The 115,343-nt window shown below is 75.7% G+C and carries 100 protein-coding genes, 1 pseudogene and 1 riboswitch (1 of these 102 running past the window's edge); of the genes and pseudogenes, 28 read left to right on the forward strand and 73 right to left on the reverse strand.

Annotation, left to right across the window (positions count from 1 at the left end):
• Window positions 1-321: 321 nt before the first annotated feature.
• The 11 genes from tyrS to argC all read right to left on the reverse strand — a co-directional run bounded on the left by tyrS (window position 322) and on the right by argC (window position 11,805).
• Complete coding sequence (gene tyrS, locus FB586_RS15625; protein WP_136520287.1) at window positions 322-1,584, reverse strand: tyrosine--tRNA ligase; 1,263 nt, start codon at window positions 1,582-1,584, stop codon at window positions 322-324.
• 86 nt (window positions 1,585-1,670) lie between these two features.
• Window positions 1,671-2,405 (reverse strand): DNA-3-methyladenine glycosylase, encoded by a 735-nt coding sequence (locus FB586_RS15630; protein ID WP_370741092.1) that lies wholly within the window; start codon window positions 2,403-2,405, stop codon window positions 1,671-1,673.
• Window positions 2,402-2,995 carry a nucleoside/nucleotide kinase family protein gene (locus tag FB586_RS15635; protein WP_136520288.1) on the reverse strand — a complete coding sequence of 198 codons (594 nt, stop codon included), beginning with the start codon at window positions 2,993-2,995 and terminating at the stop codon, window positions 2,402-2,404. Before FB586_RS15635 ends, FB586_RS15630 begins: the two co-directional genes overlap by 4 nt.
• The gene (gene argH, locus FB586_RS15640) at window positions 2,995-4,437 is read right to left on the reverse strand and encodes an argininosuccinate lyase (protein ID WP_136520289.1); all 1,443 of its coding nucleotides are present in this window, start codon (window positions 4,435-4,437) and stop codon (window positions 2,995-2,997) included. Before argH ends, FB586_RS15635 begins: the two co-directional genes overlap by 1 nt.
• Window positions 4,430-5,671, reverse strand: a complete 1,242-nt coding sequence (locus tag FB586_RS15645; RefSeq protein ID WP_136520290.1) for an argininosuccinate synthase — start codon at window positions 5,669-5,671, stop codon at window positions 4,430-4,432. The genes argH and FB586_RS15645 overlap by 8 nt, the downstream gene beginning before the upstream one ends.
• Window positions 5,672-5,747: 76 nt before the next feature.
• Window positions 5,748-6,254, reverse strand: coding sequence for an arginine repressor (locus FB586_RS15650; protein WP_136520291.1), 507 nt, complete (start codon window positions 6,252-6,254; stop codon window positions 5,748-5,750).
• On the reverse strand, window positions 6,251-7,183 hold the full coding sequence (gene argF / locus FB586_RS15655) for an ornithine carbamoyltransferase (protein ID WP_136520292.1): 933 nt from the start codon (window positions 7,181-7,183) through the stop codon (window positions 6,251-6,253). Before argF ends, FB586_RS15650 begins: the two co-directional genes overlap by 4 nt.
• Window positions 7,180-8,421, reverse strand: a complete 1,242-nt coding sequence (locus FB586_RS15660; protein WP_136520765.1) for an acetylornithine transaminase — start codon at window positions 8,419-8,421, stop codon at window positions 7,180-7,182. The genes argF and FB586_RS15660 overlap by 4 nt, the downstream gene beginning before the upstream one ends.
• A gap of 83 nt (window positions 8,422-8,504) precedes the next feature.
• Window positions 8,505-9,521 (reverse strand): acetylglutamate kinase, encoded by a 1,017-nt coding sequence (gene argB / locus FB586_RS15665; RefSeq protein WP_136520293.1) that lies wholly within the window; start codon window positions 9,519-9,521, stop codon window positions 8,505-8,507.
• The gene (gene argJ, locus FB586_RS15670; RefSeq protein WP_136520294.1) at window positions 9,518-10,744 is read right to left on the reverse strand and encodes a bifunctional glutamate N-acetyltransferase/amino-acid acetyltransferase ArgJ; all 1,227 of its coding nucleotides are present in this window, start codon (window positions 10,742-10,744) and stop codon (window positions 9,518-9,520) included. The genes argB and argJ overlap by 4 nt, the downstream gene beginning before the upstream one ends.
• The gene (gene argC, locus FB586_RS15675; protein WP_222928383.1) at window positions 10,741-11,805 is read right to left on the reverse strand and encodes an N-acetyl-gamma-glutamyl-phosphate reductase; all 1,065 of its coding nucleotides are present in this window, start codon (window positions 11,803-11,805) and stop codon (window positions 10,741-10,743) included. The genes argJ and argC overlap by 4 nt, the downstream gene beginning before the upstream one ends.
• Before the next feature lie 93 nt (window positions 11,806-11,898).
• Between argC and FB586_RS15680 the strand changes: the two genes are divergently transcribed.
• Window positions 11,899-12,882 carry a quinone oxidoreductase family protein gene (locus tag FB586_RS15680; protein ID WP_136520296.1) on the forward strand — a complete coding sequence of 328 codons (984 nt, stop codon included), beginning with the start codon at window positions 11,899-11,901 and terminating at the stop codon, window positions 12,880-12,882.
• Window positions 12,879-13,637 (forward strand): DsbA family oxidoreductase, encoded by a 759-nt coding sequence (locus FB586_RS15685; protein ID WP_136520297.1) that lies wholly within the window; start codon window positions 12,879-12,881, stop codon window positions 13,635-13,637. Before FB586_RS15680 ends, FB586_RS15685 begins: the two co-directional genes overlap by 4 nt.
• Window positions 13,638-13,695: 58 nt before the next feature.
• Here FB586_RS15685 and thiD read toward each other — a convergent pair whose 3' ends face one another.
• The 12 genes from thiD to infC form a co-directional block, all read right to left on the reverse strand.
• A complete protein-coding gene (gene thiD, locus FB586_RS15690; RefSeq protein ID WP_136520298.1) occupies window positions 13,696-15,195 on the reverse strand; it encodes a bifunctional hydroxymethylpyrimidine kinase/phosphomethylpyrimidine kinase in 1,500 nt (499 codons plus the stop codon).
• Window positions 15,192-15,860 (reverse strand): thiamine phosphate synthase, encoded by a 669-nt coding sequence (gene thiE / locus FB586_RS15695; protein ID WP_136520299.1) that lies wholly within the window; start codon window positions 15,858-15,860, stop codon window positions 15,192-15,194. The genes thiD and thiE overlap by 4 nt, the downstream gene beginning before the upstream one ends.
• Window positions 15,857-16,723 carry a hydroxyethylthiazole kinase gene (thiM, locus tag FB586_RS15700; RefSeq protein WP_136520300.1) on the reverse strand — a complete coding sequence of 289 codons (867 nt, stop codon included), beginning with the start codon at window positions 16,721-16,723 and terminating at the stop codon, window positions 15,857-15,859. Before thiM ends, thiE begins: the two co-directional genes overlap by 4 nt.
• A riboswitch (TPP riboswitch) is annotated at window positions 16,714-16,812 on the reverse strand. (Overlaps the previous gene by 10 nt.)
• A 117-nt stretch (window positions 16,813-16,929) precedes the next feature.
• Complete coding sequence (locus tag FB586_RS15705; RefSeq protein ID WP_136520301.1) at window positions 16,930-18,564, reverse strand: 5'-nucleotidase C-terminal domain-containing protein; 1,635 nt, start codon at window positions 18,562-18,564, stop codon at window positions 16,930-16,932.
• Between the two features lie 271 nt (window positions 18,565-18,835).
• On the reverse strand, window positions 18,836-23,506 hold the full coding sequence (locus FB586_RS15710) for an ExeM/NucH family extracellular endonuclease (protein WP_136520766.1): 4,671 nt from the start codon (window positions 23,504-23,506) through the stop codon (window positions 18,836-18,838).
• A 344-nt stretch (window positions 23,507-23,850) separates the two neighbouring features.
• Window positions 23,851-26,430, reverse strand: coding sequence for a phenylalanine--tRNA ligase subunit beta (gene pheT, locus FB586_RS15715; protein ID WP_136520302.1), 2,580 nt, complete (start codon window positions 26,428-26,430; stop codon window positions 23,851-23,853).
• A gap of 1 nt (window position 26,431) precedes the next feature.
• Entirely contained in the window at window positions 26,432-27,502 is a 1,071-nt protein-coding gene (pheS, locus tag FB586_RS15720; protein ID WP_136520303.1) for a phenylalanine--tRNA ligase subunit alpha, read from the reverse strand.
• A 329-nt stretch (window positions 27,503-27,831) separates the two neighbouring features.
• Window positions 27,832-28,470 carry an RNA 2',3'-cyclic phosphodiesterase gene (gene thpR, locus FB586_RS15725; RefSeq protein ID WP_136520304.1) on the reverse strand — a complete coding sequence of 213 codons (639 nt, stop codon included), beginning with the start codon at window positions 28,468-28,470 and terminating at the stop codon, window positions 27,832-27,834.
• A gap of 45 nt (window positions 28,471-28,515) precedes the next feature.
• Window positions 28,516-29,334: a TrmH family RNA methyltransferase gene (locus tag FB586_RS15730; RefSeq protein WP_136520767.1), complete on the reverse strand. Its 819-nt coding sequence runs from the start codon at window positions 29,332-29,334 to the stop codon at window positions 28,516-28,518.
• A 127-nt stretch (window positions 29,335-29,461) separates the two neighbouring features.
• Window positions 29,462-29,845, reverse strand: coding sequence for a 50S ribosomal protein L20 (rplT, locus tag FB586_RS15735; RefSeq protein WP_136520305.1), 384 nt, complete (start codon window positions 29,843-29,845; stop codon window positions 29,462-29,464).
• Between the two features lie 66 nt (window positions 29,846-29,911).
• Window positions 29,912-30,106 carry a 50S ribosomal protein L35 gene (rpmI, locus tag FB586_RS15740; protein ID WP_046528208.1) on the reverse strand — a complete coding sequence of 65 codons (195 nt, stop codon included), beginning with the start codon at window positions 30,104-30,106 and terminating at the stop codon, window positions 29,912-29,914.
• An 82-nt stretch (window positions 30,107-30,188) separates the two neighbouring features.
• Window positions 30,189-31,295 (reverse strand): translation initiation factor IF-3, encoded by a 1,107-nt coding sequence (infC, locus tag FB586_RS15745; RefSeq protein ID WP_136520306.1) that lies wholly within the window; start codon window positions 31,293-31,295, stop codon window positions 30,189-30,191.
• Window positions 31,296-31,646: 351 nt separating this feature from the next.
• Here infC and FB586_RS15750 point away from each other — a divergent pair, with 351 nt between their 5' ends.
• From FB586_RS15750 to FB586_RS19835, 3 genes are all read left to right on the forward strand, one after another.
• Window positions 31,647-32,060, forward strand: coding sequence for a Fur family transcriptional regulator (locus tag FB586_RS15750; protein ID WP_136520307.1), 414 nt, complete (start codon window positions 31,647-31,649; stop codon window positions 32,058-32,060).
• Between the two features lie 85 nt (window positions 32,061-32,145).
• Window positions 32,146-33,651, forward strand: coding sequence for a catalase (locus FB586_RS15755; protein WP_136520308.1), 1,506 nt, complete (start codon window positions 32,146-32,148; stop codon window positions 33,649-33,651).
• A 190-nt stretch (window positions 33,652-33,841) separates the two neighbouring features.
• On the forward strand, window positions 33,842-34,210 hold the full coding sequence (locus FB586_RS19835) for a DUF1844 domain-containing protein (RefSeq protein ID WP_136520309.1): 369 nt from the start codon (window positions 33,842-33,844) through the stop codon (window positions 34,208-34,210).
• A gap of 102 nt (window positions 34,211-34,312) precedes the next feature.
• Here the strand turns inward: FB586_RS19835 and FB586_RS15765 are convergent.
• Window positions 34,313-35,356 (reverse strand): annotated as a pseudogene (locus tag FB586_RS15765) (MFS transporter); the annotation flags it as partial.
• Between the two features lie 210 nt (window positions 35,357-35,566).
• On the opposite strand from FB586_RS15765, the gene FB586_RS15770 reads away from it, so the two are divergent.
• The 3 genes from FB586_RS15770 to FB586_RS15780 are packed head-to-tail and all read left to right on the forward strand — an operon-like array spanning window position 35,567 to window position 37,396.
• A complete protein-coding gene (locus tag FB586_RS15770) occupies window positions 35,567-36,226 on the forward strand; it encodes a hypothetical protein (protein WP_136520310.1) in 660 nt (219 codons plus the stop codon).
• Window positions 36,223-36,975 carry a S1C family serine protease gene (locus FB586_RS15775; RefSeq protein ID WP_246036831.1) on the forward strand — a complete coding sequence of 251 codons (753 nt, stop codon included), beginning with the start codon at window positions 36,223-36,225 and terminating at the stop codon, window positions 36,973-36,975. The genes FB586_RS15770 and FB586_RS15775 overlap by 4 nt, the downstream gene beginning before the upstream one ends.
• 49 nt (window positions 36,976-37,024) lie before the next feature.
• Complete coding sequence (locus FB586_RS15780) at window positions 37,025-37,396, forward strand: spore germination protein GerW family protein (RefSeq protein ID WP_136520311.1); 372 nt, start codon at window positions 37,025-37,027, stop codon at window positions 37,394-37,396.
• Between the two features lie 31 nt (window positions 37,397-37,427).
• On the opposite strand, the gene FB586_RS15785 is transcribed toward FB586_RS15780, so the two are convergent.
• From FB586_RS15785 to FB586_RS15810, 6 genes are all read right to left on the reverse strand, one after another.
• Window positions 37,428-38,159, reverse strand: a complete 732-nt coding sequence (locus FB586_RS15785) for an SseB family protein (RefSeq protein ID WP_136520312.1) — start codon at window positions 38,157-38,159, stop codon at window positions 37,428-37,430.
• Window positions 38,156-38,902, reverse strand: coding sequence for a bifunctional 1-(5-phosphoribosyl)-5-((5-phosphoribosylamino)methylideneamino)imidazole-4-carboxamide isomerase/phosphoribosylanthranilate isomerase PriA (gene priA, locus FB586_RS15790; protein ID WP_136520313.1), 747 nt, complete (start codon window positions 38,900-38,902; stop codon window positions 38,156-38,158). The genes FB586_RS15785 and priA overlap by 4 nt, the downstream gene beginning before the upstream one ends.
• Window positions 38,903-38,969: 67 nt before the next feature.
• Window positions 38,970-39,623, reverse strand: a complete 654-nt coding sequence (gene hisH / locus FB586_RS15795; protein ID WP_136520314.1) for an imidazole glycerol phosphate synthase subunit HisH — start codon at window positions 39,621-39,623, stop codon at window positions 38,970-38,972.
• A gap of 56 nt (window positions 39,624-39,679) precedes the next feature.
• Window positions 39,680-40,177, reverse strand: a complete 498-nt coding sequence (locus FB586_RS15800; RefSeq protein ID WP_136520315.1) for a hypothetical protein — start codon at window positions 40,175-40,177, stop codon at window positions 39,680-39,682.
• Entirely contained in the window at window positions 40,174-40,800 is a 627-nt protein-coding gene (gene hisB / locus FB586_RS15805; protein ID WP_136520316.1) for an imidazoleglycerol-phosphate dehydratase HisB, read from the reverse strand. The genes FB586_RS15800 and hisB overlap by 4 nt, the downstream gene beginning before the upstream one ends.
• Window positions 40,797-41,918: a histidinol-phosphate transaminase gene (locus tag FB586_RS15810; RefSeq protein ID WP_136520317.1), complete on the reverse strand. Its 1,122-nt coding sequence runs from the start codon at window positions 41,916-41,918 to the stop codon at window positions 40,797-40,799. The genes hisB and FB586_RS15810 overlap by 4 nt, the downstream gene beginning before the upstream one ends.
• Window positions 41,919-42,018: 100 nt before the next feature.
• Between FB586_RS15810 and FB586_RS15815 the strand changes: the two genes are divergently transcribed.
• Entirely contained in the window at window positions 42,019-44,187 is a 2,169-nt protein-coding gene (locus tag FB586_RS15815) for a RecQ family ATP-dependent DNA helicase (protein ID WP_136520318.1), read from the forward strand.
• Between the two features lie 6 nt (window positions 44,188-44,193).
• Here the strand turns inward: FB586_RS15815 and hisD are convergent, their stop codons facing one another.
• A complete protein-coding gene (hisD, locus tag FB586_RS15820; protein ID WP_136520319.1) occupies window positions 44,194-45,516 on the reverse strand; it encodes a histidinol dehydrogenase in 1,323 nt (440 codons plus the stop codon).
• A gap of 100 nt (window positions 45,517-45,616) precedes the next feature.
• Between hisD and FB586_RS15825 the strand changes: the two genes are divergently transcribed.
• Complete coding sequence (locus FB586_RS15825) at window positions 45,617-45,835, forward strand: RNA-binding S4 domain-containing protein (RefSeq protein WP_136520320.1); 219 nt, start codon at window positions 45,617-45,619, stop codon at window positions 45,833-45,835.
• Between the two features lie 28 nt (window positions 45,836-45,863).
• Here the strand turns inward: FB586_RS15825 and dnaE are convergent, their stop codons facing one another.
• The 20 genes from dnaE to mraZ all read right to left on the reverse strand — a co-directional run bounded on the left by dnaE (window position 45,864) and on the right by mraZ (window position 70,611).
• Window positions 45,864-49,400 (reverse strand): DNA polymerase III subunit alpha, encoded by a 3,537-nt coding sequence (dnaE, locus tag FB586_RS15830; RefSeq protein WP_136520321.1) that lies wholly within the window; start codon window positions 49,398-49,400, stop codon window positions 45,864-45,866.
• A gap of 87 nt (window positions 49,401-49,487) precedes the next feature.
• Window positions 49,488-50,423, reverse strand: coding sequence for an RluA family pseudouridine synthase (locus FB586_RS15835; RefSeq protein WP_136520322.1), 936 nt, complete (start codon window positions 50,421-50,423; stop codon window positions 49,488-49,490).
• Complete coding sequence (locus FB586_RS15840) at window positions 50,420-51,073, reverse strand: signal peptidase II (RefSeq protein ID WP_136520323.1); 654 nt, start codon at window positions 51,071-51,073, stop codon at window positions 50,420-50,422. The genes FB586_RS15835 and FB586_RS15840 overlap by 4 nt, the downstream gene beginning before the upstream one ends.
• A 21-nt stretch (window positions 51,074-51,094) precedes the next feature.
• Window positions 51,095-51,547, reverse strand: coding sequence for a TraR/DksA family transcriptional regulator (locus tag FB586_RS15845; RefSeq protein ID WP_136520324.1), 453 nt, complete (start codon window positions 51,545-51,547; stop codon window positions 51,095-51,097).
• 162 nt (window positions 51,548-51,709) lie between these two features.
• Window positions 51,710-52,384 carry a DivIVA domain-containing protein gene (locus FB586_RS15850; protein ID WP_136520325.1) on the reverse strand — a complete coding sequence of 225 codons (675 nt, stop codon included), beginning with the start codon at window positions 52,382-52,384 and terminating at the stop codon, window positions 51,710-51,712.
• Between the two features lie 148 nt (window positions 52,385-52,532).
• The gene (locus tag FB586_RS15855) at window positions 52,533-52,817 is read right to left on the reverse strand and encodes a YggT family protein (RefSeq protein ID WP_136520326.1); all 285 of its coding nucleotides are present in this window, start codon (window positions 52,815-52,817) and stop codon (window positions 52,533-52,535) included.
• A 3-nt stretch (window positions 52,818-52,820) separates the two neighbouring features.
• The gene (locus tag FB586_RS15860; RefSeq protein ID WP_136520769.1) at window positions 52,821-53,300 is read right to left on the reverse strand and encodes a cell division protein SepF; all 480 of its coding nucleotides are present in this window, start codon (window positions 53,298-53,300) and stop codon (window positions 52,821-52,823) included.
• Between the two features lie 169 nt (window positions 53,301-53,469).
• Window positions 53,470-54,243, reverse strand: coding sequence for a peptidoglycan editing factor PgeF (pgeF, locus tag FB586_RS15865; protein WP_136520327.1), 774 nt, complete (start codon window positions 54,241-54,243; stop codon window positions 53,470-53,472).
• Window positions 54,244-54,252: 9 nt separating this feature from the next.
• Window positions 54,253-55,521 carry a cell division protein FtsZ gene (gene ftsZ / locus FB586_RS15870; protein ID WP_136520328.1) on the reverse strand — a complete coding sequence of 423 codons (1,269 nt, stop codon included), beginning with the start codon at window positions 55,519-55,521 and terminating at the stop codon, window positions 54,253-54,255.
• Window positions 55,522-55,752: 231 nt separating this feature from the next.
• Window positions 55,753-56,628, reverse strand: a complete 876-nt coding sequence (locus tag FB586_RS15875) for a cell division protein FtsQ/DivIB (RefSeq protein ID WP_246036833.1) — start codon at window positions 56,626-56,628, stop codon at window positions 55,753-55,755.
• Window positions 56,629-56,852: 224 nt separating this feature from the next.
• Window positions 56,853-59,549, reverse strand: coding sequence for a UDP-N-acetylmuramate--L-alanine ligase (gene murC, locus FB586_RS20280; RefSeq protein ID WP_136520329.1), 2,697 nt, complete (start codon window positions 59,547-59,549; stop codon window positions 56,853-56,855).
• Window positions 59,542-60,744 carry a putative lipid II flippase FtsW gene (gene ftsW / locus FB586_RS15885; protein ID WP_136520771.1) on the reverse strand — a complete coding sequence of 401 codons (1,203 nt, stop codon included), beginning with the start codon at window positions 60,742-60,744 and terminating at the stop codon, window positions 59,542-59,544. The genes murC and ftsW overlap by 8 nt, the downstream gene beginning before the upstream one ends.
• A 59-nt stretch (window positions 60,745-60,803) precedes the next feature.
• Window positions 60,804-62,279: a UDP-N-acetylmuramoyl-L-alanine--D-glutamate ligase gene (gene murD / locus FB586_RS15890; protein ID WP_136520330.1), complete on the reverse strand. Its 1,476-nt coding sequence runs from the start codon at window positions 62,277-62,279 to the stop codon at window positions 60,804-60,806.
• On the reverse strand, window positions 62,280-63,362 hold the full coding sequence (mraY, locus tag FB586_RS15895) for a phospho-N-acetylmuramoyl-pentapeptide-transferase (protein WP_136520331.1): 1,083 nt from the start codon (window positions 63,360-63,362) through the stop codon (window positions 62,280-62,282).
• Window positions 63,359-64,792: a UDP-N-acetylmuramoyl-tripeptide--D-alanyl-D-alanine ligase gene (locus tag FB586_RS15900; protein ID WP_136520332.1), complete on the reverse strand. Its 1,434-nt coding sequence runs from the start codon at window positions 64,790-64,792 to the stop codon at window positions 63,359-63,361. The genes mraY and FB586_RS15900 overlap by 4 nt, the downstream gene beginning before the upstream one ends.
• Window positions 64,789-66,372 (reverse strand): UDP-N-acetylmuramoyl-L-alanyl-D-glutamate--2,6-diaminopimelate ligase, encoded by a 1,584-nt coding sequence (locus tag FB586_RS15905; RefSeq protein ID WP_136520333.1) that lies wholly within the window; start codon window positions 66,370-66,372, stop codon window positions 64,789-64,791. The genes FB586_RS15900 and FB586_RS15905 overlap by 4 nt, the downstream gene beginning before the upstream one ends.
• 26 nt (window positions 66,373-66,398) lie before the next feature.
• Window positions 66,399-68,339, reverse strand: a complete 1,941-nt coding sequence (locus FB586_RS15910) for a peptidoglycan D,D-transpeptidase FtsI family protein (protein ID WP_246036835.1) — start codon at window positions 68,337-68,339, stop codon at window positions 66,399-66,401.
• 101 nt (window positions 68,340-68,440) lie between these two features.
• Window positions 68,441-68,851 (reverse strand): cell division protein FtsL, encoded by a 411-nt coding sequence (gene ftsL / locus FB586_RS15915; RefSeq protein WP_136520335.1) that lies wholly within the window; start codon window positions 68,849-68,851, stop codon window positions 68,441-68,443.
• Window positions 68,848-69,852 carry a 16S rRNA (cytosine(1402)-N(4))-methyltransferase RsmH gene (gene rsmH, locus FB586_RS15920; protein WP_136520336.1) on the reverse strand — a complete coding sequence of 335 codons (1,005 nt, stop codon included), beginning with the start codon at window positions 69,850-69,852 and terminating at the stop codon, window positions 68,848-68,850. The genes ftsL and rsmH overlap by 4 nt, the downstream gene beginning before the upstream one ends.
• A 285-nt stretch (window positions 69,853-70,137) precedes the next feature.
• Window positions 70,138-70,611, reverse strand: coding sequence for a division/cell wall cluster transcriptional repressor MraZ (gene mraZ / locus FB586_RS15925; RefSeq protein ID WP_136520337.1), 474 nt, complete (start codon window positions 70,609-70,611; stop codon window positions 70,138-70,140).
• A gap of 448 nt (window positions 70,612-71,059) precedes the next feature.
• Here mraZ and FB586_RS15930 point away from each other — a divergent pair, with 448 nt between their 5' ends.
• The 3 genes from FB586_RS15930 to FB586_RS19490 are packed head-to-tail and all read left to right on the forward strand — an operon-like array spanning window position 71,060 to window position 75,659.
• The gene (locus FB586_RS15930; RefSeq protein ID WP_136520338.1) at window positions 71,060-72,058 is read left to right on the forward strand and encodes an AAA family ATPase; all 999 of its coding nucleotides are present in this window, start codon (window positions 71,060-71,062) and stop codon (window positions 72,056-72,058) included.
• Window positions 72,058-73,320, forward strand: a complete 1,263-nt coding sequence (locus FB586_RS15935) for a DUF58 domain-containing protein (RefSeq protein ID WP_136520339.1) — start codon at window positions 72,058-72,060, stop codon at window positions 73,318-73,320. The genes FB586_RS15930 and FB586_RS15935 overlap by 1 nt, the downstream gene beginning before the upstream one ends.
• Window positions 73,317-75,659: a transglutaminase TgpA family protein gene (locus FB586_RS19490; protein ID WP_168800584.1), complete on the forward strand. Its 2,343-nt coding sequence runs from the start codon at window positions 73,317-73,319 to the stop codon at window positions 75,657-75,659. The genes FB586_RS15935 and FB586_RS19490 overlap by 4 nt, the downstream gene beginning before the upstream one ends.
• Before the next feature lie 346 nt (window positions 75,660-76,005).
• Here the strand turns inward: FB586_RS19490 and FB586_RS15945 are convergent, their stop codons facing one another.
• The 3 genes from FB586_RS15945 to FB586_RS15955 are packed head-to-tail and all read right to left on the reverse strand — an operon-like array spanning window position 76,006 to window position 78,131.
• Entirely contained in the window at window positions 76,006-76,410 is a 405-nt protein-coding gene (locus tag FB586_RS15945) for an SCO2097 family morphological protein (protein ID WP_136520340.1), read from the reverse strand.
• 39 nt (window positions 76,411-76,449) lie between these two features.
• Complete coding sequence (locus FB586_RS15950) at window positions 76,450-77,682, reverse strand: DNA polymerase Y family protein (RefSeq protein ID WP_168800585.1); 1,233 nt, start codon at window positions 77,680-77,682, stop codon at window positions 76,450-76,452.
• Entirely contained in the window at window positions 77,679-78,131 is a 453-nt protein-coding gene (locus FB586_RS15955; protein ID WP_136520342.1) for an SAV_6107 family HEPN domain-containing protein, read from the reverse strand. The genes FB586_RS15950 and FB586_RS15955 overlap by 4 nt, the downstream gene beginning before the upstream one ends.
• Window positions 78,132-78,311: 180 nt before the next feature.
• Here FB586_RS15955 and FB586_RS15960 point away from each other — a divergent pair, with 180 nt between their 5' ends.
• Entirely contained in the window at window positions 78,312-79,151 is an 840-nt protein-coding gene (locus FB586_RS15960) for a spermidine synthase (RefSeq protein ID WP_136520343.1), read from the forward strand.
• A gap of 116 nt (window positions 79,152-79,267) precedes the next feature.
• On the opposite strand, the gene FB586_RS15965 is transcribed toward FB586_RS15960, so the two are convergent.
• The 5 genes from FB586_RS15965 to FB586_RS15985 form a co-directional block, all read right to left on the reverse strand.
• A complete protein-coding gene (locus FB586_RS15965; protein WP_136520344.1) occupies window positions 79,268-79,471 on the reverse strand; it encodes a cold-shock protein in 204 nt (67 codons plus the stop codon).
• 301 nt (window positions 79,472-79,772) lie between these two features.
• On the reverse strand, window positions 79,773-80,708 hold the full coding sequence (locus FB586_RS15970) for a proteasome assembly chaperone family protein (RefSeq protein WP_136520772.1): 936 nt from the start codon (window positions 80,706-80,708) through the stop codon (window positions 79,773-79,775).
• A gap of 85 nt (window positions 80,709-80,793) precedes the next feature.
• Complete coding sequence (locus FB586_RS15975; RefSeq protein ID WP_136520345.1) at window positions 80,794-81,231, reverse strand: response regulator; 438 nt, start codon at window positions 81,229-81,231, stop codon at window positions 80,794-80,796.
• 31 nt (window positions 81,232-81,262) lie between these two features.
• Window positions 81,263-82,816, reverse strand: a complete 1,554-nt coding sequence (locus tag FB586_RS15980; protein ID WP_246036837.1) for a sensor histidine kinase — start codon at window positions 82,814-82,816, stop codon at window positions 81,263-81,265.
• On the reverse strand, window positions 82,813-84,045 hold the full coding sequence (locus FB586_RS15985; RefSeq protein WP_136520347.1) for a PP2C family protein-serine/threonine phosphatase: 1,233 nt from the start codon (window positions 84,043-84,045) through the stop codon (window positions 82,813-82,815). Before FB586_RS15985 ends, FB586_RS15980 begins: the two co-directional genes overlap by 4 nt.
• 184 nt (window positions 84,046-84,229) lie before the next feature.
• On the opposite strand from FB586_RS15985, the gene FB586_RS15990 reads away from it, so the two are divergent.
• From FB586_RS15990 to serA, 5 genes are all read left to right on the forward strand, one after another.
• Window positions 84,230-86,491 carry a HelD family protein gene (locus tag FB586_RS15990; protein WP_370741093.1) on the forward strand — a complete coding sequence of 754 codons (2,262 nt, stop codon included), beginning with the start codon at window positions 84,230-84,232 and terminating at the stop codon, window positions 86,489-86,491.
• Window positions 86,492-86,704: 213 nt separating this feature from the next.
• Window positions 86,705-87,352, forward strand: a complete 648-nt coding sequence (locus FB586_RS15995) for a DUF4956 domain-containing protein (RefSeq protein ID WP_136520348.1) — start codon at window positions 86,705-86,707, stop codon at window positions 87,350-87,352.
• A complete protein-coding gene (locus FB586_RS16000; protein ID WP_246036839.1) occupies window positions 87,349-88,182 on the forward strand; it encodes a polyphosphate polymerase domain-containing protein in 834 nt (277 codons plus the stop codon). Before FB586_RS15995 ends, FB586_RS16000 begins: the two co-directional genes overlap by 4 nt.
• Before the next feature lie 92 nt (window positions 88,183-88,274).
• Window positions 88,275-90,362, forward strand: coding sequence for a CotH kinase family protein (locus FB586_RS16005; protein ID WP_136520349.1), 2,088 nt, complete (start codon window positions 88,275-88,277; stop codon window positions 90,360-90,362).
• Between the two features lie 102 nt (window positions 90,363-90,464).
• Window positions 90,465-91,664 carry a phosphoglycerate dehydrogenase gene (serA, locus tag FB586_RS16010; protein WP_136520350.1) on the forward strand — a complete coding sequence of 400 codons (1,200 nt, stop codon included), beginning with the start codon at window positions 90,465-90,467 and terminating at the stop codon, window positions 91,662-91,664.
• 82 nt (window positions 91,665-91,746) lie between these two features.
• On the opposite strand, the gene FB586_RS16015 is transcribed toward serA, so the two are convergent.
• The 3 genes from FB586_RS16015 to FB586_RS16025 all read right to left on the reverse strand — a co-directional run bounded on the left by FB586_RS16015 (window position 91,747) and on the right by FB586_RS16025 (window position 93,118).
• Entirely contained in the window at window positions 91,747-91,932 is a 186-nt protein-coding gene (locus tag FB586_RS16015; protein ID WP_136520351.1) for a DUF5302 domain-containing protein, read from the reverse strand.
• A gap of 114 nt (window positions 91,933-92,046) precedes the next feature.
• Window positions 92,047-92,544, reverse strand: coding sequence for a transcriptional regulator NrdR (gene nrdR, locus FB586_RS16020; protein WP_136520352.1), 498 nt, complete (start codon window positions 92,542-92,544; stop codon window positions 92,047-92,049).
• Between the two features lie 175 nt (window positions 92,545-92,719).
• Window positions 92,720-93,118, reverse strand: coding sequence for a LysM peptidoglycan-binding domain-containing protein (locus tag FB586_RS16025; RefSeq protein WP_246036841.1), 399 nt, complete (start codon window positions 93,116-93,118; stop codon window positions 92,720-92,722).
• A gap of 274 nt (window positions 93,119-93,392) precedes the next feature.
• Between FB586_RS16025 and lexA the strand changes: the two genes are divergently transcribed.
• Entirely contained in the window at window positions 93,393-94,097 is a 705-nt protein-coding gene (lexA, locus tag FB586_RS16030) for a transcriptional repressor LexA (protein WP_246036940.1), read from the forward strand.
• Between the two features lie 105 nt (window positions 94,098-94,202).
• Here lexA and FB586_RS16035 read toward each other — a convergent pair whose 3' ends face one another.
• The 4 genes from FB586_RS16035 to hflX form a co-directional block, all read right to left on the reverse strand.
• On the reverse strand, window positions 94,203-95,204 hold the full coding sequence (locus FB586_RS16035; protein ID WP_136520354.1) for an L-lactate dehydrogenase: 1,002 nt from the start codon (window positions 95,202-95,204) through the stop codon (window positions 94,203-94,205).
• Between the two features lie 74 nt (window positions 95,205-95,278).
• Window positions 95,279-97,507, reverse strand: coding sequence for an ATP-dependent DNA helicase (locus FB586_RS16040; RefSeq protein WP_136520355.1), 2,229 nt, complete (start codon window positions 97,505-97,507; stop codon window positions 95,279-95,281).
• A 39-nt stretch (window positions 97,508-97,546) separates the two neighbouring features.
• On the reverse strand, window positions 97,547-99,622 hold the full coding sequence (locus FB586_RS16045) for a S9 family peptidase (protein WP_136520356.1): 2,076 nt from the start codon (window positions 99,620-99,622) through the stop codon (window positions 97,547-97,549).
• A gap of 86 nt (window positions 99,623-99,708) precedes the next feature.
• Complete coding sequence (hflX, locus tag FB586_RS16050; RefSeq protein WP_136520357.1) at window positions 99,709-101,229, reverse strand: GTPase HflX; 1,521 nt, start codon at window positions 101,227-101,229, stop codon at window positions 99,709-99,711.
• A 107-nt stretch (window positions 101,230-101,336) separates the two neighbouring features.
• Between hflX and FB586_RS16055 the strand changes: the two genes are divergently transcribed.
• Together FB586_RS16055 and FB586_RS16060 are read left to right on the forward strand one after the other, a co-directional pair.
• Window positions 101,337-101,981: a class I SAM-dependent methyltransferase gene (locus tag FB586_RS16055; protein WP_246036843.1), complete on the forward strand. Its 645-nt coding sequence runs from the start codon at window positions 101,337-101,339 to the stop codon at window positions 101,979-101,981.
• Entirely contained in the window at window positions 101,978-103,495 is a 1,518-nt protein-coding gene (locus FB586_RS16060; RefSeq protein ID WP_136520358.1) for an MFS transporter, read from the forward strand. The genes FB586_RS16055 and FB586_RS16060 overlap by 4 nt, the downstream gene beginning before the upstream one ends.
• Here the strand turns inward: FB586_RS16060 and FB586_RS16065 are convergent.
• The 4 genes from FB586_RS16065 to FB586_RS16080 are packed head-to-tail and all read right to left on the reverse strand — an operon-like array spanning window position 103,450 to window position 106,524.
• The gene (locus tag FB586_RS16065; protein ID WP_246036845.1) at window positions 103,450-103,806 is read right to left on the reverse strand and encodes a TlpA family protein disulfide reductase; all 357 of its coding nucleotides are present in this window, start codon (window positions 103,804-103,806) and stop codon (window positions 103,450-103,452) included. The genes FB586_RS16060 and FB586_RS16065 overlap by 46 nt on opposite strands.
• A complete protein-coding gene (gene dapF / locus FB586_RS16070) occupies window positions 103,803-104,804 on the reverse strand; it encodes a diaminopimelate epimerase (RefSeq protein WP_136520359.1) in 1,002 nt (333 codons plus the stop codon). The genes FB586_RS16065 and dapF overlap by 4 nt, the downstream gene beginning before the upstream one ends.
• Window positions 104,801-105,757: a tRNA (adenosine(37)-N6)-dimethylallyltransferase MiaA gene (miaA, locus tag FB586_RS16075; protein WP_136520360.1), complete on the reverse strand. Its 957-nt coding sequence runs from the start codon at window positions 105,755-105,757 to the stop codon at window positions 104,801-104,803. The genes dapF and miaA overlap by 4 nt, the downstream gene beginning before the upstream one ends.
• Window positions 105,754-106,524: a class III extradiol ring-cleavage dioxygenase family protein gene (locus tag FB586_RS16080; RefSeq protein ID WP_136520361.1), complete on the reverse strand. Its 771-nt coding sequence runs from the start codon at window positions 106,522-106,524 to the stop codon at window positions 105,754-105,756. Before FB586_RS16080 ends, miaA begins: the two co-directional genes overlap by 4 nt.
• A 135-nt stretch (window positions 106,525-106,659) precedes the next feature.
• Between FB586_RS16080 and FB586_RS16085 the strand changes: the two genes are divergently transcribed.
• Together FB586_RS16085 and FB586_RS16090 are read left to right on the forward strand one after the other, a co-directional pair.
• Entirely contained in the window at window positions 106,660-107,250 is a 591-nt protein-coding gene (locus FB586_RS16085) for a type III secretion system chaperone family protein (protein ID WP_136520362.1), read from the forward strand.
• Complete coding sequence (locus FB586_RS16090; RefSeq protein ID WP_136520363.1) at window positions 107,247-107,768, forward strand: type III secretion system chaperone family protein; 522 nt, start codon at window positions 107,247-107,249, stop codon at window positions 107,766-107,768. Before FB586_RS16085 ends, FB586_RS16090 begins: the two co-directional genes overlap by 4 nt.
• A 73-nt stretch (window positions 107,769-107,841) precedes the next feature.
• On the opposite strand, the gene miaB is transcribed toward FB586_RS16090, so the two are convergent.
• Window positions 107,842-109,449: a tRNA (N6-isopentenyl adenosine(37)-C2)-methylthiotransferase MiaB gene (miaB, locus tag FB586_RS16095; protein ID WP_136520364.1), complete on the reverse strand. Its 1,608-nt coding sequence runs from the start codon at window positions 109,447-109,449 to the stop codon at window positions 107,842-107,844.
• 147 nt (window positions 109,450-109,596) lie between these two features.
• On the opposite strand from miaB, the gene FB586_RS16100 reads away from it, so the two are divergent.
• The 4 genes from FB586_RS16100 to FB586_RS16115 all read left to right on the forward strand — a co-directional run bounded on the left by FB586_RS16100 (window position 109,597) and on the right by FB586_RS16115 (window position 113,073).
• Window positions 109,597-110,388: an amino acid ABC transporter ATP-binding protein gene (locus FB586_RS16100; RefSeq protein ID WP_136520365.1), complete on the forward strand. Its 792-nt coding sequence runs from the start codon at window positions 109,597-109,599 to the stop codon at window positions 110,386-110,388.
• A 108-nt stretch (window positions 110,389-110,496) separates the two neighbouring features.
• Window positions 110,497-111,387 (forward strand): glutamate ABC transporter substrate-binding protein, encoded by an 891-nt coding sequence (locus FB586_RS16105; RefSeq protein WP_136520366.1) that lies wholly within the window; start codon window positions 110,497-110,499, stop codon window positions 111,385-111,387.
• Window positions 111,388-111,571: 184 nt separating this feature from the next.
• On the forward strand, window positions 111,572-112,201 hold the full coding sequence (locus FB586_RS16110) for an amino acid ABC transporter permease (protein WP_136520778.1): 630 nt from the start codon (window positions 111,572-111,574) through the stop codon (window positions 112,199-112,201).
• Entirely contained in the window at window positions 112,198-113,073 is an 876-nt protein-coding gene (locus tag FB586_RS16115; RefSeq protein WP_136520367.1) for an amino acid ABC transporter permease, read from the forward strand. The genes FB586_RS16110 and FB586_RS16115 overlap by 4 nt, the downstream gene beginning before the upstream one ends.
• 103 nt (window positions 113,074-113,176) lie before the next feature.
• Here FB586_RS16115 and rny read toward each other — a convergent pair whose 3' ends face one another.
• Complete coding sequence (rny, locus tag FB586_RS16120) at window positions 113,177-114,709, reverse strand: ribonuclease Y (protein WP_136520368.1); 1,533 nt, start codon at window positions 114,707-114,709, stop codon at window positions 113,177-113,179.
• A 156-nt stretch (window positions 114,710-114,865) separates the two neighbouring features.
• A protein-coding gene (locus tag FB586_RS16125; RefSeq protein ID WP_136520369.1) for a regulatory protein RecX crosses the window boundary here: on the reverse strand, window positions 114,866-115,343 show its 3' portion. 164 nt of this gene lie beyond the right edge of the window; only the last 478 of its 642 coding nucleotides appear in the window; its start codon lies off the right edge, out of view — the gene reads right to left on this strand; it ends in the stop codon at window positions 114,866-114,868.

Genomic DNA, 115,343 nt, shown 5'->3' on the forward strand with positions numbered 1-115,343 from the left:
CGGGCCTAGAGAACATTACGCGGCCGGAGCCCTGCGCGCAAACCCTCCGGGCGGTGACCGTGGTCACCACGGCCCGCGGGTTGCACAGGCCTCCGCGCGCTCCCTGTGCAACGGCGGGGCCGGCGCCGCCATTCCCGCCGAGGCACCGTGGTCGCGGTCACCGGCCGGGCGACCGCGTGGGCTCCCCTCGCGAGGACGAGGCCGTCCGCTGTCGTCCCGCGCGACCGAGCGGCGACGGCTCCCCGTCGCCGCCGCGGCCCGGGCGGGCGCGGACCCGCCCCGGTGCCCGTCCCCGCCCGGGGACGGGCACCGGGCCCGTCGTCAGGCGCCGGCGTCGACCACGGCGAGCGTGCGCTTGCCCCGCCGCAGCAGGGCCCACCGCCCGTGCAGGAGGTCGTCGGCGGTGAGGACCGCGTCCTCGTCGGTCACGCGCACGTTGTTCACCGACGCGCCGCCCTCCGCGATGGCGCGGCGCGCCGCGGCCTTGCTCGCCACGACACCGGTCGCCGCGAGCAGGTCGACGACGGGGTCGCCGGCCGCACCCCGGGCCGTCGGCAGCTCCGCGACGGCGGCCTCGAGCGTCGCCGCGTCCAGGTCCTCGAGGGACCCGCGCCCGAACAGCGCCTGGCTCGCGGCGACGACGGCGTCGGTCGCCCGGGCGCCGTGGACGAGCGCCGTCACGTCGTACGCGAGCGTCCGCTGCGCCTCGCGGGCGGCGGGCCGCGCCTCGACGGCCGCCTCCAGCTCGGCGATCTCCTCGCGGGTGCGGAAGGTGAACACCTTGAGGTAGCGCACCACGTCGGCGTCGTCCGTGTTGAGCCAGAACTGGTAGAAGGCGTACGGCGTCATCATGTCGGGCGCGAGCCACACGGCGCCGCCCTCGGACTTGCCGAACTTCGTCCCGTCCGCCTTGGTGATCAACGGCGTCGTCAGCGCGTGCACGGCCGTCCGCTCCGTCTTGCGGATGAGGTCGACGCCGGACAGCAGGTTGCCCCACTGGTCGTTGCCCCCCGTCTGCAGCGTGCAGCCGTGGCGGCGGAACAGCTCGCGGTAGTCCAGGCCCTGCAGGATCTGGTAGCTGAACTCCGTGAAAGAGATGCCCTCCTCGCTCGCGAGCCGGCGCGCGACCGTGTCCTTCGCGAGCATCGTGCCGAGCCGGTAGTGCTTGCCGACGTCCCGCAGGAAGTCGATGGCCGAGAGGCCGCCGGTCCAGTCGAGGTTGTTGACCATCACCGCGGCGTCCGGGCCCTCGAAGTCGAGGAAGCGCTCGATCTGCGCGCGCAGGCGTCCGACCCACTCCGCGACCGTCTCGGGGGTGTTGAGCACGCGCTCCCCGGACATGCGCGGGTCGCCGATGAGCCCGGTCGCGCCTCCGACGAGGGCGAGCGGACGGTGGCCCGCCAGCTGCAGGTGGCGCATGAGCACGAGCTGCACGAGGTGGCCGTGGTGCAGGCTCGGCGCGGTCGGGTCGAAGCCGGTGTAGAAGGTGACGGGCCCGTCGGCCAGCGCCTGGGCCAGCGCGTCGCGGTCGGTCGTCTGGGCGACGAGCCCTCGCCACTCGAGCTCGTCGAGGATGCTGCTCACGTCTGTCTCCTCCTCGCGGGCGCCGCGCGGCGCCCGGGGTCGTGGTCGTGCGGTCGGGTGGTCCGGGGGCGGTGCGCGGGCACCGCTCAGGCCGACGCCGTCGCCCCGCGGGGGGCGTCTGCCGACGTCGGCGACCGATACGCGGGCCGGTACGCCGACACGGTCGGCTCGTTCGTCAGCCACATCCGCCACGGGTGGACGCCACCGTCGCCGCCCGGCCCCGAGACGCCCACGCGCGGTCCGGTCGCGACGGCGGACAGGACCGTGCCCGCGTCGCGGCGGCGGACGACGACCGCACCACCGGGCTCCGTGACGTCGCAGCCGTTCGCGCCCAGGTCCAGGCCGAGGCACACCGCGAGCCGGGCGGGACCGCGCGCGAGCTGGCGCGCGCTGTCGACCACCCCGGAGCGCTCGCGGCGCGACCAGGCCAGCTCGGCGCCCTCGACCACCTCGCCGGCACGCAGCAGCACGGCCGACGCGCGCCCGGCGGGCTGGGTGACGACGTTGACGCAGTGGTGCAGGCCCATGTGCCGGTAGACGTACAGCCGGCCGGGCTCGGCGAACATCGCCGCGTTGCGCGGTGTCCGCCCGCGGTACGCGTGGGAGCCGGGGTCGTCTTCGCCGCCGTAGGCCTCCACCTCGGTCAGGCGCACCGTGACCGTGCCCTCCGGCGCGTGCGTGGTCACGTAGCCGCCGAGCAGGTCGCGGGCCACCTGCAGCACGTCGCGCGCGTACCAGGTGCGCGCGGGCACGGGGCCGAGCCCGACGACGCCGCCCACCGGCGGCACGTCCGCGGGTGCGGCCTCGGGCTCGTTCGTCACGCCGTCATCATGCCAAAGGCGTCGAGACGGACGTCGGCGCGTCCGCGGGTGCCCTCGCGCGCGAAGTGCGCCTCCTCGTCCGCCATCCAAGTGAGCCAGTGCGGGCGGGCCGCCTCGCCGTCGCGCTCGAGCCCGCGCCGCAGGCGCAGGTCGCGGGGACCCTCCACCCAGACCCGCAGCGTGGCGACGGCGTCGGCGGCGCGGCGCGCCGACCCGCACCCCTCGAGCACGAGGACGTCCGGGACGGGCAGGTCGACCCAGTCGTCGAACCGGTCCGCGGGCCAGTCGAACCGCTGGTACCGGCCGGGGCGGCCGCGGCGCAGCGGCTCCAGCACCTGCGCGGACAGGCGCGGCCAGAGCGAGCCCTCGAGCCCGCGCCACCCGGCGTACAGGTCGTCGAGGTGGAGCACGGCGGCCGTCGGCCCCCGCTCACCCACCCGGGCGGCGAGACGCCCGGCGGTCGTGGTCTTGCCCGACCCGGCGGGCCCGTCGATGCAGACCAGCCGGACCGGCCCGAGGCGGCGCGGCCCGGCGAGCGCGCGGTCGGCGAGCAGGTCGACGACCGCGGCGGCGTCGGCCGGATGCGTCATCAGGACGTGCGGGTCGCCCGCAGCCGCCCGGCCAGGGCCCGCGCGCGCTCGAGCTGCTCGGCGACGCGCACCGGCGCGGTGCCGCCGTGGGCGGACCGCGACGCGAGCGAGCCCTCGACCGACAGCACGGACCGGACGCCCGGCGTCAGGTGCGGCGAGATCGCCTGCAGCTGCTCGTCCGTGAGGTCCCAGAGCTCGAGCGGCGGCTCGTGCTCCTCGCACGCCCGCACGCACGCACCCGCGACCTCGTGCGCCACGCGGAACGGCACGCCCTCGCGCACGAGCCACTCGGCGACGTCCGTGGCGAGCGAGAAGCCCTGCGGCGCGAGCGCCGCCATGCGCTCGGTGTCGAACGTGAGCGTCGCGACCATCCCGGCGAACGCCGGCAGCAGCACCGTGAGCTGGTCGACCTGGTCGAAGACCGGCTCCTTGTCCTCTTGCAGGTCGCGGTTGTAGGCGAGCGGCAGGCCCTTGAGCGTCGTCAGCAGACCGGTGAGGTCCCCGACGAGGCGGCCGGCCTTGCCGCGGGCGAGCTCGGCCACGTCCGGGTTCTTCTTCTGCGGCATGATGCTCGACCCGGTCGAGTACGCGTCGTGCAGGCGGACGAAGCCGAACTCCTTGGTCGCCCACAGGACGACCTCCTCGGCGAGCCTCGAGAGGTCGACCGCGACCATGGCGGCGACGAACGCGAACTCCGCGACGACGTCCCGGGACGCCGTGCCGTCGATCGAGTTCTCGACGGGCCCGTCGAAGCCCAGCTCGGCGGCCACCGCGGCGGGGTCGAGGCCGAGCGACGAGCCGGCCAGCGCCCCGGACCCGTACGGCGACACCGCGGCGCGGCGGTCCCAGTCGGCCCAGCGCTCGACGTCGCGCAGCAGCGGCCACGCGTGCGCCAGCAGGTGGTGCGCGAGCAGCACCGGCTGCGCGTGCTGCAGGTGCGTGCGACCCGGCACCGGTGCGTCGCCGGCGGCCTCGGCCTGCGCGACGAGCGCGTCGACGACGTCGAGCACCATGCCGGACAGCACGCGCGCCTGCCGGCGCAGGTACATGCGCACCAGCGTGGCGATCTGGTCGTTGCGCGACCGGCCCGCGCGCAGCTTGCCGCCCAGCTCGGTGCCCGCGCGCTCGATGAGCCCGCGCTCGAGGGCCGTGTGCACGTCCTCGTCGTCGGGCGTCGGCGCGAAGGCCCCGGACGCGACGTCGGCACGCAGGCGCTCGAGGGCGTCCTCCATGCCGGCCACCTCGTCGTCGGTCAGCAGGCCGGCGGCGTGCAGGACGTGCGCGTGCGCGACCGAGCCGGTGATGTCGTCGTCGGCCAGCCGCCAGTCGAAGTGGGTCGAGCGCGACAGCTCGGTGAGGGCCGCCGCCGGCCCGGACGCGAAGCGTCCGCCCCACAGCGCGAGCGGGCCCTCACCGCCCGCCGGTGCGTTCTGCTCAGGCACGCGCGATGCCGCCCTGGTTGCCGAGGTCGGGCGCGTTGCCGAACTTGACGTCGCGCGCCGCGGCCAGCTTCGAGCTCAGGCCGTAGATCTCGATGAAGCCCTTCGCCGCCGACTGGTCGAACGTGTCGCCGGTGTCGTAGGTGGCGAGGTTGAAGTCGTAGAGGCTCGCGTCCGAGCGGCGGCCGGAGACGGTGGCGCGGCCGCCGTGCAGCACGAGGCGCACGTCGCCGGAGACGTAGCGCTGCGTGTCCTCGACGAAGACGTCGAGCGAGCGCTTGAGCGGGCTGAACCACTGGCCGTCGTACACGAGCTCGGTCCAGCGCTGCTCCACGCCGCGCTTGAAGCGGGCCTGCTCGCGCTCGACCGTCACGTTCTCGAGCTCCTGGTGGGCGGCGATGAGCGCGATCGCGCCCGGCGCCTCGTAGACCTCGCGCGACTTGATGCCGACGAGGCGGTCCTCGACGATGTCGATCCGGCCGACGCCCTGGGCGCCCGCGCGGCGGTTCATCTCCTGGATCGCCTGCAGCGGCGTCACGGGGACGCCGTCGAGCGCGACCGGCACGCCCTGCTCGAACGTGATGACGACCTCGTCCGCGACCGGCGGGAACGTCGGGTCGTCCGTGTAGGTGTAGACGTCCTTGGTCGGGCCGTTCCAGATGTCCTCGAGGAACCCGGTCTCGACCGCGCGGCCCCAGACGTTCTGGTCGATCGAGAACGGGTTGTGCTTCGTCGTCTCGATCGGCAGCTGGTGCTTCTCGGCGAAGTCGATCGCCTTGTCCCGGGTGAGGGCGAGGTCGCGGACGGGCGCCAGGCACGTGAGGTCCGGCGCGAGCGAGGTGATGCCGACCTCGAAGCGGACCTGGTCGTTGCCCTTGCCGGTGCAGCCGTGGGCGACCGTCGTCGCGCCGAACTGGCGGGCGGCGCGCACGAGGTGCTTGACGATGACCGGTCGCGAGAGCGCCGAGACGAGCGGGTACCGGTCGAGGTACAGGCCGTTCGCCTTGAGCGCCGGCATGCAGTACTCGGTGGCGAACTCGTCGCGGGCGTCGGCGACGTACGCCTCGACGGCGCCGCAGTCGAGCGCACGGCGGCGGATGACCTCGAGGTCCTCCCCGCCCTGACCGACGTCGACCGCGACGGCGATCACCTCGGCGCCGGTGGCCTCGGCGATCCAGCCGATACCCACCGAGGTGTCCAGCCCCCCGGAGTACGCGAGGACGACGCGATCGGTCATGTCAGGTTCTCTCCGTTCTCAGCAACGTCTGCGTGCATGAACATACATGCTTACGCGGACGTATGCATAACCCGTCTCACCCCTCGCCGGCGAGCGCGAGGAAGCGGGCAGCGACGGCCTCGCCGCCGTCGGCGGCGCGCGCGATCACGAGGACGGTGTCGTCCCCGGCGATCGTGCCGAGCACGTGCGGCAGCACCGAGTGGTCGATCGCCGACGCGAGGAACTGGGCCGCGCCCGGCGGCGTGCGCAGGACGACGAGGTTCCCGGACGCCTCCGCGGTGACCAGCAGCTCCGCGCACAGCCGCGCCAACCGGGCGGCGAGCATCTCGGTGTCGGTGGTCGCGGGTGTGCGGTCGCCGCCCTCCTGCGGCACGGCGTACGCGAGCGCGCCGGACGGCGTCCGGATCTTCACCGCGCGCAGCTCGACGAGGTCGCGCGACAGCGTCGCCTGCGTGACGTGCACGCCCTCGTCCGCGAGCAGCTCGGCGAGCTCGCCCTGCGAGTGCACCGACCCCCGCGACAGCAGGTTCGTGATGAGCGCGTGCCGCGCCGCCTTCGTCGAGGGGATCGCGCCCGTGCTCACCGCTGCTCCAGCAGGAACGTCAGCAGCGCCTTCTGGGCGTGCAGCCGGTTCTCCGCCTCGTCCCACACCACCGACTGCGAGCCGTCGAGCACCTCGGAGGTGATCTCCTTGCCGCGGTACGCGGGCAGGCAGTGCAGGACGAGCGCGCCGGGGGCGGCGAGCGCGAGCGCGTCGCCGTCCAGCCGGAACGCGAGGAACCGGTCCGCGCGCTCCCCCGCCTCGTCCTCCTGGCCCATCGACACCCAGGTGTCCGTGGCGACCACGTCGGCGCCCGCCACCGCCGCGTCGCGGTCGTGCAGGACCGCGACCGACCCGCCCGTCCGTGCAGCCACGGCCTGCGCCGCCGCGACGACCGCCGGGTCGGGCAGGGCGTCGGCCGGCGTGCCGACCCGCACGTGCAGGCCCGCGGTCGCGCCGCCCAGCAGGTAGGAGTGCGCCATGTTGTTCGCGCCGTCGCCGACGTAGGCCAGCGTCGTCCCGGGCAGAGCAGCCACGCCGCCGCGGTGCTGCGCGACCGTCATGAGGTCCGCGAGCACCTGGCACGGGTGGAACTCGTCCGTCAGCGCGTTCACGACGGGGACGCCCGCGAGCGCGGCCATCTCCTCCAGCCGCGTCTGGGCGTGCGTGCGCCACACGACGGCCGCGACCTGGCGGCCGAGCACCCGCGCCGTGTCGGCGATGGACTCGCGCAGGCCGATGCGGGCGAGCGTGCCGTCCACGGTGAGCGGGAACCCGCCGAGCTCGGCGATGCCGGTCATGAAGCTGACCTGCGTGCGCAGGGTCGGCTTGTCGAAGATCACGGCCACGGACCGGGGGCCGGCCAGCGGCGTGCGGATGAACCGGTCGTCGCGGAACGCCAGGGCGAGCTCGAGGACGTCTGCCTGCTCCTGCGGGTCCAGGTCGTCGTCGCGCAGGAAGTGGCGGGTCACGGGCGGGCCTCCTCGGCCAGGTCGGCCGGCAGCGCGGCGACGAGGTCGACGAACGGCTGGGCCTGCTCGTCGGTCAGGACGTACGGCGGTGCGATGCGCAGCGTCGTCGGCGTGCACGGGTTGACGACGATCCCGGCCTCGAGGGCGTCGGCGGCGACGCGCGCGGCGACCGGCGCGGCGAGCTCGACGGCGATGAGCAGCCCCTCGCCGCGCACCTCGCGCACGAGCGGGTTGCCCGTGCCCGCGAGGCGCTCGCGCAGCCGCTCGCCGAGACCGGTGACGTGCGCGAGGAGACCGTCGCGCTCGATCACACCGATGGTGGCGAGCGCCGCGGCGGCCGCGACGGGGTTGCCGCCGAACGTCGTGCCGTGCTGGCCGCGTCCGAGCAGCGACGCCACGTCGGGGCCGAACGCGAGGAGCGCGCCCACGGGGAACCCGCCGCCGAGGCCCTTCGCCACCGTGACGGCGTCCGGGACGACGCCCCCGCCGAGGTGCGGGTGCTGGTGGGCGAACCACTGCCCGGTGCGCCCCATGCCGGTCTGCACCTCGTCGAGCACGAGCAGCGCGCCGTGGCGGGAGGTCAGCTCGCGGGCGAGCGCGAGGTAGCCCGGCGGCAGCGGGCGCACGCCCGCCTCGCCCTGCACGGGCTCGAGCACGAGCCCGGCCACCTCGTCGCCGCCGTCGGCGAACGCGGCCTCGAGCGCGGCCGTGTCGCCGAACGGCAGGAACTCCACCCCGCCGGGCAGCGGCTCGAACGGCTCGCGGTAGGCGGCCTTGTGCGTCAGCGCGAGCGCGCCCATCGAGCGCCCGTGGAACCCGCCCTCGAGCGCGAGCACGCGCGGACGGCGCCCGTCGGAGTGGCGGCGCAGCAGCTTGAACGCGGCCTCGTTCGCCTCCGTCCCGGAGTTGGTCAGGAAGACGCGCGACCCCTCCGGCGCACCGGCGAGCGCGAGCAGGCGCTCCGCGAGCGCGATCTGCGTCGGGCTGGCGAAGAAGTTCGAGACGTGGCCGAGCGTGCCGAGCTGGGCGCTGATCGCGGCCGTCAGCGTCGGGTGCGCGTGGCCGAGCGCGTTGACGGCGATGCCGCCGAGCAGGTCGAGGTACCGCTTGCCGTCGGCGTCCCACACGTACGGGCCCTCGCCGCGGACGAGCACGCGCTGCGGCGGCCCGAACGTGTCCATGAGCGCGTGCGTGTACCGGTCGGTCCACTCGGCCACCGATCCGGCCGCCGCCGGCATGGGGAGGGCGTCGTCCGGGGCGTCCGCCCGGTGGCGCGGCGCCGACGGGGCCGCGGTCGGCACGACGGGGACGGTGGGGTCGGTCACGGGCGGTCCTCCTGGGCGGCACGGACCCGGGGCACGGGGACCGTGGAGGGGTTGTCGGCCGGGTCGACGTCGGGCAGCACCATCGTCCCGACGCCGTCGGAGGTGAAGACCTCGACGAGGATCGAGTGGGCCTGCCGGCCGTCGATGACGTGGGCGCGCGGGACCCCGCCCTCCACGGCCCGCCAGCAGGCCTCCATCTTGGGCCGCATGCCGGCGTCGAGCCGGGGCAGCAGCGCGGCCAGGTCGGCGGCGCGGATGCGGCGCACCAGGCTCTCGCGGTCCGGCCAGTCGGTGTACAGGCCCTCGACGTCGGTGAGCACGATGAGCTTGCGGGCACCGAGCGCGACCGCCAGCGCCGCGGCAGCGGTGTCGGCGTTGACGTTGAGCACCTGCGTCGGGTCCTCGATGTCGGGCGCGACGGTCGACACGACGGGGATGCGGCCGGAGTCGAGCAGGTCGAGGACGGCGCCGGGGTTCACCTGGACGACGTCCCCCACCAGCCCGACGTCGACCTCCTGCCCGTCGACGACCGCGGTGCGCCGACGCGCCTGGAACAGCCCGCCGTCCTCACCGGACAGCCCGACGGCGTGCGGTCCGTGCGCGTTGAGCAGGCCGACGAGCTCGCGCGACACCTGGCCCGTCAGGACCATCCGGACGACCTCCATGGCCTCCGGCGTCGTCACCCGCAGGCCGCCCCGGAACTCGCTCTCGATGCCGAGCCGGTCGAGCATCGCGTTGATCTGCGGCCCGCCGCCGTGCACGACGACGGGACGCAGACCGACCCGGCGCAGGAAGACCATGTCCTCGGCGAACGCGCGCTTGAGGGTCTCGTCGACCATCGCGTTGCCGCCGTACTTCACGACGACGAGGGCGCCGGAGAACTGCTCCAGCCACGGCAGCGCCTGGATGAGGACCTCCGCCTTCTGGTCCGGGCGCAGGTCGGTGCGGGTGTCGAAGTAGAAGTCCTCCGGGACCGGGGGCAGCCCGGGGCTCGTGTCGCTCGTGTCGCTCATGTCGAGTAGGCGCTGTTCTCGTGGACGTAGTCGTGCGTGAGGTCGTTGGTCCACACGGTCGCCGACGCGTCGCCCGCGTGCAGGTCGACCTCGACGTGGATCTCGCGCGCCGCCGCGAGGTCCAGCTGTGCCGGGTCCTCGTGCGCGCCTCCCGCGCGGCAGATCTGCAGGCCGTTGATCGTCACGTCGAGCGTCGACGGGTCGAACGGCGCGATCTCCTCGGGCACGGTGCCGACCTGCGCGATGATCCGGCCCCAGTTCGGGTCGTTGCCGAACATCGCCGCCTTGAACAGGTTCGAGCGGGTGACCGCGCGGGCCACGGCCACGGCCGCCGCCTCGGTGGTCGCGCCGTGCACGTGCACGGCGATGTCGTGCGAGGCCCCCTCCGCGTCCGCCACGAGCTGGCGCGCCAGCGACGCGCACACGCGCCGCACGGCGTCCGCGAAGACGTCCGGGGCCGGGGTCACGCCGCTCGCACCCGACACCATGAGCGTCACGGTGTCCGAGGTCGACATGCAGCCGTCGGAGTCGACGCGGTCGAAGGTGGCGCCCGTCGCGGCCCGCAGCGCCGCGTCCGCGGTGGCGGCGTCGACGTCGGCGTCCGTGGTGAGCACCGAGAGCATCGTCGCCATCGCCGGCGCGAGCATGCCCGCGCCCTTCGCCATGCCGCCGACGGTGAACGCGCCGTGGGGCGTCTCGACGCGCACGTGCGCGGTCTTCGGCACGCTGTCCGTGGTCATGATCGCCGTGGCCGCCTCCGGGCCCGTCGCGTCCGTGAGCGCCGCGACGGCGGGGCCGATGCCGGCGAACAGCTTGTCGCTCGCGAGGGGCACGCCGATCAGGCCGGTCGAGCAGACGACCACGTCGCCCGCCGAGATGCCGAGCGCGTCCGCGACCTTCTCGGCGGTCGCGTGCGCGTCCTGGAAGCCGCGCGGACCGGTGCCGACGTTGGCACCGCCGGAGTTCAGCACGACGGCCGACACCACCCCGTCGGACACCGCCTGGCGCGACCACAGCACGGGCGCGCCGACCACGCGGTTCGTGGTGAAGACCGCCGCACCGACCTGCCGCGGCCCGTCGTTGACGACGAGCGCGAGGTCCGGCTTGCCGGAGGCCTTCAGCCCGGCGGTCACGCCCGAGGCGCGGAAGCCGGCGGCGGCCGTCACCCCGGGCGACGTGCCGGGCGAGGTGCCCTCGAGGGCAGGGCCGAGGTGGTCGGTCACGGGGCGACTCCGTTCCGCGGGAGGCCGAGCGTCTCGGGCAGGCCGAGCGCGAGGTTGAGGGACTGCACCGCGCCACCGGCGGTGCCCTTGACGAGGTTGTCGATCGCGGTGACGGTCACGACGCGTCCGGCGCGGGCGTCGAGCGCGACCTGCACGAGCGCGGTGTTGGCGCCGGTCGTCGCCGCGGTCGTGGGCCAGCGGCCGTCGGGCAGCACGTGGACGAACGGCTCGTCGGCGTACGCGGCGCGCCACACCGCGCGCAGCTCGTCGTCGGAGGCGTCGACGCCCGGGGCGAGGCGTGCCGTGGCGGTCGCGAGGATGCCCCGCGACGTCGGCACGAGCACGGGCGTGAACGACGTGCGCACGTCCGTGGCGCCCGCGCTGCGCAGGTTCTGGGCGATCTCCGGGATGTGCCGGTGCGTCCCGCCGACCGCGTACGGCACCGCCGCGCCGAGCGCCTCGGACGCGAGCAGGTGCGGCTTGAGCGACTTGCCCGCGCCCGAGTAGCCGACGGCGAGGACCGCGACGAGGTCGGTGGTGTCGAGCAGGCCGGCCGCGACGCCCGGCTGCAGACCCAGGGTGACGGCGGTGACGTTGCAGCCCGGGACGGCGATGCGGCGGGCGCCCGCGAGCCGGTCGCGCTGGCGGGTCAGCGTCTCGGCGACGACGAGCTCCGGCAGGCCGTAGGTCCACGTGCCGGCGTGCGGGCTGCCGTAGTACGCCTCCCAGTCGGCGGCGTCGACGAGCCTGTGGTCCGCCCCGAGGTCGAGCACCACCGGGTCCTCCCCCAGGGCCTCGAGCTCGGCGGCGACGGCGCCGCTCGCGCCGTGCGGCAGCGCGAGGACGACCACGTCGTGCCCGGCGAGCGCCTGCGCGGTCGTCGGCTCCAGGACCCGGTCGGCGAGGTCGAGCAGGTGGGGGTGGTGGTCGCCCAGCGGCGTGCCCGCGTTGCTGTGCGCCGTGAGCGTGCCGATGCGCGCCTCGGGGTGGTCGAGCAGCAGGCGGAGGATCTCACCACCCGCGTACCCGCTGGCGCCGGCGACCGCCACGGAGAACGTCATGTGCATGAACATACAGTGGGCTGCACAAAGATACCAACGCATTCCACGGCGACCTGCGGGAACAGTCTCGCAGGCGAGCCGGTTGGCACCGGCATGCGCGCCGTCGTCGCCGCCCGCGCGGGCGGACCCGAGGTCCTCGAGCCGACCGACGTCCCCGACCCCGAGCCTGGGGCCGACGAGGTGCTCGTCCGCGTGGCCGCGGCGGGTGTCAACTTCATCGACACCTACCGTCGCACAGGGACCTACCCCATGCCCTACCCGCACGTGGTCGGGTCCGAGGGGGCGGGCGAGGTCGTCGCCGTCGGCCCGGACGTGACGACGCTCGCGCCCGGCGACCACGTCGCGTGGGCGGACGTCCCCGGCTCCTACGCCGAGCTCGTCGCCGTGCCGGAGCGGTCCGCGCTCGTCGTCCCGCCCGGCCTCGACGACCGCACCGCCGCCGGGCTGCCGCTCCAGGGCATGACGGCGCACTACCTGTCCGCGTCGACGTTCCCGCTCGGGCGCGGGCACGACGTGCTGCTGCACGCCGCCGCCGGCGGCGTCGGGCTGCTGCTGACCCAGCTCGCCGCCGCCCGCGGCGCCCGTGTGATCGCGACGGTCGGGTCCGCCGAGAAGGAGGCCCTCGCGCGCGCCGCCGGGGCCGCCGACGTGATCCGGTACCGGGAGCTCTCCGACCTCACCGCCGAGCTGCCCGCGCTGGTGCGCGACCTCACCGGTGGGCGCGGCGTGCACGTCGTCTACGACTCGGTCGGCAAGGACACGTTCGACGCGTCCCTCGCCTCGCTGCGCACCCGGGGGACGCTGGTGCTGTTCGGCGGGTCCTCGGGGCAGGTGCCGCCCGTCGACCTGCAGCGGCTCAACGCGGCCGGGTCGCTGTTCGTGACCCGGCCCACGCTCGCCCACCACACCCTGACCGCCGACGAGCGGGCGTGGCGCTGGCGCGAGGTCGCCGAGCCCGCCGTCGCCGGTGCGCTCGACGTGCGCGTCGGCGCCACGTTTCCCCTCGCCGACGCGGCCGAGGCCCACCGCGCCCTCGAGGGGCGCGCGACCACCGGAAAGGTGCTGCTGCTCCCGTGACCTCCACGACCCCGTTCACCCCGCTGCCCGCCCCCACGCGCACCGTCCGCGTCGAGGTCTGGTCGGACGTGGCCTGCCCCTGGTGCTTCATCGGCAAGCGCCGGTTCGCGGCCGCGCTCGAGCGGTTCGCGCACCGCGAGCACGTCGAGGTCGTGTGGCGCTCCTACCAGCTCTCCCCGGAGACGCCCACGGGGCCGGGGCGGCCCGAGGTCGAGGCGCTCGCGCAGATGAAGGGCCTGGACCCCGCACAGGTCCGGCAGATGTTCGCGCACGTGACCGCCGTCGCCGCGACCGACGGCCTGCGCTACGACTTCGACCGCACGCTCGCGTTCAACACCTTCGACGCGCACCGGCTGCTGCACCTGGCCGCCCGCGTCGGCGGTGCCGCGCTCGCCGACGCCACCATGGAGGCACTGTTCTCCGCGCACTTCGAGCAGGGCGTGGACCTCGGCGCCGAGGGGGCGCTCGTGACGGTGGCGGAGCAGGTCGGGTTCGCCCAGCACGGCTGGGACGCCGGCCGCGTGGCCGCCGCGCTGGCGGGTGACGACGAGGCCGAGGCCGTCCGTGCCGACATCGCCGAGGCGCGCGCCCTGGGGGTGACCGGAGTGCCGTTCTTCGTCCTCGACCGCAGGTACGGCGTGTCCGGGGCCCAGCCGGTCGAGGTGTTCGCGCAGCTGCTGGAGACGGGATGGCGCGAGGCGAACCCGCTCGCCACCGTCCCCGCCGGCGAGGTCTGCGCCGACGGCACCTGCTGACCGTCGTCCCGCGCGCACCGGCGGCCCCGCCCCCTGAGGGGCCGCCGGTGCGGCGGGGTCAGCGGCCGCGCCCCGCGGCAGCGAGCGCGGCGGGGGCCGGGGCCGCCAGGTCGACCTGGTCGAAGAACGCGACCTCGTGCTCGCACGAGCGGACGAACGCCGCGAGCATGCGCGACCGCGTCGCCGCCCCCACCTCGCGGGCCGCCGCGTCGCACAGCAGGCGCGCCTCGTCGGCCGCGGCGGCGAACGCCGGGTCCCCGTACGTGCCGACCCAGTCGCCGTACGGGTGCGCGGACAGGTCACCGGCGCGCGCGAGGATGCGCGCGCCGATGTCCGCGTACAGCCAGTAGCAGGGCAGCACCGCGGCGGTGAGCTCCGCGTACGAGCCGCGCGCCCCGACCGCGAGCAGGTGGTCGGTGTACGCCGTCGTCACCGCCGACGCCGGCCCGTCCCACACCCGGCCCGTGCGCCGGAGGCGGTCCCGGTGCAGCTGCGCCTCGACGTCCAGGCACCGGCTCGCCCCGCGCGCCCAGAAGGCCTGCGCCGCACCGTCGGGCGCGAGCTCGCTCGCCCGCGCCAGGACCCGCGAGTACGCGGCCAGGTAGAGCGCGTCCTGGTGCAGGTAGGCCTCGAACGCCTCCGTCGGCAGGGTGCCGTCCGCGAGCGCGCGGACGAACGGCAGCTCGTCGCACGCGGCCCGCAGGTCCGCGACGGCGTCCCACGCCTCGTCGCCGAACGGGCGCGCGCCGAGGGTCGGGGCGTGGTGGAGGTGGTCGACCGGGCCTCGCCCGGACCCCACGGCGAGCGCCTCCCCCGCCGCGATCGCGCCCGTGAGCCACGCCTTCGCCTCCCGGACCGCGCTCACCCAGTCGGGGCGTCGTGGCCGCAGCGCGGCGACGGCGGCCGAGAGCGAGCAGCCGGTCCCGTGCGTCGACGACGTCGCCACCCGCACGGCGTCGAGCTCGACGACGGTCGTCGCGTCGACGACCGCGTCGGGGCTCGCGTCGCCGTCGAGGTGCCCGCCCTTGAGCAGCACCGTGACGCCGCTGCCCTGCGCCAGCCTGCGGGCCTGGTCCACGGCGTCGCGCCAGGTGCGGGCCGTCGGCTCCCCCAGCAGCACGCCGAGCTCCGGCAGGTTCGGGGTGACGAGGTGGGCGTGCGGGACGAGGCGGCGGACGGCGTCCTCGGCGTCGTGGTCCAGGAGCCGGTCCCCGCTGGTCGCGACCATGACCGGGTCGAGCACGACGACCGGCGGGCGCGCGCGCACGAGCCACGCGGCGACCTCGTCGGCCACGGCGCGCGTGCCGAGCATGCCGATCTTCACCGCGTCGACCGTGACGTCGTCGCTCACCGCGTCGAGCTGTGCGCGCAGGAAGTCCACGTCCGGGACGTGCACCGCGCGCACCCCGTGCGTGTTCTGCGCGACCAGCGCCGTCACGACCGCCATGCCGTACGCCCCGTGGGCGCCGAACGACTTGAGGTCCGCGTGGATGCCCGCGCCACCCGTCGGGTCCGTGCCGGCGACCGACAGCACGCGCACGCGCGTGGGGGCGCTCATCGCGGCACCGCCGCGAGCGACGTCCGGGCCCAGGCCTCGACGAGGGCGGCCGCCGCCCGGGACGGGTCGGGGGCGGCGCAGACCGCGCTCACCACGGCGACGGCGTGCGCCCCCGCGGCGCGCAGGGCCGGCACGTCCTGCGCGGTCAGGCCGCCGATGGCGACGACCGGCAGCGGCGTCGCCGACGCGACCGCGCGGACGCCGTCGGTGCCGAGCGCGGGGCCGGCCTCGGGCTTCGTGGACGTGAGCCGGACGGGGCCGCTGCCGACGTAGTCCGCACCGGCCGCGTCGGCGAGCCGGCCGGGGTGCGACACCGACACGCCCACCACGCCGTCCGGCCCCAGCAGGGCACGCACGTCCCGCACCTCGAGGTCCTGGCGGCCGACGTGCACGCCGTCGACGCGGGCGCCGCGGGCGCGGGCCGCGAGCGCGACGTCGACGCGGTCGTCGACCAGCAGCACGGCGGGCGGTGCGTCCCGCAGCGCGTCCGCCACGGCGACCGTCAGGGCGACCTGGGTGCGCACGTCCGCGCGCTTGGCCCGCACCTGCACGGTGCCGACGCCGGCGCGCACGGCCGCGGACGCGACCGCGGCCGGCGCGTGCCCGGCGGCGGCGCAGACGTCCGCGTCGAGGACGAGGTACGGCCCGGCGGGCAGGCGCGTCATGCCGGCACCCCCACCCGGCCGGCGGAGGCGACGCGCTCGGCGAGGTCCTCCGGCGTCAGCGCGTGCAGCGCGTCGAGGAGCGCCGGGGGGAACGAGCCGGGGCCGTGCGCGACGCGTGCGGCCCGCTCGGCGGCCAGCCCGAGCGCCGTCGTCGCGGCGGCGGCGGCGGTGAACGGGTCGGTGACGGCGGCGAAGGCGGCGGTCAGGCCGCCGAGCGCGCAGCCGGCTCCCGTGATCGTGGTGAGCAGCGGGTCGCCGACGGCGAGCCGCACGTGCGCGCCGCCGTCGGTCACCAGGTCGACCGGACCCGAGACCGCGACGGCTCCGCCCGTCGAACGCGCGACCGCGTCGGCGGCGGCGGCCGCGTCGTCGACGCCGTCGCGCGCGTCGACGCCCCGCGCCGCGGTCGCGAGGCCCGCGAGCGCGCGCACCTCGCTCGCGTTCCCGCGCACGACCGCGGGCCGCTCGGTCAGCAGCCGGCCCGCCAGGCGTGTGCGCACGGACAGCACCCCGACGGCGACGGGATCGAGCACCCAGGGGGTGCCGGCGCCGGACGCGACCGCGACGGTGGGCTCGACGGCCGCGCGCTGGTCGGGGCCCAGCGTGCCGAGGTTGACGAGCACGGCCGCCGCGACCCCGGCGAGCTCCTCGGCCTCCCCGGGCGCCGACGCCATCGCGGGTGACGCACCGACCGCCAGGAGGGTGTTGGCGACGAGGTTGGTCGTCACCTCGTTCGTCAGGCACTGGACGAGCGGCACCCGGGTGCGCAGCGCCTCGAGCGCCGCGGCGGACGCGGCGGCGAGGCCGTCCCCGGGGACGGGAGCGCCGGTGCGCTCGGTGGACGTGGGAACGGCAGACGTCATGTCGACATCCCTTCGCTCGTGCTAACGAGATCAGGTTCGACGGGTGTGATCTCAGCCCCGCCCAGTGCGGGGCACCCCGTGTCGTGGCCCACCGTAGCGCCGTCCGGGGCGCGTTCGTCCCGTTCGTCCGCGTCGCGGACCAGGGCGGGCGTCCGGAACCGCGCGCTTCGGCCCGGTCGGGGGCGCGTCCGGCACGGCGGGGCGCGCTACCGCCGGTACGTCACCGTCGCGCTCCGGCTCTCCAGCACGCTCGACCGGGCGTCGGGCACGAAGACGGCGGTCAGGCGGTGTGCCCCGGGGGACAGGTTCGGGACCGTGCCGAGCGCGAGGCCGCGCACGACCCGCGCGCGCGTGAGCAGGCGCGTGCCCTCCCGCAGCTCGACGTACCCCACGGGCTGCGCACCGGTGTGGAGGCGGACGTCGGACGCCCACACCGAGGGCAGCCAGGAGACGGTCGACCGCTTGACGCTGAGCGTCGTCGCGGTGGCGACGGGCCGGACCGTCACCCGTACCGGCTCGGACGCCGACGGCGTGAAGGCGGGACCGCCCGGGTAGCGCGCCACGACCTCGTACGTCCCCGCCGACGTCGACGGGTCGAGCTGCCACAGCGCACGTCCGTCCCGGAGCGGGAGGGACGCCACGACGGCGCCGTCCACGACGATCTCGACCGGTCCCGGGGCCGTCGGCGGCGCGACCGTCACCTCCACCCGGACGAGCGGGTCGAGGTCGCCGTGGACCTGCTCGCGCACGGGGACCCGCACCTCGGTCCCCGTCACCTGGCGGCCGGCATCCACGGTGACGGGCAGGTGGACGTCCGAGGCGCCACTCGTCCAGACGAGGATCGCCAGCGTCGTGGGGCCGCTCGGCAGCCCGGCGGGCACGTCGAGGCGCACCTCGACCACGTCGTCGGGGCGCACGTCGCCCACCGGGTACCAGGTGGTGAGCGTCGTGCCGCCGATCGCGACCTCGAGTGCGGTCGACCGCGGCGCGTCGAGGCTCGGCAGGGTCAGGCCCGTGAGGCGGAACGCGAGGACGCCCTCGGGCTGGACGGCCCCGGGCAGGTCCAGGACGCCGATCGCGCGTTCGGTGAAGTCGGGCGACGCCCGCCAGCCGAGGACCATGTCGAGGGCGGAGCGGTCGGTGAAGCGCTCCGAGACCGTGACGTCGGCGCCCTCCGCGAGGGCGGTGAACCCGTGCCCGCCCTGGATCAGCGAGGCAGGGCCGGCCACGCGGTAGGTCGTCGTGCGGTCGAGGGGCGCGCCGTTCACGCGGACCGACGTGATGCGGTCGCCGCGGACCCGCGACGGGTCGTAGCTGTACCGGATGTTGTCCGACAGGCCCAGGTGCACCGAGGGGCCGTCCATCGCCGTGGGGTCCGTGTCGTCGCCCTGCCACTGCTGCTCCAGCACCGTGGTCAGCTGGGCCCCGGTCAGCGACACCGTCCACACCGGCTCGGGCGACGGCAGGACCGCGTCCAGCTCGGCCTGCGTCACCCGAGCGAGCGGACGCCCGAAGTCGTCGAGGGGGTCGTCGGGCCGGCGGTCGAACAGGAGGTCCCCGCGGAGCGCGGTCGGGACCGCCATGCCCACCACCGGGGTGCTGTCGGAGCCGCCGCCGGCGAACCGGAGCGCCTGCGCGAGACCGTTGCCGAGCGTCGACTCGTCCGTGACGTCGCCCGGACCCGGGGGCGCCGGGACCGGGTCGTCCTCGGCGTACGCCCGCGTGAGCGGGCCGGTGATCCACCCCGCCGTGGCATCGCCCGCGGCGGGCGGGACGACGCCCGCGACGAGCGGCAGGCCCGCCGCGACGACCGCTCCGACGACGGCTCTCGACACGTGCATGCCGGCCCCCTGCCGCTCGTGGCACCGCCGTCGTCGGCGGCGCTCGGTGCCGTCGGCGCGGCGGGTGGCGCGGCACCGCCCGGTGACCGCTCCACGGTGCGGCACCCGCCCGGTTCCTCACAAGAGGGTCGGTTCGTCCCGGCGTCTTCTCACCCGGTCCGCGGCGGCGGGGGGACGCCGGCCTGCACGCGGCCGGCACGCCGGAGGGGCGGACGCCGTGCGTCCGCCCCTCCGGGTCGAGCCGTCCTGCTACCGCCTCAGCGGCGCACGCTCACCGCCGGACGGTGACCACGCGGCTCGTGCTGCCCTCGACCGCGTCGGGGTCGCTCGGCACGAACACCGCGGTCAGGCGGTGCGTGCCGCGCCCGAGGTTCGGCACCAGACCGCCCGCGACGCCGAGCACGACCCGCGAGCGCGCCACGACGCGGTCGCCCTCGCGCAGCTCGACCGTGCCGGACGGCAGGCGCCGGTTCTCGAGCGCCACGGTGGACGCCCAGACCGACGGCAGCCACGAGACCGGCGAGCCGATCACCGTGAGCGTCGTGCGGCTCGCGACGGCCGGCGCGGGCGCCGCCTCGACCGTGAGCGGCACCGTCACCGTCGTGCCGCTCGGCTGCGCCACGAGCGTGAGCGTCCGGGCTCCCGGCTCGGTGCCGGCGGGCACCGTGACGGTCACCGTGCCGGACGCGTCGGGGCCCGTGCCGCGCGTGAGCGTGGCCGTGCCGAGCGCCACGTCGTCGATGCGCACCTCGAGCGAGGTGTTGTCCGGCGCGCCGAGGCTCGTGAGGTTGAGCCCCGTCACGGGGAACGTCAGCTCGGCACCGGCCTGCACCGGGGCGAGCGCCGGCACGCCGACCGCCCGCTCGCGGAAGTCCGGCGAGAGGCCGGGGTTGGCCTGCAGGTAGGCGATCCACGCGTCGCGGTCCACGAGACCGGAGTCCGCGGTGTCCTGGCCCTCGGCGAAGACGCGGAAGTTGTCGCCGCCCTGCGCGAGGAACGAGAACGTGCCGATGCGGTACTCGGCCTCCGGGTCGAGCGGCGCGCCGTCGACCGTCACCGAGGTGATGCGCTCGCCGTGGGGACGCGACGCGTCGTAGGTGTACGACACGTTGTCCGACAGGCCGAGCTGCAGGTACGGCCGGCTCGGGACGTTGCCGTCCTCGTCCGTCTGCCACTGCTGCTCGAGCATCGTCCTCACCTGGGCGCCCGTGAGCGTGGTCGTCCAGAGGTTGTTGACGAACGGCAGCACCGCGTTGGCCTCGGCGTACGTGATCGTGCCGTCCGGGGCGTGGAAGAGCTCGTTGCGCAGGCCGCCCGGGTTCACGACGCCGATCTGGGCGCCGCCCCGCTCGGGGGCGTCGAGCGTGTCGAGCAGCGCGTCGGCCACGAGGTTGCCGAGCGTGGACTCGCGGCTGCGGTCGTCGCGGCCGGTGCTCGGCAGCGGGCCGGGGCCGACGTACCGGCCGTCCACGTACGAGCCCCCGGCGTAGGCGGTCGTGATGTCCGCCGTCACCGACCCGACCGGCTGGTTGCCGACCTCGGCCGCGTGCGCGAGCGCCGCGTCGACGACCCGCTGCACCTCGGCCACGCGGGGGTAGGCCGCGACGAGCTCCGCGTCGGCCGTCGTCGTGCGCGCGACGTTCTCCGCGCTGGAGGCCGTCACCTCGCCCGACTCGCGGTCGTACGTCAGGACGACCTTGCCGAGGAACTCGCCGTAGGAGCCCGTCTGCAGGACCGGGCGCGTGCCGTCCTCGCCCGGGACGGGCGCCTGCCACGCGTACTGCTTGTGCGTGTGGCCGGTGAAGATGGCGTCCACCGCGGCGGACGTCCCCGTGACGATCTCGGCGAAGGCGCCGCCGGCGGCGACCTCCTCCTCGAGCGTCGACCCGTCCGGGGTGCCGGCCCCGGCACCCTCGTGGTACTCGGCGACCAGCACGTCGGCCTCGCCGTTCGACTCGTCACCGTCGGTCAGCTGCGCCGCGACGCGGTTGACGGCCTCGACCGGGTCGCCGAACTCGAGGGACGCCACGCCGCCCGGGCTGACGAGCGTCGGCGTCTCCTGCGTGACGGCGCCGATGACGCCGACCGTGACGCCGGCCATGTCGAGCAGCGCGTACTCGTCGAGCGCCGGGGTGGTGGTGCCCGCCTCGTAGACGTTCGCGCCGAGGTAGGGGAACTCGGCGTTCTCGCCGCCCGCGATCACGCGGTCGACCAGGTCGTCGTACCCGCCGTCGAACTCGTGGTTGCCCACGGCCGACGCCGCGAGGTCGAGCGCGTTCAGGACGTCGATCGTCGGCTGGTCGCGCTGCACCGACGACGCGAACAGCGACGCGCCGATGTTGTCGCCCGCGGACAGGAACGCCGCCGCGCCACCCGCGGCCTCCGCCGCGGCACGCTGCTGCTCGACCGTCCCCGCGACCTTCACGGTGTTGGCGTCGATGCGCCCGTGGAAGTCGTTGAGGTTGAGGAACGTCAGGTCGACGGGCCCCGTGTTGTCGGTGCCGGCGGTCAGCCCGACGACCACCGGGTCGTGGTCCGACGACCGGTACGGCCCGGGGTCGTGGTACGTCGTGGCGTGGTAGCCGTAGCGGCTGTACTCGAGCGCGATGGACTCGCCCGCGTTGATCTCCCAGACGTCCGCGCCCGTCGCACGGGCCGCGGCGGCCTCGTTGAGCAGGACGTGGTCGAGCGAGCCGGACAGGCCCTGGAACGAGTAGCTCCACTGCCCCGGCGCCAGCGTGCTGACGGCGTCGACGTAGCCCGCGTCGTAGAGGACGTGCAGCGGGTCCTCCTGCGTGTACGCGTTGAAGTCGCCGACCAGCGCGACCGCCTCGGCGTCACCCTGCACGGTCGGCACCCAGTCGCGCAGCGCCGTGGCCTGGCGCACGCGCGACTCGTTGGACGCGCCCTGCCCGTCGCCCGCGTCGCGGTCGCCCGGCCACGGACCCGCGGAGCCCTTCGACTTGAAGTGGTTCACCACGACGAGCACCGGCTCACCGCCGCCCAGGGGCGTGAACGCCTGCGCGATCGGCTCGCGGGCGTTCTGGAACGCCTCGCCGGCGTCGCTCTGGTCGCCCAGCGCGCGGGCCTCCCCCGTCCGCTCGACCGCCGCGGGCTGGTAGATGAGCGCGTTCGTGATGACGTCCTGGCCGGACGGGTCCGGCAGCTCGTCGGACGACGGCACGAACGCCCAGCGCTCCTCGCCGGCGGCCGCGTTGAGCGCCTCGACCAGCGTGGCGAGCGCCTCGTCCGCCACGCCGTCGACGCGCGCCGAGTTCTCGATCTCGAGCAGGCCGACGACGTCCGCGTCCAGGCCGTTGATCGCCGCGACGATCTTCTCCTGCTGGCGCGCCAGGTCGTCCGGGTCCCACGCCCCGCGCGGGTCGCAGCCCTCGTCGACCGTGACGGGCTCGCCGCCGGGCGTGGTGTACGCCTGGCAGGACGGCGTCTGCGCGCCCAGCGTCGTGAAGTAGTTGAGCACGTTGAACGACGCGACGGACACGTCCCCGCCGACGGCGTCGGGCGCCGCCGGACGGTCGTCCTCGAACGTCGCCGGCGGCGTGCCGTCGCCCGTCAGCGGCGCCGTCGGGTTGAGCTTCCACGCGTTGTTCCGGTAGTCGACGACGACCGGCTCGACGAACTGCACGGCCGCACCGACGCGCACCGGGTTCTGCGTGGACACGTACGGCGGCGTCAGCTCGTCGCCGTTGCTGCCGAGGAAGTTCGTCGTGGCACCGTCGTCGAGCGTCACGCGCCGCGCGGCGTTGTCGGCCGCGACCGCGGCGGCCTCCGGCGAGCCGGGCGCCGCGACCTCGGTGGGCTGCAGGAGCGGGGTCGTCCCCGTCGCCAGGCCCACCTCGCCGTACTGGTTCGTGGTGTAGGTGTTGGAGACCGTGAGGTCGCCGGTGGGCAGGAAGAGCATCGACTCGAGCGCCTCGCGCGTCGCGTCGTCGCGCGGCCAGGCGCCCGTGACGGGCTCGGGTGCCGGCGCGGCGTCGAGCACGGTGACGTCCCCGGCGGCGCCGACGGTGAGCTGCGTCAGCCCGTTGAACTCGGCGACCTCCCCCGTGACGCGCAGGTGCTGACCGACCTCCACCGCCCCGACGGTCGCCTGGGAGTACACGAAGATCGCGTCCGACGCGGTCCGGTCGTCGGCCGCACCGCCGCCGGTGCCCGGCGTCTGCAGGACGTACCCGCGGAACCCGCCGGTCGGGTAGGCGGCCGTGACGACGCCCGTGGTCGTCACCCGGCTGCCGACGAGCGGCGAGGCAGGGCCGGTGCCCTGGATCTCCGCGATCGTGCGCTCGGCCGGGGCCGACGGCGTGGGCGTCGGCGTCGGCGTCGGCGTCGGCGTCGGGACCGCGCCGGACGCCGTCGGCGTCGGTGCGCCGACCGTGAAGTCGGCGGCGTTGTCGGCCGTGTTCGTGCCCGCGGCGTCGCGCGACGCCGACGTGGCGTTCGACGTGCCCGGCGCGGGCGCGGAGCCCGCGAACGACGACGCGTTCGCGCCGTACCCCACGAGGTCGACGACGGCGGGGACGTCCGCGCACCCGCCGGCGCACGTGAGCGCCTGCGCGGAGGACGTCAGCGCGACCTTCCCGGCCGTGCCGCCCATCGCGGTCGTCCCGACGACGTCGGGGGTGATGTCGACGCTGCCGCCGCTGCCGTGCGCCTGCCCGACCAGCAGGTGCCCACCCGCGGGCACGCTCGCACCGGTCAGCGGCGTGACCTGCCAGGTGGAGCCCGTGGCGGACGCGTACTGCACCGCCCACCCCGACACGTCGACGGGCGCGTCGCCCGGGTTGTAGAGCTCGACGAAGTCCTGCCTCAGGGTGGCGCCACTGTTGCCGCCGCCCCCGTAGACCTCCGAGATGACCACCGGGGCGTCCGGTGAGACGGCGGCCTGGGCCGCCCCTGCCGTGACGACGCCACCGGTGAGCATGAGCCCGAGCGCGGTCAGCGCCCCGGTGGTCGTCCGTCCTCGTGCGTGCACGCGAGTCTCCTTCGTCGGGGCACTGGGTGCTGCGGGTCGTGCATGGGTGGTGCGGGGCGGCGGCGACGCCGCTGCGGGGGTGCTGCGCGACGCTGCGCAGCGAAACGGCCGCTCGTGGCGGCCGGGTCCACCCTGCGTGGTTGGTCCGGTCCGCCGCAACTACCCGACAGTAACCATTCGGTGAACTCGTCCCATGGGTCCGGTTCCCGGGCCCGCACCGAACCCGGACGCACGACGGCGGCGGCCGGGGATGGTCCCCGGCCGCCGCCGTCGTCGCGCGCGGTCGCCCGCCGTCAGGCGCGCAGGTGCGCCCCCACGCGGGCGTGCGCCTCCGCGACGACCGCCTCGCGCACCGCCGCCGTCTCGTCCGCCGTGAGCGTCCGGTCCGCCGCCCGCAGGCGCAGCGCAAACGCGAGCGACTTGCGTCCCTCGCCCACCTGGTCGCCGGTGTAGACGTCGAACAGGTGCACGTCCTCGAGCACGTCGCCGGCCGGGCTCTGCGCCGCCCCGGCGCGCACCGCCGCGAGCACGTCCGCCGCCGGCACCGATGCGTCCACGACGAGCGCGACGTCCTCCTTGGCGACGGGGAACGTCGACACCGGCCGGGCCTCCACGGGCTCCGCCGGCGCCGCCGCGAGGACCGCGTCGAGGTCGAGCTCGAACGCGACCGTGCGCGCGGGCAGGTCGAGCGCCGCGACGACGTGCGGGTGCAGCTCACCCGCGTGCCCGACCACCGCGCCCGAGGGCGTGCTCAGCCGCGCGCACCGGCCCGGGTGGAACGGCGCCCGCGCCGTGTCGGCCGAGGCGACGAGCTCGACGCCCACGACCTCACCGACGCGCCGCGCGAGCGCGATCGCGTCCGTGTGGTCGGCCCGCCGGCCGCCGCCCCACCACCCGGCGGGCTCGACGTGCCCCGCGATCGCCGCGGCGACGTGCCGCGGCTGCGGCGGGACGGCCGCGTCGATGGCGGCGAGGTCCTCGTCCGAGGGACGCACCCCGCCGGGCAGACGCGGCGCGACGCCCGCACCGGCCTCCGGCAGGGTCACGAGACCCACCTCGAACACGCCGAGGTCGCCCGTGCCGCGGCTCACGTTCCGCCGGGCCGTGTCGAGCAGCGTGACGAGCAGGTCGGTGCGCATGAGCGGCTCGGAGTCCGCCAGCGGGTTGACGAGCCGCACGGCGCGTCGCCGCGGGTCGTCCTCGGGCAGGCCCAGCGCGTCGACCTGGGCCTGGCCGACGAACGGGTAGCTCAGCACCTCGACGAGCCCGGCCGCGGCGAGCGCGTCGGCGACGGCGCGGCGCGCGCGCTGGCGGGGCGTGAGCCCTCGCCCCGCGGGCGCCGGCGGGACGACGGACGGGATCGCGTCGTAGCCGCGCAGACGGGCGACCTCCTCGACCAGGTCGACCCCGGTCTGCAGGTCCGGCCGCCACGTCGGCACGTGCACGGTCCACGCCGCGCCGTCGGCGTCGACCTCGCAGCCGATCGCGGTCAGCGTCTCGCGCACCTCGTCGGCCGTGTAGGGCACGCCGACGAGCCGTGCGGGCTGCGTCGGGTCGAACGCGACGGGCGCCGGCGGCGTGGTCGTGTCGACGACCGTCAGCGCCTCGTCGACCGTGCCGCCGCCGTGCTCGACGAGCAGGGCCGCGGCCCGCGCGACCGCCACGCGCGCGAGCCGCGGGTCCACGCCGCGCTCGAACCGCTTGGACGCCTCGGACGACAGCCGGTGCCGCCGCGACGAGCGCGCCACCGAGACCGAGTCGAAGTGCGCGGCCTCGAGCAGCAGGTCGGTTGTCCCCGGGCCGACCTCGGTCTCGGCGCCGCCCATGACGCCGGCGATACCGAGCACCCGTGCCCCGCGGCCACCCGCGGAGTCGGTGACCAGGAGGTCCTCGGGGTCGAGCGCCCGGTCGACGCCGTCGAGGGTCGTCAGGCGCTCGCCCGGCTGCGCACGTCGCACGACGACGGGCGCCGCGAGGGTGGCGAGGTCGTAGGCGTGCATCGGCTGCCCGAGGTCGAGCATCACGTAGTTCGTGACGTCGACCGCGAGGCTGATCGGCCGCATGCCGGCCTTCGTCAGGCGCTGCTGCATCCACGCCGGCGACGGGCCGTCCGCGGCGACGCCCCGCACGACCTGCGCGACGAACCGGTCCGCGCCCGGCACGCCGTGCACGGGCCGCTCGTCGTCCACCTCGACCGCGAAGCCGGCGGGCCGGTCGGCGAGGTCCGCCTCGGTCGGCAGGCCCGGGTCGGTGAAGGTCGCACCCGTCGAGTGCCCGTACTCGCGGGCGACGCCCCGCATGGAGAAGCAGTAGCCGCGGTCCGGCGTCACGTTGATCTCGAGGACCTCCTCGCCCAGCCCGAGCAGGGCGAGCGCGTCGGTGCCCGGCGCCGTGACGTCCGGGCCGTAGCCCAGGCGCTCGAGCACGATGATGCCCTCGTGGTCCTCGCCCAGCCCCAGCTCGCGGGCGGAGCAGATCATGCCGTCGGACACGTGCCCGTAGGTCTTGCGCGCCGAGATCGGGAACGGCCCGGGCAGCACCGCACCCGGCAGCGCGACGACGACGCGGTCCCCCGCGGCGAAGTTGTGCGCACCGCACACGATGCCCCGCGGCACCGTCGGCTCCCCCGCGTCGTCGAGGTCGTTGTGCGCGCCGACGTCGACGTGGCACCAGTTGATCGTCTTGCCGTTCCTCTGCGGCTCGGGCGTCAGGTCGACGACCTGCCCCACGACGACGGGCCCCGTGACGCCCGACGTGTGGACCGCCTCCTCCTCGAGCCCGACGCGGACGAGGTCCGCGGCGAGCTGCTCGGCCGTGAGACCGGCGGGCAGCGCGACGTGCTCGGCGAGCCACCCCAGCGGGATGCGCGGCATCTCAGACCACCGCCCGGAACTGCGTGGAGAAGCGGACGTCGCCCTCGACCATGTCGCGCATGTCCGCGATGCCGTGGCGCAGCATCAGCGTGCGCTCGATGCCCATGCCGAACGCGAAGCCGGAGTACCGCTCCGGGTCGACGCCGCACGCGCGCAGCACGTTCGGGTTGACCATCCCGCACCCTCCCCACTCGATCCAGCCGGGCCCGCCCTTCTTCTGGGGGAACCACAGGTCCATCTCCGCGCTCGGCTCCGTGAACGGGAAGAACGACGGGCGCAGGCGCGTGCGGGCGTCCGGGCCGAACATCGCCCGCGCGAAGTGGTCGAGCGTGCCCTTGAGGTGGGCCATCGTCAGGCCCTCGTCGATCGCGAGGCCCTCGACCTGGTGGAACACCGGGGTGTGCGTCGCGTCGAGCGCGTCGGTGCGGAACACCTTGCCGGGGCACGCGATGTACACCGGCACCCCCCGCTCGAGCAGCGTGCGCGCCTGCACGGGCGAGGTGTGCGTGCGCAGCACCAGGCCCGAGGCGTCCGCGGGCACGTCCGGGTCCTGCGGCGCGACGAAGAACGTGTCCTGCATCTGCCGCGCGGGGTGGTCGACGCCGAAGTTCAGCGCGTCGAAGTTGAACCACTCCGCCTCGAGCTCGGGGCCCTCCGCGATCTCCCAGCCCATGGCGACGAAGACGTCCGCGATGCGCTCCGACAGCGTGGTGAGCGGGTGGCGGGCGCCGGACGGGTGCCGGTCGACGGGCAGCGTGACGTCGACGGCCTCCTCGACGAGGACGCGGGCGTCGCGCTCCGCCTCCAGCTCGACGGTGCGGGCAGCGATCGCCGCGTTGAGCCGGCCGCGGGCCTGGCCCACGAGCTTGCCGGCCGCGGCCTTGTCCTGGCCCGGCAGGCCGCCGATGGCCCGGTTCGCGCGCGCGAGTGCGCTGTGCTCCCCGGTGTGCGCGAGCCGCGCCGCCTTGAGGGCGTCGAGGTCGGCGGCGGCCGCGACGTCGGCGAGCGCGGCGTCGACCGCCGCGGCCACGCCGTCGGCGTCGAGCGGGGACAGGGGTGTGTCGTCGGTCATCAGGACCTTCCAGGACGGTTCCGGGCGGTCGCCGCCCGCGCGGGGCGGGGGCGGCCGGCGGTCGCCTGCGCCGCAGGGCACGGGTCGACCGGTCGGGCAGTCTAGTGGCGCCCGTCCCGGGGCCGGGGGCGGCGTCCGCGCCTGCGCGCGTCGTCCGGCACCCTCGTCGCGGCTCAGCCGCTCGGCAGCTCGGCGGCGCGCCCGGGGACGGGCCACGGAAATCGACGGCCGCCCAGGGCGGTCGGACGCTCGTCGGCGCGTGCGGGGGCTGCGGGCACGAGGTCCATGCTGCACGCCCGCCCACCGGCGCGCACGTCCTTTCCCCGCGGTCACCCGCGCAGCGCGTACTCCCCCACCGTCCGGTACAGCGGCCCTCCGCCGCGCCCCTCGCCCGGGCGCGACTCGACGAGCGTGAGCGACCCCACCCACCAGGGCGGACCGTCGTAGACGGCCAGCGCCTGCGCGAGGGCGTCCACGGGGTCCGGCTCGCCGCTACCTCCCGGACGGCCTCCCGGGCCCCGGCCCCCGTGCGGCGATCCCCGGCGTCGCGGCGGCCGGGACCCGGGGCGCGCCCGCCCGATGGTCAGGTGCGGGCGGTTGCGCGGCCGGTCGTCGGGCCGGGCACCGAGCGCGTCGCCCACCGCGCGTGCGCCCGCGCACAGCCGCACCATCGCGTCGACGTCACCGCCGACGCCCACCCACAGGGTGCGGTGGGAGAAGACCCCCGCCCCGCGCAGCGCGAGCTCGAACGGCGACGCCGCCGCCGCGAGGGCGTCCAGGTCGGCCGCCAGGTCGTCGGCCAGCGCGTCGGGCACCGAGCCGTAGAACGCCGCCGTGAGGTGCCAGGCGTCCCGGGCCGTCCACCGCACCGGCTCCTCCGGACCCCCGCGCGGGCGGACGGCGGCGAGGGCGAGGTCGAGGTGGTCGAGGACGTCGGCCGGGGGCCAGACCGCGGCGAACAGTCGCATGGCGCCAGCCTGCCAGGTGCTGCGGACCCGGTCGCCGCGACGCCGTCAGCGCCGCTGGGCCCGTGCCGACGCGAACAGGCACACCGCTGCGGCGGTCGCGAGGTTGAGCGACTCCGCGCGGCCGCGGATCGGCACGCGCACGACCGCGTCGGCGAGCGCCCGGTCCGCCTCGCTCATGCCCCACGCCTCGTTGCCGAACACCCAGGCGGTCGGTGCCGCCAGGTCCGGCACGCCCGCCGGGGCGCGGCCGGCGACGTCGAGCAGGTCGTCCAGGTCGTGCTCGCCCCGCCCGTCCGCGGCCAGCACGGCGAGCCCGGCGGCACGCAGGTCCGCGACGACGTCGACGAGCTCGCCGCCCGTCGCGACGGGCAGGTGGAACAGCGACCCGGCGGTGGACCGCACCACCTTCGGGTTGTGCAGGTCGACGCTCGCGCCGGTGAGCACCACGGCGTCGGCGCCGGCGGCGTCCGCCGCACGCACCACCGTCCCGGCGTTCCCCGGGTCGCGGACCTGCGACAGCACGGCGACCAGCCGCGGCCCCCGGGCGAGCACCTCGGCGCGGTCCGGCTGCGCGGCGTCGACGACCGCGAGGAGCTGCTGCGCGTCGGGGCTCATCGCGTCGAGGACCTCGGCGCTGCCGGCGCGGACGCGGATGCCCGCGGCCTCGGCGGCCGCCACCACGTCCGCGTACCGCTCGCCGGCGTCGGGACCGGCGTAGAGCTCGCGGACGCGGCCGGGCGTCTCCGCGACGACCTCGCGCACGGACTGCGGGCCCTCGACGAGGAACGTCCCCGTGCGCCGCCGCACCGACCGCTGGGCGAGGGACCGCACGTGCTTGACCCGGTCGGCCCGGGGGTTGGTCATGATCTCGTCGCGCACCCGGCCATTCTCCCGTCCGCACGGGCGTCCGGGCGCACACGGCCGGCCCCGTGAACGCAGACCGCCCCCGCCGTCACGAGGACGACGGGGGCGGTGCGAGCGGTGCGTCGGCTCAGGCGGCGGCCGGAGCGTTGACGTCCTCGGGGAGGGCGTCCTTGGCGACCTGCACGAGCGCGGCGAACGCCGCGGCGTCGTTGACGGCCAGGTCGGCGAGCACGCGACGGTCCACCTCGACACCCGCGGCCTTGAGGCCCTGGATGAGGCGGTTGTAGGTCAGGCCGTTCTCGCGCGACGCCGCGTTGATGCGCTGGATCCACAGCTTGCGGAAGTCGCCCTTGCGCGCCTTGCGGTCGCGGTAGGCGTAGACGAGGGAGTGGGTGACCTGCTCCTTCGCCTTGCGGTACAGGCGCGACCGCTGACCGCGGTAGCCGCTGGCCTTCTCGAGGGTCGAGCGGCGCTTCTTCTGGGCGTTGACCGCCCGCTTCACGCGTGCCACGTGATGCTCCTTGCTTCGGGTCCGGGGCCCGTCGCTCCCCGCGGCGCCTCGTGGGCGCCGCTGGGGTCAGCGACCGAGCAGCTTCTTGATCTTCGGGGTGTCGGCGGGCGAGACGACGACGTCACCGGCGATGCGGCGGGTGCGACGGCTCGACTTGTGCTCCAGCAGGTGGCGGCCGCCGGCCTGCTCGCGCATGACCTTGCCGGTGCCGGTGACCCGGAACCGCTTCTTGGCACCGGAGTGCGTCTTGTTCTTCGGCATGGCTGCCGTCTCTCCTTGTCGTTCGCATCGCACGGTCGTGCGACTCGGGGTCGTGCAGGCCGTCCTGGCGGACGTGCCCGGGTCAGCTGGCGTCGTCGCCCGACGCGCCGCCGCGCGGACCGGGCCGCGGGGCGGGCTTCGGCGCCGCGCCGGGACGCGGTGCCGGACGGGCGGCCGACGGGGTCGGCGCCTGCGCACGGGGCGCGGCCGGACGCGGTGCCGCGGGCCGGGGGGCCGGCGGTCGCGGGGTCTGCGGACGCGGGGCGGCGGCCGCGGGACGCGCCGGGGCGGCGGCAGGAGCCGCGGCCGGACGCGCGGGCGCGGCGGCCGGGCGGGCGGGAGCCGCAGCGGCACGCGACGGGGCGGGACGCTCGGCGGGCGCCGGCGCGGGCGGCTCCGCCGGGGCCTGGGCCGTCTCGGCCGGAGCCGTGCGCGCCGGGGCCGGGGCTGCCGGTGCTGCGGGCGCCGGGGCTGTCGGTGCTGCGGGCGCCGGTGCGGCGGCTGCCGGTGCGGGCGCGGCGGTCTCCGGGGCGTCGGCAGCCTCGTCGGTCATCTGCTCCGGCTGCTCGTCGCGCTGCTGCGCGGCGGCGCGCCGCTGCTCCTTCTGCTGGTCCGCCTTCTTCTTGGTCGGCCCCAGCACCATGATCATGTTGCGGCCGTCCTGCTTCGGCATGCTCTCGATGAAGCCGAGCTCGGCGACGTCGGCGGCGAGCCGCTGCAGCAGGCGCACGCCCATCTCCGGGCGCGACTGCTCGCGACCGCGGAACATGATCATGACCTTGACCTTGTCGCCGGCCTTGAGGAACCGCTCGACGTGGCCCTTCTTCGTGCCGTAGTCGTGCGGGTCGATCTTGAGCCGGAAGCGGATCTCCTTGAGGACGGTGTTGGCCTGGTTCCGCCGGGCCTCACGCGCCTTCATGTCGGCCTCGTACTTGAACTTGCCGAAGTCCATGATCTTGCACACGGGCGGACGTGCCGTGGGCGCGACCTCGACCAGGTCGAGGTCCGCGTCCTGGGCCAGACGCAGCGCGTCCTCCAGGCGCACGATGCCGACCTGCTCGCCGTTGGGTCCGACGAGTCGGACCTCGGCGACGCGGATCCGATCGTTGATGCGGGGCTCGCTGATGTGGTGCTCCTCGGGTTCGTCGTGGTGGACCCCAGGAACGAGGAAGGCCCCCGCCCTGGGCACAGGCGGAGGCCACGTCCGGACGGTGGTACGCACGGCGACCACCGATCAGGCCGACGGATCTGCCCGTCGACCTGAGGACTGGACCCGGCCCCTGTCGTCGGCTCGGCCGAACGGTCGGGACCCAGGTGGGAAGGACTCCACTTGTGCACCCGCTCCGTCGCCCGCCTCCGACTCCGGCACGGACTCCCCGTGAGGGGCGGCCGTGCGGCGGGACGAGGGCGCGCGACAGCGCGGATCAGTCACCGACCACTGTACCACCACCGCTCGCGCGGCCGAAGGGGGCCAGGGCACGGTCGCGACACCGGCGCGCCGATACTTGAACCATTCCAGAAAACATGCTGGAGTGGCGCCATGCCCGACACCGACCTGCTGCGCGAGCGGGGCCTGCGCGTCACCGCGCCCCGCCTCGCGGTCCTCGACGCGCTGAGCGGCCGCGGCCACCTCGACGCGGACGAGGTGCTGGGGCACGTGCGGGCCACGCTGCCCTCGGTGTCGGTGCAGGCCGTGTACGACGTCCTGCACGCCCTCACCGGCGCCGGCCTGCTGCGGCGGATCGAGCCCGCCGGCCACCCCGCGCGCTACGAGCGCCGCGTCGGCGACAACCACCACCACGTCGTGTGCCGCGGCTGCGGCGCCGTCGACGACGTGGACTGCGTCGTCGGGCACGCCCCGTGCCTCGTGCCGAGCTCCACGTCCGGCTTCGCCGTCGAGAGCGCCGAGGTCACGTTCTGGGGCCTGTGCCCCACCTGCCGGCAGGCCGGCTGACGCCCCTGCCGCCCCTGACCCCCGCCGCCGCGCGCGGCGGGTCGCTGCACCCCGGGCCGCGCCCGGGCCGAGGAGAGGAACCCGCTTGTCCCACGTGCCCCCCACCACCACGAACTCGGGCGCCCCGGTCGCCTCGGACGCCCACGCCCTGAGCGTCGGCGCCGACGGCCCGATCGTCCTGCACGACCACTACCTCGTCGAGAAGCTCGCGCAGTTCAACCGCGAGCGCGTCCCCGAGCGCGTGGTGCACGCCAAGGGCGGCGGCGCGTTCGGCACGTTCACGGTGACCAACGACGTGTCGGCCTACACGCGTGCCGCCGTGTTCCAGCCGGGCGCCGCGACCGAGATGCTCGCGCGCTTCTCCTCCGTGGCGGGCGAGAACGGCTCCCCCGACACGTGGCGCGACCCCCGCGGGTTCGCGCTGAAGTTCTACACCTCCGAGGGCAACTACGACCTCGTCGGCAACAACACCCCGGTGTTCTTCCTGCGCGACGGCATCAAGTTCCCCGACTTCATCCGCTCGCAGAAGCGCCTGCCGGGCTCCAACCTGCGCGACAACGACATGCAGTGGGACTTCTGGACCCTCTCGCCGGAGTCGGCGCACCAGGTCACGTGGCTCATGGGCGACCGCGGCCTGCCGCGGTCGTGGCGCACGATGGACGGCTTCGGCTCGCACACCTACCAGTGGGTCAACGCCGCCGGCGAGCGCTTCTGGGTCAAGTACCACTTCAAGACGCAGCAGGGCATCGACAACCTCACGGCCGACGAGGCCGCGCAGCTGGCCGGCTCCGACGCGGACCACCACATCCGGGACCTGTACGAGCACATCCAGGACGGCGAGTTCCCGCGCTGGACGATGAGCGTCCAGGTCATGCCGTACGAGGACGCGAAGACGTACCGCTTCAACCCGTTCGACCTCACCAAGGTGTGGCCGCACGCGGACTACCCGCTGATCGAGGTCGGCGTGATGGAGCTCAACCGCAACCCGGAGAACTACTTCGCGCAGATCGAGCAGGCGACGTTCGCGCCCAGCAACTTCGTCCCGGGCATCGGCCCGAGCCCGGACAAGATGCTGCTCGCGCGGATCTTCTCCTACGCGGACGCGCACCGGTACCGGGTCGGCACGAACCACGCGCAGCTGCCGGTGAACGCGCCGAAGTCCGAGGTGCACTCGTACTCGAAGGACGGCCAGGGCCGCTACACGTTCCCGTCGGCCGACCGTCCGGTCTACGCGCCGAACTCGTTCGGCGGCCCGGCGGCCGACCCGGCGCGTGCCGGTGAGACGGGCGGCTGGGAGTCGGACGGCGAGATGGTGCGCGCCGCCGCCACCCTGCACCCGCAGGACGACGACTGGGGCCAGGCGGGCACGCTCTACCGCGAGGTCTTCGACGACGCGGCGCGCGCCCGCTTCCTCGAGACGATCACCGGGCACGTCGGCGCCGTGAAGAACGACGACATCCGCGCCCGAGCCGTGCAGTACTGGACGAACGTGGACGCGGGCCTCGGCGCCGCCCTGCGCGAGTCCCTCGCTGCGGTCGGTGCGCCGGTCGAGACCGGCGAGCCCGGCACCGTGAGCGTGCCCGTCGCCTGACGGGCACCGCGGACGTGCCGGTCGCCCCTCGACCGGCACCACCGGCGCCGACGGCCCCCGCGTCGGCGCCGGTCAGCCGGCCGGCCCCCCACGGCCACCACGACGGCCCCGTCCCGCCCCCTCGCGCGGGACGGGGCCGTCGTGCCTCGGCGCGACGGCCGGGGCCCGCCGCGGTGAGAGGATCGGGAGCATGAGCGAGCCCACCGAGCAGGACCAGCGCACCGCCGAGGCCGTGCGCGACATCGCGGACGTGGCGGCGGTCGAGGTCATCACGACCGCCGCGGTGCACCTCATGAGCGCCGCGGCCGTCAAGTGCGGGCTCGCCGAGGACGGTCCGGACGGACCGGGGTCAGCGCACCGGGACCTCGACGAGGCCCGCAAGCTCATCACCGCCCTCGCCGCCCTCGTCACCGCGTCCGCCCCGGACATCGGCAACCAGCACGCCCGCTCCCTGCGCGACGGGCTGCGGTCCCTCCAGCTGGCCTTCCGCGAGGCCTCGCCCTTCCCCGACGCCCCCGGCGAGGGGCCCGGCGAGAAGTTCACCGGCCCCGTCTCCTGACGGCACGGGCGCGGCGGCCGCCGCCCCCGGCTCCCCCGGTCCCCCGGCGGCACCCGGTGCGTCCGCCGACGCCCGGCGTCGGCGGACGAGGGCGGTCACCGCGAGGCCCACGAGCGCGACCCCGCCGCCGACCGTGGCGGCCGTGAGGAAACCGGCGCCGGCACCCGCGCGGTCGATCGTCCAGCCGCACAGCGGCGCCCCGAGGGCGTTGCCGACGGTCTGCATCGTGCCGCTCCACCCCATGACCTCGCCGCGACGGTGCTCGGGCACGAGGCGCACGAGCGTGGCGTTGATCGACGCCAGCGCGGGCGCGCACGGCAGGCCCGCCACGAACACGGCCACCGCGAGCGCGACCGGGCCGGGCACGAACGCGGCGGGGACCGTCGCGAGCCCGAGGAGCGCGACGAGCAGGAGCGGCGACGGCTGACGCGCGCTCGTGCCGTGCAGCAGGCCGCCGACGACCGAGCCGCCCGCCCACAGCGCGACCATCCAGCCGACGTCCGCCGCGCGTCCGGTGTCGTTGAGCGCCGCGACGAGCGACACGTCCGTGCCGACGAGCACGAACGCGGCCGCGACGGCGGCGAGCAGGACGACGACGAGCTGCGGCGTCAGCACCCGCGCCGCGCCGCCGGCCGGCGGCTGCGCCGTCCCGGGTGCGCTGCGGGTGGGCGGGTCGGCCCACAGCAGGAGCACCCCGGCACCCACCGTCGCGACGCCGACGACCGTGAGGGCGAGGACGGTCGAACCCTGCACGGCCAGCAGCGTGCCGACCACCGGGCCGAGCATGAACGTCAGCTCGGTGAACACCGAGTCGAGGGCGTACGCGGCCTTCTGCTGCGCGGGCGGGACGAGGACGGCGAGCGACTGCCGCACGACCGAGAACACCGGCACGAGGAACACCCCGCCGACGAACACGACGGCGACGAGCGGGGTGAACGACAGGTGCGGGGCGGCGAGCCACACCGCCGACTCCACGAGCACCGAGGGCAGCAGCGCCCGGCGCAGGCCCAGCCGGTCGACCAGCCGGCCGCGCCACGGTGCGCCGACCGCGACGCCGACGGTCATGGACGCCGCGACGACGCCGGCGCGCGCGTAGCCCTCGTCCAGGGCCGTGACGACGTGGAGGGTGAGCACGACCCCGCTCATGGCGTGGGGGACGCGCGCGACGAGGGCGACGAGGAACAGGCGCAGCACGCCGGGCAGGCGCAGGACGTCGGAGTAGGAGGACCGCACGGACGTCGATGGTCACACGGCCGCGAGGGTCGGGCGGCATCGTTTTCCTCGCGTTGACCCGCACCTGGGTGAGGCGCGGGTCGCACGCCGGGGCGAGGGTCCCCCGCCGCCTATCCTGGCGCGATGACCGGCCCGATCGGACCCGCCCCCTCCTTCGGCCCCCAGCAGGGCCCCGCCGCGCCGACGTCCCCCGTGCCCGCGGCCGCGGGGTGGGCCCCCGGTGCCGCCGGTCCCACCGCTGCACCGCCGGAGCCGGCGCGGAGCCCGGGGCGTCCGCGGCGGGCGGTCGTCCTCCTCACGCTGGCGCTCGTGGGCGTCCTGGTCGCCGCGGGGCTGGTGGGAGCGCGGCTGTGGACGACGACGCAGCAGTGGGAGCGCACCGCCGCCGACTGGGAGGCGCTCGCGCGCTCGCACGGCGACCAGCTCGCCCAGACGCAGGCGGAGCTGGAGGCGACCACGGGCGACCTGCAGGCGACGCGGGAGCAGCTCGCCACGGCGCAGACCCGCATCACGGAGCTCGCCGACGAGAAGGCGCAGCTCGGGGACACCACGGCCGCGCAGCAGCAGCTCGCCGACTACCAGGCCCGCGTCTCTCAGGCGGCCGGCAACGTCGCGACCGCCCTCGCGAACTGCGTGGACGGTCAGGAGACGCTCATCGGCTACCTCGAGGACGCGTCCCGGTGGGACGCGGCGGACCTCGCGCGGTTCCGCGCGGAGGTCGAGCGGGTCTGCGGAGCGGCCACCGAGGCGAACGCCGCGCTGCAGCGGGAGCTCACGCGGTGAGCGCGACCGGCCACCGGGCACGTCACGGGCGCGGCCTCGTGACGGTGCTCCTCGCGTCGGCCGCGGTCGGCGGCTGCGCCCTGCTGCCCGCACCGCCGGCACCGGTGCCGACGAGCGTGGTGCCGAGCAGCGTGCCGGCGCCGACCGCGACGGCCGACGCCACGCAGCTCTCGCCCGACGGCTTCGACGCCGCGCAGCGGATGGCCGTGCGCATCCGCAACATCGGCTGCGGCGCCCTGTCCACCGGCTCCGGCTTCGCCCTCGACGAGCACACCCTCGTGACGAACCGGCACGTCGTGGCGGACTCGGCGCAGCTCGAGCTGAGCACGTACGACGGGCGCGACGTGGGCGCGGAGGCCGCGAGCACCGCCGCGCTGGCCGACCTCGCGGTCGTCCGGACCGTGGACCCGCTGCCGGCCGCCCCGGTGCTGGCCGAGGCCGACCCCGCCGTCGGCGACCCCGTGACCGTCGTCGGCTACCCGCTCGGACGGCAGCTGACCGTGACGGACGGCCGCGTGGTCGGCACCGTCACCGACCCGTTGCACGAGAACCTCGGCGAGGTGCTCGTGACGGACGCCCCGGTCGAGCCGGGGTCGTCGGGGAGCGCGGCTCTCGACGCGTCCGGTCGCGTCATCGGCGTCGTCTACGCGAAGAACTCCGACGGGCTCAGCTTCGTCGTGCCGGTGAGCACGCTGCGCACGCTCCTGTCCGACACCGCCGCCTTCGCCCCCGCGCCCTCCTGCGGCTGACGTCGTCCCCCGCTCCCGCACTCCATCACCGCACCGCACGAGGAGAGCCATGACCGACCGCGCCTTCGACCTCGCCGCCCTCACGCGGGCGGCCTCCGAGACGTTCACCGTCCGCCGGGTGTTCGGCGAGACCTACGAGCACGACGGCGTGCTGGTCGTCCCCGTCGCCCGGGCGGCGGGCACCGTGGGTGGAGGCGGGGGCGGCGGCACGTCCTCCGACCCCGCGCAGGGATCCGGCGACGGCGGCGGAGGCGGGTGGGCGACGCACGTGCGACCGCTGGGCGTGTTCGTCGTCGACCGGGACGGAGCGCGGTGGTCGCCCGCGGTCGACGTCGACCGGGCGATCCGCGGCGGTCAGGTCCTGGCCGCCGTCGTCGGGACGGCGTGGGCCCTCGCGTGGGCGGTGCGGCGCCGCCGCTGAGCCTCCCTGCGCCTCGCGCGGGCGACGCCGCTCAGGTCGCGGCGCGCAGCCGCAGCTCGAGCGAGTCGACCCGTGCGGCGACGGTCGGGTCCCCGGCGAGCGCGGCGTTCACCTGCGCGAGCACCCGGTCGAGACCGGCGCGGTCGAGCCCGGGCAGCAGGCCGAGCTGCACCGCGACCTCGGCGCGCGTACCCGGCACGGCGTCGACGCTGCGCACGAGCCGGACCCCGGCGAGGGCGGCGGCCACCGCGTCGCGGACCTCGGGGTCGACGGCCCCGCCGACGACGGCAGGGCGCCACGTCTCACCACGCGCGAGCGACTCGACGGCCGTGCGGGGCAGCACCACGGGGACCGGCCCGGCGGGGTCGACGACGAGGACCTCCCACCCCTCCGCGACGGCGGACAACGCGGCGCGCGGCACGTCGCTCGGCACGGGACGGGCGTCGGTGCGCCACCGCCGCATGCTCTCCACGCCGGTGAAGACGGGTAGCGCCGTGCGCCCGTCGGGCGTGCGCAGGGCGACCACGCCGGCGGACGCCTCCTTGTCGACGGTGTGCGCGTGCCCGTCGTGCTCGACGACGTCGGCGACCTCGAGCTCGGCGAGGACCGGCACGAGGACGCGCGTGGGGGCGAGTGCCGCGACGACCGCGGCGACGTCGGCCTCGCCGGCCGCGTGCCGGGCGAGCACCGCGGCGAGGGCCGGGTCGGCCGTGCCGTCGTCGCCGGCGAACGGCGACGACGGCGGCAGGGCGCGGCCCGTCACGGCCGCCCGGCGACGTCGAGCGCCTGCGGCAGCGTGAACGCGCCCGCGTACAGCGCCTTGCCCACGATCGCACCCTCGACGCCGACCGGGACGAGCGTGCGCAGGGCCTCGAGGTCCGCGAGGCTCGACACCCCGCCGGACGCGACGACCGGTGCCGAGGTCCGCGCGCAGACCTCGCGCAGCAGGTCGAGGTTCGGGCCGCGCAGCGTGCCGTCCTTCGTCACGTCGGTGACCACGTAGCGCGAGCAGCCGGCCTCGTCGAGACGCGCCAGCACGTCCCAGAGGTCCCCGCCCTCCTGGGTCCAGCCGCGCGCGGCGAGCGTCGTGCCGCGCACGTCGAGACCGACCGCGACCTGCTCGCGGTGCGAGGCGATGACCTTCGCGGTCCACTCGGGGTCCTCGAGGGCCGCGGTGCCGAGGTTCACGCGCGTCGCGCCCGTCGACAGCGCGCGCTCGAGCGAGGCGTCGTCGCGGATGCCGCCGGAGAGCTCGACCTTCACACCGCGCGCCGCCAGCTCGCGCGTGACGTCGGCGAGAAGCGGGGCGTTCGAGCCGCGCCCGAACGCCGCGTCGAGGTCGACGAGGTGGATCCACTCCGCGCCGCCCTCGTACCAGTCGAGCGCCGCCGTGAGCGGGTCGCCGTAGGAGGTCTCCGAGCCCGCCGCCCCCTGGACGAGTCGGACGGCCTGGCCGTCGGCGACGTCGACGGCGGGCAGGAGCTCGAGCCGGGGCGTGTCGGTCATGGGTCCTCTTCGTGGCCGTGCGCGCGCCACGGCTCGGCGCGCGCGGGGGATGGGGCCGGCGCGCCGCTCAGCGCAGCGAGCCGACCCAGTTCGACAGCAGCTGGGCGCCGGCGTCGCCGGACTTCTCGGGGTGGAACTGCGTCGCCGCGAGCGGCCCGTTCTCCACGGCGGCCACGAACCGGCCGCCGTGCTCGGACCAGGTCACGAGCGGCGCCGCCATCGGGTTCTCCCCGGGCGCGGGCGTCTGCGACAGGGGGAACGAGCGCGCGGCGTACGAGTGCACGAAGTAGAACCGCTCGTCCTGCAGCCCGTCGAACAGCACGGTGCCCTCGGGTGCGTCGACCGTGGACCACCCCATGTGCGGGACGACCTCCGCCTCGAGGCGGTCGACGACGCCGGGCCACTCCCCCAGACCCTCGGCGTGCACGCCGTGCTCCACGCCCTCGGAGAACATGACCTGCATGCCGACGCAGATGCCGAGGACCGGACGGCCGCCGGCGAGCCGCCGGTCGACGACCTGGTCGCCGCCGACGCCGCGCAGCCCGTCCATCACCGCCGCGAACGCGCCGACACCCGGCACGACGAGGCCGTCCGCCTCGAGCGCGACGTGCTTGTCCCCGGTCAGCTCGACCTCGGCGCCGACGCGCTGCAGGGCGCGCACGGCGGAGCGCACGTTGCCGAAGCCGTAGTCGAGGACGACGACGCGGGGGGACGAAGGCACCCCCCGAGTCTACCCGCGCGGGCCGCCGCACCCGGCGGCCCGTCCGCCGGCGGACGTCAGCGCCGGTGCTGCGCGAGCAGGCGCATCGCCTTCATCCGCGACAGCCCCACCGACGTCACCACGCCCTCGACCTCGCCCACCGGCACGTCGCCGAGGAGCAGGTCCTCGAGCACGGCCGGGGCACCGGACAGCACGAGCCCCGCGGGCAGGTCCTTGTCGCGCGCGCCGCCGACCCACTGCCCGGCGTCGATCCGGCCCTCGCGCTTCTCGAGCAGGACGACGGGCACCTGCCGGAGCATCTGCGAGACCGCTGCGGCCGCGCGCGCACCGTCGGTCGCCGTGCGGGGCACCGCGATCGCGCCGACGGTCGAGGGCACGGCGTCGACGTCGAGCTTCGCCAGCGCGCACGCGGCGGCGAGCGCCTCCGCCGTCGCGACCTGCGTCACCAGGACGGCGAGCGTCGGCGCCGCGGGCGTCGTCAGCGACGACAGGTCGTCCGGCACCTCGAACGACACGTCGTCGTCCGGTGCGCCCTCCGGACGGTCCGTGCTCACAGCGCGCCCTTCGTCGACGGCACGCCCTCGACCCGCGGGTCCAGCGCGACGGCGGCGCGCAGCGCGCGCGCGAGGGCCTTGAACTGCGCCTCGACGATGTGGTGCGGGTCGCGCCCGGCCAGCACGCGCACGTGCACCGTGAACGCCGCGTGGTGCGCGATGGACTCGAGCACGTGGGCGGTCAGCGAGCCGGTGAAGTGCCCGCCGATGAGGTGGTACTCCTGCCCGGGGGGTTCACCGGTGTGCACGAGGTACGGGCGCCCGGACACGTCCACGACGGCGTGCGCGAGCGCCTCGTCCAGCGGCACCGTGGCGTCGCCGTACCGCGCGATGCCGCGCTTGTCCCCGAGCGCCTGGCGCAGGGCCTGCCCGAGCACGATCGCGGTGTCCTCGACGGTGTGGTGCACGTCGATGTGAGTGTCGCCCGTGGCGCGCACCGTGAGGTCGATGAGCGAGTGCTTGCCCAGCGCCGTGAGCATGTGGTCGTAGAACGGCACGCTCGTGTCGACGTCGGTGCGCCCCGTGCCGTCGAGGTCCACCTCGACGACGACGGTCGACTCGCTCGTCGCCCGCTCGACGCGGGCCGTGCGCCGGGCCACCGGCGCGTCCTGCTGCGGGCTCATCGTCCCGTCACCTCCACCAGGGCGTCGCGGAACGCCGCCGTCTCCGCCGGGGTGCCGACCGACACCCGCAGCCATCCCTCCGGGCCGGTGACGCGCACGAGCACGCCCCGGTCGAGCAGACCCTGCCAGACCGCCCGGCGGTCGTCGAACGTGCCGAAGAGCACGAAGTTCGCGTCGGAGTCGCACGCGACGAACCCGCGGGCGCGCAGCCACGCGACGAGGCCGTCGCGCTCCTCGCGCAGGGAGCCGACCTGCGCCATCAGCTCGGGCGCGTGCGCGAGGGCGGCGCGCGCGACGGCCTGCGTCACGGCGGACAGGTGGTACGGCAGGCGCACGACCCGCAGGCAGTCGACGAGGCGCGAGCTCGCGGCGAGGTACCCGACGCGCGCGCCCGCGAGCCCGAACGCCTTGGACATCGTGCGGCTGACCGCCAGGTGCGGGTGGTCGGCGAGCAGCTCGAGCGCCGACGCGGTGCCGGTGCGGCGGAACTCGCCGTACGCCTCGTCCACGACGACGACGCAGCCGCCGGGCACCTGCGCCGCGGCGTCGAGGACGACCCGGACCGTGGACGCCGGCAGGGCCGTGCCCGTCGGGTTGTTCGGGCTCGCGAGCAGCACGACGCTGGGCGCGTGCTCGGCGATGACGTCGCGCGCGTGCCCGGGGTCGATCGCGAAGTCCTCAGCGCGCCGCCCGACGACCCACGCGGTCGAGGTGTCGCGCGCGTACTCCGGGTACATCGAGTAGGTCGGCGCGAAGGACAGGGCCGTGCGCCCGGGGCCGCCGAACGCCTGCAGGACGTGCAGCATGATCTCGTTCGACCCGTTGGCCGCCCACACCTGCGCCGGGTCCAGGCGCACGCCCGACTCGGTCGCCAGGTAGTCGGCCAGGTCGGTGCGCAGCGCGAGGAAGTCGCGGTCGGGGTAGCGGTTCAGCCCGCGCGCCGCCTCGGCCACGGCCGCGGCCACGTCGGCGACGACCTGCTCCGAGGGCGCGTACGGGTTCTCGTTGACGTTGAGCAGGACCGGCACGTCGAGCTGCGGCGCGCCGTAGGGCTCGATGCCGGCGAGCTCGGGCCGCAGCGGCAGCACCGGGGCCGGGCGGTCGGGGGCGGAGGTCACGGTCCCCGAGTCTATTGACCTCGAGCGCGGGCCCCGTCCAGGGGTCCGCGCCGGCGCCGCGGCGGGTGCGGTGTCGCAGGGTCGGCCTACGCTGCGGGACGTGCCCCTCTCCCCCACGCCCGACACCCCTGCCCCCGACGCCGCGGGCCCCGACGGGGTCGACCGCGCGGCGCTGCGCGCCGAGGCGGAGGGCGTCCTGCGCCGGCTCGTCGGCCGCGACGACGCACGCCTGCACGAGGACCAGTGGCAGGCGATCGAGGCGCTCGTCGCCGACCACCGGCGCGTCCTGGTCGTGCAGCGCACCGGCTGGGGCAAGTCCGCCGTCTACTTCGTGGCCACGGCGCTCCTGCGCCGCGGCGCGGGCGGCGCCCGCCGCGGGCCGACCGTCATCGTCTCGCCGCTGCTCGCGCTCATGCGCAACCAGGTGGAGTCGGCCCGCCGGGCGGGCATCGCCGCCGAGACGTTGAACTCGGCGAACGTGCAGGAGTGGGCGGACGTGCACGCGCGCGTCGCGGCCGGCGAGGTGGACGTCCTGCTCGTCTCCCCGGAGCGGCTGAACAACCCGGGCTTCCGCGACGAGGTGCTGCCGCGGCTCGCGCAGGACGCCGGGCTCGTCGTCGTCGACGAGGCGCACTGCATCTCCGACTGGGGCCACGACTTCCGGCCCGACTACCGGCGCATCCGCACGCTGCTCGGCGACCTGCCCGCGGGCGTGCCGGTGCTCGCGACGACGGCCACGGCCAACGCCCGCGTCACGGCCGACGTCGCCGAGCAGCTGGGCGGCGACGACGACGCCCCGGCGCTCGTGCTGCGCGGCTCGCTGGACCGGCCCAGCCTGCGCCTGCAGGTGACGCAGCTGCCGGACGTCGCCACGCGCCTGGCCTGGCTGGCGTCGACCCTGCCCGCGCTCGAGGGGTCCGGGATCGTGTACTGCCTCACGATCGCCGCCGCCGAGCAGGTGACCGAGCACCTGCGCGCGGCCGGTCTGGACGTGCGCACGTACACCGGCCAGACCGACCCCGCGGAGCGCGAGGCCGCCGAGGCCGACCTGCTCGCCAACCGCGTCAAGGCGCTCGTCGCGACGTCGGCGCTCGGCATGGGGTTCGACAAGCCCGACCTGGCCTTCGTCGTGCACGTGGGCGCGCCCTCGTCCCCCATCGCCTACTACCAGCAGGTCGGGCGTGCGGGACGCGCCACCGCCCGCGCCGACGTGGTGCTGCTGCCCGGGCAGGACGACCGCGCGATCTGGGAGTGGTTCGCGTCGAACGCCTTCCCTCCCGAGCAGGAGGTGCGCGCCACGCTCGCCGCGCTCGACGCCCACGGCAGGCTCTCGACCGCGAACCTCGAGACGTTCGTGAGCCTGCGCCGCACGCGCCTCGAGGGGATGCTCAAGGTGCTCGACGTCGACGGCGCGGTGCGCCGCGTGCGCGGCGGGTGGGAGTCGACCGGCGAGCGCTGGTCCTACGACGCGGAGCGGTACGCGCGCGTGACCGCCGCCCGCCGCGCCGAGCAGGACACGATGCTCGAGTACCTGCGCACGGACCGGTGCCGCATGGCGTACCTGCGGGCCGCCCTCGACGACCCCGCGCTCGAGGACGGCTGGCGCTGCGGACGCTGCGACACGTGCACGGGCACGACGGTCGGCGCGGTGCCCGACCAGGACGCCGTGGCGTCGGCGCGGACCCTCCTCGCGGTGCCGGGCGAGCCGGTGACCGCGCGGCGCCAGTGGCCCACCGGGCTGGCGTCGCTCGGCCTCGACCTGCGGGGGCGGCTCGCCGCCGACGAGCAGGTCACGGAGGGGCGTGCGGTCGGGAGGCTCGACGGCCTGGGGTGGGGCGGACCGCTGCGCGCGGCCCTGCGCGACGAGGTGCCGACGGAGCTGCCGGTCGCGCTGCGCGCACCGGTGCGCGACGTCATCGAGGCGTGGCGGCCGGAGGTGGACGTCGTGGTCGCGGTCGGCTCGTCGAGCCGCGGCGCGCTGGTGGCGCACCTGGCCGCCGGCACCGCCCGCCTCCTGGACGTCCCCTGGGCCGGGACGCTCGGGGCGGCCGGCTCGCCCCCGCGCCACGACGTGAACTCCGCGCAGCGGCTGGCCGACGTCGTCCGCCACGTGACGCTGCCCGACGACGTCGCCGCCGCGGTGGCGGGCCGCCGCGTCCTGCTCGTCGACGACCGCGCCGACACGGGCTGGACGCTCACGGTCGCGGGTCGCCTGCTGCGGCGCGCCGGCGCGAGCGCCGTGCTCCCGTTCGTGCTCGGGGTCGGCTGACCGGCCTCAGAAGCGCGCGCGCACGGCCTCGCCGTGCGCCGGCAGGCCCTCGGCGTCGGCGAGCGCGACGACCCGGTCCGCGACGGCGGCGAGGGCGTCGGCGTCGTACTCGACGACCTGCACCGCGCGCACGAAGGAGTGCACGCCGAGCCCGCTGGCGAAGTGCGCGCAGCCGCCCGTCGGCAGCACGTGGTTGGAGCCGGCCATGTAGTCGCCGAGCGACACCGGCGACCACGGCCCGACGAAGATCGCCCCTGCGCTCGTGACCCGGTCGGCCCACGCGGCGGAGTCCGCCGTCTGGATCTCCAGGTGCTCGGCGCCGTACGCGTTGACCACGTCCAGGCCTGCCTCGAGGTCGTCGACCAGGACGATCGCCGACTGCGTCCCCGTCAGCGCGGTGAGCACCCGGTCGCGGTTCGCGGTGGCCTCGGCCCGGTCGACGAGCTTCGCCTCCACGGCGCCCGCCAGCTCGACCGACGGGGTGACGAGCACCGCCGCGGCGAGCGGGTCGTGCTCGGCCTGCGACACGAGGTCGGCGGCGACGTGCACCGGGTCCGCGGTGCCGTCCGCGAGGATCGCGATCTCGGTCGGGCCGGCCTCGGCGTCGATGCCCACGAGCCCGCGGACCAGCCGCTTGGCCGCCGCGACGTACACGTTGCCGGGGCCCGTGATGACGTCGACCGGCTCGCAGAGCGTCTCGCCGTCCACCTCGTCGCTCCCGGCCGCGCCGTACGCGAGCATGGCGACGGCCTGCGCACCGCCGACCGCGTAGACCTCGTCCACCCCGAGCAGCGCGCACGTGCCGAGCACGACCGGGTCGGGCAGGCCGTCCCGGTCCTTCTGCGGCGGCGAGACGACGACGAGCGAGCCGACGCCGGCCTCCTGCGCGGCGACGACGTTCATGACCACCGACGACGGGTAGACCGCGAGGCCGCCGGGCACGTACAGGCCCACGCGACGCACGGGCAGCCACCGCTGCCGCACGCGTGCACCGGGCGCCACGTCGACCGTGAAGTCCTGCGGCCGCTGGGCCCCGTGCACCTGCCGCACGCGGCGGATCGTCTCCTCCAGCGCCGCCCGGACCCGCGGGTCGAGGGCCGCGAGGGCGTCGGCCAGGGCGGCGGCGGGCACGCGGACGTGCTCGGGCCGGACCCCGTCGAACCGCTCGGAGAGGTCGCGCAGCGCGCGTGCCCCCCCGGTCCGCACCTGCTCGAGGATCGGCGCGACCGCGGCGGCCGCGTGCTCGACGTCGAGCTCCGCACGCGGCAGCTCGGCGAGCAGCTCACGACGGGACGGACGACGGCCACGCAGGTCGATGCGGGAGATCACGTGCCGAGTCTAGGCGGGCCGCGGCGCCGTGACGGTGGCGTCCACGGGCGGCACACGTCCACCGGCCGCCGCGCGCCCCGCGGTGCGGGATCATGGGCGCATGGACGAGGTGCACGTGCGCGACGACGTCATCCGGCTCGGTCAGCTCCTGAAGCTGGCCGGCGTCGCGGACTCCGGCGCGGAGGCGCGCGCGCTCCTCGAGGACGACGCCGTCCGGGTGGACGGCGAGCCGGAGAACCGCCGCGGCCGGCAGGTCACCCGCGGCGCCGTCGTCGAGGTCGACCTGCCGACGGGCGCCGTCTCCTTCACGGTCGTCTGAGCGTCCCGGCGCCCTGCGCCGTCGGGGCTCAGGCCGAGAGGCAGCTCGGCCCGAGCAGCGCCTTGAGGTCGCCGAACAGCGACGGCGACCGCTCGACGCGCAGGCCGTCGTCAAGCCGCATGACCGTCACCTTGCCCGGGTTCGTCAGGCGCAGGTGCACCTCGGTCACGCCCGGATGGGTCGACAGCACCTCGCGCAGCCGCTCGACCACGGGCGGCGTGCACCGCGACTCCGCGAGCGAGACGACGACGGGTGCGTCCGCGGCCTGCGAGACGTCCGGGATGGACACCTCCATCGCCTGCAGCTGCATCGTCTCGTCGCGCCGGCGGACGCGGCCGCGCACCACGAGCACGGCGTCCTCGGCCAGCACCGTCGAGTAGGCGAGGTAGGTCTCGCCGAAGAACATGATCTCGACGGAGCCCTCCATGTCCTCCAGCGTCACGGCGGCCCACGGGTTGCCCTGCTTGGACATCTTCCGCTGCAGGCCCGTCACCAGGCCGGCCACCACGACCGTCGACCCGTCCGGGCGCGCCTCGTCGGCGTTGAGGGTCGCGATCGACACGTCGGCCGCGGCCGCGAGCACGTGCTCGATCCCGGACAGCGGGTGGTCCGACACGTACAGGCCGAGCATCTCCCGCTCGAACGCCAGGCGCTGCTTCTTCTCCCAGTCCGGCAGGTCGGGGATCGTCACGCTGACGCCGCCGCCCTCGCCCGGCCCGCCCAGGTCCGCGAACAGGTCGAACTGCCCCTCGGCCTCGCGGCGCTTGACGCTGATGACGGAGTCGACGGCCTGCTCGTGCACGAGCAGCAGCGCGCGCCGCGCGTGCCCGAGCGAGTCGAACGCACCGGCCTTGATGAGCGACTCGATGGTCCGCTTGTTGCAGACCACCGCGGGCACCTTGTCGAGGAAGTCCGTGAAGGACGTGAACGCGCCCTTCTCCTCGCGCGCCGCGACGATCGCGTCGACCACGTTGGCGCCGACGTTGCGCACGGCGGTGAGGCCGAACCGGATGTCCTTGCCGACGGCGGTGAAGTTCGCCGACGACGAGTTCACGTCCGGCGGCAGCACCGTGATGCCCATGCGGCGGCACTCGTTGAGGTAGAGCGCCGACTTGTCCTTGTCGTCGCGCACGCTCGTGAGCAGCGCGGCCATGTACTCGGTCGGGTAGTTCGCCTTGAGGTAGGCGGTCCAGTAGGAGACGACGCCGTAGGCGGCCGAGTGCGCCTTGTTGAACGCGTAGTCCGAGAACGGCAGCAGGATGTCCCACAGCGTCTGGACGGCCTCCATCGAGAAGCCGCGCTCGCGCATGCCGGCCGAGAAGCCCTCGAACTGCTTGTCGAGCTCGGCCTTCTTCTTCTTGCCCATCGCGCGGCGCAGGATGTCGGCCTGTCCGAGCGAGTACCCGGCGACGCGCTGGGCGATCGCCATGACCTGCTCCTGGTACACGATCAGGCCGTAGGTCGTGCCGAGGATGTCCGCCAGGGGCTCCTCGAGCTCCGGGTGGATGGGCGTCACCGGCTGCTGGCCGTTCTTGCGCAGCGCGTAGTTGGTGTGCGAGTTCGCGCCCATCGGGCCGGGGCGGTAGAGCGCGCCGACGGCGGAGATGTCCTCGAAGTTGTCGGGGCGCATGAGCCGCAGCAGGGTCCGCATGCCGCCGCCGTCGAGCTGGAACACGCCCAGGGTGTCCCCGCGCCCGAGCAGCTCGTAGGTGGCCCGGTCGGTCAGCTCGAGCGACTCGAGCTCGACCGGCTCCTTGCCGTTCATCACGATGTTCTCGAGCGCGTCGTCGAGGATCGTGAGGTTGCGCAGCCCGAGGAAGTCCATCTTGATCAGGCCGAGGCCCTCGGACGTCGGGTAGTCGAACTGCGTGATGACGGCGCCGTCCTGCGGGCGCCGCATGATCGGGATGATGTCGATGAGCGGCTCGCTCGACATGATGACGCCGGCCGCGTGCACGCCCCACTGGCGCTTCAGGCCCTCGATGCCCTTCGCCAGCTCGACCACGCGCTGCGCGTCCGGGTCGGCGGCGTGCAGCTGCCGGAACTCCTCGGCCTCGTGGTACCGCTTGTCGGACGGGTCGAAGATGCCGGTGAGGCTGATGTCCTTGCCCATGATCGCGGGCGGCATCGCCTTCGTGAGCTTCTCGCCCATCGCGAACGGCATGCCGAGCAGCCGCGCGGAGTCCTTGAGGGCCTGCTTGGCCTTGATGGTGCCGTACGTGACGATCTGCGCGACGCGGTCCTCGCCGTACTTCTCCGTCACGTACCGGATGACCTCGCCGCGCCGGCGCTCGTCGAAGTCGACGTCGAAGTCGGGCATGGAGACGCGGTCGGGGTTGAGGAACCGCTCGAAGATCAGGCCGTGCTGCAGCGGGTCGAGGTCGGTGATCTTCATGGCGTACGCGGCCATGGAGCCGGCACCCGAGCCACGGCCGGGACCCACCCGGATGCCGTTGTCCTTGGCCCAGTTGATGAAGTCGGCGACCACGAGGAAGTACCCCGGGAAGCCCATCTGCGTGATGACCTGGGTCTCGTACTCCGCCTGCTTGCGCACCTCGTCGGGGATGCCGGCCGGGTACCGCTGGTGCAGCCCCTTCTCGACCTCCTTGACGAACCAGCTCGTCTCGTCCTCGCCGGGCGGGCACGGGTAGTTCGGCATGTAGTTCGCCGAGGTGTTGAACGAGACCTCGCACTGCTCCGCGATCCGCAGCGTGTTGTCGCACGCCTCGGGCAGCTCCGCCCAGATGCGCCGCATCTCCTCGGCGGACTTCACGTAGTAGCCGTCGCCGTCGAACTTGAAGCGGTCCGGGTCGGACAGCGTCGAGCCGGAGTTGATCGCGAGGAGCGCCTCCTGCGACGCGCTGTCCTCCCGCTTGACGTAGTGCAGGTCGTTGGTGGCGACGAGCGGTGCGCCGAGGTGCTCCGACAGGCGCAGCAGGTCCTTGAGCACACGGGTCTCGATCTCGATCCCGTGGTCCATCAGCTCGATGTAGAAGAACTCCTTGCCGAAGATGTCCTGCAGCTCGCCGGCCGCGCGGACCGCCTCGTCCCACTGGCCCAGCCGCAGCCGCGTCTGGATCTCCCCGGACGGGCACCCGGAGGTCGCGATGAGGCCCTTGCCGTAGCGCTGGAGCAGGTCGCGGTCCATGCGGGGCCACTTGCCCATCTGCCCCTCGAGCGACGCGAGCGAGCTCGCGCGGAACAGGTTGTGCAGGCCCTCGTTGTTGCGGGCCAGGAGCGTCATGTGCGTGTACGCGCCGCGGGCGGAGACGTCGTCCGCCTCCTGGCCCTGCCCTCCGAAACGCACGCGCGTCTGGTCGAAGCGGCTCGTGCCCGGCGTCACGTACGCCTCGACGCCGATGATCGGCTTGATGCCGGCCGCCGTGCCCTTGGCCCAGAAGTCGTAGGCACCGAACAGGTACCCGTGGTCGGTCGTCGCGATCGCCGTCTGGCCGAGGCGCTGGACCTCCGCGAACAGGTCGGGCAGGCGGGCCGCGCCGTCGAGCATCGAGTACTCGGTGTGCACGTGGAGGTGGACGAAGTCGGAGCCTCCAGCAGATGCCATGCGGGCGATCCTACGTGCCCCCGCCGACACCTCCGGGACCGCTGCGGCCCGTGTCCCGCGACACGCCGGAGACCCCCGTGAGGCTGCTCACGCGTACGCCGCGCGCAGCCTCTCCAGGCCCACGACGAGGTCCTGCGGGTAGTCGCTCTCGAGCTCGAGCCACTGCCCCGTGCCGGGGTGCTCGAACCCGAGGCGCACGGCGTGCAGCCACTGCCGCTGCACGCCGAGACGCGCCGCCAGCGACGGGTCCGCCCCGTACGTGAGGTCGCCCACGAGCGCGTGCCGCAGCGCCGCCATGTGCACCCGGATCTGGTGCGTCCGCCCGGTCTCCAGGTGCACCTCGACGAGGGAGGCGCCCGGCAGCATCTCGAGCACCTCGTAGTGCGTCACCGACGGCTTGCCGTCCGCCACCACGGCGAACTTCCAGTCCGACGACGGGTGCCGCCCGATCGGCGCGTCGATCGTGCCGGTCGTCGGGGCCGGGTGCCCCTGGACGAGCGCGTGGTACACCTTCTCCACGGTGCGCTCCTTGAACGCGCGCTTGAGCACCGTGTACGCGTGCTCGCTCTTCGCGACGACCATCAGGCCCGTCGTGTTCGCGTCCAGCCGGTGCACGACGCCCTGGCGCTCCGCGGCCCCGGACGTGGAGATCCGGTACCCGGCCGCGGCGAGCGCGCCGACGACGGTCGGGCCCGTCCAGCCCGGCGACGGGTGGGCCGCGACCCCGACCGGCTTGTCGACGACGACGAGGTCGTCGTCGTCGTGCACGATCCGCATGCCCGGCACGGGCTCGGGCACGACCGCCGCCGGCGGCGGTGCGGCGGGCGTCAGGTCGACCTCGAGCCAGGCGCCGGCGGCCAGCCGGTCGGACTTGCCGACCTCGCGCCCGTCGACCCGCACGGCGCCGTCCGCCGCGAGCTCCGCCGCCCGCGTGCGCGACAGGCCGAGCAGCCGCGCGAGCGCCGCGTCGACGCGCTCACCCGCGAGCCCGTCCGGGACCGGCAGCGACCGGGTGTCGCTCACGCCGCACCGCCCTCACGGCCGGCCGCGGGCGTCCCCTCGCCGGGCGTCCCCTCGCCGGGCGTCCCGTCCTGGGCGTCGCCGTCGTGCGAGCCGTCGAGGTGCACGCCGCGCGCCGTCAGCAGGACGACGAGCACCGCCGCCGCGACGATCGCGATGTCGGCCACGTTGCCGATGAACAGGTTGCCGTAGGCGAGGAAGTCGATGACGTGCCCCCGGCCCGGCCCGGGCTCCCGCACGAGGCGGTCGACCAGGTTCCCGGTCGCGCCGCCCAGCAGCAGGCCGAGCGCCAGCGCCCACCCGGTCGAGCCGATGCGGCGGGCCGAGCGGACCACCACCGCGACCACGACGATCGCGACGAGCGTGAGCACCCAGGTCATCCCCGACGCGATGCCCAGCGCCGCGCCCTCGTTGCGGACGAGCTGCAGGCCGAACAGGTCCCCGAGCAGGGCCGTGCGCTCGCCCGGCGCCAGCGCCGCGACCGCCCAGATCTTCGTGAGCTGGTCGACGACCAGCACGACGAGCGTCAGCCCCGTGAGCAGGCCCAGCAGCCGCCGACGGCGCGACGGCTCGGGACGGCTCCACGGGAAGCCGCCGCCGGCGGTCTCCTCGCGCGGGTCCGGTCGGGCGGTGGCGTCGTCCGTCGTGGGCACCCGCAGGAGTCTACGGGCGGCTCAGCGGCGCTCCTCGCGCTGCTTGCACTCCACGCACAGCCGCGCACGCGGGAAGGCCTGCAGGCGCGCCTTGCCGATCGCGCGGCCGCAGGACTCGCACACGCCGTACGTGCCGGCCTCGAGGCGCTCCAGCGCGTGCGTCGTCTGCTCCAGCAGGTCGCGCGTGTTGTTCACGAGCGTCAGCTCGTGCTCGCGCTCCAGCGCGGACGACCCGGAGTCCGCCTGGTCGTCCCCGGCGCCGTCGCCGGAGTTGCGCAGCAGCTCGGACAGCTCGGCGCCGGCCTCGAGCAGCTCGCCGGCGAGCCGTTCGCGGTCGGCGGTCAGCTCGTCCGCCACCTCCTGGACCTCCGCCTGCGTCCACGGCTCCTCGCCGTCGCGGACCGGCAGTGCACGGGTGACGGTGCGCGGCCCGGTGTCGGTGCCGACCGTCAGGGTGCTCGGTGCGTCGTTCATGGTCACGGACGTTCCCCCCGTCTCGAGTGCCGCGACTGTATGCGCGTCGGCGTGGCGGCACAACAGGACGCGCAGCCGCGTGCCGCGGCCCCCGGACGCGGGCACGCCGACGCCGCCGGACCGCGCTCGGTGGTGAGCGGCGACCGGCGGCGGCGTGAGGGGTCAGATGCTCTGCTTCTCCGGGACGGCCTGCCCCTGGCCCGAACGCGGCGGCAGCGCGTTCCCACGGTTCTCCAGGTCGCCGAGCAGGTTCTCGAGGTAGCTCTTCAGGCGCGTGCGGTAGTCGCGCTCGAACACCCGCAGCTCGTCGATCTTCCGCTCGAGGAGCGACCGCTCCTGCTCGAGCTGACCCAGCGTCCGCTGCGACGTCTCCTCGGCCTCGCGGACGATGCGGTTGGCGCGGGACTTCGCCTCGTTGATGAGGCGGTCGGACTCCTCCTGGCCGCTGCGGACGTAGTCGTCGTGCAGCTTCTGCGCCAGGGCGAGCATGCCCGTGGCCGACTCGGGCTCGTTCGCGCGGGCGGGCGCGGGCGCCTGCACCACGGGCGGCTGCGGCGCGACCGCCGGCACGGGCGCGGGCTGCGGCTCGGGCACGGGGGCCGGCTCGGGCTTCGGGGCGGGGGCGGCCTGCTGGGCACCGGCACGGCTGAGCTCGGCGATCCGGCGCTCGGCGGCCGCGAGCTTCGTCTTGAGGTCCTCGTTCTCGCCCTGCAGGTCCCGCAGGGTGTTGACGACCTCGTCCAGGAAGTCGTCGACCTCGTCCTGGTCGTATCCCTCGCGGAACTTGGTCGCCTGGAACTTCTTGTTCAGGACGTCGTCTGCGGTCAGCAGTGCCATCGTCGTCACCTCTGTCGGTCGTGCTGGCTCTGGCCGGCGGCAGTCAGTCCACCGACCGCCTCGGGCCACGGTATCGGAGAATGCGAACGGAGCACGTCCCCGAAGCCCACCCCGGCGGGGGTGCGGGACGGCACCGCGGGAGGCCTCGTCAGACCCTGCCCAGCACCGAGAGCAGCAGCGAGCAGCCCAGGGCGAGGACGAGGAACGCGAGGTCGAACCGGACCTGCCCGATGCCCACCGGGGGCAGCACGCGGCGCAGCGCGCGCAGCGGCGGGTCGGTCACGGAGTACGTCACCTCGGCGACGACGAGCGCGACGCCCGTCGGCCGCCACTCGCGCGCGAAGAACTGGACCCAGTCCAGCACCAGCCGCACGAGCAGCAGGAGGAAGAAGACGAGGACGACGAGATAGAGCAGGTTGGCCAGGAGACGCACGCGTCAACTCTGGTTGTAGAAGCCGGAGCGTGTCGAGGCGTCCGTCGCGGACGCGTCGCCCGCGAGCTCGACGTGCGCCGGCGACAGCAGGAAGACCTTGCTCGTCACGCGCTCGATCGCGCCGTGCAGCCCGAAGATCAGGCCGGCGGAGAAATCGACGAGACGCTTGGCGTCCGCGTCGTCCATGTCCGACAGGTTCATGATCACGGGCGTGCCGTCGCGGAACGCCTCGCCGATCTTGCGCGCGTCGTTGTACGAGCGCGGGTGGATCGTGGTGATGCGGCGCAGGTCCGCCTGCTCGCGCGGGGCGGGTGCGGGCTGCACGCGCGGGGTGCGGTGCAGCGGCGTCACCTGCGCCTCGTAGGGCTCCTCGGGCACGTCGACGACCTCCGGCTCCTCGTACTCGTCGAGGTACTCCTCGTGCTCGGTCCGGTCGTCGGCCAGGCCGAGGTACAGCATCGTCTTGCGCAGCGCTCCGGCCATCGCGTCGTCTCCCATCCGCCGGACCACCCGGCTGCCTCGAGCCGCACGTCGGTCCGCCGGCCCGTGGGTCCGTCGGACGTCCCTGCGCTGGTGACGCTAGCAACGGCGCCCCCTCCGCGCCGTGCGACACGCGGGCGTGTCGCAACTCGTCCGTGCGCGTCGGGGCTGGTCAGCGCGCGGGGAGCAGACGGACGACTCCGGCGAGGCGCCCGGTGCGGGGCGACGACGGGTCGGCGTGCACCGCGCGGCGGTGCGAGTACAGGTCCTCGTCGGCGTAGGTGTCCCGCCCGTCCACGAGGACGCGCCCGACGCCGCACCGCGCGAGGACGGCCCGCGCCCCCGCGAGGAGGTCGACCGCGGGGGTGCCGGCCCGGGTCGTCGCCACCGCCTCGGGCAGGACCGCACCGACGTCGTCCTGCAGCGACGCCGGGACCTCGTAGGACGCGGCCGCGATGCAGGGGCCCAGGGCGGCGACCAGCCGCTCCGGACGGGCCCCCCGCCGCACCAGCGCCTCCACGGTGGCCTCCACCACGCCGGCGACGAGTCCCGGCCGCCCGGCGTGCGCGGCACCCACGACGCGCGCCACCGGGTCGGCGAGCAGGACCGGCACGCAGTCGGCGACGTAGACGGCCACGGCGAGGTCGGTCCGCGCCGTGACCAGGGCGTCGGCCTCCGCGACGCCGGACGTCGCGGGGTCCACCTCCGGCAGCGCGTCGACCTCGACGACCCGCCGGCCGTGGACCTGCGTGGCGAACACGACGGGCACCCCCACCGCCTCGGCCAGCAGCCGCCGGTTGCGCACGACCGCCGCCGGGTCGTCGCCGACGGCGAGGCCGAGGTTCAACCCGTCCCACGGCGGCGCGCTCACGCCGCCCGGCCGACGCGTGAAGCCGGCCCGGACCCCCGGGCCGAGCTCCACCGCGTCGAGGACCGGCGCCGCCACGGCGACGCGCTACTTGAGGAAGTCGGGGACGTCGAGCTCGTCGCGGTCGCGCCGCGCCGGCTCCTGCGTGAACACGCGGGGCACCTCGAGCGGGCCCGTGTGGGCGGGCGGCTCGGGCTGCGTCGACAGGAACGCGGGCACCTCGCGCTGCTCGGGTGCGGGCGCGGGTGCGGGCGCGGCGCGGAGCGTGCCGAGCGGCACGAGGTCCTCGTCCTGCACCTGCACCGGACGCGGCGTGGCAGCGGGCGCCGGCACCGGGGCGACCGCCGGGACCTGCCGTGCCGGCGCGCCGCCCGCCTGGCCGAGCGCACGTGCGTCGCGGCGGGACGGGCCACCGCCGTCGAAGCCCGCCGCGATGACCGTGACGCGCACCTCGTCCCCGAGGGCGTCGTCGATGACGGCGCCGAAGATGATGTTCGCCTCGGCGTGGGCGGCCTCCTGGACCAGGCGCGCCGCCTCGTTGATCTCGAACAGGCCGAGGTCGGAGCCGCCCTGGATGGACAGCAGCACGCCGTGGGCGCCGTCGATGCTCGCCTCGAGCAGCGGCGAGGAGATCGCCATCTCGGCCGCCTGGACGGCGCGGTCCTCCCCACGGGCGTACCCGATGCCCATGAGCGCGGAGCCGGCGCCCTGCATGACGGACTTCACGTCGGCGAAGTCGAGGTTGATCAGGCCCGGCGTCGTGATGAGGTCCGTGATGCCCTGGACACCGGACAGCAGCACCTGGTCGGCGGAGTGGAAGGCGTCGAGCACCGAGACCGAGCGGTCGGAGATCGACAGCAGCCGGTCGTTCGGGATGACGATGAGCGTGTCGACCTCGGCCCGCAGCGCGTCGATGCCCGCGTCCGCCTGGACGGAGCGACGGCGGCCCTCGAACGTGAACGGACGGGTCACCACACCGATCGTCAGTGCGCCGAGCGAGCGCGCGATGCGCGCCACGACCGGGGCGCCGCCGGTGCCGGTGCCGCCCCCCTCGCCCGCCGTGACGAAGACCATGTCGGCGCCGCGCAGGACGTCCTCGATCTCCTCGGCGTGGTCCTCGGCGGCCTTCTTGCCGACCTCGGGGTCGGCGCCGGCGCCGAGACCGCGCGTGAGCTCGCGGCCGACGTCGAGCTTGACGTCGGCGTCGGACATGAGCAGGGCCTGGGCGTCGGTGTTGACCGCGATGAACTCGACACCCTTGAGACCGACCTCGATCATGCGGTTCACGGCGTTGACGCCGCCCCCGCCGATGCCGACGACCTTGATGACCGCCAGGTAGTTCTGCGGAGCTGCCACGGTGGGTGCCTCTCGTTCGCGGGTCGCGGCGCCCGGGGTGCCGCTGCTCGGTGCTCGTGCGCGACGCGCAGGGCGTCGTGCGGGTCCAACCTTCACCCTCTACTTGAAGGTGAGAGTTATGTCAGGTGTGTTGTCGGGTCGTGACGCTAGGTGCGGTCCCGGCGCGGATCAACGACCGCCGCGCGCGTGTCGCGCCGCGTCCTGCCCGGCGGCACCCGTCCTGCGTGCGCGTCACCGGGTGATCGGCATCCGCGGGGCCGAGACGTCGTAGACGCTCGCGCCCGCGGCCGTCGGCGCCGCCCGCAGCGCGGCGAGCACCGCGGCCTTGAGCGGCGTCTCGTCGGCGCTCCCCCAGTCGACCCGCGGACCGTCGCGCAGCTGCATCGTCACGGTGTCCTGCGTCTGCGCCGACACGCCCGCGACCTGCGCGAGCAGGTCCGGCGGCAGCTCCTCCAGCACGTGCAGCACCGCCGTCAGCGTGCGCTCGTCGCCCACGGGCACGTCCACGACCGGCATCCCCTCGGGCGCCGCGTCGGCCCGACCGACCTGCACACCCTCCTGGTCCAGCAGGACGAACCCGGGCGCGCCGCCCCCGGGTCCAGCCGCCTCGGGCACGGCGGCCACCGGCTCGCGCGAGACGAGCTGCACGGCCAGCCCGCGCGGCCACTCGCGCACGACGCGCGCCTCCCGCACACCGGGCACCTCCAGCACGTCGTCGCGCAGGCGGACCGTGTCCAGGCGCGGCAGGGGGGTTCCGTCGTGCTCGGTGACGACCGCGAGCACCTGGTCGACCGCCACGACGGTCCCGGCACCGGTCACCTCGACCTGCTCCGGGTCCAGGGCAAGCACCGGAGACAGCAGCAGCAGCCAGCCCAGCGCGCCGGCCGCCGCCACGCCGCCGCCCGTCAGCAGGACCTGCCGGCGGGCCAGCGCGCGGCGGGCCCGGGCGCGCTCCGCGAACCGCTCGCGCGAGGTGGTCGAGACGACCGCCGGGCGGACGGGACCCGAGAACCTGCCCACGGTGTAGGTGGTGACGGTGCGCGTCGGTCCGGTCGCGGTGGTCTGGCCCGGCACCACGCGTGAGGTGCCGCCCGTCGTCACCGGCACGGGACCGGTCGTGGCACGGCGGGACTGCGCAGGCGTCCGTGGCGGCGTCGCCTCGGGCACCGCCGGGGTGGCACCCGTGCTCGTACCCGCCTCGGCGCTCTCGGCACGGGAGGCACCCGGCTCACGCCGCCCGCGGCCGCCCGTGCGTTCCCCCGGGGCAGGGCGTGCGGGCCGCACCGGGGCCCCCGGTCGGCGCGGACGCGGGGCGGGCGGCCGGTCCGGGCTCACCGCACCGCACCGTCCGGGGTGGTCCCGTCGTGCGCGTCCTGCGCGCCGTCGTCCGTGCGCTCGGCGAGCGCTGCGAGGACGACGGGACCGAGCTCGGTCACGTCGCCGGCCCCGACGGTCAGGACCAGGTCCCCCGGTCGCGCGGCGGCCGCGATCGCGTGCGCGGCGGCGTGCCGGTCGGGCACGAACCGGGCCTTGCCGGCGGTCGGCACGGCGTCCGCGACGAGCGCGCCGGTCACCCCGGGGTCCGGGTCCTCGCGCGCCGCGTACACGTCGGTCACGACCACGACGTCCGCGAGGTCGAACGCGGCGCCGAACTGCGCCGCGAACGTGCGGGTGCGCGAGAACAGGTGGGGCTGGAACAGCGCGAGCACCCTGCCCTCCCCCGCCACCTGGCGCGCCGCGCCGAGCAGCGCCGCGACCTCCGTCGGGTGGTGCGCGTAGTCGTCCACCACGCGCACGCCCGCCGCCGTGCCGCGGTCCTCGAACCGCCGGCCCGTGCCGACGAAGTCGTCCAGCCCCGCCGCGGCCGCGTCCGGTGGGACGCCCAGGCGGCGCAGGACGCACCACGCGGCCGCCGCGTCGAGGGCGTTGTGCGCGCCCGGCACCCGCAGCCGCAGGGTGGCGGGAGCGCCGTCGCGCGGGGTCAGCACGACCTCCCAGCGGCCGTCCGGGGTGGGACGGCTGCCGCCGACGTGCACGTCGGCGTCCTGCCCGACGCCGTAGGTGACGACGCCCGCGTCCCGTCGGCGCAGGTCCTCGCGCGATCGCGCGACCAGGCGCGCTGCGCCGGGGTCGTCGGCGCACGCGACGAGCAGACCGCCCGGTCGCACGCGCTCGACGAACCGCACGAACGCGTCCTCGAACGCCTCGCGCGAGCCGTAGTGGTCGAGGTGGTCGGGCTCCACGTTCGTCACGACCGCGACCAGCGGCTCGTAGGCGAGGAAGGAGCCGTCGGACTCGTCGGCCTCCGCGACGAACGGGCCGTCGCCGTGGCGCGCACCGCCCAGGGTGCCCGCCGCGGACCGGACGACGCCGCCGATCGCGAAGGCCGGGTCGGCGCCGGCGTGCACGAGCGCGGTCGCGACCATCGCGGAGGTCGTCGTCTTGCCGTGCGCGCCCGCGACGGCGACCGCGTCGCGGCCGGCCATGAGCGACGCGAGGGCCTCGGAGCGGTGCAGGACGGGCAGGCCGCGCTCCCGCGCCCGCACGACCTCCGGGTTGGAGGCCCGCACGGCCGAGGACACGACCAGCGTGTCGACGTCCTCGACGTGCACCGCGTCGTGCCCCACGTGCACCCGGACGCCGCCGGTGCGCAGACCCGCCAGCGCGGGGCCGTCGTGGGCGTCCGAGCCGCTGACCTCGAGCCCGCGCGCGGCGAGCAGCGGTGCGATCGCGGACATGCCGGCACCGCCGATGCCGACGAGGTGGACGCGGCCGAGGTCCCCGAGCGGGACCGCGCCGCGCGCGCCGGGGTGCGGCACCGCGGGCCCCGCGGCCTCGCCCGGCGACGCGGCGTCCTGCCGCGCGGCGCCACCGGCGACGGCCGCGTCGCCGCGGACCGAGGCGGGCAGCAGACCCTCGACGAGGTCGGCCACTCGGGCCGCGCCGTCACGCACGCCGACACGTGCCGCGGCGGCGCCCATGCGCAGGCGCGCCTCGGCGGCGTCCCCCGTGGCCAGCAGCACCGGGACGTGCGCGCGCACCCAGTCGGGCGTGAGGTCGGCGTCGTCGACGAGGACGCCGCCCCCGGCCGCGACGACCGGCGCGGCGTTGAGGCGCTGCTCGCCGTTGCCCACCGGCAGGGGGACGTACACGGCGGGGATGCCGAGCGCGGCGAGCTCGCACACGGTGCCCGCGCCGGCCCGGCCCACCACGACGTCCGCGACGGCGAGCGCGTGCTCCATCGCCGTCAGGTACTCCAGCACGTGGTACCGCTCGGCACCGGGCACGTCGGCGACGGCGGCGCGCACGTCCGCGTCCTTGCCGCGGCCGGTCAGGTGCAGCACCTGCGCGCCCGTGGCGAGCAGGTCCGCGGCCGCGCCGGCGACCGCCCGGTTGACGCTCACCGCGCCGAGGGACCCACCCGTGACGAGCAGCGTCGGCGCGTCGGGGTCGAGACCGAGGACCTGCGCGGCGCGCCGACGGGTGCCGTCGGGGTCCGCCGCGCGGGCCGCGACGAGGTCCTGGACGGCCCGTCGCAGGGGCAGCCCCGTCACCTGCGCCCCGGGCAGCGCGGTGCCCGGGAAGGTCACGCCGACCGCGGCGGCCCCTCGTGCACCGAGCCGGTTCGCGAGCCCGGGCCGGGCGTTCTGCTCGTGCACGACGACGGGCACGCCGCGCCGCCGGGCGGCGAGGTAGGCCGGCGTCGACACGTAGCCGCCGAACCCGACCACGACGTGCGCGCCGATCGCGTCGATCGCCTGCTCGGCGGCGGCGACCGCCGCGCGCAGCCGGGCGGGCAGGCGGAGCAGGTCCGCGCTCGGCCGGCGCGGCAGCGGCACGCGCGGCACCACGGCGAGCGGGTACCCGTGCTCCGGGACGAGCCGCGCCTCGAGGCCCTCGGCCGTGCCGAGCACCGTGATCGCGGCCTGCGGATGGCGCGCACGCAGCTCGTCGGCGACGGCGAGCAGGGGGTTGACGTGGCCGGCGGTGCCGCCGCCCGCCAACAGGACGGCCGGCGCGTCAGCCACGGGTCCGCCCGATCACCGCGAGGGAGCGGCGCACGACGGACGGCCGGGCGGCGAGCGCCTCGGCCGCGCCCGGCTCGGACCGGGCGAACGAGATGAGGACGCCGAGCGCGGCCATGGTCACGATGAGTGCGGACCCTCCTGCGGAGACGAGCGGAAGCGGCACGCCGATCACGGGCGCGAGCCCGATGACGACGGCGATGTTGATGGCGGCCTGCCCGACGACCCAGGCGCAGATGCCGGCCGTCGTGATCTTGACGAACGGGTCCGGGTGGCGGCTGATGACGCGCACCATGGCGAACGCGAGCAGCGCGAACAGGCCCAGCACGAGGAGCGTGCCGACCAGGCCGAGCTCCTCGCCGAGGATCGCGAAGATGAAGTCGTTGTGCGCGGCCGGCAGGTAGGACCACTTCTCGCGGCTCTCCCCCAGCCCCAGGCCGCCGATGCCGCCGGTCGCCAGGCCCCAGCCGCCGTGCAGCGTCTGGTAGCACTCGTTGGTGACGTCGCACGTCGCCGACAGCCACGACATGATCCGGTTGACGCGGTTCTCGCTGCCGATGGCGAGCACGGCGACCCCGACGGCGGCGACGGCGCCCGCGACCGCGAAGATCCGCAGGGGCACCCCCGCGACGAACATCGCGCCGGCGACGAGCAGCACCAGGACCAGCGCCGTCCCGAGGTCGTGCCCGAGCAGGACGGCACCGATCGCGAGACCGGCGACCGGGACGGCGGGCACCAGCGAGTGCTTCCACTCGTGCAGCAGCGCGAGCTTGCGGGTCAGGACCGCGCCGAGCCACACCGCGAGGGCGAGCTTGACCGTCTCCGACGGCTGCGCCGTCACGCCCCCGACCGGGAAGCAGACCCAGTTGCGGTTGCCGCCGGCGCCGCAGCCGAGCGGCGTGAAGACGAGCATCTGGAACAGGACCGCGCCGCCCAGCACCGGCCACGCCGCGGCCCGGATCAGCCGCACGGGCGTGCGCGCGAGCACGAGCAGCACGGGCAGCCCGATCAGCGCGTACTTCGCCTGGTTCAGGAACACCGCGTACGGGGAGTCGCCCGCGGCCAGCGACTCGACGCTCGAGCTCGACAGGACCATGACGAGCCCGACGACGACGAGCAGCGCGCTGGCGCCGACGAGCACGTAGTAGCTGGTCACCGCGGAGTTCCACGCGCCGAGGAACGACGGCTCGCGGCTCACGGCAGGCGTGCCGCCGTGGGGCGTGCGCGTGGCGGCGGGCCCGCGGTCCGCCGTCGTGGTCACGACCCCGCCTCCGGGGCGTCCTCGCGCGGGGTCACCCCGTCCGCACCGAGGGCGCGGACGGCGGCCGCGAAGGCGTCCCCGCGCGCGGCGTACGAGGCGAACTGGTCCATCGAGGCGCTGGCCGGCGCCAGGAGCACGGTCACCGGCACGCCTGCGGGCGCCCCGGCGGCGAGCCGGCGCGCCTCCTGCACGGCACGGGTCATCACCGGCTCAGTCTCACCGGCGGGGACCTCGATCACCGGGACGTCCGGTGCGTGTCGGGCGAGGGCGTCGCGCAGCGGCGCGCGGTCGACGCCGATGAGCACGACGGCACGCAGCCGGTCCCGGCGCGCCCGCACGAGCTCGTCGAACGACGCGCCCTTGGCCAGCCCGCCCGCGACCCACACGACCGAGCCCTCGCCGAACGCGGCGAGGGACGCCGACGCGGCGTGCGCGTTCGTCGCCTTGGAGTCGTCGACGTACGCGACGCCGTCGACGTGCCCGACGGTCACGATGCGGTGCGCGCCGGGTGCGAACGCACGCAGCCCGTCGCGCACGTGCACGGGCTCCACGCCGTGGGCCAGGGCGAGCGCGGCCGCCGCGAGCGCGTTGCGCACGACGTGCGGCGGCACCACGCCGCCCGGGCCGGCCAGCTGGGCGAGGTCGGCCAGGGTGCCCAGCTCGGCGGCGTGGGTGTGCCGCAGGCGGGCGAAGCCGCGGTCGACGAGGACGTCGTCGACGAGCCCGACCTGCCCGACGGACGGCGTGCCGAGCGTGAAGCCCACGGCGACGGCGCCGTCGACGACGTCCGCCTCCCGCACGAGCTCCTCGGTCACGGGGTCCGACGCGCTGTACACGCACGCGACCTGGGTGCGCTCGTAGATGCGGCCCTTGGCCTGCGCGTAGTCCTCGAGCGACCCGTGCCAGTCCAGGTGGTCCGGGGCCACGTTGAGCACCGCCGACGCCTGCGGCGACATCGAGGACGTGTGGTGCAGCTGGAAGCTCGACAGCTCGACCGCGAGCACGTCGACCTGCGGGTCCACCGCGGCCAGGACCACCGGCGTCCCGACGTTGCCCACCGCGAGCACCCGGCGCCCGGCCGCCCGCAGGATCGACTCGAGCATGCCGACGGTCGTCGTCTTGCCGTTCGTCCCGGTGACCGCCAGCCACGGCGCCGGCTCCCCGCCGCCCCCGTCCCGGGGCACCCGGACCTGCCACGCGAGCTCGACCTCGCTCCACACGGGCACGCCGCGCTCGCGCGCGGCCGCGAGCAGCGGGTGGTGCGGCGGCATGCCCGGTGAGGCGACGACGAGGTCCGCCCCGGCGAGGTCGCCCGCCACGAGCGCGTCGACGTCGCGGTGGTCGGCCTCGTCCGCGCGGTCGTCGAACGTGACGACGCGCGCGCCGCGGTCGGCGAGGACCTGGGCCGCGGCCCGGCCGGACACGCCGAGACCGGCGACCAGGACGGTGCGGCCGTCGAACCTGGCGTCCACCTAGCCCGCCACCCACTCCGCGTAGAAGATGCCGACGCCGAGGGCCACGAACAGGCCCGCGATGATCCAGAACCGGATGACGATCGTGACCTCGCCCCACCCCGACAGCTCGAAGTGGTGGTGCAGCGGTGCCATCTTGAACACCCGTTTGCCGGTCATCTTGAAGAAGCCGATCTGGATGACGTCCGACAGCACGATGAGGACGAAGAGGCCGCCGATGATCGCGCCGAGGATCTCCGTGCGCGTGAGGATCGTCAGCGCCGCGAGCGCCCCGCCGAGCGCGAGCGAACCCGTGTCGCCCATGAAGATCTTCGCCGGGCTGGCGTTCCACCACAGGAAGCCGAACAGGGCCCCGGTGATCGCCGCGGCCACGACGGCGAGGTCGAGCGGGTCGCGCGTCTCGTAGCAGCGCGGCCCCGCCGTCAGCACGGACTGGCAGGTCTGGTTGAACTGCCACACGCCGACGACGACGTAGGCGCCGAACACGATGAGCGAGACACCGGTGGCGAGGCCGTCGAGGCCGTCGGTGAGGTTCACCGCGTTGGACCAGGCCGTGATGAGGAAGTTCGCCCAGATGACGAACAGGATCAGGCCCACGGTCGCCCCGGCGAAGGCCAGGTCCAGGTCCGTGTCGCGGATGAACGAGATCCGGGTCGACGCCGGCGTGCGGAACTGCTCGTTCGGGAACTGCAGCGCGAGCACCGAGAACGTGACGCCGACGACGCCCTGCCCGACGATCTTCCACAGCGGGGACAGGCCGAGGCTGCGCTGCCGCGAGATCTTGATGAAGTCGTCGAGGAACCCGACGACCCCGAGCCCGGTCATGAGGAACAGCGCGAGCACGGCCGACGCGCTCGGCGCGGTGCCGGTGATGAGCAGCCCCGCCAGCCACCCGACGAGGGTGGCGCCGATGATGACGACGCCGCCCATCGTGGGCGTGCCGCGCTTGGTGAAGTGGGCGGTCGGGCCGTCCTGCCGGATGAACTGGCCGTACTGGCGCTTGACGAGGAAGCGGATGAACAGGGGCGTGCCGAGCAGCGCCACGAGCATCGCCAGACCGCCCGAGATCAGGACGGCCCTCATGCGTCGGCCCCCACGAGCCGGTCGCCCAGACGCCACAGGCCCGCCCCGTAGGACGACTTCACGAGCACCACGTCACCGGGCCGGAGCTCCTGCTCGAGGAACGCGGCAGCGGCCTCGACGTCGTCGGCCAGCACCACCTCGTCGCCCCACGACCCCTCGTGGTTGGCGCCGTCGCGGATGGCCCGCGCCCCGTCCCCCACGACGACCGTCAGCCCGATGTTGAGCCGCACCACGAGCCGCCCGATCGCGTCGTGCGCCGTGCGGTGCTCGTCGCCGAGCTCGAGCATCTCGCCGAGCACGGCCACCGACCGCCGCTCGCGGCCGGCGATGACGGCGAGGGCCTTGAGCGCCGCGCGCATCGAGTCGGGGTTCGCGTTGTAGGAGTCGTCGATCACGGTGACCCCGTCGGGCCGCTCCACCACGTGCATGCGGTGCGGCGAGAGGGCGTCGGCCGCGCTGAGCCCCTGCGCGACCTCGTCGAGGGTCAGCCCGACGGCCAGGGCTGCCGTGGCGGCGGCCAGCGCGTTGTGCACGTGGTGCTCGCCGACCAGGCGCAGCTGCACCTCGCGCTCGTCGCCGGACGGCACGTCGACGAGCCGGAACCGCGCGCGGCCGAGGGCGTCCAGCCGGACGTCGACGGCGCGCACGTCCGCGTCGGAGGACGCACCGAACAGCACCACGGGCCCGGGGGCGTCCGCGGCCATCGCGCGCACCCGCTGGTCGTCGGCGTTGAGCACCGCGGTGCCGCCGGGCGCGAGGCCCGCGACGATCTCGGCCTTCGCCCGGGCGACCGCCTCGATGCCGCCGAAGCCGCCGAGGTGCGCCTGCCCGACGACCAGCACGACGGACACGTCGGGCGGGGCGATCTGCGTCAGGTACGTCAGGTGGCCCGGACCGCTCGCCCCCATCTCGAGGACCAGGAACCGGGTGTGCTCGTCGGCCCGCAGCACGGTCAGCGGGAGGCCGATCTCGTTGTTGAACGAGCGCACGGGGGCCACCGTCGGGCCGGCCGCGCCGCACAGCTGCGCGAGCAGGTCCTTCGTCGTCGTCTTGCCGACCGACCCGGTCACGCCGACGACCCGCAGGCCGCTGCCCCCGGGCTCGACGGCCGCCTCGCGCAGCCGCGCCAGCACGTCCCGGGCGAGGTCGCCCAGCGCCCGCTCGACGTCGGGGACGACCACGCACGGCAGGGGGCCGTCGGGACCGTCGAGGGGGCGCGCGGCGAGCACGAGCGCCGCGCCCGCCGTCACCGCGGCGGGTGCGAAGTCGTGCCCGTCGACGTGCTCGCCGGGCAGCGCGACGAACAGGCCGCCGGGGAGCACCTCGCGGGAGTCGACGACGACGGGGCCGGCGACGACCGCCGTCTCGGCGACGCCGGACAGCGAGCCGCCGGTCGCGGCCGCGATCTCGGCCGCAGTCAGGGCGATCACGCGTGCTGCTCCTGCCGACGGGCCTGCTCGTGGCGCGCGGCGAGGAACACGTCGCGGTCGTTGTATCGGTGGAACACCCCGGCGATCTCCTGGGTCGGTTCGTGGCCCTTGCCCGTGACGATGACCGTGTCCCGGTCACCGGCGAGGGCGAGGGCGTCGCGGATGGCCTGCGCGCGGCTGGTCGCCTCGTGCACGTCGGCCAGGTCGGGTCGGACGTCGCGCACCCCGGCGAGGATCGCCGCGCGGATCGCGGCGGGGTCCTCCGAGCGGGGGTTCTCGTCCGTGACGACGAGGACGTCGGCGAGGCGCGCGGCGACGGCGCCCATGAGGGGGCGCTTGCCGCGGTCGCGGTCGCCGTCGGAGCCGAAGACGATCACGAGCCGCCCCGGCGTGATGGGGCGGACCGCGTCGAGCGCGAGCTCGAGCGCGTCGGGCGTGTGGGCGTAGTCGACGAGGCACAGCGGCCAGCCGTCCCCCCGCTCGACGACACGCTCCATGCGGCCGGGGATGGCGTGCGCGCGTCCGACGGCCGCGATCGCGGCGTCCAGCGGGACGCCCGCGGCGTGCGCGAGCACCACCGCGAGCGCCGCGTTCGAGACGTTGACGAGCCCCGGCAGGGGGCTGGCGGCCTCGTGCTCGACGCCGTCGGGGCCGCGCAGCGTGAAGCGCGAGCCCACGCCGTCGAGGCCGACGTCGGCGGAGACGACGGACCAGTCGGCCCGGTCGGCCTCCCGCGCGCCGACGTGGGTCGAGACCGTCTCCACGGGGATCGGCGACTCCGCCGCGAGGCGCTGCCCCCAGGCGTCGTCGACGACGACCACCCCGCGCTTCGCCTGCCCGGCCGCGAACAGCCGCGCCTTGTCGCGGAAGTACCCCTCCATGTCGCCGTGGAAGTCGAGGTGGTCGCGCTGCAGGTTCGTGAAGCCGACGACGTCGAACTCGACGCCGCCCACGCGGCCGAGCGCGAGCGCGTGCGACGAGACCTCCGTCGTCAGCGCGGTCGCACCCCGCTCGTGCGCGAGCGCGAGGAGCGATTGCAGGACGGGCGCCTCGACGGTCGTGCGCGGGCTCTCCACGGCCTCGTCCCCGACGCGCAGCTCGACGGTGCCGAGCACCGCGGTGCGCTCGTGCACGGCCCGCAGCGCGGCGTCCACGAAGTAGGTCGTCGTCGTCTTGCCGTTCGTCCCCGTCACGCCGACGGTCACGAGCCGGCGCGCGGGGTGGTCGTGGAACCAGGCCGCGACGGGTCCGGCGGCCGTGCGGGGGTCCTCCGCGAGCACCACGGGCACCGCGTCGCCGACCTGCTCGACGACGAGCCGCGCGCCCGCGCGGTCCGTGAGGACGGCGACGGCACCGGCGGTCACGGCGTCACGGGCGAACCGAGCACCGTGGACCTTGAGGCCCGGCACCGCGACGAACAGGTCGCCGGCGACGACCTCGCCGCTCGCCATGGTGACGCCCGTGAACGTCACGTCCTCCCCCGTCGGGCCGGCCAGGGACAGACCGAGAGCGGCCACGAGCTCGCCGACCCTGCGGACCGGCGGGTGCTCGGGGCGCAGCCGGCCCAGGGGGGACGTCATGGGGAGGAATCTACCCCGGTCGGCCCTCACCACGTCGTCGGGAAGAGCGTCGCCGAGGACCCCGACGGCGGCACCCCGAGCTGCTGCAGCGCGTACTGCGTGACCGAGCTGAAGACCGGCGCCGCGACCGTGCCGCCGTAGATGGAGGACTTGGGGTCGTGGAGGATCACGGCGGTGACGACCTGCGGGTCGTCGACCGGCGCGACGCCGATGAAGGACGACGTGTAGCCGGCCGGGTTGAACTTCTGCGCCGTGCCGGTCTTGCCGCCGACGCGGTAGCCCGCGATGGCCCCGCCCGACCCCGTGCCGTCCGCGACCGTGCTCTCCATCATCGACAGCACGGTGGCCGCGGTCTCGGACGAGACGACCCGCGTCCCCTCCGGCTGCGTCTGCGGCCGGTACTCCCCGTCGGGCGAGGTCCAGCCCGCGATGAGGTGCGGCTGCGCCCGCACCCCGTCGTTCGCGATGGTCGCGAAGACGCTGGCGGCCTGCAGCGCGTTGACCGACACCGCCTGCCCGAACAGCACGGCGTACTCGTCCCGGCCCTGCCAGCGGTCGGGTGTCCGCAGGAGCCCCGCGGACTCGCCCGGCAGCTCGATGCCCGTCCGCGAGCCGAAGCCGAACGCGGACAGGTACTGGTACCGCTGCTCCTTGCTCAGCCGCTCGCCGATCAGGATCGTGCCGACGTTGGAGGACTCCGCGAAGACGCCCGTCGCCGTCAGCTGCTGCACCGGGTGGTCGTGCGAGTCCTTGATCGTCTCCCCGTGCGGGGTCTGCCAGCGGTCGGCCACGGAGAACTGCTCGGTGGGCGTGACGAGACCGAGCTCGAGCGCCGCCGCCATCGTCACGACCTTGCTGGTGGACCCCGGCTCGAAGACCTGCGTCACCGCGGGCGACAGCGCGCCCGTGCCCGCCTCGCCGGGGTCGTTGGGGTCGATGGAGCCCGAGTCCGCCAGCGCGAGGACCTCGCCGTTCGGGCGCATCACGACGATCGCGCCGCCGGTCGCACCCGTCGCCGCCACCTGCGCGTCGAGCGCGGCCTGCGCCTTCCACTGCAGGTCGGACTTGAGGGTCAGGCGCACCGAGTCGCCCTCCCGCGCCGGCGTCCCCTCGGACACGCCGCCGGGGATCGGCTGGCCGCCGCGCCCGCGCTCGTACCGCTCACGCCCCTTGGCACCCTGCAGACGCTCGTCGAGCGTCATCTCCAGCCCCTGCAGGCCGGTGCCGTTCGAGTTGACGAAGCCCAGCATGTTCCCGGCGACGGCGCCCTTGGGGTACACGCGGTCGGCGACCTTGTCGACCATGACCCCGTCGATGCGCAGCGCGCGGATGTCGCGCGCGACCTCGGGCAGCACGTTCTTCTGGATCACCGTGTACGGACGCTCCCCCACGAGCCGACCCCCGAGCTCCGCGGGGTTCACGCCGAGCAGCGGCGCGAGGCGTGCGGCCACGCCGGCGGGCCCGTCCTCGCCGTCCGAGCCGCGCGCGGCGTAGCGCGCCACCTTCTGCTGGTCGACGGCGATCGTGTAGCGCTCGACCGACGTCGCCAGCACCACGCCGTCGGCGTCGGTGATCTCGCCGCGCGCGCCGAGCACCTCCTGGGTCGCCATCCGCTGCGCCTGCGCCTGGGCGGCGATCTCGGGCCCGCGGATCACCTGCACGTAGACGAGCCGCCCCGCGAACAGGACGAACAGCAGCGCGAAGGTCACCACGAGCGCCAGCAGGCGACCGCGGGACGCGGGCCGGACCGGGCGCGCAGGCGCGGGCCGCGGGGCCCGCAGGGCAGGGGCACCACCGGGACGGCGCGCCGCCGCGGAGCGGGTGGCGCCGCGCGGCGCGCGCGACGTGGCGGGCCGCGCGGCGTGGCCGTCGCGGGGCGCGCGCGCGGCGGTGGGTGCGCCCGCACGCCGGCCGCTCGCGTCCTGCACGGGTGCCCGGCGCGTGGTCGTGCCGGTGCGCTCGCTCACGCCGCCCACGGTGCCACGCGCGGCGGCCCCCGCCGGGACGACGCGCTGACGCGGCTGCCGTCCTCCCGTCGCACGTCCGGAGCCCGGACGCACGTCGGTGCTCATCCGCCCGCCGGAGCCGGCGCCCCCTGGACGCTGCCGTCCGCCAGGCGCAGCCAGCCGGTGCCGTTCGCCTCGACCATGCCGAGCGCGGTCGCGGCCTCGGCCAGACGTGCCGGCGACGAGCGCTGGTCGAGCGCCGCGACGAGGTCCATGCGGTCCTGCTCGAGGCGGCTGAGGGAGTTGGACAGCTCGTACCGCTCGAACGCGAGCGACGCCATCTGCGTGTTGAGCAGCAGCGCCGTGAGCAGCGCCCCCGCGAGGACCGCCATGCAGGCCAGCACGAACGGGACCCGCGACCGCGCCTGCTCGGGCGCGCGGACGACCCGCAGCCGCGGGGGCGGCGCGACGGCCGGGCGGGGCAGCGGGTACGCACGTGCGGTGCGTGCGGCGCTGGCAGGCAGGGCGCTCATGCGGCTCTCCTCGCGGTGCGCAGGTGGTCAGGGGTGGGTCGGACACGTTCGGCGGCGCGCAGCCGGACGGACTGCGCGCGCGGGTTGCGGGCGAGCTCCTCCGCGTCGGCCTCCTCGGCGCCGCGGGTCAGCAGGCGCAGGTACGGCGCGTGGGTCGCGGGCTCGACGGGCAGGTCGGGCGGCGCGCTCGAGGTCGCACCGGCGGCGAGCGCGCGCTTGACCAGCCGGTCCTCGAGGGACTGGTAGGACTCGACGACGATGCGGCCGCCCACGGCGAGCGCCTCGATCGCAGCGGGCAGGGCACGCTCGAGCGCGGCGAGCTCGCCGTTCACCTCGATCCGCAGCGCCTGGAAGGTGCGCTTGGCCGGGTGCCCGCCGGTCTTGCGGGTCGCGGCGGGGATGCTGGCGCGCACGATGTCGACGAGCTCGCCCGTGCGCGTCAGCGGCGCCTGCTCCCGCCGGCGCACGACGGCCCGAGCGATTCGCGCGGCGAACCGCTCCTCGCCGTACACGTGCAGCACGCGGGCGAGCGCACGCTCGTCGTAGGTGTTGAGCACCTCGGCGGCCGTCGCGCCCCGCGTGGGGTCCATGCGCATGTCCAGCGGCGCGTCGTGGGCGTAGGCGAAGCCGCGCTCGACCTCGTCGAGCTGCAGCGAGGACACCCCGAGGTCCATGAGCACGCCCTGCACGGACGGCAGCCCGAGGCGGTCGAGCACGTCGGGGATCTCGTCGTACACCGCGTGGACGCCGGTGAAGCGGTCGCCGAACGGGGCCAGGCGCCGGCCGGCGAGCTCGAGCGCCTGCGGGTCGCGGTCGATCCCGACCACGCGCACGCCGGGGAAGGCGCGCAGGACGCCCTCGGAGTGCCCGCCCATGCCCAGGGTGGCGTCGACGAGGACGGCACCCGTCCCCTCGATCGCGGGGCCGAGCAGGTCGAGGCAGCGCTGCAGCAGCACGGGGGTGTGGCGCGCGGCGGGGTCGACGTCGGTCGGCTCACCCATGACGCTCCTCCTTCCCGCCGTGCGGCGTCTCGTCGTCTCTGCGATCTCTGCTGGTGCTGCTGGTGCTGCGTGCTCGCTCCCGCGGTGACGGGAGCCGGTGCCGGCCGGACGGTCCCTCCCCCGTCCGGCCAGATCCCCCACCGACCTCTCTGGCGCCGGGGAAGTGCGTCAGAGAGGACGGGAGGAGGTCTCGTCGGGCGGAGGAGGGTGTGCGGGGCCGCGCCACCGGGCGGCAGCCTCGGCGGCGGTGCTGCGGTGCGGACATCGATCGGGTCGGCGGACGGCTCAGAACGGGCCGTTCGGGAAGACCTCCTCGGTCGTGTCGGCGTAGCCCGCCTCCTGCTCGGCCAGGTAGGCCTCCCAGGCGGCGAGGTCCCAGATCTCGACCCGGGTGCCCGTGCCGATCACGGCCACGTCGCGGTCGAGGCCGGCGTACTTGCGCAGCACCGGCGGGATCGAGATGCGTCCCTGCTTGTCCGGCAGCTCGTCGCTGGCCCCGGACAGGAAGACACGCAGGTAGTCACGGGCCTGCTTGCTCGTGACGGGCGCCTGCCGCAGCTGGTCGTGCATCCGCCGGAACTCGTCCATCGGGAGCAGGAAGAGGCAGCGCTCCTGCCCGCGCGTCATGACGAGCCCCGGGGCCAGCTGCGGCCGGAACTTCGCCGGGAGGATGAGCCGGCCCTTGTCGTCCAGGCGCGGCGTGTAGGTGCCGAGGAAGGGCGCGAAGGAGCCGAAGGCGCCGGTCGGGTCATGCGACACCTCACTCCCTCCTGGTCGGCGTTCCTGGCTGTCCCCCCGCCGTGACGGACCGGTCTCTCCCGGCCTCACCACGTGTCTCCACGCTACTCCACTTCCCTCCACCCGCATCCGGAAGGACGCGCAAGTTCACCCAGTCGAGCAGCGTCTTCGCAGGTCAGAGCCTGTGGAGGAAAGTGGAGGACGAGGCGCGCGCCCGTCGTGTCGCAGAAGCGCGACGGATTCGCGGGGCGGGGCGAAACGGCCCGATCGCGGGCGATCCGGGCAGCCCGGCGCGGCCGCGGGGAGGGTCGTGGGGGGCGGTGGAGCACGAGCCGGGGCCTGCGTGGAGGGAAGTGGGGGGACCTGCCCGGCGCCGCCCGCGCGGCCAGGCGGGCGAAGTGCGGACGAGCGACCCCGGAGGTGTCGTACGCCACGTACGCTCGTCCCCTGGTCCGCCGAGGGAGCTGCGATGCAGGCACTGCCGTCTCCGGACGAGCTCGACGAGCTCGTCGCCGTCACCGCCCGGCTGCGCGCCGGGGTCGAGTCGGTCGTCACCGGCCGTCCCGAGCTGGTCCGCGTCGCCCTCGCGGTCCTGCTGGCGGAGGGGCACCTGCTCCTCGAGGACGTGCCGGGCGTGGGCAAGACGACGCTCGCCAAGGCGATCGGGCGCAGCATCGACGCCCCGGTCGGGCGGATCCAGTTCACGCCCGACCTGCTGCCCAGCGACCTGACCGGCGTGAACATCTTCCGGGCGCAGACGCACGAGTTCGAGTTCCGGCCCGGTCCCGTGTTCGCCCACGTGGTCATCGGCGACGAGATCAACCGCGCCTCCCCGAAGACGCAGTCCGCCCTGCTCGAGTGCATGCAGGAGGCGCAGGCCACGGTGGACGGGCGCACCTACCCGCTCCCCCGCCCGTTCCTCGTCGTCGCCACGCAGAACCCGGTCGAGATGGAGGGGACGTACCCGCTGCCGGAGGCGCAGCGGGACCGCTTCATGGCCCGGCTGACGGTGGGGTACCCGAGCGTCGAGAGCGAGATCGCGATGCTCGACGCGCAGGAGACCACCGACCCGCTGGCCCGCCTGCGCCCGGCCACGAACCCGCAGCAGGTGGCCCGCCTCATCGACGTGGCGCGCCGCCTGCACGCCGCACCCGGCGTGAAGAGGTACGTCGTGGACCTCGTCGCCGCCTCGCGCGAGGAGCCCGGGCTGCGGCTCGGCGCGTCCCCCCGCGCCGCCATCCAGCTGCTGCGCGCGGCCAAGGCGCTCGCTGCGTCCGCCGGCCGTGACCACGTGCTCCCGGACGACGTGCAGGAGCTCGCGGTGCCCGTGCTCGCGCACCGCCTGCTGCCGAGCACCGAGGCACGGCTGTCCGGCCGGTCGACCCAGGACGTCGTCGCCGACCTCGTCGCCCGCACACCCGTGCCGTCCCTCGACCCGCCCGCACGCGTGCGGCGCCTCCTGGGCTGATGCGCCTGCGGCCGACCGTCCGCGGCGGGGCGCTCGCCGCCGCCGGCGCCGTCGCGCTCCACGCCGGCGTCTCGCTCGGGGCGCTGGACCTGGCCCGTGTCGGCGTGCTCCTGCTCGTGCTCGTGCTCGTCGCCCTCGCCGTCGTGGCGCTCGGCGACCCCGCCCGCGGCCGCCGGCTCGAGGTGGTCCGGGACGTGACCCCGAACCCGGTGCACGCCGGCGAGGAGGCCCAGGTGCACGTGGTGGTCCGCGCGAACGACGCCGGCGCGCGGGCCCGGCTCGCCGGCCTGCGCTTCGCCGAGCAGGCCGCGGTGGAGCTCTCGGGCGGTCGGCCGCTGCGCGCACGGGTACGGCGGGCGGCCGACCGGGTCACCGTCACCTACCCCGTGCACGGCACGCAGCGCGGCCGCTGGCCGCTGGGTCCCCTCGTCGTCACCCGCACGGACGTCTTCGGGGTCGTCCGCGCCCGCACGACCCTCGGCGAGGACTCCGAGGTGGCCGTGTGGCCGGCGGTCACCCCGCTGCCCGCACCCGGTGACGTGCTCGTGGGCGAGCCCGACCGCGTCGCGCTCGGCGCCCGGACGCCGTCCCCGGACGACGCGAGCCTGCGCGACTACCGCGAGGGCGACGACCTGCGGCGCGTGCACTGGCGGTCCAGCGCACGGCGCGGCGCGCTGCTGGTCCGGTCCGACGAGCGCGCGGGCATGCGCCCGGTGACGGTCCTGCTCGACCTCCCGGTCCGCAGCAGCGCCGCGGAGTGGACGATCTCGGTCGCGGCGTCGATGGCGCTGGCGATGCTGGACGGCGGGCACCCCGTGCGCCTCGTCGGCGCCGGGATCGGCACCGGGACGGCCGGGGGCACCGCCGGCACGTCCGCGTTCGTCCACGGTCGCTCCGGGCCGGAGGCACGCGCCGCGCTCCTCGACCTGACGGTCGACCTGCAGCCGGCGCGCTCGACGAACGAGGCGGAGGCGCACCTGCTGGACGCCGCTCGCCTGCTGCACACGACGGGTTCCGGCGGCGAGATCGTGCTGGCCGTGCTCGGCCCGCTCACCGCCGCCGCGCGCGCCGCACTCGCCCACGTGAGCGACGCCGGCCAGGGGTGGGCACTCGTCCGCGCCGACGGGCGTCACGGGGGCGACGAGCGCGACGCCCGGCACACCCAGGCCGCGCTCGTGCGCGCCGGGTGGCGCGCGGCGCCCGCGACCGCCGGCGAGGACCCGGTCGCGTGCTGGCTCCGACTGCTCGGGAGCGCCCGGTGAACCGGCCCGTGGGCGCCGAGCACGGCGCTCGTGCCGTGCTCGGGTCCGCCCTGTCCGTCCTGGCCACCTGGGCCAGCCTGCTCGCGCTCGGCGGGCTGATCGACGGCCGGCGCTGGCTGGTCGTCGCGTGCCTCGCCGTGCTCGTCGTCGCCTCGGCGGCCGCGGTCGCGCGCGCGCTCACCCGCGTCTGGTGGGTGCCCACCGCGGCGGGTGCGGCCGTGGCTCTCGTGGGTCTCGTGCTGCGCTACGGCGCCCCGCCCGGTCGGCCGCAGTTCCTGCCCGACCTCGACGCCGTGGGGCGTGCCTGGGCGCTCGCCCGCGAAGGGGTCCGGGTCGTCAACGACTCGTTCGTCCCCATGCCGGACGTCCGGCCGGGCGAGATGCTCGTCGTGGTCGGGGCCGTGTCCGTCGTCCTGCTCGTCGACCTGGCGGTGCTCGGGCTGCGCGTCCCCGCCGTCGCGGGCCTCGCGCTGCTCACCCTCTGGGTGCCGGCCGTGGTGCTCGGCTTCCCCGCCGGCGGCGGCCCGGTCTTCTGGACCGCGGTCGCGTACCTCGCGCTGCTCGCCTACGGCGCCGCGCCGCACCACGCCCGCGCCGGACGCGCGCGGCGGGCCGTCACCGCCGGGGCCGGGGCGGCGCTGCTCGCGACCGTGGGACTCGTCGCCGGTCCCGTGCTCATGGACGTCCCCGGCTGGGCGTCGGTCGCCCTGCCGCAGCTCGGCTCCACCCCGGTGGGGCCGCTGGAGCTCAGCGACGAGCTCGACCTGCGCGAGAGCCTCGGGGCGCGCTCGGGCCAGGAGGTGCTCCGCTACCGGGTCACCGACCCCACGGCGCCGGACGAGGGCGCCGCCGGGGACGACGGCGCGGCGGCTCGTGCGGCGGTGGACGGGGTCGCTCCTGCCCCCACCGCGTCGGGCCCTGCGACCCGCGCCGTCGACGCCCGCCTCGTGGGCCCGCTGCGGGCCTTCACGCTCGCGACGTTCGACGGGCGCACGTGGGAGCGCGACGAGCCCGAGGAGCTGCGGCCCTGGCGGGCCGGCACCCTGCTGGCGTCGGACGGCACCACGGCCGGCGCGCTCCCCGACCCCTCCGCCGGCACGCTCGCACAGGTCGACGTCACCGTCGGCGCGCTGCGCGAGCGGCGGCTGCCGGTCAGCACGCACCCGCGCACGGTCGACGTCGCCGGCCCGTGGGGCTGGGACCAGGACCGCGACGAGGTCGTCGGGGAGCGCAGCACCGACCGCGACCTGACCTACTCGATGCTCGTGCAGGTGCCGGACCTGACCCCCGACGCGCTGCGCGAGACACCGGTCGGCACCCCGCCCGACGCCTCGCTGTACGTCACCGTGCCGGACACCGAGCACCGGGAGGACGTCGAACGCCTCGTCCGTGACCTCACCGCCGACGACGAGACGCCGTACGCCCAGGCCATGACCCTGCAGAGCTGGTTCCGCTCCGCCAGCAACTTCACGTACGACACGCGCGTGCCGCCCGCGCGCACCTCGGACGCCGTGTGGGACTTCCTGGAGTCGCGGCGCGGGTACTGCGTGCAGTTCGCGACCGCCATGACGGTGATGTCCCGCACGCTCGGCATCCCGGCCCGCGTGGGGGTCGGCTTCCTGCCGGGCGAACGGACCGAGGACGGGACCTACGTCGTCACGGGCCGCCTCGCCCACGCCTGGCCCGAGCTGTACTTCGAGGGCCGCGGCTGGGTGCGCTTCGAGCCCACGCCTGCCTCCCAGACCGGCCCGCCGCCCGTGTGGGCGGACCCCTTCACCGGTGTCCAGGGCAGCGGTGGGCCGCCGGAGGAGATGGAGCCCGGCCAGGCCGCGCCCGTGCCCGGGGCGAGCGCGGGCAGCACCGCGCCGCCGGCGTCGGCACCGGAGGCGGCGGAGGACGGGGCACCGTGGGCCGCGGTCGCGGTCACGGTGGGCCTGGCGGTGCTGGTGCTCGGCGGCGCCGCAGCGGGCGTGCTGCTCGCGCGGCGCCGACGGGCCGAGCCGCCGACGGACCCCGAGCAGGCGTGGGCCCGGCTGCGTCGCGACCTCGCACGCCTCGGACTGACGTGGTCGGACGCCGCCACCCCGCGCGGCGCGTTGCGGGAGGTGCAGCGTGCGCTGCTGCTGCGCACGGAGACGCTGCTGGACGGACCCGCCCTCTCCGCGTTCGAGCGGCTCGTCGACGCCGTCGAGAGCCGCCGTTACGCGCCGACGCCGCCGGCCGTGGGGCCGGCGGCGCTCGACGAGTGGGTGACCCAGGTGCGGGACCGGGCGGGTGAGCTGGTCAGCGACCGCCCTCGTGCCGGCGTCGGTCCCAGCGCTCCTCGAGCCGGCTCATGACGCCCTGCTCGCGCCCGGACCTGCGCGCCGCCCACGGATGGTGCACCGCCCCGTCGGGACGCGCCGCCCCCTGAGGTCGGGGCCGCGCGCGCCGCGGTGCCGTCCACCGCGACCAACCTGACGACGGGACGCGCGAGGACCGAGCCACGGCAGCCGACGACGCGGCCCGGACGAGCAGCAGACCGACGACGCCACGCACACCGGTACGACCGGCCCTCGCCGGGCCGCGCGAGCGGCACGTCGGCCGCAGTCGAGAGCCGCCGTGACACGCCGACGCCGCCGGCCGTGGGGCCGGCGGCGCTCGACGAGTGGGTGACCCAGGTGCGGGACCGGGCGGATGAGCTGGTCAGCGACCGCCCTCGTGCCGGCGTCGGTCCCAGCGCTCCTCGAGCCGGCTCATGAAGCCCTGCTTGCGCCCCGCCGGGCGCGCTGCCGACGGGCGGCGCACCGTGCCGTCGGGACGCACCGCGCCCTGAGGGCCGGACCGCGCGCGGCGCGGTGCCGCGAACGCGTACGCGACCGCGGCGAACATGACGACGAAACCGAGGGCGCCGAGCCACGGCAGCGACGACGCGGCCCCGACGACCAGCAGCAGAAGACCGACGACGGCACCCGCACCGGCGACGACGTAACGCGTCACGGGGCGGCGACCGCCGCGGCTCGTCAGCGTGTTCGCGAGCCGAGGGTCGTCAGACGTGAGCTGACGTTCCATCTGCTCCAGAACGCGCTGCTCGTACTCGGAGAGTGGCATCCCGACCCCCGTCGCACTCCGGTGGACTGTGTGTGACGTTCAGGATATGTCGGCGGTGACGATGGTGGTAGTCGAGGGGCCCCGCACGAGGGTGACTCTGGCCGGTCGGATCTGCCGGGCGCCCCTCCGCGCGCCCGCAGGGGCGTCGGCGGGTGCCTCCGGCCCGGTCTCGTCGCCGTCCCCGGGGCGACCGGCGGCCCGATCCGCCCCCGAGGACGACCGGGGCGCGTCGAGCGCACCCAGCACGAGTCGGAGCGTCTCCGGCACCGCCGTCCACGTCGTACCCGCCAGGAGCGACCGGGTGACCAGGTGCAGCTCGTGCTCGCCGCGGGTCGGCGTGGCGAGCGCGCGTGAGAGCGTCAGGACCGCGCCGTCCGCCGTGACCGTCACGAGGTCGACGCGCCGCGTCGACCTCCCCTGCGCCCGCAGCAGCGCGGCGCCCTCACGAGCCAGGACGCGCACGGACCGCTCGAGCCGGCCGCGGTCACCACCGGCGTCCGCGCACGGGGTCTCCACCCGCAGCTCGTCCACCTCGGCACGCCGAGGGACCGGGACGACCGGACGCGGGTCGCGCCCCCACGCCAGGTCCTGCAGGCGCCGTGCGGCCACGGGTCCGAGCACCCGGCGCACACCGGCCGGCGACGCGGACGCGAGCTCTCCGAGCGCGTTGATGCCGTGCTCGGCGAGCACGGCCTCGACCGTCCCCTCGACCTCCGGCAGCACGGTGACGGGGAGCGGACGCAGGAAGCGGGCGGACGCGGCGCGCGGGACGAGGAGCACGCCGTCCGGGCCGGCGGCCCTGCCCGCGAGGCGGGCCACGACCTTCGTCGCCGCCACCCCCACGGCGCAGGACACCCCGTGCCGCGCCCGGACACGGTCGCGCACCAGCCAGGCGATCCTCGCCGGGCTCCCGTGGCGGCGGAGCGCGCCCGCGACGTCGACGAACGCCGCCGCCGGCCCGACGCGCTCGACGAGCGGGGTCAGCTCGGTCAGCACGTCGAGAAGGCCGGCCGCGACCCGCGCGTGGGCGTCGGGGTCGGCGGGCACCGGCACGGCACCGCGGCACCGTGCCAGCGCCGCATCCAGCGGCTCCCCCGCTGCCACGCCGGCGGCCCGTGCCGCTGCGGAGGCGTCCAGCACCGTCCCGTCCACGTGCACGACGACCGGGAAGCCGGACAGCTCGGGGCGGTGGGCGACGGCGACCTGCACCGGGAGGTCCTCGACCTCCACGTGGAGCACGTGGCAGCCGTCCTCCACGAGGTCGCCCCTCACCGTGCGGTCGCGACGTGCGGCACGTCGGCGCCGTCGGCGCCCTCGGCCAGCAGGGCGCGCACCGCGTCGACGAGGTCCTCGGCGGCGCACAGGGCCCGCTCGGCACGGGCCTCGGAGACGAGGTCGAACCGGCCGGCGTCGACCGCCGAGCGCAGCGGGGCGGACTGGGCGAAGAAGGCCGAGTACGTGTGGACCTCGGGAGCGACCGAGTCCAGCATGCCCCAGACGGTGCGGGGGGCGCCGCGCCCTGCCGGTCGTCCCCGCGCGGCGACGAGGCCGGCACCGGCGCGCAGCGCCGCCAGGTGGGCGTGCGAGAACTTCTCCCACGGCTCGCCGGAGAACTGGGCGGCCAGCAGCTCCGCGTCCGCGCGCGCGAGCAGGTCCGCTGTCTGCGGCGGCACCGCGGACGCGGCCGCACCGCTGCGCAGGACGCTCACGTGACCCGTCATCGCACCCACCTCCCGTCACGGCGGACGACCCGCCGCCACCATCATCGAACACCTGTTCGAATCGCGCAATCCCCCGTCGCCGTCCGTGACGGTTACCGTGGCGGTGTGGCCCGCCGCTCCGCATCCTCCCGCCGACCACCGACACCCGGAGGCGACGCGGCGCCGTGGCCGACGGGACCCGTGGCCGTCGCGACCGGCACGGCGGAGGTCGTGCCCGAGCCCGGCCGCCCCCGGGCCGCGACCCTGCTCGTCAACGGCGTGCCGAGCTCGTTCGTGGACCTGGACGACCCCGACCTGCTCGACTTCGAGTACATGCAGCAGATGGCCGCGGTCGTCGACACGCTCGCCGCCCACCGGCCGGAGCCGGCCGTGCTGCACCTCGGCGCAGGCGGCTGCGCCCTGGCGCGCACGCTCGCCCACCGGTACCCGGGAGCCCGTCAGCTCGCCGTCGAGCTCGACGGCGAGCTCGCCCGCCTCGTCCGCACCTGGTTCGCGCTCCCGCGCGCACCCCGGCTCCGGCTGCGCACCGGAGAGGCGCGGGCCGAGCTGGCGCGCGTCGCCGACGCGTCGCTCGACGTCGTCGTGCGCGACGTGTTCGCCGGCGACAGCACGCCGGACCACCTGACGACGGTCGAGGTCGCCCGCGACGTCGCCCGCGTGCTGCGTCCCGGCGGCGTGTACCTGGCGAACTGCGCGGACCGGCCCCCGCTCGCCCTCGCGCGGGCCGAGGCGGCCACCCTGCGCGCCGTCTTCCGCCACGTGGCGGTCGTCGCGGAGCCGGGCCAGCTGCGCGGCCGGCACTACGGCAACCTCGTGCTCGCGGGCACCGACGAGGACGGGCTGCTCGACGACCCCGGGCTCGCGCGCACGCTGCGCACCCTGCCCGTGCCCGCCCGCGTGCTGGTCGGGGCCGAGCTGGACGCCTTCGCCGGTGCGGCCGTCGTGCGCACCGACCCGCGGCCGTGGGCTCCGGACGGCCTCACCGGCACGGCCGCTCCCGCAGCCGCCACGGGCGACTGACCGGTCGCCCGCCGTCGTGACGGCGAGCCCGTGGAAGCCCTCTGGTACGACGACGGGACCGCCCCGAGGGGGACGGTCCCGTCGTCAGCGTGCCCCGGACCGACGCCGGGGACGGGTCACAGCGGGCGGACGTGCTCCGCCTGCGGCCCCTTCGCGCCCTGGGTGATCTCGAACTCCACGCGCTGACCCTCGTCGAGCGTGCGGTAGCCCTGCGAGTCGATGGCCGAGTAGTGGACGAAGACGTCGGCACCGCCGCCGTCCTGGGCGATGAACCCGTAGCCCTTCTCGGAGTTGAACCACTTGACCGCGCCCTGTGCCATGTCGTGCTTCCTTCACGTCCCACCGGGTGAACAGCACGGGCCCCGTGCCCGTACCGCGCCGCAATGCCTCACGTCCTGCACCGGGTGGTCCGACCCGAGGGCCGACGGTTCCGCGGGTCCCGCCGGGGCGGGGGGCGACCACGGGTCCGGTCGAGCGTCCGTACGTCACTGCAACGGCTGCATCCTTGCACGCACGATGTGGCGCACGCCACGTCTCGTGGACGCCCGTCCGTCTCTCACGACAACGATCCGGTCACGACGTCCGGGCGGCCGGAGGCGCGCGGTCGGTCCGTCCCCGGGGTCAGCGCTCCGGGCCGCCGTCCGCCTGCTCCGCGAGGAAGCGCTCGAGCTCGGCGCCGATCTCCTCGGCCGTCGGCAGGTCGGTCGTCTGCGCGAGCAGGCTCGTGCGGCCGATGCTGCGCGTGAAGGCGTCGTACTGCTCCTCGAGGGCCTCGACGACCGCTGCGACCTCGGGCGACTGCGCCACCTGGCGCTCGACCTCGCGCATCGCGTCCTCGGCCGCCGGCTCGAGCGCCGCGGCACGCAGGTCCAGCCCGGTCGCGCGCTCGACCTGGCGCAGGGCGGCCAGCCCGGCCGCGGGGTACGGCGACTGGGCCAGGTAGTGCGGCACGTGGACCGCGAAGCCGATCGCGTCGTGCCCCTGCTCCCCCAGCCGCAGCTCGAGGAGGGCGCTCGCGCTGGCCGGCACCTGCACGGTCCCGAAGAACGCGGTGTGGTCGGCGACCAGCTCCGGGCGGGTCGCGTGCGCCGTCAGCGACACGGGCCGGGTGTGGGGCACGCCCATGGGGATGCCGTGGACGCCCACGACCAGCGGCACGTCGAAGCGCTCGACCACCTGCCGGACCGCGGCGACCCAGCGCTCCCACTGCACGTCCGGCTCGACGCCGTGCAGCAGCAGGAACGGCACGCCGGCGGCGTCCTCGAACAGGTCGACGACGAGCTCGGGCGCCGCGTAGTCCGACCAGCCGTCGCCGTCGAACGTCATGACCGGACGCCGCGAGCGGTAGTCGACGAGCTGGTCGACGTCGAACGTCACCAGGCGCTCGGCCGTGCCGGTCGACGTGAGGTGCTCGACCGCGACCTGCCCGGCCTGGCCGGCGTCGACGAACCCGCGCACGGCGTGCAGCAGCACGGGTCCCGTGCCGCCCGCCGTGCGCGCGTCGAGGCGCTCGGCGAGGTCCACGTCCACGTCGTAGATGCCCCGGGGGTCCAGCATGTCGCTCCACTCGCTCGCGTCGTCGATCCCTTGCACCGGGTGCAACGCCGCGGGGCCCCCCGCTCTTCCCGCGGCGGCGCCGCGGTCAGCGACCGGGCAGGCGCACGACCTCGACGAAGAACTCGTCGATCTGGCGGACCACGTCGATGAAGCGGTCGAAGTCGACCGGCTTCGTGACGTACGCGTTGGCGTGCAGCGAGTACATCCGCAGCACGTCCTCCTCGGCCTCCGAGGTCGTCAGGACCACGACCGGGATCGCCCGCAGCTTCGCGTCGGACTTGAGCGCCTCGAGCACCTCGCGGCCGTCCATGCGCGGCAGGTTGAGGTCGAGGAGGATCAGGTCCGGCGTCGGGGCGTCGGCGTGCTCGCCCTCCTTGCGCAGGAACTCCATCGCGCTCACGCCGTCGGCCACGACGGACAGCCGGTTGCGGACCTTGTTGTGCTCGAACGCCTCGCGCGTCATCAGGACGTCGCCCGGGTCGTCCTCGACGAGGAGCACCTCGATGGTCTTCTGGTCCGCCACTACCGCTCCGTCCGTCCCCGCACCGGGGGTGTCAGTCCCCGACCGCGGGGAGCGTCCACCGGATGGTGGTGCCCTCCCCCTCGGTCTCGGGGATCCAGATCCGACCGCCGTGGAACTCGACGATCTTCTTGCACAGCGCCAGGCCGATGCCCGTGCCCTCGTAGACGTCCTTGGCGTGCAGCCGCTGGAAGATCACGAAGACCCGCTCGGCGTACTGGGGGTCGATCCCGATGCCGTTGTCACGGCACTCGAGCTCCCAGGAGTCTTCCACGCGCCGCACCCCGATGTGGACACGCGGGGGCCGCTCGGGGTGGCGGAACTTCACGGCGTTGCCGACGAGGTTCTGGAAGAGCTGCACGAGCAGCGCCTCCTCGCCCCGCACGACGGGCAGCGGGTCGTGCGTGACCTCCGCGCCGGCCTCGGTGAGCCGCTCGTCGAGCTGGTCCAGCGACCGCTCCAGCGCCTTGCCGAGGTCGACGTCGACCACCTCGCCGCCGATGCGGCCCACGCGCGAGAAGCCCAGCAGGTCCTGGATGAGCCGCTGCATGCGCTTCGCGCCGTCGACCGCGAACTCGATGTACTGGTCCGCGCGCTCGTCGAGCTGGCCGCCGTAGCGCTTCTGCAGCAGCTGGGTGAAGCTCGCCACCTTGCGCAACGGCTCCTGCAGGTCGTGGGACGCCACGTACGCGAACTGCTCGAGGTCGCGGTTGGACCGGCGCAGCTCCTCGGCCTGCTCGGTGAGCCGGTCGTGGGCGTCCGCGATCTCGGCGCGGGACGCGCGCAGCTCGCCCAGCTGGGCCACGAGTGCCACGCGCATCTGCTCCACGTCGTGGGCGAGCTCCTCGATCTCCCCGGGACCTCGCACCGCCACCTGGTGGTCGAGGTCGCCCTCCGCGACGGCGCGGGCGTCGGCCGCCAGCGCGTCGACGGGCTCGACGACCCAGCGGCGCAGCGCGCCCCAGACGAGCAGGCCGACCACCACGGACGTGAGCACCACCGTCGTGAGCAGCACCGCGGACAGGTTGGTCATCCGCTGCAGCTCCTGGCCGGCTGCGCCTCGCACCGTGCGCAGGTGCTCGAGGTAGGCGCCGACCGACGCACGGACCTCGTCGAAGTAGACGCGCCCCTCCTCGACCTGCTCGGGCCGCACCGAGGCGACGCCCTCGTCCTCGATCTGCGCGATGAGGGGCTCCGCGTGGTCCTGGTACCAGACGCGCGCCGCGTCGCGGGCCGCGTCGTAGTCCTCGAGGATCGTCGCGTCCCCCGACAGGTCGGCGACGGCGCGCGCGGTGCGCTCGAAGTCGGCGGAGCCGTCGAGCGAGCGGTGGTAGGGCTCGAGCGTCACGGGGTCACCGGTGAGCGCGTAGCCGCGCAGCCCGGTCTCCGCGTCGACCAGCGAGACCAGCGCGCGGTCCGTCTCCGTCACCGCCTCGAAGTAGTCCTGCGTCACCGCCTCCTGCAGGGTGAGCGTGCGCGCGAAGACGGTGCCGGTCAGCACGACGACGACGCCCAGCACGACCCCCGCCGACGCGAAGAGGATGCCCAGGCGCCGGCGCAGGGTCGCCGACCCGCGTGGCGCGCTCACGCGTCCCACCCCACGAGGACGACGGCGGCGTCGTCGACCAGGTCGCCGCCGTGCAGCGCGCGCACCGCGCCGATCAGGTGCCCGAGCACGGGGTCCTCCTCCTCGCCGGGGACGGGGGCCGGGGCGTCGCGCGTCGCGCGCAGGGTCGCGTCCGCGACCTCGACGAGGCCCGCCTTGCCGAGCCGGTCGGTGCCGTCGCCGACGGTCGCCTCGAGCAGCCCGTCCGTGTACATGAGCACGCGCCACGACGTCCCGAGCTCGAGGTGCCGGGCCGGCCAGCCCCCGCCGACCGGGATCCCGAGGGCGCGCCCCCGGGCGTCCGCGGGCAGCAGCCGGGTGCGGTCGCCGACCGCGCGGTCGCCGAGCAGCAGCGGGACGGGGTGGCCGGCCAGGTACAGGTCGGCCGACCGCCGGTCCGGCGCGATCGCGAGCATCGAGACGGTCGTGAACACCTCGGGCCGCGCCCGCTCGGCCGCGAGCACGCGCTCGAGCAGGCCGAGGACGTCGTCGGCCGGGACGTCCGCGAGGACGAGCGTGCGCCACGCCGTGCGCAGCGTCGCACCGAGTGCCGCCTCGTCCGGCCCGTGCCCGCACACGTCGCCGACCATCGCGAGGACGGTCCCGTCGGGGCGCTCGACCACGTCGTAGAAGTCACCGCCGAGCAGCCCCTGGCGGCCGGCGCGGTAGCCGACGCGGACCTCCAGGCTCGGGTCGGTCACGGCCGGGCGCGGGAGGAGCGCGCGCTCGAGCCGCGTGTTCTCGGCGGCGCGGACCAGGCTGCGGTACAGCGCGCGGTCGGTGTCCTCGAGCCGGCGGCGCTGCACGGCGTAGCGCACGGCGCGGGCCAGGCTGTCGCCCTCGACGTCCCCCTTGACGAGGTAGTCCTGGGCACCCGCCGCGAGCGCGGCGAGGCCGGCGTCGGTGTCGGTGAGGCCGGTGAGCACGACGATGGGCGGCGCACCCGCCGCGAGCACGCGCTCGAGGGCCCCGAGACCCATCGCGTCCGGCAGGCCGAGGTCCAGCAGCACGCAGTCGGCGTCGAGGTGCGTGAGCGCCTCGTCGACGGACCGCGCCCACACGATGTCCTGGGCCAGGCCCGCGTCGGCCAGGTGCTCCTGGACCAGGAGGGCGTCGCCCTCGTCGTCCTCGACGAGGAGGATGCGCAGGTGGACGTCGACGCCGGTGACGCCGCGCACGTCGCCGTCCGACGTCGCCGGGGAGCTGGTCACACCCGTCCTTCCCGAAGATCGCGCCCGCGGGTGCGAGCCGCGCAGGGTGAACTGTAGGGCAGGTCGGCCGCAGCCACCCGGTCGTCCGTCCAGGGCGACCCACCCCTCGGTACGGGCACGGGCAGGCCCTCCGACGTCGGATAATGGTCGGCCGTCCGTGCGCCCGCACGGCGGACGACCGGGGGTGAGCACGCAGGTGGCAGGCAGCGAGCGGCAGCTGGACGCCGAGCAGGAGGTCGTCGACGGCCTGTACGCGCGCCTCGACGAGCTGCGCGCCCACGCGCGCCGCCGGCTCGCCGAGGTGCGCCGACAGGGGCCGTCCGGCTCCCCGCAGAACCGGTCCGAGCGGGACGCGTTCGCCACCCTCTACGAGGACCGCGTCGCGCAGCTCGAGGCGGTCGAGGAGCGCCTGGCGTTCGGCCGCCTCGACCTCGCGGACGGCGAGCGCCGCTACATCGGGCGCATCGGCCTGACGGACGACGAGCAGTCCCCGCTGCTCACCGACTGGCGCGCCCCCGCCGCGCAGTCCTTCTACCGCGCCACGTCGGCCCGCCCCGACGGCGTCGTGCGCCGCCGCCACCTGGTGACGTCCGGCCGGCGCGTCACGGGCCTCGAGGACGACGTCCTCGACCTCGACGCGCTGACCGCGGCGGGCGTCGACCCGGACAGCCTGACGGGCCTGTCCGGCGAGGGGGCGCTGCTCGCGGCCCTGGCCAGCGGCCGCACCGGGCGGATGGGCGACATCGTCGCGACCATCCAGGCCGAGCAGGACGCGATCATCCGCTCGGACCTGGCCGGCGCGCTCGTCGTGCAGGGCGGCCCGGGCACGGGGAAGACCGCGGTGGCCCTCCACCGGGCCGCGTACCTGCTGTACCACCACCGGCGGCTGCTGGAGCGCTCCGGCGTGCTGCTCGTCGGCCCGTCGCGCACCTTCCTGCGCTACATCGACCAGGTCCTGCCGTCCCTCGGGGAGACGGGGGTCGTGACCGCGACGGTCGCCGAGCTGGTGCCGGGGGTCGAGGCGCGCGGCACGGAGGACGACGCGGTCGCCGCCGTCAAGGGCCGAGCGGTCATGGCCCGGGTGATCGCACGCGCCGTCCGGCAGCGCCAGCGCGTCCCCGCGGAGCCGGTGCGCGTGCGCGTGGACGGTCGCACGGTGGTCGTCCGTCCGCGCGACGTGGCGGCGGCCATCAACCGGGCGCGGCGCAACCACAAGCCGCACAACCAGGCGCGCGTGACGTTCGTGCGGGACATGCTGGGGCGCCTCGCCGAGCAGTACGTCGCGCAGCTCGCGTGGGACGTGCCGCCCGAGGACCGCGCCGAGATCGTCGAGGAGCTGCGCACGACGCGCGAGATCCGCATCGCGCTCAACCTCGCGTGGATGCCGCTCACGCCGCAGAAGCTCCTGTCGGACCTGTGGAGCCGGCCGCACCGGCTCGAGGCCGCGGCGCCCGAGCTGACGCCCGACGAGCGTCGCCTGCTCGCGCGACCCGCCGACGCCCCCTGGACGCCGGCGGACGTGCCGCTGCTGGACGAGGCCGCCGAGCTGCTCGGCGAGGACGACCAGGCGGCCCGCGCGCAGGCACGCGCGGACGCGCAGCGCCGCGCCGAGGAGGTCGAGTACGCGCGCAACGTGCTGCGCTCGACCGGCGCGGGCGACATGGTGTCCGCGGAGGCCCTCGCCGACCGGTTCGCGAGCTCGGGCCCCTCGCTGACGACGGCCGAGCGGGCCGCCGCGGACCGCAGCTGGACCTACGGGCACGTCGTCGTGGACGAGGCGCAGGAGCTGTCGGCCATGGCCTGGCGCGCGCTCCTGCGGCGCGTGCCGACGCGTTCCCTGACGATCGTCGGCGACGTCGCGCAGACCTCGTCCCGGGCGGGGGCGCGCAGCTGGGCGCGCACGCTCGACCCCGTCCTGCGCGGGAGCTGGCGCCTCGCGGAGCTCACGGTGAACTACCGCACGCCCGGCACGGTCGCGGAGACCGCGCAGCGCGTGGCGCGCGCCGCCGACCTGCCGGTGAGCCCGCAGACGTCCGCGCGCGACGTGCCGGACGCGCTCCGCGTCGCGGGGGCCACCACGGAGGACCGCCTCCTGCCCGACGCGGCGGACGCCGCGGACGCCCTCGTCGCCGAGGTCCGGGGCGCGGGCGGGACCGGACGGACGGCGGTCGTCGCGGTCCCGGCGCGGACGGCGGACCTCGTGGCGGCGTTGCGGGCGCGAGGGCACACCCCCCCGGTCGGCGACGTCGTCGACCTGGACGCGCCGCTCGTCGTCCTCACCCCGGGCCAGGCCAAGGGGCTCGAGTTCGACGCCGTGGTCCTCGTGGAGCCGGCGGAGGTGCTGGCCGCGTCCGCGGGCGACCTGTACGTGGCCATGACGCGTCCGACCCGCGTGCTGCACGTGGTCCACGCCCGACCCCTGCCGGAGGGGTTCGAGCAGCTCTGACGCGCGCCCGCCCCGGGTTGCCGTGACTCCCGGCGACCCGGGCGGAGGCGCCGTCGCGCAGGCCGTGGAGAACGTTGTCGATATCGATACGGAAATCGTTTAGGACGTTGACCCCCGGACCACAGGGCGCCCAGTGTCCGTGTCGTTCGCACACCGTCCACCCGCGGTTCACCCGGTGGACGGCCGACGGCACAGCAGGGGGTGCACCGCGTCATGGACCGACTCGTGCTCATCGCGGCCGATCTCGTCGCCGTGGGCCTGCTCACGTGGACGTACTTCCGCCGGCACCGCCGCCGCGACCTCGTGGTGGCGTTCGTCGGCGTCAACGTCGGCGTGCTCGCCGTGGCCTCGTCCCTCGGGGCCGGGGGCGTCGGCGCGGGCCTCGGGCTCGGCCTGTTCGGCGTCCTGTCGATCATCCGGCTGCGGTCGACGGAGATCGACCAGCGGGAGGTCGCCTACTACTTCGCGGCGCTCGCGCTGGGCATCCTGGGGGCGCTGCCCGCGCCGCAGCTCTGGCACGGGCCCGCGCTCATGGCGCTGCTGCTCGTCGCCGTCCTCGCGGGCGACCACCCGCGCCTGCTGCACCGCCACCACCGGCAGGAGCTCGTCCTGGACGGTGCGCACGTCGACGAGGTCGCGCTCGTCGCGCGCCTGGAGGGGCTGCTCGGCGCACGCGTCCACACGGTCAGCGTCCAGCGCGTCGACCTGGTGAACGACACCACGTGGGTCGACGTCCGCTACGAGGCGATCGTGTCCCCCTCCGGCCGGCGCCGGACCACCCGGCGGCCGGCCTCGCGCGCCGCCCACGCCGAGGCGCTGCCGGCGCCGGCGGTGGGCCGCGGGACCACGGGGGCGGCGTGAGCGCCCAGACGGTCGCGACGGCCCGCGACCACGCGCCCGCGCCGCGGGACGCGCTGGTCGAGCCGCTCGACGGGATGCGGACGGTCGGGCTGGACGCCCTCGTCGCCGCCGCCTCGCTGCAGACGCGCGTCGACCGCAAGTACCTGGTCCCCGTCGAGGCCGTGCGCACCCTGCTGTACGCGCTGCCCGCGGACACCAGCGTCCTGCGCATCGACGACCTGCGGGTGTTCGACTACGAGTCGGTGTACTTCGACACGGACGACCTCGTCGCCTACCGGCTCGCCGCCCACCGGCGGCGCCGCCGCTTCAAGGTCCGCACCCGCACCTACCTCGACTCCGGCGGCTGCTGGCTCGAGGTCAAGACGCGGGGGCCGCGCGGCACGACCGTCAAGGAGCGCGTCGCGCACCCGATCGGCCACCGGGACGACGTCACCCCGGGACGCGAGTTCGTCGCGGCGACCCTCGTCGCGCGCGGGCTCGCGGCGCTCGGTGACGTCCCCCTCGCCCCCGTCCTCGTCACGCGGTACGCGCGGGCCACGCTCCTGCTGCCCGCCACGGCGAGCCGGCTCACGGTCGACGTCGGCCTCACGTGGGACGACGGACGCGCCCCCCTGCACCTGCGGCACCTCGCCGTCGTCGAGACGAAGTCCGGGTCGACGGCCTCGGCGGCGGACCGCCTGCTGTGGGCCCACGGGCACCGGCCCGTGCGGATCTCGAAGTACGCGACGGGCCTGGCCGCGCTGCGCCCGGAGCTCCCCGCGACGCGCTGGAACCGCACGCTGCACCGCCACCTGCTCCCCCACGTCGTGCCCGCCAGCACGGCGGAGTGACCCGCGCCGGCGCTCGCGCCGGCCACCCCCGCGCCGGCCACCGTCGGTCGACGCCCGCACCGGCCCGGCCACCGGGCCCGAGGAGGCACGCCATGCCCCGTCCCGTCCGACGCGCCGTCGTCGCCGCGGCGCTCGCCGCCGCGCTGGCCGTCCCGGTCTGCGCCCCGCTCGCCCATGCCGCACCGCCGGGCGCGGCCGCCGCCGCGGTGGCCGCGGTCGACACCGGTCTGCTCGGGGACGTGACGTTCTCCGTGCCACCCGGCACGTTCCGCGGCGAGGTGTCCGTCGCGCTCGGCACCTCCGTCGCAGGGGCCCAGGTGCGCTACACGACGGACGGCTCGGCGCCCACGGCGTCCTCCCCCGTCTACTCCGCACCGCTGCGCCTGACCCGCAGCACCGAGGTCCGTGCGCAGGCGTTCGTGGGCGGCACCGCGACGGGGGCGCCCGCCGCCGCGCAGTACGTGGCGACCGCCGTGACCGACGCGCACGACCTGCCGGTGCTGCTGGTCGACTCGTTCGGCCGCGGAGCCGTGGGCGACGACTACCACCCGGCGGCGGTCATGGAGTTCCAGCCCGGCGACGGCACGACGTCGCTCACCGCCGCGCCGACGCTCGTCGGCCGCACCGGCTACCGGCTGCGGGGGCAGTCCAGCCGGATGTTCGACAAGAAGCCGTACCGCCTCGAGCTGTGGGACGCCGAGGGCGACGACCTCGACCTGCCGTTCTTCGGCATGCCGGCCGAGTCGGACTGGGTGCTGCGCGGGCCGTTCGCGGACAAGTCGCTGATCCGCGAGGCCCTGGTGCTCGACATCGGCCGCGAGCTGGGGCTCGCAGTGCCCCGGTACCGCCTGGTCGAGGTGTACGTGAACGACGACGCGGCACCGGTCGCGGCCGACGACTACCGAGGCGTGTACCTGCTGCTCGAGACGGTCAAGAACCAGAAGAACCGGCTCGACCTCAAGAAGCTCGACGCGGACGACGTCGCCCCGCCCGCCGTCGAGGGCGGCTACGTCCTCAAGTTCGAGTGGATGGCCACCGAGGGCACGACGCTGCGCTGCACGGGCGCCGCGGCGACGTGCTGGAGGGACCTCGAGGTGCACGACCCCGACGACCTCGTGCCCCAGCAGCAGGCGTGGATCACGCAGTACGTGCAGCGGGTCCACGACGTGCTGCACAGCCCGGGCCGCGCCGACCCGACGACCGGGTACCCGTCGCTGATCGAGGTGGACTCCTTCGTCGACCTGGTGGTCGTGAACGAGCTGAGCCGGAACATGGACGCGTACTACCGCAGCGTCTACCTGTACAAGGACCGCGGGGGGAAGCTCACGGCGGGCCCCCTGTGGGACTACGACCTGACCTTCGGCGTGGGCGGCTACTTCGGCAACGACCAGGTGGCCGGGTGGCAGTACCAGCAGACGCGGCAGACCGTCGCCACCGACTGGTTCAGCGTGCTCATGGCGGACCCTGCGTTCGCGAACCGCGTCCGGGCCCGCTGGCAGGAGCTGCGACGCGGGCCGCTGTCCGACGCCGCCCTGCGCACCCGCGTCGCAGAGCTGAGCGCCGAGGTGGAGAACGCCGCGGCCCGCAACGTGCGGCGCTACCCGAACCTGACGACGCGCATGGTGGGCCCGTTCATCACCTCCACGACGGGCACGTGGCGCGGTCAGGTGCAGGAGGTGCAGGACTGGGCGCTGCGCCGGGCCGCGTGGCTCGACGGCACGCAGGCGTGGGGCGCGCCCGCGACCCCGGTGCCGACGCCGACCCCGTCGCCCACCGCCACGGCGACCCCGCGGCCGACCGCGACGGCGACGGTCACGCCGCGGCCGACCCCGACGGCGACCCCGCGCCCGACCACCACGGCGACCCCGACCGCTGCGCCGGCGGGGTGCACGGCGACGTTCCGCGCCGCGTCACGCTGGCCCGGGGGCCTCCAGGGCGAGGTGACCGTGACGGCCGGCAGCAGCGCGCTGGCCGGGTGGACCGTGGGTCTCGCGCTGCCCGCCGGCGCGAGCCTGCAGCAGTCCTGGAACGCCACGGTGAGCGGCACGGGCGGGGCGCTGCAGGCGCGCGACGCCGGCTGGAACGGGGCGCTGCGCCCGGGTGCCTCGACGACGTTCGGCTTCCTCCTCTCGACCGCCTCGGGCGACGGCACCCCGACGCTCACCTGCACCGCACGCTGACGCGCCACGCCTGACCGGACGCCGCGCCCACGGGAGGTGGGCGCGGCGTCCGGTGACCGGGACGGCTTTGGTCCACGACGCGGACCGGGCGCACCATGGGGCGTGCCCACCGCGCTGCTGCTGGAGAACCTCCACCCCCAGGCCCGTCAGATCCTCGAGACGGCCGGCTTCGACGTCGTCACCCGCACGGGTGCGCTCGACGAGAACGAGCTGGTCGAGTCCCTCGCCGGCGTGCAGGTGCTGGGGATCCGGTCCAAGACCCAGGTGTCGGCCGAGGTGCTCGCGACGGCACCGGACCTCGAGGTGGTCGGCGCGTTCTGCATCGGCACGAACCAGATCGACCTGCACGCCGCCGCCGCGCGGGGCATCGCCGTCTTCAACGCGCCGTTCTCGAACACGCGCTCGGTCGTGGAGATCGCGATCGCGGACATCATCGCCCTCACGCGACGCCTCACGGTGCTCGACAAGGAGATGCACGCCGGCATCTGGAACAAGTCCGCCACCGGCGCGCACGAGGTCCGCGGCCGCACGCTCGGCATCGTCGGCTACGGCAACATCGGCACGCAGCTGTCGGTGCTCGCCGAGAACCTCGGCATGTCCGTCGTCTTCTACGACACGGCCGAGAAGCTCGCCCTGGGCAACGCCCGTCGCATGGACACCCTCGACGAGCTGCTCGAGACGGCGGACGTGGTCACCCTGCACGTCGACGGGCGCAGCGGCAACGCGGGCATGTTCGGCGCCAAGCAGTTCGCCCGGATGCGCCCGGGCTCGATCTTCCTCAACCTGTCGCGCGGCTTCGTCGTCGACTACGCGGCGCTGCGCGACGCCGTGCTCGCGGGTCACGTCGTGGGCGCGGCCGTGGACGTCTTCCCCGTGGAGCCGAAGCGCAAGGGCGACCCGTTCGAGTCGGAGCTGCGCGGCCTGCCGAACGTCATCCTGACCCCGCACACCGGTGGGTCCACCGAGGAGGCGCAGGAGGCGATCGGGCAGTTCGTCGCCAACAAGGTCCGCGACCACCTCGCGACCGGGTCGACGAACCTGTCGGTGAACCTGCCGAACCTCGCCCTGGACCAGCGCCCCGACGCCCACCGCATCGCGTACCTGCACCGCAACGTGCCCGGCGTGCTGGCGACCATCAACGCGACGCTCGCCGAGCACGGCGTGAACATCGAGGGGCAGCTGCTCGCGACGCGCGGCGAGCTGGGCTACGTGGTCACCGACGTGAGCACACCCGTGGAGCCGGCCGTCGTCCAGGCACTGGCCGGTCGGCCCGAGTCGCTGCGGCTGCGCCTGCTCTCCTGACCGGGGCGCGCAGCGCCGGGCCGCAGCCGCACGACGAGGGGCGGGTCACCTCCTGGGAGGTGACCCGCCCCTCGTCGTCGGATCAGGCGGAGCCGGACTTGCGCTGGAAGCGCCGCTGCACCGGTCCGGCGGTCTCGGACCCGTGCACCGGGCCGGTGTTCCGCGTGCCGTCGGTCGTCCGATGGCCCTGCGCCTTCTTGCGCTCCAGCGCCTCGCGGAACCGCGCCTTGGCCTCGTCACTCGCCGAGGTCGGCCTCTCGTTCGCCATGGGCACCTCCGTGGTGGGTCGGGAGGTCCCAGGGTGACGGAACGGCGACGTCAGCACCAGCACAATCACGGCGACGCACCGGACCGGTCGGCCGTCCGGGCGTCGCTCCGCCGGTCAGCGGGCGGACGCCCCCGGACCGTCGGAGGCCGCCGCGCGCTCGTTCTGCTCGCGCTCGGCGCGGAGCACCGCGATCGCGGACTCGAAGTCGTCGAGGGAGTCGAACGCCTGGTACACGCTGGCGAAGCGCAGGTACGCGACCTCGTCGAGCTCCCGCAGCGGCCCGAGGATCGCCAGGCCGATCTCGTACGCGTCGATCTCGGCCGAGCCGGCGGACCGCAGGGTCTCCTCGACCTTCTGGGCGAGGAGGGCCAGGTCGTCGTCGCCGACGGGGCGCCCCTGGCAGGCCTTGCGCACGCCGTTGACGATCTTCTCCCGGCTGAACGGCTCCGTCGCACCGGACCGCTTGACGACCGAGAGGCTCGCGGTCTCCACCGTCGTGAACCGGCGGTGGCAGTTCGGGCACTGGCGCCGACGACGGATCGAGGCGCCGTCGTCGGACGTGCGCGAGTCGACGACGCGGGAGTCGGTGTGCCGGCAGAACGGACAGTGCACGGGTGACCTCTCGGGAGCGGCATGACGCGACCGCCGAGGCGCCGGTCGGGACGTGGCGACGGTAGGCGGTGCGGGGAACGGTCGCAAGCAGCGCCGCGTCCCGGGCACCGACGTGCCCGAGCCTCCGAGGTCCGGTGCGACGGGGCCCCGCGGGGCCGGGCACCGGACGGACCGCTCAGCCCGCGGGGACGAGGACCGTCTGCCCGGCCGTCAGCTCCGCGCCGGGCAGCGCGTTGAGCTCGATGAGGCGCAGCACGACGTCCCGGACGTCCTCGCCCGGCGCGGCGACCTCCGCCGCGAGCCCCCACAGCGTGTCGCCCGGGGCCACGACGACGCGCTCGACCTCCAGGGCGGGGCGAGGACCGTCGGCCACCGCGGACCGGGCCGTGCCGCCGACGCCGAGCGCGAGGCCGACCGCGAGGAGCCACACCACGACGCGGCCGCGTCGCGTCAGACGCAGCGGCGCCTGCCGCCCGCCCGCCACGACCTCCCGCTGACGCACCCGCGCCCGTGCCGTCACCGCCGGTGCGATCGTCATCGCGCTCATCTCGTTGCCCTCCGTCGTCTCGAACACCTGTTCGTCGAACGTCTGTACGAGTTCTAGCAGAACCCACCGACACGCGTCGAGACACGCTCGAACAGATGTTTGATCCGCCACTCGTGCACCCCTAGGGTGGGACGCGTCAGGAAGTGCACCACCGACCACCGACATCGGGCTCCGACCAGCGCGGACGCCCCGGAGGGCCGGCGGGGCGACGACGCGGTGGAGGCCGCGGGGACCAGGAGGCGCCGTGGGCGGGCAGACGACGAGGACGGCGGGGGTGCACGCGCAGGACGTCGCGGACGTCGTGACCGCGCTCGGGCCCGGGCCCGAGGACGTGAGCGACGGCCTCACCGCCCGCCAGCGGCTCGTGCTCGAGACGATCCGCGCCGCGGTCGAGGCGCGCGGGTACCCGCCGAGCATGCGCGAGATCGGCGAGGCCGTCGGCCTGACCAGCCCCTCGAGCGTGAAGCACCAGCTCACCGCGCTCGAGCGCAAGGGCTACCTGCGCCGCGACCCCCACCGGCCGCGCGCCATCGAGGTCGTGCAGCCGGACGACGCGCGCTCGGTGACGAGCCTGACCCCGCCGACGGGCCTCGCCCTCGGGACGGACGCCCCGGAGCGCGACGGCGCCCCGGCCCCGTCCTACGTGCCCGTCGTGGGCCGCATCGCCGCCGGCGGCCCGATCCTCGCCGAGCAGGTCGTCGAGGACGTCTTCCCCCTGCCGCGCCAGCTCGTCGGCGAGGGTGACCTGTTCCTGCTGCGCGTCGCGGGCGACTCGATGGTCGACGCCGCGATCTGCGACGGCGACTGGGTGGTCGTGCGCCGCCAGCCCGTGGCGGAGAACGGCGAGATCGTCGCCGCGATGATCGACGGCGAGGCCACCGTCAAGACGCTCAAGCGCGCCGACGGGCACGTCTGGCTCCTGCCGCACAACGCGGCGTACTCCCCCATCCTGGGCGACGATGCCACCGTCCTGGGGCGGGTCGTCAGCGTGCTGCGCAGCCTCTGACCCCACGCCGCCGGCAGCACGGCGACGTCGGCCGCCCCTCGGACCGCGCGACGAGCCGGCTCGTCGTCCTGCGGTCGCGCCGGGGCGGCCGACGTGCGTCCGGGATCAGAACCCGAAGCGGCGTGCGACCGACCGGACCGCCTCGGCGGAGCGGCGCAGCCCCAGCAGCTCGTCCGACGACATCGGCACCTCGAGGCGCTCGGCGACACCGGACGAGCCCACGACCGTGGGCACGCTGAGGCACACGTCCGAGATCCCCAGGTACCCGTCGAGCAGCGACGAGACCGGCAGGATGCGCCGCTCGTCCTTGAGGACCGCCTCGATGATGCGCGAGCCGGCCAGGGCGATCGCGTAGTTCGTCGCGCCCTTGCCCTCGATGATCCGGTAGGCGGACTCGACGACCTCGCTGGCGATGGACTCGCGGACCTCGCTGGTCAGCGGACCGTGCCCGCCGACGCCCGGCCACTCGAGCAGCGGCACCGCGCCGATCGACGCCGAGCTCCACAGCGGCAGCTCGCTGTCCCCGTGCTCCCCCGCGACGTACGCGTGGACGTTCTGCACCGCGACCCCCGTGTGCCGCGCGATGAGGTAGCGCAGGCGGGAGGAGTCGAGCACCGTCCCGGACCCGAACAGCTGCGCCGGGGGCAGGCCGGAGATCTTCAGGGCGGCGTACGTGACGACGTCCACCGGGTTCGTGACCATGACGTACACGGCGTGGGGTGCGACCTCGACGATGCCCGGCAGCACGGTCCGCACGAGCGAGATGGTCGCCTCGGCGAGGTCCAGCCGGGACTGGCCGGGCCGCTGCTTGGCACCGGCGGTGAACACCACGACGTCGCAGTCGGAGAGCACCGACACGTCGTCGGACCCGACGACCTCCGCCATGGACATGAACTGGATGCCGTGGCTGAGGTCGAGCACCTCGGCCTCGACCTTCTGCCGGTTGACGTCCAGCAGCGCCACGGTCCGGGCGGCGCCGCGCATGAGCGCCGCGTACGCCATGGTGGAGCCCACGGCCCCGGCGCCGACGATGCCGACCTTCGAGGTGCGGCGCTGCGGCGTCGGGACGGCCAGCGCGGCGTCGTCGCCCTCGATGTCCTGCGTCATGGCTGGTGGTTCCCCTCGTCACGGGCACGGTCCGCACCGGACGGGCCGGCCCGGCGGCACGTCCTCTCGCGAGGCTAGCCCGAGGCGGACAGGCGCCGCAGCGCGGCGAGCACGACCTCGCGGTCGGTGGTGCGCCAGAACGGCGGCATGGAGCGGCGCAGGAACTCCCCGTACCGCGCGGTCTCGAGCCGCGGGTCCAGCACGGCCACGACGCCACGGTCCTCGCCCGACCGCACCAGGCGCCCGGCACCCTGCGCGAGCAGCAGCGCCGCGTGCGTGGCCGACACCGCCATGAACCCGTTGCCGCCCGCGGCGGCCACGGCGTCCGCGCGCGCCGAGCGGACCGGCTCGTCGGGGCGCGGGAAGGGGATCCGGTCGATGACGACGAGCCGGCACGCGGGCCCCGGGACGTCGACGCCCTGCCACAGCGAGAGGGTGCCGAACAGGCACGTCGGCTCGTCGGCGGCGAACCGCGCGACGAGCGTGGGCAGCTGGTCGTCGCCCTGCAGCAGCACGGGCACGTCGAGGCGTTCACGCATCGCCTCCGCCGCCACCTGGGCCGCGCGGCGCGAGGTGAACAGGCCCAGCGTGCGCCCGCCGGCGGCCTCCACCAGCGTCGCGATCTCGTCGAGCTGCGCGTCCGTCGCCGGCTCCCGGCCGGGCGTGGGCAGCCGCCGGGCGACGTAGCAGATGCCCTGCCGGGGGTAGTCGAACGGGCTCCCGACGTCGAGGCCGCGCCACCGGCCCGTGTCCGGCCGCTCGGACCGCGCCGGACGGTCCGTGCCGGGCAGCACGTCCGCCGAGCCCACGCCGGCCGTGGCGGTGCCCGACCCGGCCGGTGTCGCCGACGCCGCCGACGGCACGGACGTCGGGCCCGTCACCGCTTCCGGGCGCGCGCCCAGCCCCAGGGACCGGGCGACGGGGTCGAAGGAGCCGCCGAGGGCCAGCGTCGCGGAGGTGAGCACGCCCGTGCGGCCCGCGAGCAGCTGCGTGCGGACGAGCCCGTCGACCGCGAGCGGCGCCGCGTGCAGCCGCGTCGTCACCTGACCGCGCCGGTCCTCGCCGCGCGCGCACCACAGCACGGTGTGGCGCAGCTCCTCGGGGTCCGCGGCCATGCGCTCGGCGGTCTCGAAGAGCGCGAGCATGGCCGCGTTCGCCATCTTGATGCCGCCGTCCGCCCCGGCCCGGCCCTTGGTGGAGGCGTCGGGCTTGAGCACCGTCAGGAGCGTGCGCGCCGCGTCGCGCACGGCGGCGACCGCCAGCCGGGCACCCTCGGGCAACCCGTCCGGGAAGCGCCCCTCGGGCAGCGGGACGACCACGCTCGCGAGGTGCTGGGCGGCGGTGTCGAGGTCGGTCGTGGGGACGCCGCCGAGGCGTCGCGCCAGCCGGGCGGCGTGCTCGATGGTGGCGACGGACAGCTCGGCGGTCGCCTGCGCGGTGACGCGGTCGGTCAGCTCGTGCGCCTCGTCGACGACGAGCACGTCGTGCTCGGGGAGGACGTTCGGCGAGCCGGTCGCCGCGATCCCGAGCATCGCGTGGTTCGTCACGACGACGTCCGCCTCGCGAGCGCGCGCCCGGGCGGCGTCCGGGAAGCACTCCTCGAGCATGGGGCAGGTCTGGCCCAGGCACTCCATGGCGGTCACGGACACCTGCCGCCAGGCGCGGTCCGCGACGCCGGGCACGAGGTCGTCACGGTCGCCCGTGTCGGTCTCCTGCGCCCACTCGCGCAGCCGCACGACCTGCTCGCCGAGCGTCTCGCGCTCGCCCTCGTCGGCGGCGGGGGCCGGGTGGTCGGCCGCCCCGGGGCGCTCCGGGACGTCGAACAGGGCGCCCTGGTCGTCCTCCGGGTAGCCGCCCGCCACCTTGTGCACGCACAGGTAGTTGTGCCAGCCCTTGAGCAGGGCGATGTCGGCGGGACGCGGCAGCCGACCCGCGAGCGCCTGGGTCACCAGCGGCAGGTCCCGCGTCATGACCTGCCGCTGCAGCGCGAGCGTGGCCGTCGAGACGACGACCCGCTCGCCCTCCGTCACGGCGTGCCGCACCGCGGGCACGAGGTACCCGAGGGACTTGCCGGTGCCCGTGCCCGCCTGGACGAGCAGGTGCTCGCCCGACTCCAGGGCGTCGGCCACGGCGAGCGCCATCGTGCGCTGACCCTCGCGGCGCCCGCCGCCGAGGGCCCCGACGGCGAGGTCGAGCAGCTCCTCGACGGACCCGTGGACGCCCGCGGCGCGGTCCGCGCGGGCACCGTCCGGGACGCCGTCCGCCGCCGCGGGGGTGGGGTCGGTCGTCCGGGCCTGGTGCACCGCGTCAGCGTAGTCGCGCGCGCCGACGCCCCCGGCGCGTCATCCCCGGGTCCGGGCCGCCGACCCGACAGGCAGGTGCCGCCCCCACCACGCGAGCAGGTGCTCGAAGCGGCTGACCCGGTGCTGCGGCCGTCCGGAGCGCGTCAGCTCGTGGCCCTCGCCGGGGAACAGCAGGAGCTCGGCCTCGACGCCGCGCCGGCGCAGCTCGACGAACCAGCGCTGCCCCTGCTCGACCGGGCAGCGCCAGTCCTGCTCGGAGTGGATCACCAGGGTCGGTGTGCGGACCTGACCCACGTGGGCCATGGGCGACTGCGCGGCGACGGCCGCCAGCCCCTCGGGCGTGGCGTGGTCACCCACGTACTCCAGCCCGAACCACCAGCCGATGTCGGCCGACCCCGTGAAGCTGACCGGGTCGAGGAAGCCCCGCTCGACGACGGCGGCGGCGAAGCGGTCGGTGCGTGTCGTGAGCCAGGCGGTGAGGTAGCCGCCGTACGAGCCGCCCAGGACGCCGACGCGCTCGCCGTCCAGCACACCCGGGTGCTGCGTGACCGCCGCGTCGAGCAGAGCGAGGACGTCGTCGGTGTCGACCGTGCCGAACGCGCGCCGGATCGCCCGCCCGTGCTCCCGCCCGAACCCGGCGGACCCGCGCGGGTTGCCGAGCACCACCGCGTAGCCGGCACCGGCGAGGACCTGCGCCTCGTCGAAGAGCGCGTGCGTGTACTGGGCGAACGGGCCGCCGTGGATCATCAGCAGCGTCGGGTGCGGCCCGGCGCCCCACCGCTCAGGATCCGGCGTCACCACCCAGCCGTGCACGGGGTACCCGTCGGGCGAGGTGGCGACGAGGTCGACCGGCCGGCGCACGCGCCCGGTCGCACGCAGCGGCGCGGACCAGTCGGCGAGCGTCGACACGTCGCCCGTCGCGACGTCGACGCGCAGCAGCGCACCCGACGACGTCGGGTGCGCCGCCGAGACCACGGCCGGGCCGGAGGCCGCCACCGCGTCGGCGTTGAGCACGACGTGCGGGGCGTCGAGCAGGGTGCGCAGCGTGCCGTCCGCCGCGACGTGGGCGAGCGTCACGGCGCCGCGCTCCTCCACCGCGACGAGGGCGCCGTCCCCGAGGGGCACGAGCACGCCGTCGGACAGGTCGACGCTCTCCGGGTCGGTCAGGCGCTCGGGCGCCCCCGCCGCACGGGTCGCGGCGCCGGTGCCGGTGAGCGGGAGGCGGAAGAGACCGGTCAGGGCGGCGACGGTGTCGTGCCCGTCGGGCCCGAGGTCGCGGGCCTGGAGCCACAGGGCGGTCCCGTCCGCGGCCGGCCGCACGGTCCCCACCTGCAGCGGGCTGCCCGCGTCGGCGTCGGTCAGCGCGACGAGCGCGGCGGCGTCGGTCCCGCGCTCGCCCGCCGGGACGAGGACGACGTCGCGCCGGACGTCGTGCTCCCGTCCCGCGTGCCGCGTGCACGTGGCGACGAGCGCGTCGCCGTCGGGCAGCCAGGCCGGGTCCGTGACGTCCCAGGCGCCGGAGGTCAGGGCCGTCGGCTCGGGCAGCGCGTCGGACGCGCCCGGGTCGGCCGGGAGGGTGAGCACGTGGACGTGCTGCGGGCGGTCGTGCACGAACCCGACGCCGTCCATCCGGTACCGGAACGTCGTGACGTGCCGCGGCGGCTCGGCCGACGGGTCGCCGCCGGTGACGTACCGCCCCTCCTCGGGGACGCGGGCGAGGTACGCCAGGCGCGTGCCGTCGGGTGAGAGGCGCAGGTCGGAGACGCCGAGCGGGGCGTCCGTGAGACGCACCGGCTCACCGCCGGCGGCGGGCACGAGGTGCGCCTGCGCGGGGCCGCCCGTGAGCGGGGCGCGGCAGAACGCGACCCAGCGCCCGTCGGGCGACACCTGCGGCGCGGTGTCCCGGTGCCCGTGGGTCAGCCGGCGCGCCGCACCGGTGCCGGGCCCGTGGGCGCCCTCCGGTGCGGCGTCCCCGACGGGCACGAGCCACAGCTCGCCCCGGTACGCGTCGACCGCGCTGTCGGGACCGACGACGGCGACGACGGCCGCGGAGCCGTCGGGGAGGAGGGCGGGCGCACCGGGGCTGCGCAGGAGGTCCAGGTCGGCGGGGATCACCCCAGCACCCTAGGCACGCTCCCCCGCACGTGCGGAACCCGGCGCCCCGCCCGTCCGAGCGGGGCGCCGGGTCCGGTGGCGCGAGGTCAGCCGTGGCGGACGGCGACGCTCTCGAGCTCGGCCGCGAGGTCCGCGTCGACCCGCGCGCGGATGGCGGTGCCGTCAGGCGTGTGCTCCTCGTGGTCGATGTCCCCGTGCTCGTGCACACGGCTCACGAGGTCGCCACGGGAGTACGGGACCACGACGTCGACGCTCACGCCGGGGCGCGGCAGCTGGTCGGCGATGAGCGCCTGCAGCTCCTCGACGCCCTCGCCGGTGTGCGCGGAGACCACGACGGAGTGCACCTCGCGCGAGCGCAGCCGCGCGACGACCTCCGGCGCCGCGAGGTCGGCCTTGTTCAGCACGACGATCTCCGGCACGTCCATCGCGCCGGGGATGTCGGCGAAGACGTGCCGCACGGCCGCGATCTGGCCCTCGGGGTCCGGGTGCGAGGCGTCCACCACGTGCAGGATGAGGTCGGCGTCCGCGACCTCCTCGAGCGTGGAGCGGAAGGCCTCGACGAGCTGGTGCGGCAGGTGCCGCACGAAGCCGACCGTGTCCGCGAGCGTGTACACGCGCCCGTCGGCCGTCTCGGCCCGCCGGACGGTCGGGTCCAGCGTCGCGAACAGCGCGTTCTCGACGAGGACCCCGGCGTTCGTGAGCCGGTTCAGCAGCGACGACTTGCCGGCGTTCGTGTAGCCGGCGATCGCCACCGACGGGATCGCGTTGCGCTTCCGGGAGGCCCGCTTCGTCTGGCGCGCGGGCGCCATCGCGGCGATCTCCCGCCGCAGCTTCGCCATGCGGTTGCGGATGCGCCGGCGGTCCAGCTCGATCTTCGTCTCACCCGGTCCGCGCGAGCCCATGCCGGCGCCCGCGCCGCCCACCTGGCCACCGGCCTGGCGGCTCATCGACTCGCCCCAGCCGCGCAGGCGCGGCAGCAGGTACTCGAGCTGCGCGAGCTCGACCTGCGCCTTGCCCTCCTTCGACTTCGCGTGCTGGGCGAAGATGTCGAGGATCAGGGCCGTGCGGTCGACGACCTTGACCCGCACGATGTCCTCCAGCGCACGGCGCTGGGAGGGTGCGAGCTCGCCGTCGACCACGACGGTGTCGGCGCCGACGGCCGCGACCACGGTCGCGAGCTCGGCGGCCTTGCCGGACCCCAGGAACGTGCCCGGGTCCGGGGTGCGCCGGCGCTGCAGGAGCCCGTCGAGCACCTGCGAGCCGGCGGTCTCCGCGAGCGCCGCCAGCTCGCGCAGGGAGATCTCGGCGTCCTCGGCCGTGCCGGCGCCCCACAGGCCCACCAGCACGACGCGCTCGAGGCGCAGCTGCCGGTACTCGACCTCGGTGACGTCCTCGAGCTCGGTCGAGAGCCCGGTGACCCGGCGCAGCGAGGTGCGCTCCTCCAGGTCGAGCTGGTCGCCGTCGTACGTCGTGTGCGTCGTCCCGCCGGCCTGCAGAGCGGTCCCGGCCCGGGCCAGCACACGAGCGACGACGTCGTCGGCCACCTCCTGGGCGCTGCGCACCGGCGCCTGCGGCGCCTCGGGGGTGGTGTGCTGTCGGTCGTCCACGCGTGTCCTCTCGTCCACTTCCAAGATGACCAGCCTCGCACCGCGGCACCACCGGGGCGAGGTTTTTCGCTGCAGGCGCAGCCGCGGCGGAGGGCTAGGGTCGGCGGGTGCACAGCGGGGACGGGGCGATCGGGGACGGGTCCGACCACTACTTCACGGCGCGGCCCGCGTCGGCCGACGAGCGGCGCACCATCCGGGTGACGCTCGCCGACCGGGACGTCACGGTGGAGACCGCGGGCGGCGTCTTCTCCCCGGGGCACGTGGACCTCGGCACGCAGGTGCTGCTGCGGACCGTGCCGTCGCCCCCCGCGTCCGGCGACCTGCTCGACCTGGGCTGCGGCTGGGGACCGGTCGCGCTCACGCTCGCCCTGTCCTCCCCCGACGCCCGGGTGTGGGCGGTGGACGTGAACGAGCGCGCGCTCGACCTGGTGCGCCGCAACGCCGAGCGGCTCGGCGCGGCCAACGTCGTCGCCGCCCGCCCGCAGGACGTGCCCGCGGACGTGCGGTTCGCGACCCTCTGGTCGAACCCGCCCGTGCGGATCGGCAAGGAGGCGCTGCACGACCTGCTCGCGACCTGGTTGCCGCGCCTGGCCGACGACGGCGACGCGTGGCTCGTCGTCGGGCGCAACCTCGGGGCCGACCCGCTGCACCGCTGGCTCGCCACGGACGCGCCCGAGGGGGCCGGCCTCGGCCTGGGCGTCGAGCGCGCCGCGAGCGCCAAGGGGTTCCGGGTGCTGCGGGTGTCCCGGTGACGGCCCTGCCGGGCGCCGCGGAGGCGCTGTGGCGCGAGCGGCGGACCACCACCGCGGCCCTGGTCACGCTCGTCGTGCTCGTCGCGTTCGAGTCCTTCGCCGTGACGACCGTGATGCCGGGCGTCGCCGACGTGCTCGACGGGCACGCGCTGTACGCCTTCGCGTTCGCGGGGCCGCTGGCGACGGGTGTCGTCGGGATGGTGGTGGCCGGCACGTGGTCGGACCGCGCGGGGCCGTTCCGGCCGTTCCTCGCCGGCTCGGTCCTGTTCGTCGTCGGCCTGGTCGTCGCGGGGGTGGCGCAGACGATGCCGCTGCTCGTGGCCGGGCGCCTCGCGCAGGGCCTCGGCGGCGGTGCGGTCAACGTGACGCTCCTCGTGACGCTCGCGCGCGCCTACCCGCCGGCGCTGCACCCGCGTGCCTTCGCGTGGTTCTCGGCCGCGTGGGTGCTGCCCTCGCTCGTCGGGCCCGCCGTCGCCGGTCTCGTGGCGCAGGTCGCCGGCTGGCGGTGGGTGTTCCTCGGCGTCGCGCTGCTGGTCGTGCCGACCAGCCTGCCGCTGCTGCGCACGCTGCGGCCGCTGGGCCCGCCCGAGGGGGCCGGCACCGCCCCCGCCGACGGCCGGCGCCGCGTCGTGCGGGCGGTGCTCGTCGCGGCCGCCGTCCTCGCGCTGAACCTCGCCGTCGAGCTGCCGGCCGCACCGTCGGCCGCGCTCGCCGCGGCGGCCGGCGCCGCCGCCCTCGTGGCCGTGCGGCCGCTGCTGCCCGCGGGCGCGCTGGCCGCCCGTCCGGGGCTGCCCAGCGTCATCACGACCCGTGCGCTGGTCTCGGGTGCGTTCTTCGGCGCGCAGGCGTACGTGCCCTACCTGCTCACGCAGCGCGACGGCTGGGGGCCGGCCGCGAGCGGCCTCGCGCTCACCACGGCTGCGCTCGCGTGGTCCGGCATGTCGGCGGTCCAGGGACGCCTCGGGCACCGCCTGGCGAGCCGGGACGCCGTGCGGCTGGGCACCGTGCTCGTCGCGGTCGGGGTCGTCGGCGGGTTCGTGACGGCGGCCGCGGACCTGCCGCCGGCGGTGCTCGTCGCCACGTGGACGTCCGCGGGCGCGGGGATGGGCCTGGCGTCGTCCCGGCTCAACGTGCTGGTGCTGGGCTACTCGGTTCCGGGCACCCAGGGGACCAACAGTTCCGCGATGTCCATCAGCGACGCCGTCGGCTCCGCCACGGCCCTCGCCGTCAGCGGCGTGCTGTTCGCGCTCGTCACCGGGACCTCCGGTGCCGGCGGCCACGGCGCCGACGGCGGCGACGTCGCCGGGACGGCCGGGTTCGTGGCCGCGTTCGCGCTGGCGGCAGCGCTGGCCGTCGGATCGGCGCTCACCGCGCCGCGCGTCGGCACCCCGCCGAGCGAGGCGGGGCACGACGAGGGCGCGGGTGCGCCGGGGGCGGCCGGGTCCGGGGCCGACGTGGCCGGCGCGCCTCAGGCGTCGGCGGGCAGCGCGGACGCCACGGCCGCGAGCACCTGAGCGGCGGTCGGCACCCCGTCGGCGCGTCGCACGACCCGCCCGTCCGCGTCCAGCACCGCGACCGTCGGCGTGCTCGTCACGGCGAGCCGCGCCGCGAGTGCGGGCGCGTCGGCCACGTCGCGCTCCACGTGGACGACCCCCGGGACGTGCGTGGCGACGCCGGCGAGGACGCGCCGCGTGGCGCGGCACGGCGCGCAGAACGCCGTCGAGATCTGCAGCAGCGTCGCGCGCGGGCCGAGCGGTGCGCCCACCTCGTCCGCCGTCAGCACGTCGCCCGGGTCGCCGGGCGCCAGGGCACGGTCGGCGCTCACGCGAGCAGCGCCCCCAGGTCCACGGCCCCCTCGGCGACGAGCACGGCGGGACCGGCGAGCTCGGCACGCGTGACGTCCGCGCCCACGCCGCCGCCCGCGGCCGCGCCGAGGGTGAACGTGACCCGCAGCGTGCCGCCCGGCACCTCGACGAACCACACGTCCGGCGCGGCGGCCCCGCCCCAGGCGCGCACGGCCGCGGCCGCCGCGACGGCTCCCGTCCCGCAGGACTGCGTCTCCCCCACGCCCCGCTCGTGCACGCGCATGCGCACGCGCCCGACGGCGGTGCCGTCCTCGGCGGTCTCCTCGCCCAGCGGCACGACCAGCTCGACGTTCGTGCCCTGCGCCGGCACGGGGGTGACCTCCGGCGCACGCGTCAGGTCGGCCCGCTCGAGGTCCTCGGCGTCGGCGAGCACCACGACGGTGTGCGGGTTGCCCACGTCGACGCCGAGCCCCGGACGTGTCACCGTCAGCCCGGCCACCGCGACCTCGGCGTCGCCGCCGGCCGCGACGGCGTCGGGGCCGCCCGGCAGCGTGACCGCGCCCATGTCCACCGCGAACCACGCGTCGCCGCTCACCCCGACCGGCACGCCGACCGCGCGCACCGTCCGGACGCCGGCGCGCGTGCCGACCGCGAGCTCGCCGGTGGCCGGGTCCCACAGCCCGAGCCGCTGCAGGTAGCGCGCGAACACGCGCACCCCGTTGCCGCACATCTGCGCGACCGAGCCGTCCGCGTTGCGGTAGTCCATGAACCAGGCGGTGGTGCGGGTCTCGGCGGGTGCGTCGGCGACCCGGGCCGTGGCCACGAGCCGGATGAGGCCGTCCCCGCCCACCCCGCCACGGCGGTCGCACAGGCGCGCGACGAGCTCGGCGCTCACGTCGAACCCGCCGTCGCGGTCGTCCAGCAGCACGAAGTCGTTGCGGGTGCCGTGGCCCTTGGCGACCTCGACCCGGCCGAGGGTGGCGGTCGTCGTGGCGCTCGCAGGGGCGGGGAGGGTCATGAGCCCAGGGTACGGCGGGCGGGGCCGTCGGCCGCGGCGAGCCCGTGCTCGCCGGCGTCCGCACGGCGCACCCGGTCGAGCGCACGCTCCACGAGGTCCGGGTCCTGGGCGTCCAGCCAGTGCACCCGCGGGTCGCGCCCGAACCAGCCCATCTGCTTGCGCGCGAGCCGCCGCGTCGCCGCGGTCGTCTCCGCGCGTGCCGTCGCCTCGTCGAGCTCGCCGCGCAGCTGCGCGATGGCCTGCGCGTACCCGACGGCGCGCGCCGCGGTCCTGCCCAGCCCGTGCGCGACCAGCCGCTCGACCTCCGCGAGCATGCCGCCGTCCCACATCCGGTCCACGCGGCCGGCGACCCGGGCGTCGAGCGTGGCGCGGTCGCAGTCGAGCCCCAGCTGCACCGCCGGCACGGCGTAGTCGTGGCGCGGCAGCGACGCCGAGTACGGGCGTCCTGTGAGGGCGATGACCTCGAGCGCCCGCACGATGCGCCGGGCGTTGCGCGGGCCGATGTTCTCCGCCGCCACGGGGTCGGCCGCCGCGAGCTCGTCGTGCAGCGCCCGGGTCCCCTCGGCCTCGACCCGCGCCTCGAGGCGGGCCCGCACGTCGGGGTCCGTGCCCGGGAACTCGAGGTGGTCGAGCAGGGCCCGCACGTACAGCCCCGAGCCGCCGACGACGACCGGCCGCACCCCGCGCGCGAGCAGGTCCGCCACGACCGTGCGCGCCTGCACCTGGTAGTCGGCGACCGAGGCCTCCTCGCGCGGGTCCAGCACGTCGAGGAGGTGGTGCGCGACGCCGCCGCGCTCCGCCGGTGGGACCTTGGCGGTGCCGACGTCCATGCCCCGGTACAGCTGCAGCGCGTCCGCGTTGACGACCTCGCCGCCCAGCGCCTGCGCGAGCGCGATCCCGAGGTCCGACTTGCCCGTGGCCGTGGGCCCGACGACGGCGACGACGAGGGTCACGCGCCCGCCCCCGCGACCCGCCACTGCGCGGCGGCGTGCGCCGCCCCGTACGCGACGTCGGCCCGGCCGCCGGTCGCGGACGGCGCCGTGCCGGCCGCGTCGACCGCACCCACGAGCACCTGCCACGGCCCCCAGCCGCTCACCGCGAGCGCGTCGGCGACCAGGGGGTCGAGAGCGGCCAGGACGTCGCGGCCCGACGAGCCCGCGCCGGTGACGGCGCGGGCGAGGGCGTCGTCCACCGCGGGCGCCTCCGCGTCGTCGGCGAGCGGGGCGTCCGGCCCGTGCCGGGCGGAGCCGGACCCGACGACGACGAGCGCGGTGCCGGCACCGGCGGTCAGCGCGGCGCCCAGCCGACGCAGCGCGGCGGCGTCCCGGGACGCGACCTCGACCACGTGGACGGCAGGCGCCGGCGACGCCGCCGCGCGCGCCAGCAGCTGCAGGCCGACCGCGGCCGGGACGCCCACGGGACCGGACGCGGCGGGCGGGCCGCCGGGCGCCGGCGCGAGGTCGAGGGCGGGCACGGGCCACTCCAGCCGGTGGTCGGGCACGCCGGCCGCCGCCGCACCCGGCCGTACCGGCCCGACGACGGTGCGGTCCGCCCGCCCGGGTGCCACGACGACCACGCGCGCGGCCGCCCGCACCGCTCCCGCGACCGCCTCGAGCGCAGCCGCGCGCAGCGCGGCGAGCACGGGTGCGTCCGACGCACCGCCGGCCGCCCCGGGGAGGAGCAGCACGGTGTCGGGGACGAGCGCGGCGGCGACGAGCACGGGACGACGGTAGCCGCAGCACCGGAGGGCACCGTGCGCGCACGGGCAGCGCGGCGTGGACGGTGCGCGGCGTCGGCGCGCCGTCCCCCGCGCGGGCGCGATCGCGCCGTCGGTACCGCCGGGTAGGGTCGGGGCATGGTGTCGTTCGGGGATCGCGCGCGCCGCTGGTGGGGGCGCGGACGGCCGAGGACGCGTGCCGAGGTGTCCGTCGCCCCGGTCGAGGACGGGGAGCTGCACGCCCGTGTGGCGGAGCTGCTGGCCCGGGAGCTGGGGTCCGCGGAGCAGGGCGCCGGCACGCCCGTCCCGGTCACACCGGCGCGCATCGCCGCGTGGATGACGGAGAACCGGTTCAGCTACTTCGTCGACAACGACGGGGACCTGGGCGGCCTCTGGCGCGGCCGGCTCTTCTACTTCTTCCTGTTCGGCGAGCAGGCCGAGATCCTGCAGGTGCGGGGTCAGTGGCACCGCGAGCTCGCGATCGAGCGCCTCGAGGAGGTGCTCGACCTGTGCAACGAGTGGAACGCCGAGCGCATCTGGCCGAAGGCGTACGCGCGGGTGCGGGACAACGGGCGTGTCCACGTGGTCAGCGAGGTCGCGACCGACCTCGAGCACGGCGCGACGGACGCGCAGCTGAGCCAGATGCTGTTCTGCGGCCTGTCGACCGGCAGCATGCTCTTCGACGCGCTCGACGAGCGGTACCCGGACCCGGCGGGGGCGGCGCCGTGAGCGGGCCGGGCTGGCTGCTGCGCGTGCTCGGCGGGCTGCCCAAGCCGACGAAGCAGGGCCCCGTCGACGACGAGGTGCCGGCGCCGCTGACGCGCGACCGCGTGGCGGACTACCTCCTGGCGCGCGGCTACCGCTTCGTCGTGGACGAGGACGGCGACCTCACCGGCACGTGGGACGGCAACCGCTTCTGGTTCCTGCTGCTGGGCGAGCAGGACGAGATCCTGCAGGTCCGGGGCCGGTGGCACCGGACCCTCCCGCTCGAGCACCGGCGGGCGCTGGCGCTGGCGATCAACGACTGGAACCGCGAGCGGATCTGGCCCAAGGCGTACGTGCGCGAGGAGGACGGCGTGCTCGCCGTCTACGCGGAGGTGTCCGCGGACCTCGAGCCCGGCGTCACGGACGTGCAGCTCGCGCAGCTGCTGGCCTGCGGCCTCGGCACGGGCGTGCAGCTGTTCGCGGCCCTCGACCCCGTGGTGCCGGGCGAGCCCGGCAACGCGCCGGACGTGCCCGACAACTGACGCCGTGCGGCTCGGTCGCGGCCGTGCGGCTCCGCGGGGCCGGCCCGGTCGGGCCGGCCGGGACCGGGGCACGTCAGCCGACGCGCAGCCCGACCGTCGGCAGCCCGAGCACGACCGGCCCGGCCGGCGCCGCGCCGGTGCCGCACCCGCCGCCCGACCCGCCGTGCGTGTGCTCCTCCGCGCCGGTGGCACGACGCTCCCACGCGTCACCGGCGCGCGTGCGCCGGACGGCGAACGACCCGCCCGTCAGCGCGGAGTCGGCGACGAGGTGGTGCGGTGCCGCGTGCGTCACCTCGACCGTGACGAGGTCGCCCGGACGCGGGGCGTCGGCGGGCGCGAGGCCGGCCGGCAGCGACAGGTGGACGAGACGGTTGTCGGCGGCCCGGCCGGACAGGCGGGCGGTCGCGCCGTCCTTGCGCCCCTCCCCCTCGGCGACGAGCACGTCGACGGTCCGCCCGACCTGCGCCTGGTTCTCCTCCCAGGAGATGCGCTCCTGCAGGGCGACGAGGCGCTCGTACCGCTCCTGCACGACCTGCTTCGGCAGCTGGTCGGGCAGGCCCGCGGCGGGCGTGCCCGGCCGCGGGGAGTACTGGAACGTGAACGCGGACGAGAAGCGGGAGGCCTCGACGACACGCAGCGTCTCCGCGAAGTCCTCCTCGGTCTCCCCGGGGAAGCCCACGATGATGTCGGTCGTGATCGCGGCGTCCGGGATGGCCGCGCGGACGCGGTCGAGGATGCCGAGGAAGCGGTCGGACCGGTACGAGCGGCGCATGGCCCGCAGGACGCGGTCCGAGCCGGACTGCAGCGGCATGTGCAGCTGCGGCATCACGGTGGGCGTCTCGGCCATCGCGTGGATGACGTCGTCGGTGAACGCCGCGGGGTGCGGCGACGTGAAGCGCAGCCGCTCCAGCCCGGGCACGGCGCCGGCCGCGCGCAGGAGCTTCGCGAACGCCTGCCGGTCGCCGAACTCCACGCCGTAGGAGTTGACGTTCTGCCCGAGCAGCGTGACCTCGATCGCGCCCTGCCCGACGAGCGCCTCGACCTCGGCGAGCACGTCGCCCGGACGCCGGTCGCGCTCCTTGCCGCGCAGGTGCGGGACGATGCAGAACGTGCACGTGTTGTTGCAGCCGACGCTGATCGAGACCCAGCCCGCGTAGACGGACTCGCGGCGGGTCGGCAGCGTCGACGGGAAGACCTGCAGCGACTCGGCGATCTCGACCTCGGCGCGCGCGTTGTGCCGCGCGCGCTCCAGCAGCGTCGGCAGCACGTCGAGGTTGTGCGTGCCGAAGACGACGTCGACCCACGGGGCGCGCTCGACGATGCCGGCGCGGTCCTTCTGCGCGAGGCAGCCGCCCACGGCGATCTGCATGCCGGGACGCGCGCGCTTCTGCCCCGCGAGCCGGCCCAGGTTGCCGTACAGCTTGTCCGCGGCGTTCTCGCGGACCGCGCACGTGTTGATGACGATGACGTCGACGTCCTCGGCGGCGGCGTCCGCGGCGGTGGCGGGCACGTAGCCGGCCTCCTCGAGCATGCCGGCCATGTGCTCGGAGTCGTGCACGTTCATCTGGCACCCGAGCGTCTTCACCAGGTACGTGCGGGCCTGGTGCGGCGCGTCGACGGCGGGCGCGCCGGCGAGGGCGTCGGCGGGCGCGGCGAGCGGTGCGGGCAGGGTCGTGGACATCGCCCACCAGGGTACGTCCGGCGCCCGGGCGCCTCCGACACGCCGCGCACGGCCGCACTCGCACGGGGCAGGACGTATGACCGGGACGTTACGGGTTCGTGACGTCGCCCCATGGCGTCCGCAACATCACCCCAATAGGTTCGGGGGATGGCCGACAGCGTGACCGCCGACCCCGCCGCCCCCTCGGCCACCCGCCCCACGGGTGACCCCCTCCTCGTCCTGTCCGGTGTGAACAAGCACTTCGGCAGCCTGCACGTGCTGCGTGACATCGACCTGACCGTGCACCGCGGCGAGGTCGTCGTCGTCATCGGGCCGTCCGGGAGCGGCAAGTCGACGCTCTGCCGGACGATCAACCGGCTCGAGACGATCGACTCCGGGACGATCACGATCGACGGCGAGCCGATCCCCGCCGAGGGTCGCGCGCTCGCCCGGCTGCGCGCCGACGTCGGCATGGTGTTCCAGTCCTTCAACCTGTTCGCGCACAAGACGGTCCTGGAGAACGTCACGCTCGGTCAGGTGAAGGCCAAGAAGGTCAAGCCCGCGCAGGCGCGCACCACCGCGATGGAGCTGCTGGAGCGCGTCGGCGTGGCGAACCAGGCCGAGAAGTACCCCGCGCAGCTCTCCGGCGGGCAGCAGCAGCGCGTCGCGATCGCCCGTGCGCTCGCGATGAAGCCGAAGGCGCTGCTCTTCGACGAGCCGACGTCCGCGCTCGACCCCGAGATGATCAACGAGGTCCTCGACGTCATGGTCGGCCTCGCGCGCGACGGCATGACGATGGTCGTCGTCACGCACGAGATGGGCTTCGCCCGGCGCGCCGCCCAGCGCGTCGTCTTCATGGACGCCGGCCAGGTCGTCGAGGAGGCAGACCCGGAGACGTTCTTCACCGCACCCCGCAGCGAGCGGGCCCGCGACTTCCTGTCCAAGATCCTCACCCACTGACGCGGACCGCGGGCGACCGGCCCGCGCCTCCCGCACCGCCGGCACGACACGCCGCACCCGTCCCGACCGGTGGCGCCACCCGCGCCCCCGCGACCGAAGGAGAAGCACATGCGATCCGCTCGCACCGGGCTCGTCGCCCTGCTGTCCGCGTCCACGCTCGCCCTCGCCGCCTGCTCCGGCGGCGGTGACGCCGGCGGGGAGGAGACCGAGGACACCGCCGGCGGCGGTACCGAGACGGCCGCCGCCGACTTCCCCGAGGGCTCGACGATGGCCAGCCTCGCCGAGGAGGGGTCCATCACGATCGGCACGAAGTTCGACCAGCCGCTGTTCGGGCTCCGCGGTCCCGACGGGAACCCGACCGGCTTCGACGTCGAGATCGGCAAGATCATCGCCGGCAAGCTGGGCATCGCCGAGGACGACATCGAGTGGGTGGAGACCGTCTCCGCGAACCGCGAGCCGTTCATCCAGTCGGGCCAGGTCGACATCGTCATCGCGACGTACACGATCAACGACACCCGCAAGGAGGTCGTCTCGTTCGCGGGCCCGTACTACGTGGCGGGCCAGTCGATCCTGACCCTGGCGGACAACGAGGACATCCAGGGGCCCGACGACCTCGCGGGCAAGCGCGTCTGCACCGTGTCCGGCTCGACGCCCGAGGCGAACCTCATCGAGAACTACCCCGAGGCCGAGGTCCAGGCTCTCCAGGCCTACTCCGACTGCATCGAGCCGCTGCGCAACGGGCAGGTCGACGCGATCAGCACCGACAACGTCATCCTCGCCGGCTTCGCCGCGCAGAACCCCGACCTGGAGGTCCGCGGCGAGCCGTTCACCGAGGAGCCGTACGGCATCGGCCTGGCGCTCGACGACACCGACTTCCGCATGTGGATCAACGACGTCCTCGAGGAGAGCTTCGAGGACGGCAGCTGGCAGGAGGCATGGGAGGAGACGGCGGGCACCGTGCTGCCGACCCCGGAGCCGCCGGCCGTCGACCGCTACTGACACCCACCGGCCGGGGGCGGGCGCACGTCCGCCCCCGGCCGTGACCTGCGCGGGCCGGCGCACATCGCGCCGGCCCGCGCGACGGTTCGTGCGGTGCCGTCGCCCCCTGCGGCCGCCACCTCACCAGCCGCCTCGACGCCCCACCCCCGGAGGACGTGTGGACCCCTCGGTCATCGCGGACAACATGCCGGCGTTCCTCGCCGGCTTCCGTCTGAGCCTGCAGCTGACGCTCGTGGCCGGCGCTGGTGCGCTCGTCGTCGGCGCCCTCGTCGCGATGCTGCGCGTGTCACCCCTCGGCTCGCTGCGCGCGTTCGGCGCCGTCTACACCGAGCTGCTGCGCAACACTCCGCTCACGCTCGTCTTCTTCTTCACGGTCTACGTGCTGCCGCAGTTCACGCCGTTCCGGTTCTTCGGCTACGCGGCCGCCGTGCTGGCGCTGACGCTCTACACGTCGGCGTTCGTGGCGGAGGCGGTCCGGTCGGGCATCAACTCCGTCGGCGTCGGCCAGGCCGAGGCGGCACGCGCGATCGGTCTGACGTTCGGCCAGACCCTCACGTCGGTGGTGCTCCCGCAGGCCGTGCGCTCGGTGATCCCGCCGCTGATCAACGTCATCATCGCTCTGGCGAAGAACACGTCCGTCGCGGCCGGCTTCGCCGTCGTGGAGCTCATGGCGACCGGCCGCCGGCTCGCGCAGGGCAACCCTGGTGAGTCGATCATGGTTCTCGTCGGCGTCGCGCTGTTCTACCTCGTCATCACCATCCCCGCCGGCCAGCTGGCCGGCGCCCTCGAGCGGAGGGTGGCGTTCGCCCGATGAGCTCCGTCCTGTACGACGTCCCCGGCCCGGCGACCCGCCGTCGTGAGCGCATCGGCTCCGTCGTCGCCGGCCTCCTGGTGCTCGCCCTCCTCGGCGCCGGCGCCTGGTACGCCGCCGGCCGCGGCGTCTTCGAACCCGAGCGGTGGGCGGTGCTCCACGACCCGCCCATGGGTCAGTCCGCCGCCGACGTGTGGCGGAGCCTGCTCGTCACGGGCCTCGGCGCGACGCTTCGCGCCGCCGCGCTCGCAGCGCCCCTCGCCCTGCTGCTCGGCCTGCTCCTGGCGGTCTTGCGGACGACGCGCATCGCGTCGCTGCGCTGGATCGCCACCGCGGTGATCGAGCTGTTCCGGGGCCTGCCCGTGCTCCTCGTCATGCTGTTCGCGCTGCTCGCGTTCGGGTGGGACGCCTTCAGCGCGGTCGTGTTCGGCCTCGTCGTCTACAACATGGCGATCATCGCCGAGATCGTCCGCGCCGGTCTCGCCGCGCTGCCCAAGGGGCAGACCGAGGCGGGCCTCGCGGTCGGCTTGAGCCGCTCGCAGACGCTGCGGATCGTGCTGCTCCCCCAGGCGCTGCGCATGATGCTGCCGAGCCTGGTCGCCCAGCTCGTGGTGCTGCTCAAGGACTCGTCGCTCGGGTTCATCGTCGGCTACGAGGAGCTGCTCAAGACCATCCAGAACAACACCTACTTCTTCGGCAACGCCTCGCTCGTCGCGCTGTTCGCGGTGGGCGCGGGCGTCTACCTCCTCGTGAACATCACGCTCTCCCAGCTCGCACTGCGCCTGCAGGGCCGCTCGCGGCGCACGGCGGCACCGGCGGTCGTCACCGCGCCCGTGGCCGACGGCGCGTCGGGGGCCCCGCACATCACCCCGTGACGCGGCTGCGACGCCGATCGGGGTGTCGCGGCAGCACGACGACGAGGGCCGGGAGCGCTGTCGAGGCAGCGTTGCCGGCCCTCGTCGCGTGGACCGCGGGCGATCAGCCGGCGGTGGCGCTCGCCCGCAGCTCGCGCACGACGGTGACCTTGATCTCGCCCGGGTAGGTGAGGTCGGACTCGATGTGCCGGGCGATCGCGGTCGCGAGCTGCGGCAGGTCGCGGTCGGTCACGCGGTCCGGCTCGACGACGACGCGCACCTCGCGGCCGGCCGCCATCGCCAGGGCCCGACGGACGCCGTCGTGCTCGGCCACGAGCGCCTCGAGGCTGCCCATGCGCTCGACGTACTGGTCGACGTCCTGGCGGCGGGCCGCCGGGCGGGACGCGGAGATCGCGTCCGCGACCTGCACGAGCACGGCCTCGATCGTCGCCGGCGGCACCTCGTCGTGGTGTGCGGCGATCGCGTTCACGACGGCGTCCGACTCGCCGCACCGGCGGGCGAGGTCCGCGCCCACAGCGGCGTGCGTGCCGCGGACCTCCGCGGTCAGCGCCTTGCCGACGTCGTGCAGGAACGCGCCGCGCCGGGCGACCTCGACGTCGGCGCCGATCTCCGCCGCCATGGCGGCGGCCGCCTGCGCGCTCTCCACGAGGTGCTCGAGGACGTTCTGCCCGTAGGACGTGCGCAGCCGCAGCCGCCCCATCGTGCGGACCAGGTCGGGGTGCAGCCGCTCGACGCCGGCGCGCTCGGCCGCGTCGTGGCCCGCGGCGTCGTGCCGCTCCTCGGCGCCGGCGAGGGCGTCGGCGTACGCCGCCTCGATGCGCTGCGGGTGGATGCGCCCGTCGGCCATGAGCGCCTCGAGGGCGACCTGCGCGACCTCGCGCCGCTCCGCGTCGAAGCAGGACAGGACGACGGAGTCCGGGGTCTCGTCGATGAGCACGTTGACGCCGGTGAGGGCCTCGAAGTGGCGGATGTTGCGCCCCTCCTTGCCGATGATCCGGCCCTTCATCTCGTCGGAGGGCAGGGGCAGGATCGTCACGACGTGCTGGGCGCTCGTCGGGACGGCGAGCCGCTGCACGGCGGCGCTGACGATGCGCCGAGCGCGCGCCTCGGCCGTCCGCCGGGCCGCGGCCTCGGCGCGCCGCACCTGGGCGGCGGCGTCGTTCGCCGCCTGGTCCGCGATGCGACGGGTGAGCTCGGCGCGGGCCTCCTCCTCGGTCAGGCCGCTCGAGGCCTCGAGCTCCTGGCGCGCCTGCTCGCGCGCGGCCGCGAGCCGCTCGTTGGCGGCGCGCTCGGCGTCCGCGAGCGTGCGCGCGGCGGTGCGCTCCGCCTTGTCCACGGCGCGGGCGCCGACTCGCTGCGCCTCGGCGAGGGCGTCCGCCTCGCTGCGGGTCCGGCGCTCGAGCTCGACCAGCTCGGTGCGCTCGGCGGCCAGCTCCCGCTCGCGGTCGACGGTGCGCTGGTGGCGTCGCTCGGCGTCGGCGAGCAGGGCGCGCGCCTCGTCCTTGATCCGTGCGACGTCCTCCGCCGCCTGCCGGCGCTGCGCGTCGGCCTCGCGCCGTGCGACGAGCACGAGGACGAGCGCCACGAGGCACGCGCCGAGCAGCCCTACGACGGTGACGATCGGTGCCTGCTCCACGCGCCCTCCCGGACCGGCCGGCCGGGTGCCGACGGGTGATCCATTCTCGCGCAGGTCACGGCGCCGACCGGCCCACCGGACGCCCGCGCGTCGGGCGTACGGACGACGTGCGCACCGGCGCCGTACCGGCGGCCGCGCACCGGGCCGGCGTCCGCGTCAGCCCTCGGCCTCCGACCAGTCGGGACCGTCGCCGTCGGCCCCCTCGGCGGCGAGCGCCTCCCGGACCAGGCGACTCACCAGGCCGGGCGGGTAGCCCTTGCGGGCGAGTGCGGCGTAGGTGCGTCTCACCCGCACGTCGGTCTCGAGGGACGCGGTGGCGCGCAACTTCTTCTCGACGAGCGCACGCGCGGCCTGCTCCTCGTCGTCGCCGTCGACCTCCTCGAGCGCGGCCGCCGCCGTCTCGTCGTCGATGCCCTTGCGGCGCAGCTCCGTGCCGAGCGCCCGACGCGACAGCCCCCGTTCGCGGTGCCGTGAGCGCACGAGCATGCGCGCGTACTCCTCGTCGTCGACCAGCCCCACCTCCGTGAAGCGGTCCAGCACGTGCGCCGCCACGTCGGAGGGCACGTCGCGCTTCGCGAGCGCCTCCTCGAGCTGCGCACGGCTGCGCGGGGCGCCGGTCAGCAGGCGCAGGACG

Source organism: Cellulomonas telluris (assembly GCF_004886325.1).
Lineage (GTDB): Bacteria > Actinomycetota > Actinomycetes > Actinomycetales > Cellulomonadaceae > Cellulomonas > Cellulomonas telluris.

What these genes read in the sequence shown, in the direction of transcription:
- FB586_RS15635 (WP_136520288.1), bottom strand. Translation starts at nt 2,995, where the DNA reads ATGACGCATCCGGCCGACGCCGCCGCGGTCGTCGACCTGCTCGCCGAC.
- FB586_RS15645 (WP_136520290.1), bottom strand. Translation starts at nt 5,671, where the DNA reads ATGACCGATCGCGTCGTCCTCGCGTACTCCGGGGGGCTGGACACCTCG.
- FB586_RS15660 (WP_136520765.1), bottom strand. Translation starts at nt 8,421, where the DNA reads ATGCCGGCGGCGGCCGGATCGGTGGCCGAGTGGACCGACCGGTACACG.
- argB (WP_136520293.1), bottom strand. Translation starts at nt 9,521, where the DNA reads ATGAGCGACACGAGCGACACGAGCCCCGGGCTGCCCCCGGTCCCGGAG.
- argC (WP_222928383.1), bottom strand. Translation starts at nt 11,805, where the DNA reads ATGACGTTCTCCGTGGCGGTCGCCGGCGCCAGCGGGTACGCGGGTGGT.
- FB586_RS15680 (WP_136520296.1), top strand. Translation starts at nt 11,899, where the DNA reads ATGCGCGCCGTCGTCGCCGCCCGCGCGGGCGGACCCGAGGTCCTCGAG.
- thiD (WP_136520298.1), bottom strand. Translation starts at nt 15,195, where the DNA reads ATGAGCGCCCCCACGCGCGTGCGCGTGCTGTCGGTCGCCGGCACGGAC.
- thiE (WP_136520299.1), bottom strand. Translation starts at nt 15,860, where the DNA reads ATGACGCGCCTGCCCGCCGGGCCGTACCTCGTCCTCGACGCGGACGTC.
- thiM (WP_136520300.1), bottom strand. Translation starts at nt 16,723, where the DNA reads ATGACGTCTGCCGTTCCCACGTCCACCGAGCGCACCGGCGCTCCCGTC.
- FB586_RS15705 (WP_136520301.1), bottom strand. Translation starts at nt 18,564, where the DNA reads ATGCACGTGTCGAGAGCCGTCGTCGGAGCGGTCGTCGCGGCGGGCCTG.
- FB586_RS15710 (WP_136520766.1), bottom strand. Translation starts at nt 23,506, where the DNA reads ATGCTCACCGGTGGCGTCGTCACGGCAGGGGCGGCCCAGGCCGCCGTC.
- pheT (WP_136520302.1), bottom strand. Translation starts at nt 26,430, where the DNA reads ATGCCGCGCATCCCGCTGGGGTGGCTCGCCGAGCACGTCGCGCTGCCC.
- pheS (WP_136520303.1), bottom strand. Translation starts at nt 27,502, where the DNA reads ATGACCGACGACACACCCCTGTCCCCGCTCGACGCCGACGGCGTGGCC.
- thpR (WP_136520304.1), bottom strand. Translation starts at nt 28,470, where the DNA reads ATGCGACTGTTCGCCGCGGTCTGGCCCCCGGCCGACGTCCTCGACCAC.
- FB586_RS15730 (WP_136520767.1), bottom strand. Translation starts at nt 29,334, where the DNA reads ATGACCAACCCCCGGGCCGACCGGGTCAAGCACGTGCGGTCCCTCGCC.
- rpmI (WP_046528208.1), bottom strand. Translation starts at nt 30,106, where the DNA reads ATGCCGAAGAACAAGACGCACTCCGGTGCCAAGAAGCGGTTCCGGGTC.
- FB586_RS15750 (WP_136520307.1), top strand. Translation starts at nt 31,647, where the DNA reads ATGCCCGACACCGACCTGCTGCGCGAGCGGGGCCTGCGCGTCACCGCG.
- FB586_RS19835 (WP_136520309.1), top strand. Translation starts at nt 33,842, where the DNA reads ATGAGCGAGCCCACCGAGCAGGACCAGCGCACCGCCGAGGCCGTGCGC.
- FB586_RS15770 (WP_136520310.1), top strand. Translation starts at nt 35,567, where the DNA reads ATGACCGGCCCGATCGGACCCGCCCCCTCCTTCGGCCCCCAGCAGGGC.
- FB586_RS15780 (WP_136520311.1), top strand. Translation starts at nt 37,025, where the DNA reads ATGACCGACCGCGCCTTCGACCTCGCCGCCCTCACGCGGGCGGCCTCC.
- priA (WP_136520313.1), bottom strand. Translation starts at nt 38,902, where the DNA reads ATGACCGACACGCCCCGGCTCGAGCTCCTGCCCGCCGTCGACGTCGCC.
- hisB (WP_136520316.1), bottom strand. Translation starts at nt 40,800, where the DNA reads ATGAGCCCGCAGCAGGACGCGCCGGTGGCCCGGCGCACGGCCCGCGTC.
- FB586_RS15825 (WP_136520320.1), top strand. Translation starts at nt 45,617, where the DNA reads ATGGACGAGGTGCACGTGCGCGACGACGTCATCCGGCTCGGTCAGCTC.
- dnaE (WP_136520321.1), bottom strand. Translation starts at nt 49,400, where the DNA reads ATGGCATCTGCTGGAGGCTCCGACTTCGTCCACCTCCACGTGCACACC.
- FB586_RS15845 (WP_136520324.1), bottom strand. Translation starts at nt 51,547, where the DNA reads ATGAACGACGCACCGAGCACCCTGACGGTCGGCACCGACACCGGGCCG.
- FB586_RS15850 (WP_136520325.1), bottom strand. Translation starts at nt 52,384, where the DNA reads ATGGCACTGCTGACCGCAGACGACGTCCTGAACAAGAAGTTCCAGGCG.
- FB586_RS15860 (WP_136520769.1), bottom strand. Translation starts at nt 53,300, where the DNA reads ATGGCCGGAGCGCTGCGCAAGACGATGCTGTACCTCGGCCTGGCCGAC.
- mraY (WP_136520331.1), bottom strand. Translation starts at nt 63,362, where the DNA reads ATGAGGGCCGTCCTGATCTCGGGCGGTCTGGCGATGCTCGTGGCGCTG.
- FB586_RS15905 (WP_136520333.1), bottom strand. Translation starts at nt 66,372, where the DNA reads ATGACGTCCCCCCTGGGCCGGCTGCGCCCCGAGCACCCGCCGGTCCGC.
- ftsL (WP_136520335.1), bottom strand. Translation starts at nt 68,851, where the DNA reads ATGAGCGCCCTGCCTGCCAGCGCCGCACGCACCGCACGTGCGTACCCG.
- rsmH (WP_136520336.1), bottom strand. Translation starts at nt 69,852, where the DNA reads ATGGGTGAGCCGACCGACGTCGACCCCGCCGCGCGCCACACCCCCGTG.
- FB586_RS15930 (WP_136520338.1), top strand. Translation starts at nt 71,060, where the DNA reads ATGCAGGCACTGCCGTCTCCGGACGAGCTCGACGAGCTCGTCGCCGTC.
- FB586_RS15935 (WP_136520339.1), top strand. Translation starts at nt 72,058, where the DNA reads ATGCGCCTGCGGCCGACCGTCCGCGGCGGGGCGCTCGCCGCCGCCGGC.
- FB586_RS15945 (WP_136520340.1), bottom strand. Translation starts at nt 76,410, where the DNA reads ATGCCACTCTCCGAGTACGAGCAGCGCGTTCTGGAGCAGATGGAACGT.
- FB586_RS15955 (WP_136520342.1), bottom strand. Translation starts at nt 78,131, where the DNA reads ATGACGGGTCACGTGAGCGTCCTGCGCAGCGGTGCGGCCGCGTCCGCG.
- FB586_RS15965 (WP_136520344.1), bottom strand. Translation starts at nt 79,471, where the DNA reads ATGGCACAGGGCGCGGTCAAGTGGTTCAACTCCGAGAAGGGCTACGGG.
- FB586_RS15970 (WP_136520772.1), bottom strand. Translation starts at nt 80,708, where the DNA reads ATGCTGGACCCCCGGGGCATCTACGACGTGGACGTGGACCTCGCCGAG.
- FB586_RS15995 (WP_136520348.1), top strand. Translation starts at nt 86,705, where the DNA reads ATGGACCGACTCGTGCTCATCGCGGCCGATCTCGTCGCCGTGGGCCTG.
- FB586_RS16005 (WP_136520349.1), top strand. Translation starts at nt 88,275, where the DNA reads ATGCCCCGTCCCGTCCGACGCGCCGTCGTCGCCGCGGCGCTCGCCGCC.
- FB586_RS16015 (WP_136520351.1), bottom strand. Translation starts at nt 91,932, where the DNA reads ATGGCGAACGAGAGGCCGACCTCGGCGAGTGACGAGGCCAAGGCGCGG.
- FB586_RS16035 (WP_136520354.1), bottom strand. Translation starts at nt 95,204, where the DNA reads ATGACGCAGGACATCGAGGGCGACGACGCCGCGCTGGCCGTCCCGACG.
- dapF (WP_136520359.1), bottom strand. Translation starts at nt 104,804, where the DNA reads ATGACCCTCCCCGCCCCTGCGAGCGCCACGACGACCGCCACCCTCGGC.
- FB586_RS16085 (WP_136520362.1), top strand. Translation starts at nt 106,660, where the DNA reads ATGGTGTCGTTCGGGGATCGCGCGCGCCGCTGGTGGGGGCGCGGACGG.
- miaB (WP_136520364.1), bottom strand. Translation starts at nt 109,449, where the DNA reads ATGTCCACGACCCTGCCCGCACCGCTCGCCGCGCCCGCCGACGCCCTC.
- FB586_RS16100 (WP_136520365.1), top strand. Translation starts at nt 109,597, where the DNA reads ATGGCCGACAGCGTGACCGCCGACCCCGCCGCCCCCTCGGCCACCCGC.
- FB586_RS16105 (WP_136520366.1), top strand. Translation starts at nt 110,497, where the DNA reads ATGCGATCCGCTCGCACCGGGCTCGTCGCCCTGCTGTCCGCGTCCACG.
- FB586_RS16110 (WP_136520778.1), top strand. Translation starts at nt 111,572, where the DNA reads ATGCCGGCGTTCCTCGCCGGCTTCCGTCTGAGCCTGCAGCTGACGCTC.
- FB586_RS16115 (WP_136520367.1), top strand. Translation starts at nt 112,198, where the DNA reads ATGAGCTCCGTCCTGTACGACGTCCCCGGCCCGGCGACCCGCCGTCGT.